This window comes from Apibacter sp. ESL0404 (assembly GCF_019469245.1).
GTDB lineage: Bacteria > Bacteroidota > Bacteroidia > Flavobacteriales > Weeksellaceae > Apibacter.
The window spans coordinates 230685-346027 of sequence record NZ_CP048267.1 but is presented as its reverse complement, the minus strand read 5'-3'; the positions used below and the strand labels follow the sequence as shown (position 1 = coordinate 346027).

General features: G+C 30.8%; 100 protein-coding genes and 2 tRNA genes (2 of these 102 cut by a window edge). 74 read left to right on the top strand and 28 right to left on the bottom strand.

Annotation, left to right across the window (positions count from 1 at the left end; all coding sequences use genetic code 11):
* From GYM72_RS01405 to GYM72_RS01390, 4 genes are all read left to right on the top strand, one after another.
* Positions 1-539, top strand: the 3' end of a protein-coding gene (locus tag GYM72_RS01405) for a leucine-rich repeat protein (RefSeq protein ID WP_220264448.1). It extends 6475 nt beyond the left edge of the window; the window shows 539 of its 7014 coding nt (coding positions 6476-7014); its start codon lies off the left edge, out of view; the stop codon is at positions 537-539.
* A 796-nt stretch (positions 540-1335) separates the two neighbouring features.
* Positions 1336-1914 carry a GNAT family N-acetyltransferase gene (locus GYM72_RS01400; RefSeq protein ID WP_220264447.1) on the top strand — a complete coding sequence of 193 codons (579 nt, stop codon included), beginning with the start codon at positions 1336-1338 and terminating at the stop codon, positions 1912-1914.
* A gap of 555 nt (positions 1915-2469) precedes the next feature.
* Positions 2470-3045, top strand: coding sequence for a GNAT family N-acetyltransferase (locus tag GYM72_RS01395; protein WP_220264446.1), 576 nt, complete (start codon positions 2470-2472; stop codon positions 3043-3045).
* Positions 3046-3449: 404 nt separating this feature from the next.
* A complete protein-coding gene (locus GYM72_RS01390; RefSeq protein ID WP_220264445.1) occupies positions 3450-3908 on the top strand; it encodes a helix-turn-helix transcriptional regulator in 459 nt (152 codons plus the stop codon).
* A gap of 577 nt (positions 3909-4485) precedes the next feature.
* Here the strand turns inward: GYM72_RS01390 and GYM72_RS01385 are convergent.
* Together GYM72_RS01385 and GYM72_RS01380 are read right to left on the bottom strand one after the other, a co-directional pair.
* Positions 4486-4569 (bottom strand) — tRNA-Leu (locus GYM72_RS01385).
* Positions 4570-4603: 34 nt separating this feature from the next.
* A tRNA-Gly gene (locus GYM72_RS01380) sits at positions 4604-4676 on the bottom strand.
* Between the two features lie 277 nt (positions 4677-4953).
* On the opposite strand from GYM72_RS01380, the gene GYM72_RS01375 reads away from it, so the two are divergent.
* From GYM72_RS01375 to GYM72_RS01360, 4 genes are all read left to right on the top strand, one after another.
* Positions 4954-5928, top strand: a complete 975-nt coding sequence (locus GYM72_RS01375) for an MlaD family protein (RefSeq protein ID WP_220264444.1) — start codon at positions 4954-4956, stop codon at positions 5926-5928.
* Positions 5929-5971: 43 nt separating this feature from the next.
* The gene (locus GYM72_RS01370; protein WP_220264443.1) at positions 5972-7291 is read left to right on the top strand and encodes a (Fe-S)-binding protein; all 1320 of its coding nucleotides are present in this window, start codon (positions 5972-5974) and stop codon (positions 7289-7291) included.
* A gap of 32 nt (positions 7292-7323) precedes the next feature.
* Positions 7324-8106: a (Fe-S)-binding protein gene (locus GYM72_RS01365; protein WP_220264442.1), complete on the top strand. Its 783-nt coding sequence runs from the start codon at positions 7324-7326 to the stop codon at positions 8104-8106.
* A 306-nt stretch (positions 8107-8412) separates the two neighbouring features.
* Positions 8413-10182 (top strand): mechanosensitive ion channel family protein, encoded by a 1770-nt coding sequence (locus tag GYM72_RS01360; protein ID WP_220264441.1) that lies wholly within the window; start codon positions 8413-8415, stop codon positions 10180-10182.
* Between the two features lie 53 nt (positions 10183-10235).
* On the opposite strand, the gene GYM72_RS01355 is transcribed toward GYM72_RS01360, so the two are convergent.
* From GYM72_RS01355 to fmt, 3 genes are all read right to left on the bottom strand, one after another.
* The gene (locus GYM72_RS01355; RefSeq protein ID WP_160557471.1) at positions 10236-10955 is read right to left on the bottom strand and encodes a hypothetical protein; all 720 of its coding nucleotides are present in this window, start codon (positions 10953-10955) and stop codon (positions 10236-10238) included.
* Between the two features lie 192 nt (positions 10956-11147).
* The gene (locus GYM72_RS01350; protein ID WP_220264440.1) at positions 11148-11957 is read right to left on the bottom strand and encodes an HAD family hydrolase; all 810 of its coding nucleotides are present in this window, start codon (positions 11955-11957) and stop codon (positions 11148-11150) included.
* An 8-nt stretch (positions 11958-11965) separates the two neighbouring features.
* The gene (gene fmt / locus GYM72_RS01345; protein ID WP_220264439.1) at positions 11966-12928 is read right to left on the bottom strand and encodes a methionyl-tRNA formyltransferase; all 963 of its coding nucleotides are present in this window, start codon (positions 12926-12928) and stop codon (positions 11966-11968) included.
* A 148-nt stretch (positions 12929-13076) separates the two neighbouring features.
* Here fmt and rplU point away from each other — a divergent pair, with 148 nt between their 5' ends.
* Positions 13077-13469: a 50S ribosomal protein L21 gene (rplU, locus tag GYM72_RS01340; RefSeq protein ID WP_105297179.1), complete on the top strand. Its 393-nt coding sequence runs from the start codon at positions 13077-13079 to the stop codon at positions 13467-13469.
* A 20-nt stretch (positions 13470-13489) separates the two neighbouring features.
* A complete protein-coding gene (rpmA, locus tag GYM72_RS01335; RefSeq protein ID WP_160542760.1) occupies positions 13490-13759 on the top strand; it encodes a 50S ribosomal protein L27 in 270 nt (89 codons plus the stop codon).
* Positions 13760-13935: 176 nt separating this feature from the next.
* Here the strand turns inward: rpmA and GYM72_RS01330 are convergent, their stop codons facing one another.
* The 4 genes from GYM72_RS01330 to GYM72_RS01315 form a co-directional block, all read right to left on the bottom strand.
* Complete coding sequence (locus GYM72_RS01330) at positions 13936-14883, bottom strand: acyltransferase family protein (RefSeq protein WP_220264438.1); 948 nt, start codon at positions 14881-14883, stop codon at positions 13936-13938.
* 81 nt (positions 14884-14964) lie between these two features.
* Positions 14965-15735: a TatD family hydrolase gene (locus GYM72_RS01325; RefSeq protein WP_220264437.1), complete on the bottom strand. Its 771-nt coding sequence runs from the start codon at positions 15733-15735 to the stop codon at positions 14965-14967.
* 29 nt (positions 15736-15764) lie between these two features.
* Positions 15765-16760: a GSCFA domain-containing protein gene (locus GYM72_RS01320; protein WP_220264436.1), complete on the bottom strand. Its 996-nt coding sequence runs from the start codon at positions 16758-16760 to the stop codon at positions 15765-15767.
* Positions 16761-16765: 5 nt separating this feature from the next.
* Complete coding sequence (locus GYM72_RS01315; protein ID WP_220264435.1) at positions 16766-17737, bottom strand: polyprenyl synthetase family protein; 972 nt, start codon at positions 17735-17737, stop codon at positions 16766-16768.
* Between the two features lie 164 nt (positions 17738-17901).
* Between GYM72_RS01315 and GYM72_RS01310 the strand changes: the two genes are divergently transcribed.
* The 19 genes from GYM72_RS01310 (at position 17902) to ribB (ending at position 44390) form a co-directional block, all read left to right on the top strand.
* The gene (locus GYM72_RS01310; RefSeq protein ID WP_220264434.1) at positions 17902-19338 is read left to right on the top strand and encodes an ATP-binding cassette domain-containing protein; all 1437 of its coding nucleotides are present in this window, start codon (positions 17902-17904) and stop codon (positions 19336-19338) included.
* A 1652-nt stretch (positions 19339-20990) separates the two neighbouring features.
* Positions 20991-22481 (top strand): 2-isopropylmalate synthase, encoded by a 1491-nt coding sequence (locus tag GYM72_RS01305; RefSeq protein ID WP_105297171.1) that lies wholly within the window; start codon positions 20991-20993, stop codon positions 22479-22481.
* Positions 22482-22518: 37 nt separating this feature from the next.
* Entirely contained in the window at positions 22519-23913 is a 1395-nt protein-coding gene (gene leuC / locus GYM72_RS01300) for a 3-isopropylmalate dehydratase large subunit (protein WP_105297170.1), read from the top strand.
* A 17-nt stretch (positions 23914-23930) separates the two neighbouring features.
* The gene (leuD, locus tag GYM72_RS01295) at positions 23931-24527 is read left to right on the top strand and encodes a 3-isopropylmalate dehydratase small subunit (protein ID WP_220264433.1); all 597 of its coding nucleotides are present in this window, start codon (positions 23931-23933) and stop codon (positions 24525-24527) included.
* 81 nt (positions 24528-24608) lie between these two features.
* Entirely contained in the window at positions 24609-26120 is a 1512-nt protein-coding gene (locus tag GYM72_RS01290) for an alpha-isopropylmalate synthase regulatory domain-containing protein (RefSeq protein ID WP_255571525.1), read from the top strand.
* A 210-nt stretch (positions 26121-26330) separates the two neighbouring features.
* Positions 26331-27401 carry a 3-isopropylmalate dehydrogenase gene (leuB, locus tag GYM72_RS01285; protein ID WP_166007059.1) on the top strand — a complete coding sequence of 357 codons (1071 nt, stop codon included), beginning with the start codon at positions 26331-26333 and terminating at the stop codon, positions 27399-27401.
* 585 nt (positions 27402-27986) lie between these two features.
* Positions 27987-29813: a dihydroxy-acid dehydratase gene (gene ilvD, locus GYM72_RS01280; protein WP_220264432.1), complete on the top strand. Its 1827-nt coding sequence runs from the start codon at positions 27987-27989 to the stop codon at positions 29811-29813.
* A 30-nt stretch (positions 29814-29843) separates the two neighbouring features.
* Complete coding sequence (ilvB, locus tag GYM72_RS01275; protein ID WP_220264431.1) at positions 29844-31550, top strand: biosynthetic-type acetolactate synthase large subunit; 1707 nt, start codon at positions 29844-29846, stop codon at positions 31548-31550.
* A 9-nt stretch (positions 31551-31559) separates the two neighbouring features.
* Positions 31560-32231, top strand: a complete 672-nt coding sequence (locus tag GYM72_RS01270) for a class I SAM-dependent methyltransferase (protein ID WP_220264430.1) — start codon at positions 31560-31562, stop codon at positions 32229-32231.
* Positions 32232-32239: 8 nt separating this feature from the next.
* A complete protein-coding gene (gene ilvN / locus GYM72_RS01265; protein WP_105297163.1) occupies positions 32240-32794 on the top strand; it encodes an acetolactate synthase small subunit in 555 nt (184 codons plus the stop codon).
* A 13-nt stretch (positions 32795-32807) separates the two neighbouring features.
* Positions 32808-33854, top strand: coding sequence for a ketol-acid reductoisomerase (gene ilvC / locus GYM72_RS01260; protein ID WP_105297162.1), 1047 nt, complete (start codon positions 32808-32810; stop codon positions 33852-33854).
* A 76-nt stretch (positions 33855-33930) separates the two neighbouring features.
* The gene (locus GYM72_RS01255; protein WP_220264429.1) at positions 33931-35661 is read left to right on the top strand and encodes a hypothetical protein; all 1731 of its coding nucleotides are present in this window, start codon (positions 33931-33933) and stop codon (positions 35659-35661) included.
* Between the two features lie 68 nt (positions 35662-35729).
* Positions 35730-37238 (top strand): glutamate--tRNA ligase, encoded by a 1509-nt coding sequence (gltX, locus tag GYM72_RS01250; protein ID WP_220264428.1) that lies wholly within the window; start codon positions 35730-35732, stop codon positions 37236-37238.
* Between the two features lie 12 nt (positions 37239-37250).
* Complete coding sequence (gene rpiB / locus GYM72_RS01245) at positions 37251-37682, top strand: ribose 5-phosphate isomerase B (RefSeq protein WP_105297159.1); 432 nt, start codon at positions 37251-37253, stop codon at positions 37680-37682.
* Positions 37683-37791: 109 nt separating this feature from the next.
* Positions 37792-38523, top strand: coding sequence for a Bax inhibitor-1/YccA family protein (locus tag GYM72_RS01240; RefSeq protein ID WP_220264427.1), 732 nt, complete (start codon positions 37792-37794; stop codon positions 38521-38523).
* 149 nt (positions 38524-38672) lie between these two features.
* Entirely contained in the window at positions 38673-41153 is a 2481-nt protein-coding gene (locus GYM72_RS01235; protein WP_220264426.1) for a DNA translocase FtsK, read from the top strand.
* A gap of 19 nt (positions 41154-41172) precedes the next feature.
* Entirely contained in the window at positions 41173-41796 is a 624-nt protein-coding gene (locus tag GYM72_RS01230; protein WP_220264425.1) for a hypothetical protein, read from the top strand.
* Positions 41797-41799: 3 nt separating this feature from the next.
* Entirely contained in the window at positions 41800-43263 is a 1464-nt protein-coding gene (locus GYM72_RS01225; RefSeq protein WP_160565977.1) for an LptF/LptG family permease, read from the top strand.
* Between the two features lie 2 nt (positions 43264-43265).
* A complete protein-coding gene (gene ribB, locus GYM72_RS01220) occupies positions 43266-44390 on the top strand; it encodes a 3,4-dihydroxy-2-butanone-4-phosphate synthase (RefSeq protein ID WP_220264927.1) in 1125 nt (374 codons plus the stop codon).
* 47 nt (positions 44391-44437) lie between these two features.
* Here the strand turns inward: ribB and GYM72_RS01215 are convergent, their stop codons facing one another.
* Positions 44438-45505 (bottom strand): helix-hairpin-helix domain-containing protein, encoded by a 1068-nt coding sequence (locus tag GYM72_RS01215; RefSeq protein WP_220264424.1) that lies wholly within the window; start codon positions 45503-45505, stop codon positions 44438-44440.
* A gap of 239 nt (positions 45506-45744) precedes the next feature.
* Positions 45745-46452: a histidine phosphatase family protein gene (locus GYM72_RS01210; protein ID WP_220264423.1), complete on the bottom strand. Its 708-nt coding sequence runs from the start codon at positions 46450-46452 to the stop codon at positions 45745-45747.
* Between the two features lie 432 nt (positions 46453-46884).
* Between GYM72_RS01210 and GYM72_RS01205 the strand changes: the two genes are divergently transcribed.
* The 9 genes from GYM72_RS01205 (at position 46885) to argH (ending at position 56198) form a co-directional block, all read left to right on the top strand.
* Positions 46885-47547, top strand: a complete 663-nt coding sequence (locus tag GYM72_RS01205) for a GNAT family N-acetyltransferase (protein WP_220264422.1) — start codon at positions 46885-46887, stop codon at positions 47545-47547.
* A gap of 13 nt (positions 47548-47560) precedes the next feature.
* Positions 47561-48748 carry an argininosuccinate synthase gene (gene argG / locus GYM72_RS01200; protein WP_220264421.1) on the top strand — a complete coding sequence of 396 codons (1188 nt, stop codon included), beginning with the start codon at positions 47561-47563 and terminating at the stop codon, positions 48746-48748.
* Positions 48749-48813: 65 nt separating this feature from the next.
* Positions 48814-49794 carry an N-acetyl-gamma-glutamyl-phosphate reductase gene (gene argC / locus GYM72_RS01195; protein ID WP_220264420.1) on the top strand — a complete coding sequence of 327 codons (981 nt, stop codon included), beginning with the start codon at positions 48814-48816 and terminating at the stop codon, positions 49792-49794.
* Positions 49795-49983: 189 nt separating this feature from the next.
* Positions 49984-50778 carry a pyrroline-5-carboxylate reductase gene (proC, locus tag GYM72_RS01190; protein ID WP_220264419.1) on the top strand — a complete coding sequence of 265 codons (795 nt, stop codon included), beginning with the start codon at positions 49984-49986 and terminating at the stop codon, positions 50776-50778.
* Between the two features lie 63 nt (positions 50779-50841).
* Positions 50842-51966, top strand: coding sequence for an aspartate aminotransferase family protein (locus GYM72_RS01185; RefSeq protein ID WP_220264418.1), 1125 nt, complete (start codon positions 50842-50844; stop codon positions 51964-51966).
* 22 nt (positions 51967-51988) lie between these two features.
* Positions 51989-52939, top strand: coding sequence for an N-acetylornithine carbamoyltransferase (locus GYM72_RS01180; protein ID WP_220264417.1), 951 nt, complete (start codon positions 51989-51991; stop codon positions 52937-52939).
* Between the two features lie 73 nt (positions 52940-53012).
* Complete coding sequence (argB, locus tag GYM72_RS01175; RefSeq protein ID WP_220264416.1) at positions 53013-53795, top strand: acetylglutamate kinase; 783 nt, start codon at positions 53013-53015, stop codon at positions 53793-53795.
* A 9-nt stretch (positions 53796-53804) separates the two neighbouring features.
* On the top strand, positions 53805-54881 hold the full coding sequence (locus GYM72_RS01170) for a M20 family metallo-hydrolase (protein WP_220264415.1): 1077 nt from the start codon (positions 53805-53807) through the stop codon (positions 54879-54881).
* A gap of 30 nt (positions 54882-54911) precedes the next feature.
* Entirely contained in the window at positions 54912-56198 is a 1287-nt protein-coding gene (gene argH / locus GYM72_RS01165; protein ID WP_220264414.1) for an argininosuccinate lyase, read from the top strand.
* Here the strand turns inward: argH and GYM72_RS01160 are convergent.
* Positions 56195-57181, bottom strand: coding sequence for a YeiH family protein (locus GYM72_RS01160; RefSeq protein ID WP_220264413.1), 987 nt, complete (start codon positions 57179-57181; stop codon positions 56195-56197). The two genes, argH and GYM72_RS01160, sit on opposite strands and share 4 nt — an antisense overlap.
* Positions 57182-57234: 53 nt before the next feature.
* A complete protein-coding gene (locus GYM72_RS01155; RefSeq protein ID WP_220264412.1) occupies positions 57235-58134 on the bottom strand; it encodes a LysR family transcriptional regulator in 900 nt (299 codons plus the stop codon).
* A gap of 216 nt (positions 58135-58350) precedes the next feature.
* On the opposite strand from GYM72_RS01155, the gene GYM72_RS01150 reads away from it, so the two are divergent.
* The 6 genes from GYM72_RS01150 (at position 58351) to GYM72_RS01125 (ending at position 64304) form a co-directional block, all read left to right on the top strand.
* The gene (locus GYM72_RS01150) at positions 58351-58830 is read left to right on the top strand and encodes a BON domain-containing protein (protein ID WP_105297142.1); all 480 of its coding nucleotides are present in this window, start codon (positions 58351-58353) and stop codon (positions 58828-58830) included.
* Positions 58831-58834: 4 nt separating this feature from the next.
* Entirely contained in the window at positions 58835-59254 is a 420-nt protein-coding gene (locus tag GYM72_RS01145; protein WP_220264411.1) for an SH3 domain-containing protein, read from the top strand.
* 341 nt (positions 59255-59595) lie between these two features.
* A complete protein-coding gene (locus GYM72_RS01140; protein WP_220264410.1) occupies positions 59596-60747 on the top strand; it encodes an ATP-binding cassette domain-containing protein in 1152 nt (383 codons plus the stop codon).
* Positions 60748-60768: 21 nt separating this feature from the next.
* The gene (locus GYM72_RS01135; protein ID WP_220264409.1) at positions 60769-62151 is read left to right on the top strand and encodes a hypothetical protein; all 1383 of its coding nucleotides are present in this window, start codon (positions 60769-60771) and stop codon (positions 62149-62151) included.
* Positions 62152-62221: 70 nt separating this feature from the next.
* Positions 62222-63616, top strand: coding sequence for a HAMP domain-containing sensor histidine kinase (locus tag GYM72_RS01130; RefSeq protein ID WP_220264408.1), 1395 nt, complete (start codon positions 62222-62224; stop codon positions 63614-63616).
* The gene (locus GYM72_RS01125; RefSeq protein WP_220264407.1) at positions 63609-64304 is read left to right on the top strand and encodes a tRNA1(Val) (adenine(37)-N6)-methyltransferase; all 696 of its coding nucleotides are present in this window, start codon (positions 63609-63611) and stop codon (positions 64302-64304) included. The genes GYM72_RS01130 and GYM72_RS01125 overlap by 8 nt, the downstream gene beginning before the upstream one ends.
* On the opposite strand, the gene GYM72_RS01120 is transcribed toward GYM72_RS01125, so the two are convergent.
* Positions 64299-64661: a YraN family protein gene (locus GYM72_RS01120; RefSeq protein WP_220264406.1), complete on the bottom strand. Its 363-nt coding sequence runs from the start codon at positions 64659-64661 to the stop codon at positions 64299-64301. The genes GYM72_RS01125 and GYM72_RS01120 overlap by 6 nt on opposite strands.
* 77 nt (positions 64662-64738) lie before the next feature.
* Between GYM72_RS01120 and GYM72_RS01115 the strand changes: the two genes are divergently transcribed.
* Positions 64739-65518, top strand: coding sequence for a hypothetical protein (locus GYM72_RS01115; RefSeq protein ID WP_220264405.1), 780 nt, complete (start codon positions 64739-64741; stop codon positions 65516-65518).
* Positions 65519-66538: 1020 nt separating this feature from the next.
* On the opposite strand, the gene GYM72_RS01110 is transcribed toward GYM72_RS01115, so the two are convergent.
* The 3 genes from GYM72_RS01110 to GYM72_RS01100 form a co-directional block, all read right to left on the bottom strand.
* Positions 66539-69619 (bottom strand): exodeoxyribonuclease V subunit beta, encoded by a 3081-nt coding sequence (locus GYM72_RS01110; RefSeq protein ID WP_220264404.1) that lies wholly within the window; start codon positions 69617-69619, stop codon positions 66539-66541.
* An 83-nt stretch (positions 69620-69702) separates the two neighbouring features.
* On the bottom strand, positions 69703-70707 hold the full coding sequence (locus GYM72_RS01105) for a cytochrome d ubiquinol oxidase subunit II (protein WP_220264403.1): 1005 nt from the start codon (positions 70705-70707) through the stop codon (positions 69703-69705).
* Positions 70708-70710: 3 nt separating this feature from the next.
* Complete coding sequence (locus tag GYM72_RS01100; protein WP_160542420.1) at positions 70711-72048, bottom strand: cytochrome ubiquinol oxidase subunit I; 1338 nt, start codon at positions 72046-72048, stop codon at positions 70711-70713.
* Positions 72049-72440: 392 nt separating this feature from the next.
* Here GYM72_RS01100 and vsr point away from each other — a divergent pair, with 392 nt between their 5' ends.
* Together vsr and GYM72_RS01085 are read left to right on the top strand one after the other, a co-directional pair.
* Positions 72441-74123: a DNA mismatch endonuclease Vsr gene (vsr, locus tag GYM72_RS01090; RefSeq protein WP_255571524.1), complete on the top strand. Its 1683-nt coding sequence runs from the start codon at positions 72441-72443 to the stop codon at positions 74121-74123.
* Complete coding sequence (locus GYM72_RS01085) at positions 74117-75196, top strand: HpaII family restriction endonuclease (protein WP_220264402.1); 1080 nt, start codon at positions 74117-74119, stop codon at positions 75194-75196. Before vsr ends, GYM72_RS01085 begins: the two co-directional genes overlap by 7 nt.
* Before the next feature lie 92 nt (positions 75197-75288).
* Here the strand turns inward: GYM72_RS01085 and GYM72_RS01080 are convergent, their stop codons facing one another.
* A complete protein-coding gene (locus GYM72_RS01080; protein ID WP_255571523.1) occupies positions 75289-75561 on the bottom strand; it encodes a YHS domain-containing protein in 273 nt (90 codons plus the stop codon).
* Positions 75562-75587: 26 nt separating this feature from the next.
* Positions 75588-76352 (bottom strand): 16S rRNA (adenine(1518)-N(6)/adenine(1519)-N(6))-dimethyltransferase RsmA, encoded by a 765-nt coding sequence (rsmA, locus tag GYM72_RS01075; RefSeq protein ID WP_220264401.1) that lies wholly within the window; start codon positions 76350-76352, stop codon positions 75588-75590.
* Positions 76353-76440: 88 nt separating this feature from the next.
* Between rsmA and GYM72_RS01070 the strand changes: the two genes are divergently transcribed.
* From GYM72_RS01070 to GYM72_RS01050, 5 genes are all read left to right on the top strand, one after another.
* A complete protein-coding gene (locus GYM72_RS01070) occupies positions 76441-77340 on the top strand; it encodes an ABC transporter permease (protein ID WP_220264400.1) in 900 nt (299 codons plus the stop codon).
* A gap of 28 nt (positions 77341-77368) precedes the next feature.
* Positions 77369-77662 (top strand): DUF3098 domain-containing protein, encoded by a 294-nt coding sequence (locus GYM72_RS01065; protein WP_105297124.1) that lies wholly within the window; start codon positions 77369-77371, stop codon positions 77660-77662.
* Positions 77659-78480: an undecaprenyl-diphosphate phosphatase gene (locus GYM72_RS01060; protein WP_220264399.1), complete on the top strand. Its 822-nt coding sequence runs from the start codon at positions 77659-77661 to the stop codon at positions 78478-78480. The genes GYM72_RS01065 and GYM72_RS01060 overlap by 4 nt, the downstream gene beginning before the upstream one ends.
* A 439-nt stretch (positions 78481-78919) precedes the next feature.
* Positions 78920-79735, top strand: a complete 816-nt coding sequence (gene panB, locus GYM72_RS01055) for a 3-methyl-2-oxobutanoate hydroxymethyltransferase (RefSeq protein ID WP_220264398.1) — start codon at positions 78920-78922, stop codon at positions 79733-79735.
* A 67-nt stretch (positions 79736-79802) separates the two neighbouring features.
* Positions 79803-80492: an RluA family pseudouridine synthase gene (locus tag GYM72_RS01050; protein WP_220264397.1), complete on the top strand. Its 690-nt coding sequence runs from the start codon at positions 79803-79805 to the stop codon at positions 80490-80492.
* Here GYM72_RS01050 and GYM72_RS01045 read toward each other — a convergent pair.
* On the bottom strand, positions 80489-81733 hold the full coding sequence (locus tag GYM72_RS01045) for an oligosaccharide flippase family protein (protein ID WP_220264396.1): 1245 nt from the start codon (positions 81731-81733) through the stop codon (positions 80489-80491). The two genes, GYM72_RS01050 and GYM72_RS01045, sit on opposite strands and share 4 nt — an antisense overlap.
* Before the next feature lie 9 nt (positions 81734-81742).
* Entirely contained in the window at positions 81743-82888 is a 1146-nt protein-coding gene (locus GYM72_RS01040) for a glycosyltransferase (RefSeq protein WP_220264395.1), read from the bottom strand.
* Positions 82889-82960: 72 nt separating this feature from the next.
* On the opposite strand from GYM72_RS01040, the gene GYM72_RS01035 reads away from it, so the two are divergent.
* Positions 82961-84088, top strand: coding sequence for a glycosyltransferase (locus tag GYM72_RS01035; RefSeq protein WP_220264394.1), 1128 nt, complete (start codon positions 82961-82963; stop codon positions 84086-84088).
* Here GYM72_RS01035 and GYM72_RS01030 read toward each other — a convergent pair.
* Positions 84073-84969: a glycosyltransferase family 2 protein gene (locus tag GYM72_RS01030; protein ID WP_220264393.1), complete on the bottom strand. Its 897-nt coding sequence runs from the start codon at positions 84967-84969 to the stop codon at positions 84073-84075. The genes GYM72_RS01035 and GYM72_RS01030 overlap by 16 nt on opposite strands.
* A 35-nt stretch (positions 84970-85004) precedes the next feature.
* On the bottom strand, positions 85005-85697 hold the full coding sequence (locus tag GYM72_RS01025) for a cell division ATP-binding protein FtsE (protein WP_105297116.1): 693 nt from the start codon (positions 85695-85697) through the stop codon (positions 85005-85007).
* Positions 85698-85853: 156 nt separating this feature from the next.
* Here GYM72_RS01025 and GYM72_RS01020 point away from each other — a divergent pair, with 156 nt between their 5' ends.
* The 7 genes from GYM72_RS01020 to GYM72_RS09965 all read left to right on the top strand — a co-directional run bounded on the left by GYM72_RS01020 (position 85854) and on the right by GYM72_RS09965 (position 92817).
* A complete protein-coding gene (locus tag GYM72_RS01020) occupies positions 85854-87872 on the top strand; it encodes a M13 family metallopeptidase (protein WP_220264392.1) in 2019 nt (672 codons plus the stop codon).
* 2 nt (positions 87873-87874) lie between these two features.
* On the top strand, positions 87875-88159 hold the full coding sequence (locus GYM72_RS01015; RefSeq protein ID WP_160542430.1) for a rhodanese-like domain-containing protein: 285 nt from the start codon (positions 87875-87877) through the stop codon (positions 88157-88159).
* Positions 88160-88256: 97 nt separating this feature from the next.
* Complete coding sequence (locus GYM72_RS01010) at positions 88257-88715, top strand: META domain-containing protein (RefSeq protein WP_105297113.1); 459 nt, start codon at positions 88257-88259, stop codon at positions 88713-88715.
* A gap of 136 nt (positions 88716-88851) precedes the next feature.
* Positions 88852-89121 (top strand): 30S ribosomal protein S15, encoded by a 270-nt coding sequence (gene rpsO / locus GYM72_RS01005; protein ID WP_105297112.1) that lies wholly within the window; start codon positions 88852-88854, stop codon positions 89119-89121.
* Between the two features lie 263 nt (positions 89122-89384).
* On the top strand, positions 89385-91532 hold the full coding sequence (gene pnp / locus GYM72_RS01000; RefSeq protein WP_105297111.1) for a polyribonucleotide nucleotidyltransferase: 2148 nt from the start codon (positions 89385-89387) through the stop codon (positions 91530-91532).
* 306 nt (positions 91533-91838) lie between these two features.
* The gene (xrtF, locus tag GYM72_RS00995) at positions 91839-92369 is read left to right on the top strand and encodes an exosortase family protein XrtF (protein ID WP_220264391.1); all 531 of its coding nucleotides are present in this window, start codon (positions 91839-91841) and stop codon (positions 92367-92369) included.
* Between the two features lie 4 nt (positions 92370-92373).
* Positions 92374-92817, top strand: a complete 444-nt coding sequence (locus GYM72_RS09965; protein ID WP_220264390.1) for an exosortase F system-associated protein — start codon at positions 92374-92376, stop codon at positions 92815-92817.
* On the opposite strand, the gene GYM72_RS00985 is transcribed toward GYM72_RS09965, so the two are convergent.
* From GYM72_RS00985 to GYM72_RS00970, 4 genes are all read right to left on the bottom strand, one after another.
* The gene (locus tag GYM72_RS00985) at positions 92804-93085 is read right to left on the bottom strand and encodes a hypothetical protein (protein WP_160565903.1); all 282 of its coding nucleotides are present in this window, start codon (positions 93083-93085) and stop codon (positions 92804-92806) included. The genes GYM72_RS09965 and GYM72_RS00985 overlap by 14 nt on opposite strands.
* Positions 93086-93122: 37 nt before the next feature.
* The gene (rlmB, locus tag GYM72_RS00980) at positions 93123-93866 is read right to left on the bottom strand and encodes a 23S rRNA (guanosine(2251)-2'-O)-methyltransferase RlmB (RefSeq protein WP_160542435.1); all 744 of its coding nucleotides are present in this window, start codon (positions 93864-93866) and stop codon (positions 93123-93125) included.
* Between the two features lie 63 nt (positions 93867-93929).
* Entirely contained in the window at positions 93930-94553 is a 624-nt protein-coding gene (gene yihA, locus GYM72_RS00975; RefSeq protein ID WP_220264924.1) for a ribosome biogenesis GTP-binding protein YihA/YsxC, read from the bottom strand.
* Positions 94554-94564: 11 nt separating this feature from the next.
* A complete protein-coding gene (locus GYM72_RS00970; protein WP_105297106.1) occupies positions 94565-95329 on the bottom strand; it encodes an alpha/beta fold hydrolase in 765 nt (254 codons plus the stop codon).
* Between the two features lie 196 nt (positions 95330-95525).
* On the opposite strand from GYM72_RS00970, the gene mraZ reads away from it, so the two are divergent.
* Genes mraZ through GYM72_RS00900 form a run of 14 tightly spaced genes read left to right on the top strand, consistent with a single transcriptional unit; the run spans position 95526 to position 111259 of the window.
* Positions 95526-95993 carry a division/cell wall cluster transcriptional repressor MraZ gene (gene mraZ, locus GYM72_RS00965; RefSeq protein WP_220264923.1) on the top strand — a complete coding sequence of 156 codons (468 nt, stop codon included), beginning with the start codon at positions 95526-95528 and terminating at the stop codon, positions 95991-95993.
* Entirely contained in the window at positions 95980-96879 is a 900-nt protein-coding gene (rsmH, locus tag GYM72_RS00960; protein ID WP_370626043.1) for a 16S rRNA (cytosine(1402)-N(4))-methyltransferase RsmH, read from the top strand. Before mraZ ends, rsmH begins: the two co-directional genes overlap by 14 nt.
* A 1-nt stretch (position 96880) precedes the next feature.
* On the top strand, positions 96881-97231 hold the full coding sequence (locus GYM72_RS00955) for an FtsL-like putative cell division protein (protein ID WP_160557529.1): 351 nt from the start codon (positions 96881-96883) through the stop codon (positions 97229-97231).
* Entirely contained in the window at positions 97224-99188 is a 1965-nt protein-coding gene (locus GYM72_RS00950) for a penicillin-binding protein (protein WP_160542439.1), read from the top strand. Before GYM72_RS00955 ends, GYM72_RS00950 begins: the two co-directional genes overlap by 8 nt.
* The gene (locus tag GYM72_RS00945) at positions 99185-100642 is read left to right on the top strand and encodes a UDP-N-acetylmuramoyl-L-alanyl-D-glutamate--2,6-diaminopimelate ligase (RefSeq protein ID WP_220264389.1); all 1458 of its coding nucleotides are present in this window, start codon (positions 99185-99187) and stop codon (positions 100640-100642) included. Before GYM72_RS00950 ends, GYM72_RS00945 begins: the two co-directional genes overlap by 4 nt.
* Positions 100643-100647: 5 nt before the next feature.
* A complete protein-coding gene (gene mraY, locus GYM72_RS00940) occupies positions 100648-101871 on the top strand; it encodes a phospho-N-acetylmuramoyl-pentapeptide-transferase (RefSeq protein ID WP_105297100.1) in 1224 nt (407 codons plus the stop codon).
* A 6-nt stretch (positions 101872-101877) separates the two neighbouring features.
* Complete coding sequence (gene murD, locus GYM72_RS00935; RefSeq protein WP_220264388.1) at positions 101878-103212, top strand: UDP-N-acetylmuramoyl-L-alanine--D-glutamate ligase; 1335 nt, start codon at positions 101878-101880, stop codon at positions 103210-103212.
* Positions 103213-103215: 3 nt separating this feature from the next.
* On the top strand, positions 103216-104406 hold the full coding sequence (locus GYM72_RS00930) for an FtsW/RodA/SpoVE family cell cycle protein (protein ID WP_160542442.1): 1191 nt from the start codon (positions 103216-103218) through the stop codon (positions 104404-104406).
* Positions 104393-105493, top strand: coding sequence for an undecaprenyldiphospho-muramoylpentapeptide beta-N-acetylglucosaminyltransferase (murG, locus tag GYM72_RS00925; RefSeq protein ID WP_220264387.1), 1101 nt, complete (start codon positions 104393-104395; stop codon positions 105491-105493). The genes GYM72_RS00930 and murG overlap by 14 nt, the downstream gene beginning before the upstream one ends.
* 3 nt (positions 105494-105496) lie before the next feature.
* Positions 105497-106858: a UDP-N-acetylmuramate--L-alanine ligase gene (gene murC / locus GYM72_RS00920; RefSeq protein ID WP_220264386.1), complete on the top strand. Its 1362-nt coding sequence runs from the start codon at positions 105497-105499 to the stop codon at positions 106856-106858.
* Positions 106842-107570, top strand: a complete 729-nt coding sequence (locus tag GYM72_RS00915; RefSeq protein WP_220264385.1) for a cell division protein FtsQ/DivIB — start codon at positions 106842-106844, stop codon at positions 107568-107570. Before murC ends, GYM72_RS00915 begins: the two co-directional genes overlap by 17 nt.
* A gap of 2 nt (positions 107571-107572) precedes the next feature.
* A complete protein-coding gene (ftsA, locus tag GYM72_RS00910; RefSeq protein ID WP_160542446.1) occupies positions 107573-108949 on the top strand; it encodes a cell division protein FtsA in 1377 nt (458 codons plus the stop codon).
* Positions 108950-108963: 14 nt separating this feature from the next.
* Positions 108964-110790 (top strand): cell division protein FtsZ, encoded by a 1827-nt coding sequence (gene ftsZ, locus GYM72_RS00905; protein WP_220264384.1) that lies wholly within the window; start codon positions 108964-108966, stop codon positions 110788-110790.
* A 22-nt stretch (positions 110791-110812) separates the two neighbouring features.
* The gene (locus GYM72_RS00900) at positions 110813-111259 is read left to right on the top strand and encodes a GatB/YqeY domain-containing protein (RefSeq protein WP_220264383.1); all 447 of its coding nucleotides are present in this window, start codon (positions 110813-110815) and stop codon (positions 111257-111259) included.
* A 106-nt stretch (positions 111260-111365) separates the two neighbouring features.
* Here the strand turns inward: GYM72_RS00900 and GYM72_RS00895 are convergent, their stop codons facing one another.
* Positions 111366-115343, bottom strand: partial view of a T9SS type B sorting domain-containing protein gene (locus tag GYM72_RS00895; protein WP_220264382.1) — the 3' portion only. The gene runs 4323 nt beyond the window's last position; only the last 3978 of its 8301 coding nucleotides appear in the window; its start codon lies beyond the right edge, outside the window — the gene reads right to left on this strand; it ends in the stop codon at positions 111366-111368.

The following is a 115343-nucleotide window of genomic DNA, read 5'->3' as shown; positions in this document are numbered from 1 at the left end:
GTATTCTTAATGACGGACAGCCTGTGGATAAAGTAATTATTCAATTTAATATGCCGGTGAATTTTACTAAGGAGTCCATTTATCTTAGAAAAGGTAAATCTGAAACAATACTTTTAGATAATGTAACTATATCCAATAGTGAAGATAAAACTATTTTTACTGTTCAAGGCTTAAAACAATATAATTATATGGATGGTAACTATTTATTAGTTATAGACCTGTCTAAAGTTACGGATACTAACGGTAATAAAGGGAATGATAGTCATTCTGAAAAATGGATGGTATATCCTGCCAATGCTAACATTAAGTTATATCCTAATCCTGTATTATATAACCTTACCCTTGAATCTAATATCCCTTTTAAGTGGTATCATATTGTCTCTCTTTTTGGTAAATCTGAATTTTACCAAACATTCCCGGATCATACTTACAAGGCTATTATTGAAACCAATAACTCTTGGAATAAAGGAATTTATTTGATTTTCATTTATGACAGTAACAATAAATTAATTGCAGTTAAAAGATTTATCAAAATTTAACTCTTTTAATCTATTTTAAGTATTTTATATTTATTATATTATAAATCACGGGGAGAATTAACTTTCTCCTCGTGGTATTTATTACTCGTTTTTAAAGTTATATCTAATTTATAATATGGTTTGAATTTTTTATCTATGAAGAGAAAGATATATAAAATATACAATATGATAATTTATTGATATGATACGTTAATTTTAAAAGCAATTATACAATTATTCATTAAAAAAAATGCCAAAAAATGTATTTTTTTGGCATTTAAAATTTATTTACTCATTGAATAAGTAAATCATTATAGAATTTTAGTGTTAATAAACCCTGATTACGAATTTATTACATCAAATGTAAGAAATTTAACCTTTGGCTGTTACCGTAATTTAATAATTAAAATAATTATCATATAATAGATAAATTATTCACAATATATATCTTATATTATTTTTTATCTCTTAAAAAATAAGTAGAAAAAATATTAAGTATCAATAAGTATAAAATTTACATTATTTATATTAAATAAAGATTATGTTAAAATTTATTATTTTAAAAATAAAGCCAACATTTTATCCGTCATTTTATTGAAAATCATTGTTTTATCCACCCATACAAGTTGAAACATGAGATTTTTAGCTTACTATTTCTTATATTTTTATGAAAATATATATCAATAAAATTTGTAAAAACTAAAATAAACTTAAATGAAAATTTGAGTCAATTTTATTTTTTATCTTAAATTAGCTATTAAGTTTATAAATAATAATTTGTTTTCATTAAATATTAATTTTATGCTATTATAATAGAATGATAAAAGCAACAAAACATGAAAAAGTCATAGCTCTTGAAATATTACATAGTGCTTTCTTTAATGTACTTATTCCAAATTCAATTAACTTCACGATAAAAAAAGACTGTAAGAGGCATGAAAGATTAATGGCTCTAATGGATTATCAATTTAAAATGTCGATGAAATATGGAGAAGTTTTTATTAGTGATGACAAAAATGGTTGTGTATTATATATCGATAAAATATATTTCAGTTTACAAAAGATTAGTTGGGAAATTGAACTTCTTTTTAAATGTATAGGCATTGAGAATACTTTTAAAACCTTGAAAAGGGAAAATCTTTTAAAAAAGTATCATCCTAAAGAACCTTTTAAGCATTTATGGTTAATGGGAGTTCGACACAAATTTCAAGGCAAAGGGATAGGAAGTAAATTAATCAATGAAACCCTTAAAAGATATACAGGAGATTTAATTTATGTGGAAACAACCATTCCCGAGAATATAAAATTTTATAAAAATTTAGGATTTACCGTTTTCCATGAAACACATGAGCTCAATTATCCACTTTATTTCCTTAAATTAAGAAATCAAATATAATTTTTTTTATTATACTTTCCAGTTCAAAAATACTAACTAACTATATAATTATTTAAAAATTATTCTAAGCTGCAAAATTTAAAAACCTATATTTTTTATGTTTTTAATAAAGATAATACTGAAGGAAAAAATTAATTTATTTTTTCAACGATCTAACCACAACGAAGCAGACAAAAAGTATTTTTAAAGGACTAACTAAATACAATTACAAAGAAGCTATCAAAGTAATAGTCGGACCCTTAGACTATACCTATCAAATAACAAAGTTTATTTATATTGAAAGAAATGAAGCTTATACTCAATTATTAGATAATGTAGAATGGATGGTTTTAATCCATCCATCATTGGATTTTAAAATACAGTTTTAACCATAAGGTCAAAATGTAAAGAGGGACATAGGTATTATTATACCTATAACTTAAAAAAATATTAACTTCCTTAGAGTTTTACTAAATCCCAATAATAAACTTATTAATAAAAATAAAATTCAATTAAAATAAAATTTATCTTAAATTAGCCTCTTATATTATTCTAATCATTTATATAATTTGATTTATGAAAAAAGCAGTAAGTGAAAATTATACTAAAATTAACCACATACTAACAAAAGCTTTTGTAAATAATAAATCTGTAAATTTTGTTTTAAAACAAAAAAATGAAAAATATATTTCAAGTTTGATGGATTATTCTCTATATATGGGTAAAAAATTTGGGGATATATTTTTAAATGAAAAAGAAACCGCCTGTGCAATACTCATAGATCATAAAAAAAAGAAAACTACATTAGGAACCCTTATACGGGATATTAAATTTGCCTGTTGTGTGAGTGGATTAAAAAATGCCTATAAAGTAGTGAAAAAAGAAAGGATTACTCATGAAACACTGCCTAAAAACATTGATTTTATTCAACTATGGTTTCTGGGGGTTGATGTTTTACAGCAGGGGAAAGGGAAAGGTACTGATTTTCTACAAGAGCTTATAGAATATTATAAAGGAAAAAAAGAAGCTATTGTATTAGAGACATCAACAGTAAAAAATATTAAATTTTATGAAAAAAATGGGTTTGAAATATATTGTGTGAATAAAGAAGATTTTGGATTTGATTTTTATTTTTTTATATATAGATATTAATAATGTTCGGAACTGAAATTCATTTTTGTACATTCATTTATATATGTATCGCTTTTATTAATTTATTTCCTGTATTACTAAACATTACTAAAAGAAAATATAAGAAATATCATATAAAATTTTTTATACTATCAGTATGTATCCTATTAAATAATTTATCATCAGGACTTCTGCCAGATAATAATTTGAAAATAAATATCCTTTCCCAGAATATATTGGCATATGTTATAGGATTAAGCACAACAATATATTATTTTTATTATATATACACTGAATATGATATTAAAGTCATTGAGTTTATAAATTTCTATTTTATACTAATAGTTTCAAGTCTTAGTTTAATACTTCTTTTTATACTTCCCTATACTATTACAAATAATCTTGTTTTATCCAGGAAAATATTTTTGATAATTCCACTAATTATTATTACAATAATTTTCTTCAATACCAGTCATCAGGAATTAAAAAAATGGAAAGTTACTTATGATAAAAAAAGTAGATTTAGAATTATTTCAGGAATAATAGGGTTATTCAGTATATATTCATTACCTATTGTTATGTTCATATTAGGAGACAATCAGGATGTAGAACAGAGTTTATACACTTTTGGATTTTTATTTTTAGTGATTTCTTATTATTTATATGATAAAGATTTATCTTCTCATGGTAAAATTCTGAATTTAACCCCTAGAGAAAAGGAAATTTTTACAATTGTCGTTGAAAATCCTGATATAAAATATGTAGACTTAAGCGAACAATTGCATATTTCAAAAAAAACTTTTTCAGCTCATATGTCAAATATTTATAAAAAATTAAATATAAGAGGTAAAAAAGAACTATTGAAAAAATTTACAACAAGGTAATATTTTTTTTAGTTTATCTTCTTTAAATTCAGGATTATAAAAAAACCTTAGATTAAACCCTTAGACCATTTAAAGCCTTTTTAAATGCTCATTTCTTTTTTTATTTTAGCTTATTACTAATCTTTGAACATTATTAAATTTAGGTTTAAAGATTATGGATAATTTAAAATATCAGATTTTTACTAAATATAAAAAAGTTCTATTCTTATTTCAGTCCTTTTATTATATCTCATTCAGTAGAAAGTTTTCAATATTTTTTAAAAGCTATATCCAAACTAATACAAAATTACATTTTGATAAAAGGCATATATCCAAAGAAGAGATTTTGTTTATTGATATTATAGATAAAATTACAAAAACAAAATGAATTTTATCTTAAATTAGCCTTATTGTTTCCAATATGGAATATAAAATACATACTGTAAATGGAGAAAAAAAAACTTTTTTCTATTGCTGAAAATATAAATGATTTATTTGGAAACTGATTATATTAAATTATTTCGAGGGATATATGGGGAATATTAAAAATAAAAAACCGCTAATCTTTTGAATTTCAAAATGATTAACGGTCTTTGAGTACCCCAGACGGGACTTGAACCCGTACAGCCTAATGGCCACAGGATTTTAAGTCCTGCGTGTCTACCAATTCCACCACCGGGGCATTAGTATTTTTAGTATTTTAATTATCAAACCTGAGCGAAAAACGGGACTCGAACCCGCGACCCCGACCTTGGCAAGGTCGTGCTCTACCAGCTGAGCTATTTTCGCGCTTCAATTAACGTCTTTCTTGTAAATTGGTTTGCAAATATAGAATTGATTTTTCTTATCTGCAAACTTTTTTTTCATTTTTTAAACTATTTTTACTCTCAAATTATTTATACCATTAGAACTCAATCTATTAAAAAATTACTAATTTAGTAATGCTAAGGCTAAAAAGGTTTCAAAACTTCTATTTATATCTGATTTATGCATCTTCAACTTAAAAAAAAGAATTGAATTTTTATTAATTGTTTATATTTGTCGAAAAGTTATTCAAAATTTAAAAGTGAAAGCAAGAAAGGAATTTATAGCGGGTATAATAGTAATTGTAACTTTATTAGCCTTTTGGTGGTTGTTTAAATTTTTAAAAGCGCAAAACGTTTTTACAAATCAAAACACCTATTATGTAAAATATAATAAAGTAGAAGGCTTATCTAAATCCAAAAATGTAAATATAAACGGCTTAAAAGTCGGAATGGTGGAATCTATCATTCCTGTACCTACCAAAACAAAAAATATAAGCTTTATTGTAGCAATAAATGTTGATAAAGATTATCAATTTTCTAAAAATTCTGTAGCTCAAATAGTTACCAGTTTTATGAACGGTGCAGAAATTAACTTGGTTCTGGCTGAAGATCAAGCAGAAATAGCAAAAACTGGGGATACTTTGAAAGGAAGTTTATTGCCGGGCTTAATGGATTTAGCCGAAGAAAAGATAAAACCAATTAGTGATAATGCCAATAAAGTTTTATTAAGACTGGATTCTACTCTAGCTTCAACTAATAAACTTCTTAATGAAAAAAATCAACAAAATATAGAATCTTCTTTAGCAAATTTAAATCAAGCTATAGCAGAATTCAATAAATTAGGTAAAGGGGCTAACCAATTACTGGCTAATAATTCTTCAAAAATTAATTTAGCTATAGATAATGCTAATAAAATGTTAGTCACAACCAATACTACGGTTGAAAAATATGGAATGATGGCTGATAAAATCAATAAAGCAGATTTAGATGTTGCCGTTAAAAAATTAGAATCTACATTAAATAATCTTAACGAAATATCCGGTAAAATAAATTCGGGAGAAGGCTCAATGGGCAAACTAATGAATGATCCCGGTTTATATACTAACTTAACTCAAGCTTCTAAAAATTTAAGTGTTTTATTGGATGATTTAAAAACCAATCCAAAAAGATATGTTCACTTTTCAATTTTCGGAGGTGGCGGAAAAAAGAGTAAACAAGAAGGAACAGCCAAATAATATAGTATGTTATAAGGGTTGAATATCCACTAATACACTATTTATGGATTACATACAGAGCATCATATTCTTACTTCTTGCATTTGCAGGAATTGGATTGTTTGTTCGTAATATCCTTAAAATAAAAAGAAATATATTATTAGGTAAAGCAGAAAACCGTTCGGATAATCCCATCAAAAGATGGAAATTAGTTTTACGTATTGCCGTTGGGCAAGGGAAAATGTTAGCCCGTCCGGTTGCCGGAATTTTACATCTTGTTGTATATATAGGATTTGTCATCATAAATATAGAATTAATTGAAATATTTGTTGATGGTATTTGCGGAACCCATCGGTATTTCGGAAAAATTCTCCCCTCTCCTCTTTACAATTTGACAACCGGAACAGTAGATATTATATCATTTTCTGTTTTAATTGCGGTAACCCTATTTTTTATACGTAGAAATATAATCAAAGTTCCAAGGCTTAATTCTAAAGATTTGCTGGGTTGGCCGCATATGGACGGAAATCTTATTTTGATTATTGAGTTCTTAATGATGCTTTCTTTGCTCATTATGAATGCTGCCGATTTTACTCTTCAAAAAAAAGGTATTTTATATCCATGCGGATTTTTTCCTGTAAGCAATTGCATTTTTAATAACGTATTTTCGACTTTTTCAGTTGAAAGTTTGTATATAATGCAAAAATCAGCCTGGTGGTTTCATTACATCGGGGTTCTCTTTTTTTTAAATTACTTATATTTTTCCAAACACTTACATATCTTATTTGCTTTTCCAAATACTTATTTTGCTAACCTTCACAAACAAGGTCAACTTAATGATTTGGACTCTGTAACTAAAGAAGTAAAATTATTGTTAGATCCCAATGCTGATCCTTATCAAGCATCAACAGAAGAATCAGTACCTGAAAAATTCGGAGTCAGTGACGCTACTGATTTATCTTGGATCCAATTATTGAATGCATATACCTGCACTGAGTGTGGAAGGTGTACTTCCAGTTGTCCGGCAAACTTAACCGGAAAAAAATTATCTCCAAGAAAAATCATGATGGATGTTCGAGATCGTATCGAGGAAATCGGTAGAAATATTGACAAAAACGGGAATTTTTTAGATGACGGCAAACAACTTTTAGGTAACTATATTACTCATGAAGAGATTTGGGCTTGTACAACTTGTAATGCTTGTGTGGAGGCTTGTCCATTATTGATAAACCCTCTTTCCATACTAATTGATTTGCGCAGATATTTAGTAATGGAGAAAACTGCTGCTCCTAGCGAATTAAATTCTATGATGAGCAATATTGAAAATAATAATGCCCCTTGGCAATTCAGTCAAAATGATAGAGCCAATTGGACTAAAGAATAATTTTAATTTATTTTTGTAAATAAACGTAAAATATGGATCGACCTATTAAAACTATGGCAGAATTTAAGGCAGAAGGAAAATCCCCTGAAATACTTTTTTGGGTGGGATGTGCCGGAAGTTTTGATGATCGAGCCAAAAAAATAACAAAATCATTTGCTTCTTTACTTCAAAAGGCCAATATTGAATTTGCTATTTTAGGGCAGGAAGAAGGTTGTACCGGAGATCCGGCCAAAAGAGCCGGAAATGAATTTCTATTTCAAATGCAGGCCTTGATGAATATTGAAGTTTTGAATTCATATGAAATAAAAAAAATTGTTACCGCTTGTCCTCATTGTTTTAATACTCTAAAAAATGAATATCCTCAATTAGGAGGAACATATGAAGTTTTACATCATACACAGTTTTTAGTTTCTCTTTTAAATGAAGGAAGAATAAAAGTTAAGGGAGGAATTTATAAAGGAAAAAAGATAACTTTCCATGATCCCTGTTATTTGGGAAGAGCTAATGATGTGTATGAAGCTCCTCGTGAATTGTTAGCCCAATTGGAAGTTAATTTGTTAGAGATGAAAAGGTGTAAACAAAACGGTTTATGTTGCGGTGCGGGTGGTGCACAAATGTTTAAAGAACCGGAACCCGGTACCAAAGATATCAATGTTGAGCGAACTGAAGAAGCTTTACAACTTAATCCCGATATAATAGCAACGGGATGTCCTTTCTGCAATACGATGCTCACAGACGGTCTTCAATCAAAAAATAATAACTCTCAAATCTATGTTAAAGATTTAGCAGAGTTATTGAATGAAAATTTAAGCTAATCTTATCCACCTCTCCTACTTATAAATCTTTTTTTATTATAACTGTATCTTATTCAGTTAAATATATCATAATCTGTCTTAAATATTTATTTTTTATTTTGAAATATTATTAGTTTATTTGCTTTAAAATAAAATATTTATTCCATTAATTACTATTTATATTATATATCAAATTAGAAAAAAAACTATTATATTGTATTAAAATTATAGTTCTTGAATAGTAATCTTTAATAGATCAATTTCTTTAAATTTATCATAAATCATTTAAAAATTAATTACGTAGACCAAGCCAATAAAAACCACCTCATGAGAAAAACTAACCGAAAAATATATTTTGTTATCCTATATTTATTTACAGCTATATGTGTATATGCTCAACATATTAATGAAAAGAATAACATACACGAAGATTCCCTTTTATCCAAAGAAAAAAAAGATTCGCTTAAGATTCAAGAACTTAAAATGCAAGTTCAGGAATTAAAATTAAGCCAAATTGCCCTTCTGAATGAAAAGAAAAATATGGGAAAAACCGATTCCCTAAAAAAAGCATTACAAAAAAAACAAATTGACTCATTACGGGCGATCACCAAAGGGTATCCTGTTGTAATCGATAATGACACTTTATTTAATTTATATGCTCGGAGAGGCGGCGTAATGCCCGCAGACCGGGCAAGTAAGGTAAAGGAAGTAATAATAGCAGAAGGAAAAAAACTTAAGCTTAAGCCCGATTCCATATACATGTTTGAAACCGAATACGTTACAGATATTATGTCCGGAGACAAAGTTATAATTACTTTATCGGATCAAGATGGTTTATGGCAAAATACCACTCGTCAATATCTTGCCAAAAAATATACAGCAATTATTTCCAAAAAAATATCTGAATTACACTCCAAATATGGTCTTCAACAAAAAATCAAGTCATTTTTAATTTTATTTTTAGTCATTATTGCTCAAATAATTGCCATATACTTTACCCAAAAATTATTTATAAAAATTAAGAGTCGCCTCAAGAAAATAATTAATGAGAAATTCAAAGCAAATAAATTTCTTACGAATGATCGACAGGAAGTTTTATTAGTTTCTATTACAAAAGTTACCAAATACTCATTTATCATTGTCCAATTAATTATATCTATTTTTATCATATTTTCGATTTTCCCTGAAACAGAAAAATATGTATATCACATGTTTACTTTTATGGGAAATCTTGCTAAAGACATGGGTAATACCATTATACATTATATTCCCAATTTAGTTAAGATAATTTTTATATACTTAATTTTCAAATACATAATAAAAATATTAAAGTATTTTTCAGGAGAAATAGCTGAAGAAAGAATTAAAATCAAAGGTTTCTATCCGGATTGGGCGCATTCAACATTCAACATACTTCGATTTTTACTTTATTCTTTTATGTTTATTATGATTTGGCCTTTACTTCCTAATTCTAATTCTCCCGCCTTTCAAGGAATTTCCGTATTTATCGGTCTTATTATATCATTAGGATCTACTACCGTAATAGGAAACTTAATGTCCGGATTGGTTATTACTTATATGCGTGCATTTAAAATCGGAGATCAAATTAAGCTAAATGATACGATTGGTAATGTCGTAGAAAAAACACCTTTTGTAACGAGAGTTAGAACTTCAAAAAATGAATTGATTACTATTCCTAATTCTTTTATTCTTTCTTCTCAAACAGTTAATTATAGCGCTTCGGCAAGAAATTACGGAATTATAATATATTCAGATATTACGGTGGGTTATGATATTCCCCGCAAACAAGTGGAAGATTTACTTATTGAAGCGGCTACTAATGCAGAAGGAGTGTTAAAAAATCCTGCTCCATTTGTATTGGTGAAAGAATTAGAAGATTTCTATTGCTGTTATCAGATTAACGCCTATACGGATCGGGATTTGGCTATGCCTAAAGTTTATTCAAATCTTCATAAAAATATTATGGATCGTTTTCATGAAGAAGGAATTGAAATTTTATCGCCTCATTTTTATGCAGAACGCGATGGTAATGAAATTGTAATGCCCTCCCAATACAAACACCAATCCAATGATTGAACTGACACAACACAATAAAAAAGGCCTTAAAAAGGCCTTTTCTTCTTTTATATTTATAGTTTAAACTGGGAATCGTCTAATTTAGGATTTATTTTATAGCTGGTTATCGTTTGAACCGCTGTTTGACCAGGTACTTTGGTTTTTATTTTGGTGGAGAACTTATATCCTTCAAAATCTTTGTAATCTGAATATTCTTTTGATACAACTTCATTTTCTTTTAAAGTTTCTTCTTTTACTTTAAATCCCGTTTCTACATCGAAATAAAGAATAGTTTTAATGGTTCCTTCTGTAACCGTGATTTTATATACTTCTTTACCGTCTAAATTTTTCTTACCATCTAACACCGCATTATCTTTGGTAATATACAATTCTGAAAAAATCCCTTTCTTAACTTTCATTTCATTTAATTCATCTTTTTCACCGGTTGCAGGTAAATTTGAAAATAATTTTTTCCCGTCAAAACCTTTAATAATGGTTTGACCCATGATTGATATTTTAGATACAAATTTATTAGGTGCTTTATATTTAATTTCTAAGTCAGCAGGTTCCGGCAACTGAGCAAATGTTATTTTGCCCTCAGAAATCAAAGTGGTTATTTGTTGTAATTTTTCTTTACTGCCGGCCACAGCAACGTAATAATGATTTAAAACGGATTCCAACGTTGGTTCTTTTTCAATCTCTTCGGATAAAACTGTACAATGGGTACCGATTACTACATTTGCTTTCGCTATAAAAGAAATAACCAGTAATAAGGTAAGTATTTTTCTTTTCATTTTATTTAATTATTTAAAAAATTAATATGTATTATTAAAAATTGATAATTTAGAGTTACTAATAAAACAACTATTGAATTCGATCGGTATATTCAACTGTTTTCTTATTCATAATTTCTTTTCAGAATTATTCTTAAATAACGATCCTATTTCCAAATATTCGGAACATTTAGAGACTTAGGCTTCTATATATTATCTTTCCCTTTGCGCTATTACTTCCTTTAAAATATTTAAAACCCCATCTTCATCATTGGAATCTGTTTTAAATTTGGATATTTCTTGTAATTTAGGATGTGCATTTTTCATTGCGTAACTAAAATAGCTTTCCTGCATCATTCCTATATCATTTAAAAAATCTCCAAAAGCCATAGTTTCTGCTTTAGATATGTTTAATATTTCTTGAACTTCTTTTAAAGCAAATCCTTTATCGGCATTTTTAACGGAAATATCCAGCCAAAATTTACCTGATACAACTACTTGGTAATTTTCGCTAAGGTGTTTCACATAAGGCAAAATATTTTCTTCCGAACCTACACTGTTGTATATCGCCATTTTGACTATCTGATCATCAATAGGCTCCTGAAAGCTCGGAATAATTTTCCTTTTAGGATAATAGGGAGCTATTTGTTTTTCAAATTCCGAAAATCCTTCTTCAATATATGCACTTTTTATACCGCATAAAAGCATTTGAGTATCGGGTAAGGGACGTATCAGTTGGGCTACTTCATGGATAACATTTTGATCCAATTCATGGATAAATAACTGCCTTCCTCTATGTACTACGTTTCCTCCATTTTCAGCAATAAAATATATTTCATTCTTAATTTTTTCAAAAACCCTTAAGAGACTTTCATATTGTCTTCCACTTGCTACGACAAATTTTATATCCAACTTTTTCAGTTTTTCATATATTGTAAAGAACTCTTGATTGAGTGTATAATCTGAATGAAGCAGTGTTCCATCCATATCTGTAACTACCAGTTTTAACTTACTATAGTCCATATATTATTTTAGTTAGCTTTTAAATTATGTTTTATTGTTAATCCGTTTATAAAATCTGAAATCCCCATTCTTTTCTTTCCTTCTAATTGAACTTCAGTTAAAAAATAGAATCCATCGGCGGCTGCAATTTTAAATGTTTTTTTGCCTTCAATACATACAGTTCCAATATCTAGAATATGTTTTTCAATTTTATAATGCCCCTTATAAATTTTTAATATTTTAGAATCTCCATTTATCGACAAATGGGTAAAAGCAGCAGGATAAGGACTTAAACCTCTTATTAAATTGTGTATATTTTCTAAAGGTGCATCCCAATGTATTTGACAATCTTCTTTAAATAATTTAGGAGCATATTTGTATTCAACCCCCTCTTTTAAAATTTGTTTTTGAGGTTTTAATGTTCCTTCTGAAAGGCCTTCAAGAGTTTTTACTACTAATTGTTTTCCTAAATTTTTTAGTTTATCATGTAAAATCCCGGCATCATCGGAATCATTAATTTCTATCTTAGCTTGCAACAAAATTTCACCGGTATCAATTTTATCATCAATAAAAAATGTGGTAACCCCCGATTCTTTATCTCCATTGATAATAGCAAAGTTAATAGGTGAAGCTCCTCTGTATTGAGGCAATAAGGATGCATGTAAATTAAAAGTTCCTAATTTTGGAATAGACCAAACTTCTTTAGGCAATAAACGAAAAGCTACAATAACGATTACATCCGGATTTAATTGTTGAAGCTGATTTATAAATTCGGGATCTTTCATTTTTGCGGGTTGTAACAAAGTCAAATCTTGACTTACTGCATATTTTTTAACGGCTGATTCAGCCATTTTTTGTCCTCTTCCCGCCGGTTTATCAGGAGTAGTTACTACTCCTACTACTTCATATCCGGATTTTATTATTTCTTCTAAAGGAGCTACAGCAAACTCCGGAGTTCCCATGTAGACTATTCTTAGAGCTTTTCTTGTCATGTAAAATACGCGTATAAATTTTGTATAATACAAAGGTAAACATTGTATTTTTTGTATTGTACATTTATCACTTTTTTATATTTATACATTTTACATTTTTGTTCTGAAAAAAATCATTATATTTGCAGTTCAAAAAAACGAAAATTTTATGTATGCAATTGTAGAGATAGCAGGGCTTCAATACAAAGTTGAGCAAGACCAAAAATTGTTCGTAAACCGTTTAAAAGCAAATATTGACGACGAAGTAACTTTTGACAAAGTATTGCTTACCGATAACGGTTCTGTAACAGTTGGCGCCCCGGTTATTAATGGAGTGACAGTAGTCGCTAAAGTTTTAGATCAAGTAAAAGGAGACAAAGTAATTGTTTTCAAAAAGAAAAGAAGAAAAGGTTACAAAGTAAAAAACGGTCACAGACAACAATTTACTCAAATTCAAATCGTTTCCATAGGTGGTGCAGAAGCTCCTAAAAAGGCTGCAAAAAAAGCAGCTCCTAAAAAAGAAAAAGAAGCGGAAGTTAAAGAAGTAAAAGCAGAAGATTAATTTAAAAAAGTAATTAAAGCATGGCACACAAGAAAGGAGTTGGTAGCTCCAAAAACGGTAGAGAATCACATTCCAAAAGATTAGGAGTAAAGATTTTCGGTGGTCAAGACGCCAAAGCAGGTAACATCTTAGTGAGACAAAGAGGAACAACTCATCACCCAGGTGATAATGTTGGAATGGGAAAAGACCATACTTTGTTTGCTCTTACAGATGGGGTAGTAGTTTTTAGAAAAAAACAAAATAATCGTTCTTATGTTTCAATACAACCTAGTACTGAAGCTCAAGCTTAAAATTTAATACGATTATTTTAAAAATATGAAAATCCGGTAGTAACTACCGGATTTTTTTTATATTTATTAATATTTAAATAAAAATCGACTTTATTGGTTTAACTTTAAATCAACAACAACTAAAAACTATGAATGCATACCCTTAGGATTGAATTTTTAATTTAGTTATCTATGTACTATGATTTTTTTAAATAATCTAATGGGGACATTATGAATTTAACAATTTTAAAAGTTGCTAGGTATAAACAAATAATGACAATTAGAGCTGTAACACCTAAATTTAAGAGTAAATTTGGATTAAAATTCAATAGAGGAAATAAGCCAACAAAAAAGAAATTTAAAATAATGTGATGCATCAAGTAAATTTCCAAAGTTTTAGAACCATATTTACCCAGGGTATCCGGTATTACATTTATAATTCCAATTGAAACCGTTATTGCTAAAACATACGCTAAAATCCTATATAAGAACCCTTCATATCGGGTATTATAATTTTTTATGTAAGGATCTTCCCCGAATAATGAAATCAAAAATTCTTTATTTACAATGAAGTAAATACTAATAAATACTATAACCAAAAAAACTATTGTATATAATTTATTGATATTCCTTATTCTTACAATACTGACTTCCTTACAAAAGGCACCGAGTAAAAAATAAGGAAAAAAGGTAAGTATTCTGAACATGAAAATTTCGGAATCTAAGAATCCTATGACCAAAGGGAATAAAAAAGAGATTAGTAAAAAAGTTACTTTTGAAACCTTATCTTTTGCAATTAAAAATAAAAAACGCCATACTAATAATCCAATGATATACCATCCTTTGGGTTTAATAAAAAAAATTATCCAATTTTTAAATCCTGTAAAAATTATAGGAAGTGAATAAATAAATTGGAATATGGTAAAAGTAATTATTAATGATATAAAAGATTTTTTATATTTTTCCCAAGTAATATTTTTTGAAAAATAACCGGATATAAAAATAAATAATGGCATATGAAAGGTATAAATAAAACCAAAGATCGTATCCGCCATATGCCCGCTATTATATTGCAAGGTATGTCCATAAACCATTAAGAAAATTAATCCGAATTTTAATGAATCAAAGAGCTTATTTCTTTTCATAAGAACTATATTTCATTTCCGAAGAATGTTATTATCTTTTAGTAACCATAGCAGTTGTATTAGTAGCAGTTTTATTTATTGTTATAATTTAAAAATTTTTCTGGCATTTTCAGAGGTTATAGCTCCTATTTTTTCAGGCAACATCTCATAGATGTCTGAAAGTTTATCGGCAATAATTTTTAAATAAGATGATTCATTCCTTTTGCCACGAAAAGGAGAAGGTGCCAAATATGGAGAATCTGTTTCCAAAACAATCTTTTCTATAGGAATTTCTTTTAAAAACTGATCTATTTTTCCGTTTTTAAAAGTAACAACTCCTCCGATTCCTAAATAAAAGCCTAAATCTACAAACTCTTTTGCCTGTTCTAAGTTACCCGTAAAACAATGAATTATGCCATACAAATTCGTATCTTTTTCTTTTCTTACTATTTCCAATACTTCATTAAAAGCTTCTCTAACATGAATAATGATAGGAAGTTTATATTGTTTAGCTAATTGAATTTGTTTTATAAAAGCATACTTTTGAATTTCCAAAGTCGAAGTATCCCAAAATAAATCCAATCCTATTTCTCCAATAGCCGCAAATTTTTCCTCGGAAAGTTTATTTTCAATAAAGGCTAACTCCTTTTCGTATGAATCTAATTTTACATCGCAAGGATGAAGCCCCATCATTAAAAACATGTTTTCAGGATATTTATTTTTAAGTTCTTCCATCTTATGATAATAAGATGAATTTATGGAAGGAAGGTAAAAACGTTGTACTCCATGATCCAGGGCTCTTTGAATCACTTCTTCTCTATCGTGATCAAACTGTTCAGAATATAAATGGGTATGACTATCTATCAATAGCATTGTTTAATTTGGATATTTTTTAATTTATCTTAATAAGAATCATTCATTTTTTTTCTTAATTCCTGATATTCTTCTTTAAAAGCACCCGGTGGTAAAAGAGGCTCTAAATTCTGAATATTTTTTACGATGCTATATAAAAATTTTTTATAGGCTATCGTGTGAGTATTTTGAATTTTGTGTTGTAAAGAAGTGTTTACTTTTTTCACCATTTGCATGGTTGAAAATTCATCAGGTGAAATATGGGCATTTTTAAATTTCTCCCATATATATTTTATGGCTACATCATTTGGATGTATTAAATCTTCTTTATAAAAACGATAATCACGTAAATCATCCATCATAAATTCATACGATGGGAAATATTCACAATTATCGTATGATTCGACCACTGAATGGATGGCACATAAAAGTTTGGATTTACTTATATTATTTTCAACCATACCATCTTTAATATGTCTTACCGGACTTAATGTAAAAAAAATCTTCATGTTTTTCTTTCCCATATCCGTCAACATTTCAATGATGTTTTTCAAAGAAGTTTTTATTTGATGTTCTGCCAATAATAATTTAGAAAAATGCGTATTAGGAATTTTATGACAATTAGCTACTATTATATCAAATTGATTTAATTTGTATACAAATGAAGTTCCTAAAGTAATTATAACCATATCGGTCTCTTGAAGAAACTTATTAGCTAAATTTATATTCTGATTGATATGAGATAACACCCTATCTTTTGATATATCATTAAAAGAAGAATGATGATCCCAACTTAAATATAATTCTTCATATTTGAAAAGTTCTGATGATTGATATTCTTCCTGGGAATAAATTCTCATGATTGCATTTTCAACAGCTAAAGGATGAAATATAACACCAAAAGGATTATGAAATACTGAAAACTTATACTGAGATAATTTATTGGAAATTTCGGTAGCGAAACAGGAACCTATAGTAAATATTTTACTTTTGTAATCAAGTTTAATTGAATTAGGATTATATGGTAATTCTGTTCTAAATATCATCTTTATTAACATTCCCTAACTAATAAATAATCGATCAGTTTATAAAAAGACTGCTTTTTGGTAGCATCTGCTTTAACTTTATCTAAATAGTTTTTTGATTGATCTGAATAGGTTTTAATTAATTCTAAACATGAATCCCCTACATTCAAATCATTAAAAATAGCTAAAACTTCATTTACTTTGTTTATATTTTCTCCTGTAATAGTATACCAACCATTTAATTTTTGTCTCTGTTCTTCATTTGCTTTTTGTCGAGCTAAGATGTATAAGATCGTTTTCTTATTTTCAACAATATCTCCTGCATGTTTTTTTCCTACGGATTCTTGATTTCCAAATACATCCAAATAATCATCCATTAATTGAAAAGCAATCCCCAACGATTTGCCAAATTCATACATATTTTTTGAATCCTCTTCATCTGCTTCTGCTAATAATGCGCCCATTTGAAAAGCACAAGCACACAATACAGCCGTTTTACCGGTAATCATGTTTATGTATTCTTCATATGACACATTCGATTGTTTTTCAAAATTCATATCATACTGTTGTCCTTCACAAACTTCTAAAGCAGTTTGGGAAAACAAATGAAAACATTTTTTAAATAATTGAGGTTCTAAGTCCTCTAACATTTGAAAAGACTTAACCATCAACGCATCTCCCGATAGAATTGCTACATTTTGATCATATTTAACATGAACGGTTTCTTTGCCTCTGCGTAAGGAGGCTTTATCCATAATATCGTCATGCATCAAAGAGAAATTGTGAAAATACTCTATCCCTAAAGCAGGTTTTTCGGCTCTTTCAATACTTCCTTTAAACAGATCACACGACATTAATAAAAATATAGGACGTAATTGTTTTCCGCCTATTGATAAAATATAATTGATGGGGTCATAAAGTTGATGGGGAGGATTTGTTAATTTATGTTTATTTATAGCATCTCTAATAATTGATCTATATTTATCTAAAAAAGGCATTTTTTCGTATTTTCCTATATATATTGTTACAAAGATAAGGTTTTGTAAAATATTCTTCCTACCCTTGTGAATAAATTTACTATCAATATTTTACATTTGATAGGAATAATTAATTTTTTATAGATTATAAATATAAATAAATAGGTATTTTTAAAATGAACACTATGGTAGAATTGGATAACATAATCCCACAAAAAGAATTTGCTAAATTTTCTACTCCTATAAATTGGAAAATAACACCTGCCCAACATTGGGCTGTCATTGGGCCAAATGGAGCAGGAAAATCATTATTAATTGATATTTTATTAGGTAAATATGCTTTACAAGAAGGTAAAATTAGTTATACTAAAAAATTTAATCATCTCTCTGATTTTATAAAAATAGTTGCTTTTAAGAATATTCATGCCCTTTCCAAGACTCAAAACAGCTACTACCAACAAAGGTGGAACAAAGGGTTGGAAGATGAAACGCCCAAAGTTAAGGATCTATTATTCAAGAATACTGATTTACAATGGATGGAATACCTCATTTCCATTGTTGGAATTGAAGACTTAATCGAGAAAAATATTGATCTCCTCTCCAGCGGAGAACTCAGAAAATTTTTAATTATCCAATCTTTATCCACTAAACCCGAAATTCTAATATTAGACAATCCGTATATTGGCTTAGATACTAAAGCCAGACAAGTTTTAGATCAGGTTTTACTCGATCTTAAAAATCTTCAAGACTTACAGGTGATAGTACTCATCTCAAACATTGCTGATATTTCTCCAATTATTACTCACGTTTTACCCATTAACAATAAAACATTATTCCCAAGTAAAACTTCTAAGGAATTTTTAGAAGATAAAAAACTGCAAAATGAATTGTTTCCTCATATTAAATATGAATTAAAAAAACTTCCATACCCCTCTAATCAACCAAAGGAAATTAGTTATAACTATGCTTTACAATTAAATAATATAAATATCCGATATGGCAAGCGAACCATTTTGAAAAACATATCTTGGATAGTTAAAAAAGGTGAAAAATGGGCTTTATCCGGTCCTAATGGCTCCGGAAAATCAACTTTATTGAGTGTAATTGCTGCCGATAATCCTCAAGCGTATGCTAATGACATTCTCCTTTTTGATAAAAAAAGAGGAACAGGAGAAAGTATTTGGGATATTAAAAAGCATATAGGATATATATCACCGGAAATGCATTTATATTATCAAAAAAATGTAACATGCTTAGAAGTAGTTGGATCAGGATTTTTTGATACTATTGGTTTATACAGAAAATGTGATCAAGAGCAAATAAAAGTATCCTTACAATGGATGGAAATTTTGGGAATTGAAAAACTTAAAAATTCTTCTTTTCTCTCTATTTCGACAGGAGAACAACGTTTAGTTTTATTAGCTCGTGTATTTGTAAAAAATCCTTCACTCGTTATTCTTGATGAACCCCTTCATGGACTGGATATGAATAATAAATTTCGTGTTCTGAAAATTATCGAAAAATTTTGCGATTCAAGCAAAGCTTTGATCTACGTGACCCATTATAAAGATGAACTACCCTCTTTAATAAATCACGAACTCTCCCTAATTAAAATACAATAAAATTCTATTTCCAAAATCAAAAAGGTATTTTATAGGCATAGTATATATAAACTGTGTTGGAGACCAGCTGCCCCCTAAGGGCAACCCAATAAATAAGATAATATATTTATTAGCAGAATATATCCTATTCGGCAATTCAAAATTTATTCTTGTAAAATAACTGTTAGATGATTTCACATAAATTAATGTAAATATAGTTATCATATTGGATAACCAAAACCATCTAACATAATCAATAGCAATCAAGCTTATTAAAAGAATAGCTATATATTGACATATTAAAAATGAAAATATATTATTTGATTTAAATCGAAAATTTTTTTTCAAATAAATAAACATACATAAAAAAATTAAACATGCATTTAAAAAAAAGCCTAAGAGATAAATTGGATGTTTTTTAAAAATTGGAATTTTCCACATAATTATTTCATCAGTTGATTTATATACCCAATACATATCACTTATAGTTTTCATATGTTCTGTTCCAAATTCTTTCCAACTATTAATAATAATATTTATATCCATATTACGCCCATTAAAACATATCCCTACTATTATAAATACTATAAAAGAGGGTAGAATTAATACTATTTTTTTCAAATTTTTGGCTTTCAAACTACTTATATTAAGCAAATAAAGCAAAGGGAAAAATGTAAAAACAAAGTATGCCTCATGAATAAGTATCATGAAAATACTCATCAAATTACATATCAAAATTTTTAATCTAAAAGTTTTTATTTTGCTAATAACATATAATTGGAAAAGAAAATAAACAATCAACAAAACATCTAATGTAAAAAACATTCTACGAGCAATAATATTTATAAGCATAAAGCTACCAAATAAAATATAAGGTTCTAACTTATTTTTGTAAAATTCCTTTATTATAAAATATATTAAAAGAATTATTAATATAATTTCAAAAATAATTTGAAATTTAAATGGATTAATAGGTGTGTTATTAGCTAAAAAAAATAAAATACTCCCAAATAATCCTCTTCTAATAAAACCTGCTTCATAATTTATATAAAACCCTTTAATAATCAACCACTCATTTGTATAATAGCCTATGAATCTTAGTATAACTTCAATTAAAATAATTAAATATACTATTAAAGTAATCTTCTTTATCATAATTACATTTTTATGCTTGTTGTAACAATAAACAAAAATAATTTTAAATATAGTTTATTTAAAATAAATTATAGTGATATTGATTTTTATTATTTATTAAAATATAATTACTAATTAAAATATTATATGATTATTAACTTAATAGTGTTTTGAATAATAGATAAAACAATAAGACATGAACTCGTTTTTTATTACAATTTGATAAATTTCAAATCTATAATTTCACAAACCCAAAAAGTAGCGACTTAAAAAATTATACAAATCAATATAAAGTAAAAATATTTTTTATTAAATTTATTTTGGCAATTAAAAAAATTATCATAATTTAGCGCCCAATTATAATTAATACAAAGAATGTCATTGTTTACTAACATAATTAGCATTATTCTGATTCTGGGTCAAGCTCAGGGTGAGTAATGCTTGTGTTGTAAATTATACAAAATATAAAAAGCCTTTCTCACTCTAAGGAGAAAGGCTTTTTAATGTTTTTTAATCACAAAAAGAAAACGATACCAAGGATGGATAAATTATTCATTTTCGACACTACTTTAAGGGATGGAGAACAGGTCCCGGGGTGTCAATTAAATACAATTGAAAAAATTGAAATTGCTAAAGCATTAGAAGAATTAGGGGTCGATGTTATAGAAGCCGGTTTTCCCATTTCGAGTCCGGGAGATTTCACTTCTGTAGAAGCTATTTCCAAAGCTGTAACAAACCCTACCATCTGCGCTCTAACCCGTGCTGTAGAAAAAGATATAGAAGTAGCTGCCGATGCTCTCAAATATGCCAAGAAAAAAAGAATACATACAGGAATCGGAACTTCTGATTTCCACATAAAATATAAATTTAACTCTACCAGAGAAGAAATCATAAAAAGAGCCGTTGCCGCAACTGCATATGCAAAAAAATTCGTTGAAGATGTTGAGTTCTATGCTGAAGATGCGGGAAGAACTGACAATGAATACTTAGCCCAAGTGGTCCAAGCAGTTGTTAATGCAGGAGCAACAGTTATCAATATCCCTGATACCACCGGATACTGTCTACCTACAGAATATGGCGAAAAAATAAAATACTTAATTGACCATGTAGATATGAAAAATGCCATCTTATCTACTCACTGCCATCAAGATTTAGGAATGGCAACAGCCAACTCACTTATGGGAGTTATCAATGGCGCCAGACAAGTAGAGGTAACCATTAACGGAATTGGCGAGAGAGCAGGAAATACATCACTTGAAGAGGTTGTTATGGCTATAAAAAGTCATAAAGAATTATCCATTGACACAAATATTAATACAAAGAAAATATACCCGGTAAGCAAAATGGTTTCCAGCTTAATGAATATGCCTGTTCAACCTAATAAGGCAATAGTAGGTAGAAATGCTTTTGCCCATTCTTCCGGAATTCATCAAGACGGAGTATTAAAAAATCTCTCAACTTACGAAATCATTGATCCTAAAGAAGTTGGAATAGATGACAATGCTATAGTGCTTACCGCCCGTAGTGGTCGTCATGCCCTTAAAAGCAGACTGAACTTACTAGGAATTAAAGTAGAAGCTAATGAATTAGCCAATATCTATGAACGATTTTTAGAACTTGCTGATAAAAAGAAAGATATTAATGACGATGATCTTTTAATATTAGTAGGAAAAGAACCTAATGAAAGTAACCGTATAAAACTCGATTACTTACAAGTTACTTCCGGAAAAGGAATTAAAAATGCTGCAATTGTTACCCTAAATATAGCCGGTGAAAAATTCACTTCGACTTCTTTCGGAAACGGACCTGTAGATGCAGCAATTAACACCGTAAGAGACATTCTTAAAAAACAAATGACTATTCATGAGTTTTTAATTCAGGCTATTAACAAAGGAAGTGACGACTTAGGAAAAGTTCATATGCAAGTTGAATATAAGGGTAAAAATTATTACGGATTTTCAGCAAATACCGATATTGTGACTGCTTCCGTTGAAGCTTATCTTGATGCAATAAATAAATTTACCGTTTAACACTATATACAAAACCAATTAAAAAAGAGAATATACCATGAAAACACTTTTTGACAAAATTTGGGATGCTCATACGGTTACGTCTATACAAGATGGGCCCACCCAATTATATATAGATAGGCATTTTTGCCATGAAGTTACCAGCCCCCAAGCCTTTAACGGGCTAAGAGAAAGAGGATTAAAAGTTTTTAGACCCTCTCAAACAACGTTAACTGCCGACCATAATACACCCACTTGTAATCAAGATCAACCGGTAAAAGATCCTGTATCCAAAAAACAATTAGATACCCTTTCTAAAAATGCGGAAGAATTTGGCCTTACCCTTTATGCTCTTGGAAATGAGAGAAATGGAGTGGTTCACATTATTGGTCCTGAAAACGGCTATACCCAACCGGGAATGACCATCGTTTGCGGAGATAGTCATACTTCTACACACGGTGCCTTCGGAGCTATTGCATTTGGAATCGGAACCAGTGAGGTTGAAATGGTTTTGGCTACTCAATGTATTCTTCAAAGCAGACCCAAAACAATGAGAATTAATTTTAACGGAGCCCTAAGTGAAGGAGTAACGGCTAAAGATTTAGCATTATATATGATATCTACCCTTACCACAGGAGGAGCTACCGGTTATTTTGTTGAATATGCAGGAGAAGCTATTCGAAACCTTAATATGGAACAACGAATGACTCTTTGTAATTTAAGTATTGAAATGGGCGCACGAGGCGGATTAATTGCACCGGATGAAACCACATTTGAATATCTTAAAGGTAAAGACTTTGCTCCTAAAGGAGATAAATGGAAGGAAGCAGTTGAATACTGGAAAACGTTGAAAACCGACGAAGGAGCCCAATTCGATAAAGAATATACTTTTGACGCTACTAAGATTGAACCTATGGTTACCTACGGTACTAACCCGGGTATGGGAGTATCTATAACCGGATCCATACCTACTTTAGACGGATTGGATGAAACCGGTAAAATATCTTTCAAAAAATCATTGGATTACATGGGCTTTAATCCGGGAGAAAAAATGGAAGGAAAACCCATTGACTATGTATTTATTGGAAGCTGTACCAACGGAAGAATTGAAGATTTTAGAACTTTTGCAAATTTTGTAAAAGGCAAGAAAAAAGCAGAAAATGTAACCGCTTGGTTAGTTCCCGGAAGTCATCGTGTAGCTCAACAACTGATCGACGAAGGCTTATATAAAATATTAGAAGAAGCAGGATTCGAAATTCGTCAACCCGGTTGTTCCGCTTGTCTAGCTATGAACGATGATAAAGTTCCAGCCGGAAAATATGCCGTTTCCACCACTAACCGAAACTTTGAAGGAAGACAAGGTCCCGGAGCCAGAACAATTTTGGCCAGCCCTTTAGTAGCTGCTGCTGCTGCTGTAACCGGAAAAATAACCGATCCTAGAAAACTAAACTAATCCTCTAAAAAAACAAAATGGAAAAATTTAAAACGATAACATCAACCTATGTTCCACTACCAATTGAAAATGTGGATACAGACCAAATCATACCTGCACGTTTCTTAAAAGCTACTAATAAAGAAGGTTTCGGAGATAATTTATTCGCTGATTGGAGATATGATAAAAATGGAAATCCAAAACCGGATTTTGTATTGAATAATCCAACATACAGCGGGAACATATTAGTTGCAGGAAAGAATTTCGGAAGCGGTTCCAGTAGAGAACATGCTGCTTGGGCAGTTTCCGGATATGGCTTCCGTGCAGTGGTTTCCAGCTATTTTGCTGATATTTTTAAAAATAATTCCCTTAACAACGGTTTACTTCCGGTAGTAGTAAGTCCTGAATTTTTATCGGATCTTTTCGAAAATGTACATTCAGATCCTAACAATACTATTTCAATTGATCTGGAAAAGCAAACAATCACCAATAATAAGACGGGAAAAACGGAAATTTTTGACATTAACTCTTATAAAAAAGAGTGCCTTCTTCAAGGGCTTGATGATATAGATTACTTATTATCTAAAAAAGATAAAATTGAAGAATATGAAAAAAACCGTGTTTTTCAATACTAAATTAGATAAAAAATTATCATCTCATTTTTCTAAGTAAAGGTCCCATTGGGTCTATCACGTATCATTAATAAAAACAACAGTATGATAGAAATTATGGATACCACTCTCCGCGATGGGGAGCAAACTTCCGGGGTTTCATTTTCCATGCAAGAAAAACTAAGCGTTGCCCGTCTACTCATAGATATGGGATTAAATAGATTGGAAATTGCTTCTGCTAAAGTTTCTGAAGGAGAATTTTTAACTGTTCAAAAAATAGCCTCTTGGGCAGAGAACGCCGGACACTTAGATAAGTTAGAAATATTGGGATTTGTTGACAAGGGGGTGTCCTTAGATTGGATAAAAAGAGCCGGGTGCAAAACAATCAATTTATTAACCAAAGGCTCTCTTAAACATGTAACAGAACAATTACGTAAAACACCCGAACAACATGTAAAAGATATTAAGCATGATATTTTACTTGCAGAATCCATGGGGATTTCGGTGAATATATATTTGGAAGATTGGTCTAATGGTATGATTCATTCAAAAGACTATGTTTTTTTTATGATAGATCAATTGAAAGACCTTCCTATCCAACGTTTTATGCTTCCTGATACTTTAGGAATTCTTAACCCCCTTAACACAAAACTTTTTTGTACGGAAATAGTTCATCGTTACCCGAATATTCACTTTGATTTTCATGCGCACAATGATTACGATTTGGCTGTTGCCAATGTAATGGCCGCAGTAGATTCCGGAATTCAAGGAATTCATGTTACCATGAACGGATTAGGAGAAAGAGCAGGAAACGCTCCATTACCCAGTGTAATTGCTGTTCTCCATGATCAGATGAAGATAAAGACTTCCGTAAAAGAATACATGTTAAATAAAGTAAGTCGAGTGGTAGAAACCTATTCAGGACTGAATATTTCATCCAATCAACCGGTAATCGGAGAAAATGTTTTTACACAAACAGCTGGAATACATGCCGACGGTGACAATAAAAACAATTTGTATTACAATGATTTACACCCGGATCGATTCGGTAGAGTTCGAGAATATGCCCTGGGTAAATTATCCGGAAAAGCTAATATTAAAAAAAATATTGAAGCTTTAGGAATCGAATTGGATGAAAAAGATATGGTTAAAGTAACCAACCGAGTTATTGAATTAGGAGACAGAAAAGAAATTATTACACAAGAAGACCTCCCATTCATCATTTCGGATGTTTTAAATACTAATGAAAATGAAAAGAAAGTAAAAATACTTTCTTATGCTTTAGTTTTAAGTAAAGGTTTGCATCCAACAGCATCCATCCGTATGGAAATTGACGGAAAAATGTATGAACAAACAGCTTCAGGTGATGGACAATATGATGCATTCTCTGAAGCTATCAGTCTCATTTATGAAAAATTGAACAAGGCTAAACCTATCCTTACTAACTATAAAGTAATTATACCACCCGGGGGACAAACGGATGCGCTTGTACAAACGGTTATATCTTGGAAGTTAAATGATTACGAATTTAAAACCAGAGGACTGGATGCTGACCAAACAGAAGCTGCTATAAAAGCGACTGAAAAAATGCTGAATATAATTGAAAACCTTCATTAAAATTGGTAATTATTTAAGGAAATCAGGTTTTCAACTTATTTAATTTAAAAAATTTAAATCGTTTATATAATTTTGATGCTGAAATTATTTCCAAACTAAAATGTATTAACGCTTTAAATTTAGGTATGATGAAAATTTTTTAAACCTAAACCGGTATAAGGATTAAAAATGCATAACAAATAAAGAATATAAATATAAAGAATATATAAAATGAAATTAAATATAGCCGTATTACCCGGTGACGGGATAGGCCCTGAAATCATAGCTCAAGCCTTAGAAGTAACTAAAGCTATATGCGCAAAATTTAATCATGAGCTTACATATAAAGAAGCCTTAGTTGGAGCAATAGCTATAGACAAAACCGGAAATCCATACCCTCAGGAAACCCATGATTTATGTATGGATTCTGATGCCGTCTTATTTGGTGCTATCGGAGATCCTAAATATGACAACAATCCATCTGCTAAAGTTCGTCCGGAACAAGGTCTATTAAAAATGAGAAAAGAGCTTGGATTATACGCAAACCTTCGTCCTATAAATACCTTTCCATCCTTACTACATAAATCTCCGCTTCGTCCTGATCTTGTAGATGGTGCAGATTTTATGTGCGTAAGAGAATTAACCGGAGGTTTATATTTTGGTCGTCCTCAAGGAAGAAGTGAAGATGGTAATACCGCTTACGACACTTGTGTATATACCAGAGAAGAAATTGAAAGAATTGTTAGGCTGGCTTATAAACTAGCAGGACAAAGAAATAAAAAACTGACTATAGTTGATAAAGCAAATGTACTTTGCTCTTCTCGCTTATGGAGACAGGTATCTCAAGAAATTGAAAAAGAATTTCCCGATATCGAAACTGAATATATGTTTGTAGATAATGCTGCCATGCAAATTATTCAATGGCCTAAGCGTTTTGATGTTTTAGTTACAGAAAATCTTTTCGGAGATATACTGACCGATGAAGCTTCCGTTATAACCGGATCTTTAGGAATGTTACCTTCTGCCTCAATCGGTATTCATACTTCCGTTTTTGAACCCATACATGGTTCTTACCCGCAAGCTGCCGGAAAAAATATAGCAAATCCACTAGCTACCATACTTTCTGCGGCATTAATGTTTGAATATGCTTTTGATTTAAAAGAAGAAGGAGCTCTAATCAGAAAAGCGGTGGATGCTTCAATGGAACAAAAAATAGTTACCGAGGATATCGCATTCGATGGTAAAGCTTATTCAACTTCTGAAGTTGGTAATTGGATTGTAGAATATATTAAAAATTCATAGTTTAGTTAATAAAAGGGCTTTCATATAATGAAGTCCTTTTATTTCTTATTTGATTTATAAAACTTTAAAATCTAGTTATAAGCAAAAGAAATTCTACTTTAAAGAATAACTGTCTTTTTCAATTAATATATTAACTGTTTACCTTACTAATTAGATAAATAAAATTATTTAGATTACTTGTTTTTTAATTAATTATTATAAAAAGATTCATAAATTTCAGAGTATATCCAAAATACAAAAAAAATCATCATTGAATAAATTAATACAATATAAATAGCAAACTTTAATTTATGTTTTTAACATTAAATTATAATTTAATTTCATCAAATATTATTTTATTTACAAATAATATTTGGACATAACAAAAAACAATCTTAATTTTGTCCCATTATTATAAAATTTATACTTAAAACCAATGTATCAACCTAACTACATACTATTACTTCTTCTCGTTCTGGTCAATATATATTAATCAGAGAAAGGGATATACGTAAAATCAATTGTAGTTATTAAAAATATTCATAAGCCCTTTCTCTTATTAAGGAAAGGGCTTAAATTTTATAAAAAATAAAATAAACTAAAAAAATGAAATACCAGTTAAGAAGTCACACCAGTACACATGGTCGAAGAATGGCTGGAGCCCGAGCTCTATGGAGAGCTAATGGTATGCGCGAGGAACAAATGGGGAAGCCTTTAATCGCAATTGTCAATTCATTTACTCAATTTGTACCCGGACACGTGCACTTGCATCAAATAGGTCAATTTGTAAAATCAGAAATAGAAGCTTTAGGCTGTTTTGCTGCCGAATTCAATACCATTGCCATTGACGACGGAATAGCCATGGGACACGATGGAATGCTATATTCTCTTCCTTCCAGGGATTTAATTGCCGATAGTGTTGAATATATGGTAAATGCGCATAAAGCAGATGCCATGATTTGCATAAGTAACTGTGATAAAATTACTCCGGGTATGCTAATGGCCTCCATGCGCCTTAACATACCGACTATATTTGTTTCCGGAGGTCCTATGGAAGCCGGAGAATTAAATAATCAACATTTAGATTTAATCGATGCTATGATTAAATCTGCAGACTCGACGGTTTCAGATAAAGAGGTGAATGCCATTGAACGATCTGCCTGTCCAACTTGCGGTTCATGTTCCGGTATGTTTACGGCTAATTCCATGAATTGTTTAAACGAAGCAATTGGATTAGCACTTCCCGGAAATGGAACTATAGTAGCTACTCATGCAAACAGAAAAAAATTATTCAAGGATGCAGCTGCCCTAATTGTCAAAAACGCTTATAGATATTATCAAGAGGGAGACGAAACGGTTTTACCTAGAAATATTGCAACGAAACAAGCTTTTTTAAATTCAATGGCGCTAGATATAGCAATGGGTGGTTCTACAAACACTATTCTTCATTTATTAGCTATCGCCAATGAAGCTGAAGTAGATTTCACTATGGATGATATTGATGCATTATCAAGAAAAACACCATGTCTTTGTAAAGTTGCTCCTAATACAACTAAATATCATATACAAGATGTAAATAGAGCGGGAGGAATTATGGGTATTTTAGGAGAATTGGCTAAAGCTGATTTAATAGATACATCTACCCACCGTATCGATGGTTACACTTTAAAGGAAGCAATAGATATATACGATATTACTAAACCAAACCCTACTCAAGAAGCATTAGATTTATACCAGTCGGCACCGGGGAATAAATTTAATTTAGTAATGGGATCGCAAAATTCAACCTATTCTACTCTGGATACCGATCGTTCCGAAGGATGTATTCGAAATTGGAATCATGCCTATACTAAAGATGGTGGTTTAGCTATATTAAAAGGAAACATTGCTCTAAACGGCTGTGTAGTTAAAACAGCAGGTGTGGACGAAAGTATATTTAAGTTTACAGGAACTGCCAAAGTATTTCAATCTCAAGATGCCGCTTGTGAGGGGATTTTATCGGGAAAAGTTCAATCGGGTGATGTAGTAATTATTACTTATGAAGGACCTAAAGGAGGACCCGGCATGCAAGAAATGCTCTATCCTACTTCATACATAAAATCTAAGCACTTAGGAAAAGAATGCGCCTTAATTACAGATGGTAGATTTTCGGGAGGAACTTCCGGTTTATCTATAGGGCACGTTTCTCCAGAAGCTGCAGCCGGAGGAGCCATCGGTTTAGTTGAAGACGGAGACATCATTGAAATCGATATTCCTAATCGAACCATTAATGTTAAAATATCCGATGAAGAATTGAAATTTCGAAGAGAACAAGAAATTTCCAAAGGATCAAATGCATTTAAACCGCAAAGAGATCGAAAAATTTCAAAAGCTTTAAAAGCTTATGCTAGTATGGTTAGCTCTGCTGATTTAGGGGCAGTAAGAATAATATAATAAAATGACTAAACAATAAGAATAAAGACTATGAATACTAATATTTCAGGAAGTGAGGCTTTAATACAATCCTTACTTAAAGAAGGGGTAGATACCATATTCGGATATCCGGGAGGCGCTATTATGCCGGTATTCGATGCTTTATACGATTATAAAGATAAAATCAATCATATTCTTGTACGTCATGAACAGGCGGCGGCGCATGCTGCACAAGGCTATGCCCGTGCAAAAGGCAAACCCGGAATCGTTTTGGTAACTTCCGGTCCGGGTGCCACTAACACAGTAACCGGGATAGCAGATGCCATGATTGACAGTACTCCCCTGGTAGTAATTTCGGGACAAGTATTTTCCGGTTTACTGGGAAGTGATGCTTTTCAAGAAGCTGATGTAGTAGGAATAACTAAGCCGATCAGCAAATGGACGTATCAGATACGAAATGCAGAAGATATTCCCTGGGCTGTAGCCAGAGCTTTTTATATAGCCAGTAATGGTCGTAAAGGTCCGGTAGTTTTAGACATAACCAAAGATGCTTTGCAAGGACAAATCGAATATGCCCCTGCAAAAATCAATTTTATAAGAAGTTATCAACCCATTCCGGATTTAAAACCGGAAGAAATCCGTGAAGCAGCCAAACTTATCAATGAAGCTAAAAAACCGTTGGCGTTAATCGGTCAAGGAGTTATTTTAAGCGGAGCGGAAGAAGAACTTAAAAAGTTTTTGGAAAAAGCTGATATTCCCGCCGCATCCACGATGTTAGGTTTATCAGCCATTCCTACTGACCACCCTTTAAATGTGGGACTTTTAGGTATGCATGGTAATGTAGCCCCAAATGTGAAAACTAATGAATGTGATGTTTTAATAGCTATAGGTATGCGATTTGATGATCGGGTAACCGGTGATTTAAAAACGTATGCTAAACAGGCAAAAATTATTCATTTTGATATTGATCCTTCCGAAATTGATAAAAACGTAAAAACTCATGTAAAAGTTTTAGGGGATGCTAAAGCAACTTTAGCTGAGGTAACCCAATTAGTAAACGAAAATAAACACACCGAATGGTTAGACAGTTTTAAAGAATATTACGAGAAAGAATACGATGCTGTAATTGAAAAAGAATTGTATCCTGAATTTGGGAGCTTAAAAATGGGAGAAGTCGTAAGAAAAGTATCTGAAGCCACCCATCATGAAGGTATTTTAGTTACCGATGTTGGACAAAACCAAATGATGGGCGTTCGGTATTTTAAATATAAACAAAGCCGAAGTGTTATAACTTCCGGCGGACTTGGTACTATGGGATTTGGTTTGCCGGCTGCCATTGGTGCAAAAATTGGTGCTCCTGATCGAACCGTTTGTTTATTTGTGGGCGATGGCGGAATTCAAATGACGATTCAAGAATTGGGAACGATCATGCAATATGACATTGATGTAAAAATTATCATATTAAACAACCATTTTCTAGGTATGGTGCGTCAATGGCAAGAATTGTTTTTTGACAAAAGATATTCTGAAACTCTTATGAAAAATCCAAATTTTGAAGCTATTGCTAAGGCCTACAATATTAAATCTAAAACCATAAGCAAAAGAGAAGAGTTGGATCAGGCAATTGAAGAAATGATTAATCATAAGGGATCTTACTTGTTAGATGTTCAGGTTGAAATTCAGGGTATGGTATATCCGATGATTCCGGCCGGTTCGTGTGTAACTAACATTTTATTAGGAGAAACTAACCAAATATAAATCTATGTTATGGAAACTATTGAAACTCAATTTAACTCTGTCGCCCAACAATACGATAAACAGCGAAGAAAATTAATTCCCTGTTTTCAAGATTTTTATAAAATAGCGGTTGAAAATATAAACCTTACATCATCTTCTCCTAAAATTTTAGATTTAGGGGCCGGTACCGGATTATTATCCGAATTTGTTCTTCAAAAATATCCAAATGCTCAAATTACTTTGGTTGATCTGTCAGAAAAAATGTTAGAAGTTGCTAAAAATAGGTTTGAAACTAATACTTCTATCCATATAATTCGACAAGATTTTACCACTTATACATCGACACAACCATTTGATGCCGTCGTGTCCTCATTGGCTATTCATCACTTGGAAGACTCGGATAAAATTAAACTATATAATTCCATTTTTTCTTATCTTAAAGAGGAGGGAACATTTATAAATGCAGAGCAAGTTTGCGGTGAAGATGATTATTTTTCAAAATTTTATGATACTCGTTGGAGATATCAAATTGAAAACAGCGGACTTACCGCTGATGAAATTAATGCTTCGTATGAAAGAATTAAATTAGACAAAAGAAGTCCCATACTTGCCCAATTAAAATGGCTGAAAGATGCGGGTTTTAAACATGTTGATTGTCTTTATAAATATTATGACTTTGCTGTTTTATATGCTAAAAAGTAGAAATAACCATGAAAAATAAAACGTTATATACTGTAACTATATTTTCTGAAAACACTGTAGGACTTTTAGGTCAAGTAACCAGTGTTTTTACCAGAAGATTTTTAAACATTGAAACTTTATCGGTATCACCGTCAGCTATTGAAGGCATACATAAATTTACCATTACGGTACTTTGTGATAAAGAAATGATTGAAAAAGTAGTAAAACAAATCGACAAATGCGTGGATGTGTTGAAATCTTACTATAATACCGACGATGAATTAATTCATCAGGAAATTGCTTTGTATAAATTACCCACTCCTGAATTTTTAAAAATTGGTTCGGTGGAAAATTTAATTAGAAAATATAATGCTCAGATACTTGAAATTAACGAGATTTGTGTTGTCATTCAAAAAACAGGGCATTACACCGATACGCAAGCTTTGTTTCAAGAATTGAGTGAAAATATAAAAGTATTGCAATTTATTCGTTCTGGAAGAATAGCTGTAAATACTTCAAAAATAGAACGCTTAAGTGATATGTTAAGTGAATTAAAAATAAAAGAATCTTTAATAAAAAATTAAAAATACTAACAAGATGGCACAAATGAATTTTGGTGGAGTAATTGAAAATGTAATTACTCGTGATGAGTTTCCTTTAGAAAAAGCTAGGGAAACATTAAAAGATGAAACCATTGCTGTTATTGGATATGGAGTACAAGGTCCCGGACAAGCATTAAATTTAAGAGATAACGGCTTCAATGTAATCGTTGGACAACGTAAAGGAGGTAAAACTTGGGATAAGGCTATTGCTGACGGTTGGGTTCCGGGTGAAACTTTATTTGATATAGAAGAAGCAGCATCAAAAGGAACAATTATTCAATATTTATTGTCAGATGCCGCACAAATTGAGGTTTGGCCTAAATTAAAACCTCATTTAACTGCCGGTAAAGCTTTATATTTTTCTCATGGTTTCGGTATTACTTTTAACGACCGCACCGGAATTATACCTCCTAAAGATATTGATGTAATTTTAGTTGCACCTAAAGGATCAGGAACCAGCCTTAGACGTATGTTCTTAGAAGGAAGAGGGTTAAACTCCAGTTATGCAATTTTCCAGGATGCTACCGGTAAAGCTAAAGACAGAACTATCGCTTTAGGTATTGGTGTTGGCTCCGGATATTTATTTGAAACTGACTTTAAACGTGAAGTTTATTCTGATCTAACAGGGGAAAGAGGTACTTTAATGGGTGCTATTCAAGGAATTTTATTAGCTCAATATGAAGTGTTACGTGAAAACGGACATACTCCATCTGAAGCTTTCAATGAAACAGTAGAAGAACTTACACAATCTTTAATGCCTCTTTTTGCTGAAAAAGGTATGGACTGGATGTATGCAAACTGTTCTACTACTGCACAAAGAGGTGCATTAGACTGGATGACCCCTTTTCATGATGCCACTAAACCTGTATTTGCTAAGTTATATGCAGAAGTAGCTTCAGGAAATGAAGCACAAAGATCAATCGATACCAACTCTAAGCCTGACTATCGCGAAAAATTGGAAGAAGAACTTAAGGCTCTTCGTGAAAGTGAAATGTGGAAGGCCGGAGCTGTTGTTAGAGAATTACGACCGGAAAATAATTAATTAGTATTATATAAAAAAAGGAATATGCAAAATACATATTCCTTTTTTTATATTTACAAATTAAAATTACATTTAAATGTTTATAATTACTAAAAAATCTACTCTTCTAAATTCATCCGTATTAATTTTTCTTTTACTATCTCCCCTTTTCACAACATTATTTTTATCAAATCTATTATTTATATGTAAAATCAGCCTCTCTGGATTTACAATACTTTTTTCGTTTATATTATCTTATTTCATCCTTTTTTTCTTAACAAGAAAAACTCATTGGTACGAATGGTTTTTAACTCTTTTATTTTACCTTATATCATATTCACTTAGTATATTTTTCTATGATCTATCTGCCGATGGTCAATGGTATCATTTAGAAAGTATTATAAATCTAAAGAATGGATGGAATCCAATCTATGAAATATCAAAAACTAATGTTGCACAAATATATGTTCAATCCTATCCAAAAGGATATGAAATTATAGCCGCCTCTATTTACTCTTTTACTCAAAAAGTAGAATCAGGAAAGCTTATCAATATAATTGTTCTGATAGCTTCTCTAATATATGTTTTTAAATTGCTTAAACAAACTCAGTTAAGCAAGTTGAAAAGATATCTATATACGTTTCTTATATGTATAAATCCAATAGTAGTTACTGAACTATTTACCCATTATTTAGACGGTTTCATGTATTCTTGCTTAATCATACTAATTTGTTCTTTTAGTTGCCTATTGAAAAGATATAACAAAATTGATGTAGCGACTTTTATATTTACATTATCAATTTTCTCATCACTGAAATTCACTTCTATTTTATTAGTTTTTATATTTGTATTATTTTCTTTTATATATTTATGGAAAGATCATAAATTTAAATTTAAGTACCTATTTCCATTTTTAATATCCGGAATAATCATCTTTCCAATAACCAATATAAATCCCTATTTCACCAATTTAAAAAATAATCATCACGTTTTTCATCCCGCATTTGGTAAAGAAAAAATAGAAAACTTACTATCCTCTCATGTAAATTATGATTTTTACAAAAAAAACAGAATTGAAAAAGCCTTTATATCATATTTTTCTTATACCGGTGGCAGCAAAAAAACAACAAATTTAAAAATACCTTTTTCATTAAAACTATCCGAAATTAAAGTTCTTAGTGATGTAACCATTACTTATGGGGGATTTGGACCTTTCTTTGGAGGAATTGTTATTCTATCGACCCTTCTTTTCATTATTTCTTTTTTTATTCCTTCTAAAGCTCCTTCAGGATTGTACTATTTAATTTTAGGGGTTATTGCAAGTATTTTATCATTTCCAGATTTTTGGTTTGCTAGAATGGTTCCGCAACTTTATTTATGCCCAGTTTTAATTCTTTTAATAATGGAATATAAATCAATAAATTCTAAATATCTAAAATTCGGAACTCTTATAACTCTATTAATTATTAGCATTAATACGTTAATGTTCATCATAATTTCGCTTACCTTAAATTTTTATCTTAGTCTAAATACCCATTATCAAATTTCTCAAATGAAAAAGCTTGAGAACAAATCCCCTATTCTTATCGATTATTTTTTTAAATCAAACGTAACTAGATTGGAAGAAAATAATATTACTTATAAAGTGACCGAGATTCCTTATTCAGAAGATGATAAAAATCTACAATTCTTTGGAGCTAAAGGAAAAAATACGACCCGATTTATAGCTGAATTTAATGAAAAAGATAAAAGTAATTTATTACGATATTTAGATAATCAATATAATAAGATTTTCAATTACTATCAATCTTATAAAAAAATTAAGTGAAATTTAAGTTTCAATTCTCTATAATATATATTTTTTCTTTGTTACTTTTGCGTAGAAAAATATAGAAAATGTCAGAAATCAGAGTTCGATTTGCACCTAGTCCTACCGGATATTTACATATTGGAGGAGTAAGAACCGCTTTATATAATTATCTCTTTGCAAAAAAAAATAAGGGAAAATTTATCTTGCGCATTGAAGATACCGATCAAAACCGCTATGTTGAAGATGCCGAAAAATACATAAGTGAATCGTTGAAATGGTGTGGCTTAGAATTGGATGAAAGTCCGGAAAAAGGAGGACCCTATGCTCCATATAAACAATCTGAAAGAAAAGACATCTATAAAAAATATATCGAAGAAATACTTAAAACAGATTTCGCATATCTGGCTTTTGACACGCCAGAAGAATTAGAAAAGTTACGAAAAGAGTATGAAGAACAAGGTAAAGTATTTTCTTACAACCATGAAGTCAGAAATCAACTCAATAACAGCCTCTCTCTATCGCCCGATGAAGTTCAAAAAAAATTAAACGAGGGAGTTCCTTATGTGATCCGATTTAAAATCCCACCACACAGAACTTTGGTTTTAAAAGATATTATTCGAGGCAACTTTTCCATAGATACATCTATTTTAGATGATAAAGTTTTAGTTAAGACTGACGGAATGCCTACCTATCATTTTGCCAATATTGTAGATGACCATACCATGAAAATTACCCATGTGATAAGAGGAGAGGAATGGCTTCCTTCCCTGGCCTTACATGTATTGCTCTATGAAGCATTGGGATGGAAATCACCGGAATTTGCCCATTTGCCTTTGATTTTAAAACCGGAAGGTAAGGGTAAATTGAGCAAACGAGATGGAGATAAATACGGATTTCCTGTATTTCCTCTTGCTTGGAAAAATGAAAAAGAAGGTACTTCTTCCATAGGATACAGAGAAGAGGGTTATCTACCTGAAGCTTTTATAAATATGTTGGCATTATTAGGATGGTCACCTTCCGATGACAAGGAAATACTATCTCTAAACGAAATGATTCAAGAGTTTGAATTGGAGAAAGTCCATAAAGCAGGAGCTCGTTTCAATCCTGATAAAGCAAAATGGTTTAATCATGAATATATTATAAAATCCAAAGCCTCTGACTTACTCCCTGAATTTAAAAAAATTTTGAAAGAAAAAGGTATTAAGACAGATGATACTAAAGATATTCGAATCATCGAACTATTAAAAGAAAGAGTTAATTTTGTAAAAGAAATATGGGAAGTAGGTTCTTTTTTCTGGATTACGCCTTCAACTTATCAAGAAAAAAGTTATAAAAAGGTTGTTAAAGACGATACAAAAGCAATACTTACTCAATTAATTTCTAATCTGGAGTCTGTTTCATTCACCGAAAAAGAATTACATGACAAGATTCATGAATTTGTGGAAAACTCAGGATTGGGATTTGGAAAAGTAATGCAACCCTTACGTTTAGCTCTAGTTGGTGATCTTAAAGGACCGGATATTCCGGTTATTATGGAAATAATAGGAAAAACAGAAAGCTTACAACGTTTAAAAAATTTAGAATCAAAAATTTAAAAATAATAGGTCATGAAAATCGCATTAGCTTCAGATCATGCAGGATTTGAATATAAAAATTATATATTTAAATATCTCACTGAAAAAGGAAATCAGGTACATGACTTTGGAACCTATTCGGGAGAAAGTGTAGACTATCCGGATTTTGTACATCCTTTAGCTATTGCAGTTGAGAAAAATGAATTTGATTTCGGCATACTTTTCTGCGGCAGTGGCGAAGGGGTATCCATAACCGCAAATAAACATTCCGGAATACGTTGTGCTCTATGTTGGCAAACAGATATTGCTCGTTTAGCCAGACAACATAATAATGCAAATGTGCTTTCCATTCCTGCGCGTTTTATTGCCAAAGAATTAGCTCAGGATATAATTGATACTTTTTTATCCACTCAATTTGAAGGGGGAAGACATCAAATGCGTGTAGATAAGATATCCAAATGGTAAAGCGAATTTTATAAATATGACAAAATTTCATAAATAATTTTTGGAATAGATATTGACTTTTTATGTAATACAAAATATTGTATATTTGAAATAATAAATAATTAAGCAAATGGATTATAAAGATTACGGAAACACACTTGAACCATCGTTTCAAAAAAATGCCATAGCTAAACAGCAAGCTACATTTATATCTAAAGTATATATGTGGATGAGCTTGGCTTTATTTATAAGTGGTTTTACTGCTTATTTTACAGCTAATTCTCCTGGATTATTAAGCTTAATGTTTGGTACTACCGGCCCTACTTTCTTATATTATGCTTTAATTTTAGGCGAATTAGGATTAGTATTTGCTTTAAGCGGAGCAATCCATAAAATGACTTTAGGATTAGCATCGGCAGTCTTTTTGTTTTATTCTTTTTTAAACGGAATGACTTTGGCTATGATTTTCTTGGCTTATACCTTGCCATCTATAGCTACCACATTTTTTATTACTGCCGGTACATTTGCTATAATGAGTTTATATGGTTATTTTACCAAAACAGATCTTACAAAATTTGGAAGAATTCTATCCATGGCTTTACTAGGTGTACTATTAGCCATAGTTGTCAATATTTTCTTAAATAACTCCATGTTGGATTTAATTATTTCAGTGGTTGGAGTTTTAATATTTGTGGGATTAATTGCTTATGATACTCAAACTCTGAAAAATATAGGATCACAAATAAACTCTGAAGATGGAGAAAGTTATTCTAAAATAGCGATTCAAGGTGCCTTGTCTCTCTATTTAGATTTTATTAACCTTTTCTTATTTTTACTTAGATTTCTTGGTTCAAGAAGATAAATTTACTTTTTGAAAACGTTAAAATATTTTATAGGTGAATAAAGTTTTTATTCACCTATTTATATATAATAAAATACCATTATTAAAACAAAATATAAATCTAATAGAAACTATAAAATTTGTAATTTTAAATTTATTTATAAATAAATATGGAGAACAATCCACAAGATAATAAAAATAATAAAAAAAAGCCCTTATTAAAAACAATCCTTGGTTTAGTTTTATTTAGCTTTTCCATCATCTTATTTATTTCATTCCTCTCATTTTACTTTAATTGGAAAGAAGATCAAAGCCAATTAACTTCTTATCTAAATAAAAATGTTACAGCGCAAAATATAATCGGTAAAACGGGCGCTTACTTAGGGGAAATATTTATTTTTGACGGTGTAGGAATTATTGCATTTTTTATTCCGTTCTTCTTATTTATTTTATCTTTTAAAGTATTATTTAATAAAGAAATTCTAAAAATTTGGAAACTCCTCTCTCATGGAATTTTCTTTATTATTTGGACCCCTATATTTCTAGCTATGATTTTCGGATCTAAATGGTTGCTTTCCGGTTTGATAGGCTATGAAGTATATGATTATTTAAAATCATTATTGGGCAGTGTGGGTACAGGTATTATATTGTTACTGACCTTGTCAATATATTTTATCCTTGAATTTAATTTGAGCGTGGATCATGTAAAATCTAAATTGCATTCAACACCTTCTTTCAAACCGTCTAAAAAAGAAAAAGAAGAGGATGTTTTAAAAGAACCTTTTGAAGAAGACCAAATTTATGAGAAAATAAAAGATCCTAAAACCGTTCAATCTGAGACTGTTATCGCAAAAGTTCCAACAAAAAATGAAATTCAAGAAGAAAATTTAACAGGTACACAACAAGCCGAATCACTAATAGAAGAGGAAAGTAATCCTATAAATTTATCCAATACCAATATTCTGATAGAAGAATCTTCCCATCCTGACACAACCACTCATTCTACAGAATTAGAAATTGATATTCCTACTACTGAAGAAACGGTTGAAGATGATATTTCTCTGACTATAGAAGAAACTAAAAAAGAAGAAATTTTATCTGAAAATGAGCCTAATAAAAATATTTATGATCAATTCGGACCTTATGATCCTAAATTAGATTTACCTAAATATAAATACCCTACTCTTGATCTTTTAACTAATTATAATACGAATAATAATATAACAATAAACAGTGAAGAGTTAGAAGAAAATAAAAATAAAATTGTAACAACTCTTGCAAATTATGGCATTGGAATTTCAAGTATCAAAGCAACCGTCGGCCCAACAGTAACTTTATATGAAATTATTCCTGAAGCAGGTATCCGTATTTCCAAAATTAAAAATTTGGAAGATGATATAGCCCTTAGTCTTGCAGCTTTAGGAATTCGTATTATTGCTCCGATACCCGGAAAAGGAACTATTGGTATTGAAGTACCCAATAGCTCCGCAACGATGGTTTCCATGCGTTCGGTTATCGCTTCTCAAAAATTTCAAAAAATCGATATGGAATTACCTATTGTTTTTGGAAAAACCATATCTAATGAAACTTTCGTTACAGATTTAGCTAAAATGCCTCACATGCTCATGGCCGGGGCTACAGGACAGGGAAAATCGGTGGGATTAAACGCCATTATAACCTCTCTGTTATACAAAAAACATCCTAGTGAATTAAAATTCGTATTTGTAGACCCTAAAAAGGTGGAACTTACCTTATACAACAAAATTGAACGTCATTTTCTTGCAAAATTACCGGATACAGATGAAGCCATTATTACCGATACGACTAAAGTAATTAATACTTTGAATTCACTTTGTGTGGAAATGGATAATCGTTACAAGCTTCTCCAATCAGCTTATGTAAGAACCATCAAAGAATATAATCAAAAATTTAAGGAACGTAAATTAAATCCTGAAAAAGGTCATCGATTCTTGCCGTATATTGTTTTGGTTATTGATGAATTTGCTGATTTAATTATGACCGCCGGAAAAGAAGTAGAGCTTCCTATCGCCAGACTAGCTCAGTTGGCCAGAGCCATAGGAATTCATCTTATTATAGCTACACAAAGGCCTTCCGTCAATGTTATTACCGGAATGATTAAAGCCAACTTCCCCGCTCGTGTTGCATTCCGCGTAACTTCTAAAATAGATTCAAGGACAATTTTAGATGGAAATGGTGCCGATCAATTAATCGGTAAAGGAGATATGTTGTTTACCACCGGTAATGAACTGATACGTATGCAATGTGCCTTTGTTGATACACCCGAAGTTGATAAAATAACAGAATATATTGGTTCTCAACAAGGATATCCGGATGCTTATTTATTGCCGGAATTTTATGAAGAAAATTCAAGTGTAAGTTCAAACGATGCGGTTGAAGCAAAAAGAGATGAGCTTTTTAATGATGCTGCTCGAGTAATTGTAACCGCTCAACAAGGATCCACCTCTTTGATTCAACGTAAATTATCATTGGGTTATAATAGAGCCGGAAGAATTATGGACCAACTTGAAGCGTTCGGCATTGTTGGGGCTTTCGAAGGAAGTAAGGCACGTAAAGTTTTGGTTTCTGACCTGGTTAGTTTGGAACAATTATTGGAAAATTTAAACCCCTAAAAAAACATTACCTAATAATATGAAAAAGATATTTGCATTCTTATTTATTTGTTCTTCATTTTTAATATGGGCTCAAAAAATTGATCCGGAAGCAAAAAGACTTTTAGATACAGCTAGTGCGAAACTCAGCCAAAATTCAACATTTTACGTAAAATTCAATTATTTATATTCTATACCCGGACATAAAAGTATATCTGAAATTGGACAGGTTTATGCCGCTAAAGAAAAGTATCATTTAATTCTGCCCAGTATTACCCAAATTTATGACGGAAATAAGATTTACTCTATTTCCAAGGAAGATAAAGAAATCACTTCTTCTGACAAAGAAGACGGTGAAAGCCTATCTCCTACCAATATTTTAAGTCTTTATAAAAGCGGTTTTAATATTACTTTTGAAGGAAATACAACTATTAATAATGTTAAATGTTCCGTTATTAAATTGGTTCCTATTGATATCAAAAAATCAAAATCTATACTTCTTGCTCTTTCTAATAATAAGATATTAAGAGTATCTGAAAATTATAATGACGGAAGTTCTTTAATTTTAATGATTATTGATTTTAAAGAAAATTTAATTGTAAATAAATCTTTACTTACATTTGATAAAAATAACTATAAAGATTACACACTAACAGAGTTATAAAAGATGATTAAAAAGTTAGACTGGTATATTATCCGCACTTTTTTTGGTCCTTTTTTATTTATATTTAGCGTTTTAATGTTCATATTTGTAGTTCAGTTTGCCTTTAACCAAATGGATAAATTTTTAGGTAAAGGACTGAACTTATGGGACATATCTAAATTATTGTATTATCTGGGCTTGGATGTGATTCGTCTCGTTTTACCTTTAACTATCTTGTTGTCATCAATTATGACATTTGGTGGTTTCGGAGAGCGTTATGAACTAGCTGCAATGAAATCAGCTGGAATTTCATTAGCCCGAATAATGTATCCTCTTTTTAGTCTTGTAGTCTTACTGGCCATCTGGTTATTTTATTTCTGTAACACCACACTTCCCGAAAACCAACGAAGAGCGCGAAATATGCTCATCAATATTGCACAAACAAGACCTGCGCTGAATTTTGAAGAAGGACGATTTATTAAGGAAATGAATCCTTTAAGCATTAAAATTGGCAGGAAAAGTGGTAAAAATGATAGTGAATGGGATCAAGTATTTATTCATAAAAATGCATCCCCTTTTGAAGATCAACAAACCATTATAGCAGATAAAGGAAATATAATTTCCAAAGATAACCATTACTTAAAAATTGAACTATATAACGGATATATATATCAAGATAACATTAAAGGTAAAAATCTAAATGAACTAAAAAAGCAACCGGGTAATTCCATTAAGTTTGACACCTTAACTCAATATTACGATATTTCGGATATAATTAAAAAGTCACTAGATAAACAATCCGAAGGGGATAATTTTAGATATAAATCAGTATCGGAATTAAGCACTTATATAGATTCCATCAAGACTTCCAATACTGTGTACTTTAAAGGGCTTGGAGAAAATGGCATGAAACTTTTGTTAGGAGAAACGAACTCGTTGGATTCCCTAGATTATAGTCATTATAATGAAGATTTTCCGTTTGAATGGTCCAACTTAGATGAAAACACTAAATATAATTTAGTTAAAGCCGCCATAAATCAGGTTACTCTTTCAAAGTATGAATTAGGTTCAAAAGCCACCGAAATGAAAGCGGTTGAAAAATTTATAGCTAAAATGATTTTATGGCAGCAAAAAAATATCATTTCATATTCTGTTACCTGTATTGTATTTTTCTTAATAGGAGCTCCGCTGGGATCAATCATTAGAAAAGGAGGTGTCGGTTTGCCTGTTGTTGTAGCCATAATAATATTTATCATTTTTTATATTTTAGGGCTTTATATGGAAAATTTGGCGAAAAATCAGGTAATCAACGCCTATTGGGCTTCTTGGATTCCAAATGCAATATTTCTACCTGTTGGAATTTTTCTAACTATAAAATCCATGAGAGATTCTGAACTATTTGACGTGGATAATTATTTAAAACCTTTTAAAAGATTTATTAGTAAATTTATCAAACAAAAAAAATTAGAACACAGTAGATACCAATGATTATTACAGACTTAAAAATGAATACCATATCAGAAGCTCTTGAAGAATTAAGACAGGGAAAGGTAATTATAGTTGTTGATGATGAAGATCGTGAAAACGAGGGTGATTTTGTTGCTGCAGCATCAACTATGACACCTGAAACTATAAATTTTATGACTAAGTACGGAAGGGGTTTGATTTGCACGCCTTTAACTCAAAAAAGAGCTGAAGAACTGGACTTGGAATACATGGTCGGAAAAAATACTGATCCTAAGCAAACGGCTTTCACTGTTTCAGTAGATTTACTTGGACATGGGATTACTACAGGTATTTCCGCTTCTGATCGATCCAAAACCGTTAAAGCTCTTGTCGATGAAAATATCAAGCCAAGTGATTTTGCACGTCCGGGTCATATTTTTCCTTTAGTTGCAAAAAAAGGAGGAGTACTTAAAAGAGACGGACATACTGAAGCTACAGTCGATTTATTACAATTAGCGGGACTTCCTTCTACCGGAGTTTTAGTTGAAATCATGAATGAAGATGGAACAATGGCTCGTTTACCTCAATTAATGGAAGTTGCTATGAAATTTGATTTAAAAATTATAACTATTAAAGACTTAATTTCATATCGACTTAAAAATGATTCTTTGATTGAAAAAATCGACGATGAAATAATTAAAACCCATTATGGTGAATTACGATTTGTAACGTATAAAGATAAAACCAACGATCAAATTCATTTTGCTTTAGTGAAAGGAGAAATTAATGAAGATGAAATCATACCTGTAAAAGTTTGTGCTAACAATATATATTTGGATCTTTTCAAAACCCTTGCTCAAGGAGAAGAAACCATTGTAAATAAAGCTATTAATTTTATTAATGAAAATGGAAAAGGAGTAATTATTTTTATAAACAATCCTTCCAATACAGAGGTAATTGAAAATCATCTGAGCGAACTCAAAAAATACATATCGGGAGAAATAGCTGATTTTGGCATACAATCCGACGAAAGGGATTTAGGAATCGGTGCACAAATAATTAAAAATTTAGGAATTAAAAATATCAATGTCTTAACAACCAATCCTAACAAAAATTTCCCTCTAAGTAGTGGATATGGAATTAAGATTGTAAATGAAATTAAAATTTAAATTTCATTCTCATAAATTATAAATAAAGAAGCTATATAGTAGCTTCTTTATTTAACCAAGTATTGAATTATAAAATGATATTTTGGATCTGAATCGGTAATGACACGTAAAGGATCTTTCTTCTTATTTCTTGCTTCTATAATTTTATTTTTATACTTCCTTAAATAAATATGCTTGTGTAAATCTTCTTCTGAGGCTGTTTGTAAATTTATTTTAAGAACTTGGGATGGATCTAAAACGAAAGAATTAAAAATTTTTGAAACCATTTCAGAAGTTATATCATATACATCTTTAATTTGTTCCATCGACACAAAACCACCTAAACCTTTTCTAAAACTCAATATTCTTTTAGTTATGATTTCATTTTCAATTACGGAATTTATATCGTTAAAAGATGCTGTATTAATATCCTTTTTTTCATTGGAAATTTGAAGTACTTTTATATTTGATGTGTTTTCAATATTTTGAGAAGGAAGCTTAATGTACGATTCCAATTCTTGATATTTTACAGTTGATATCACATAACATTTTTTTAAATCCTCTTTGGATTTGAATTTTCCACCGATAGAATTTTTATATCTTATAATGCTTTCCGCTTGTTTTTCTGAAAAACCTATACGCATCCAATCGTTTACATTATATGTATTCGGGTCGAATGTTAATAACCGATACTTTTTAACTTTACTAGAATTAGTAGTTGTTTCATTAAAGCCGTTCTCCGTTAATAACAAAAAAGGATATATTTTTGCATACATTTCCTCGGAAATTACGTAGCAAGATTTAAGCTGTTCTTTAGAAGTAAATTTACCTCCAAGCATAGCCTTATAATTAATGATTACCTCTGCTTGTTTTTTAGAAAAACCTAAACTCTGCCAGTCTTCTGTATTATAATCAGTTGGATTAAAAGGTTCTATAAATTTATCTTTTTTATCCTTTACCTTAAAATTCTGTTCATTAATTTCTTCAACAAATTGTAAAGGGGTAGCATTATTATTCTCAAAGATTGAAGAAATTAAAGCATTCCTATGAATTAATAATTCTAAAATACATATAATTATGAGCAACAAAAGAACACCTATTCGTTGCTCTTTTATCATTTTAAGGCGTAAATTCATAAAAGTTAATATAAATATATAATTACAAGAGCTTAATTTTTAAAATGTTACCATTTATTATGGTAACGTAAAAAAATTATATTTTTATATTAAAAAATAAAATTCTACTTCTTTTAAATCGCTGTAAAATAATAACCTAAAATTCAAAATAGTTCATAGTAAGTTAGCAATCCCTTTAAAATTGCGAACTCAATGGATACTTTACAAAACTATTATGTGAAAATTTAATTCAAAAATATTTAGCTATTTTTTCCTTTTTCTGCATAGCTCATATCATTAACCGATTCGATGATATATTTTCCATCTACAAATATAACTTTACATACTGAAGCGTTTTCCAAATCCTTAACAAATAATCTTTTACCTCCCAAATTATGGAGCATTAGAGTTATACTTAATCCGTGAGATACGATCAGAACGTTTTTATTTTCCTTATTCTTACTTTCGATCTGTACAATATCCGATAAAGCTTTATGCGTTCTTTTTTCAACGGTATTAAAATCTTCTGCCATTTTCATAGGATCTAAAATACTTATGGTATTGACCGCTTCTTTATAAGTAATTTCTTTATTCTTGTCAAAGATATCATTTAATAAATCCTGAGCATTAGTGTAATGAAGATATAAGGCAACATCCTTAAACATTTCCGTAGCTAAGGCAGTTTCATAGGCTCCAAAACAGATTTCTCTTAATTCAGGTTTTTCTGTAACCGGAAGTTCTTTTTGATCTGAATTCTTTAAAATTATATTGATAGTTTCTCTGGTTCTCCTTAAATCACTGCAAAAAGCTGAAGAAAATTTAACATCTTTCAATCCTTTACCCAAATTTTCTGCCACCTCAATCCCTTCTTTTGTTAACGGTGTATCACTCCAACCTTGAACTTTGTTTAATGTATTTAAAATTGTCTTACCATGACGTACTATGTAAAATGTAATCTTAGATCCCATATAAAAAATATTAGCATTTTAAATGCAAAATTAGAAAATTTTGTTTGTTATAAGTATAGAATAATCATTATAGTTCACTAGTATTTCATACTGTTGATTTAATTAAACTTAAAATTAAAAAACAAAATATATCTTAAAAATAATTATATTTAACCGTATAATTTTTAAAAAATTTTATTCGTATAAAAAAATAATTATTATTTTTGTTATGTTAATTTAGATTTTAAAAGTTAAAAATCTTAGTCATGTTATTACGCAATTTAACATTGCCGGTTAATAAAATTACCCTTTTATCTTACCCTATCTACTTCAGTAGGCAGGTTAGGCTTTGATTTTCAATTTTTCCAAAGCCGACACTTCCGTTTTTTATACAGTAATTTATCTACTACTGTTTTTTCAATTTATCCATTTACTATATTATTTATACATAAGATGAATATTACTATTGTTGTTGCAACAGAAGAACATTATCAATACGCTGAAGAAATATGCGAAACTATTTACCAATCGGCTATTGTAAGGGGTACAGGTATTGCTAAAAGAACACCTGAATACATCCAAAAAAAAATGGATCAAAGACAAGCTATTTTAGCTCTTGATAATGCAAAATTTGCAGGTTTTTGTTATATAGAAAAATGGCAGAACGGAGAATTTGTCGTCCATTCAGGATTAATTGTTCATCCTGACTACAGAGGAATAGGTTTAGCCAAAAAAATTAAACATTTTATTTTTGATTATACCCGCAAAAAATTTCCGGAAGCTAAAATTTTCGGTATAACTACCGGTTTGGCTGTAATGAAAATTAATTCGGAATTAGGATATAAGCCGGTACCCTTTTCTGAACTAACTGAAGATCCTGATTTTTGGAATGGCTGTAAAACGTGTACGAATTTTAATATTCTACAAAGTAAACAAAATAAAATGTGCTTATGTACCGGAATGTTATTCGATCCTAAAGATCAAAAAAAAGATAAGAATATCTCCCATAAAAATAGTTTCGATAAAAAGGTCATTACTCATCTCAATAAAATAAAAGAAGTATTTCACTTAAAATCTAAAAAGGATTGTAATAATTCCCAAATTAAAACCATCTAAAAAAATCTTGATTATGAAAAAAGCAGTTTTAGCATATAGTGGAGGACTAGATACTTCCTATTCTTTGGTTAAACTAACTAAAGAACACGATATGGAAGTACATACCGTTATAGTAAACAGCGGAGGATTTTCTGAAGAAGAATTAAAACAAATTGAAAAACGAGCATATGAGCTGGGTTCCAATCATCATATAACCATTGATATTACTGAAAAATTTTATAAAAATTGTTTACGCTTTCTCATTTATGGAAACATTTTAAAAAACAATACCTATCCCTTATCAGTTAGTGCAGAAAGAATATTTCAGTCACTGGCTATAGCGGAATACGCAAAAAAAATAAATGCAGAATATATAGTTCATGGAAGCACGGGAGCCGGTAATGATCAAATCCGATTTGATGTAGCCTTTGAAGTCATCTCCCCTAAATCAAAAATAATTACACCGATTCGTGATGAAAATATTTCTCGTCAAGAAGAAGTTGACTACTTACAAAAAAACGGAATAAACATGAATTGGGAAAAAGCAAAATATTCCATCAATAAAGGAATATGGGGAACTTCTGTAGGAGGTGTTGAAACACTTTCCTCTGATCTCCCTTTGCCGGACAAGGCTTTCCCTACTCCCCTCTCTGAAACCAACTCTTCCATAATTGAACTTGAATTTTCTAAAGGAGAACCTATCGGATTAAATGGAGAAAAAATGAATCCGGTGGCATTAATTCAAAAACTGAATGAAATAGGAGGAAAATACGCCATTGGACGAGATATACATGTAGGAGATACCATTTTAGGAATTAAAGGAAGAGTAGGTTTTGAAGCTCCTGCTCCTATGTTACTGATTAAAGCACATCATCTGCTGGAAAAACATACCCTATCCCGTTGGCAACTCTTACATAAAGATTCATTGGCCAATTGGTACGGTACTTTATTGCATGAAGCGCAATATTTGGACCCTGTAATGCGTGACATTGAAGCGTTTCTTACGTCCTCTCAAAAACGAGTTAGCGGCACCGTAAAGATTCAGTTGTATCCCTATTATTTCCGTATGATCGGTATAAAATCTCCTTATGATATGATGCAATCAAAAGTTGCTACTTACGGTGAAGAAAATGAAGCTTGGGATAGTAGAGATGCCCGAGGTTTCATTAAAATTTTTGGAAATCAATTAAAAATTCATCATAGTTTCAATGATTTAGAATAATTTACGAACTTTATCTTGAATTAAAGTAAATAAAAATTGAAAGTATAGTTTAGTTTAAAAAACCAATGAACAAAATAAAATCTAGTATTGTGGGAGGGGCAGGATATACTGCGGGCGAATTATTGCGAATCCTCATTAATCATCCAAAAATAGAACTCACATCCGTTTACAGCACTTCCAATGCAGGAAACCCTGTCACAACGGTCCACGAAGACCTTATAGGAGAAACCGATTTAATTTTTTCTGAACGCATTGATAAAGAGGCAGATGTTGTTTTTTTATGTTTGGGACATGGTAAATCCAGGGAATTTTTGACAAAAAATGTGTATTCTAAAAACACAAAAATTATAGATTTAAGTAATGATTTCAGGGTTAAACCTCATCATGTATTTCAAGACAGAACATATATTTACGGTCTTCCCGAATTACAAAAAGAAGAAATAAAAAAGGCAAAAAATATTGCTAATCCCGGATGTTTTGCCACCGCCATACAATTAGCTTTATTTCCCTTAGCAAAGAAAAGTTTATTGTCCCAAGATATTCATATTAACGCAGTAACCGGCTCTACCGGTGCGGGGCAATCACTTTCAGCAACTGCTCATTTCAGTTGGAGAAATAATAATGTTTCCTTTTACAAAGAATTTAGTCATCAGCATGAGGCAGAAATTTCACAAAGTATTCATCAGTTAGGAACCAACCGACATCAACTCTATTTTTTACCTATGCGGGGAAATTTTACTCGCGGAATTCTTGCCGGCATATATTTAAAATGTGAAATTTCAAAGGAGGAAGCTTTTTCTTTATATCGTGAATACTATCAGGATCATCCATTTACCTTTGTTTCGAACACTCCTTTATCTGTAAAGCAAGTAGTCAACACAAATAAATGTATATTAGAAATACAAAAACATAAAGATACCCTATTAATCACTTCGGTGATTGATAATTTAAGCAAAGGTGCTTCGGGTCAAGCCGTACAAAACATGAACCTTATTTTCGGATTTGAGGAATCCGAAGGTTTACATTTAAAACCGGTGGCATTTTGATAAAATTAGAGTTATGAATTCACTATTTCCTCTTAATATGATTAACTAGAAAAACTAAAAATACAATATCAGTTTCCTTAGTTTATTTAGAAAGTTCTTATGGTTCTTTTAGAGATGTTAACTAAAAAAAGGATAAATTACTGATTTTAATGAATAATAAAAATTATATAATTAGTACAAAATTATAATATGAAAATAGCAATTATTGGAGCCGGAAATTTAGGACTGGCAATCGCAAAAGGAATTATTAACAGCAATTTTGCTGAATCATTATATACTACTAAGCGAAATATTAAAACCTTACATGAACTGGAAAATAAACAAAATATAATTCTTACCTCAGACAATAAAGAGGCAATTAAAAATTCAGAGATTATATTGTTTGCGGTTCAGCCTAATGTCTTAACCAATGTTTTACAAGAATGCCGGCATTTATTTACGGAACATCATACTTTACTATCAGTAGTTGCCGGATTTGATTTAAGTAAACTAGAAGAAATCATAGGCAATCATTTTCCAATTATTAAGGCCATGCCTAATACCGCTATATCGGTAAATAAATCCATGACCTGTCTTTGTTCCAATAAAAAAGGAAAGGATCGAATCAATATCGCGTTGGAAATCTTTAATCAACTGGGACATACTGTAGAAATTCCTGAAGAGCAAATGCAAGCGGCAACAATTATTTGTTCCAGCGGTATAGCTTTTTGGCTGAGGATCATTCGTGCACATATGTTGGGAGCTATAGAAATGGGACTGGAACCGCAAGAAGCTCTATCCATGATTACTCAAACTTGTATGGGAGCGGCACAATTAATTGAGTCTAAAAAAAGTCATCCCGAGCAAGAAATTGATAAGGTCACAACTCCGGGCGGATGCACCATAGCCGGAATTAATGAAATGGATCATCAAGGAGTTAACTCTGCCATTATTAAAGGGCTTTTAGCTTCCTATACTAAAATCAATCAGCTGACTAAGAAATAAATAGTAAAGTATCACATGAATACCACAAAAAAACAATAATAAAAATTTATAAAGGATACTAATATGAGTCTATTCAATGTATATCCTATTTACTCTGTAACCCCTGTTAAAGCATCAGGTTGTACCGTATGGGATGAAAAAGGAGATGCCTACCTTGACTTTTATGGTGGGCATGGGGTTATTTCCATCGGTCATTCACATCCAACGTATATAAAACATGTAACTGAACAAATCAATTCCATCGGTTTTTATTCCAATTCAATTATCAATCCTGTTCAGGAAAAACTGGGTAATTTACTACCTCAAATTTGCGGATATCCCGACTATTCGTTATTCCTCTGCAATTCAGGAGCAGAAGCCAATGAAAATGCTTTAAAATTAGCCTCTTTTCATACCGGAAAATCAAAAGTTTTAGCCTTTAAAAACAGTTTCCACGGGCGTACTTCCGCAGCGGTTGCCGTGACCGATAATCCAAAAATTATTGCTCCTATCAACGCTCAACAGGAAGTGGTATTTTGCGAATTAAACGACATTGAAAGTGTTAAAAAAGAGATTGCTAAAGGAGAGGTATCTTCTGTAATTATCGAAGCTATTCAAGGAGTGGGTGGATTGGATGAAGGAAGCACTGAATTTTTTCGGGAATTGGAAAAGGTTTGTAAAAATAATAAGGTAGTTCTAATTCTGGATGAAATTCAATGTGGATATGGACGATCCGGAAAATTTTTTGCCCATCAATATCACGGAATCAAAGCAGATATTATATCGATAGCGAAAGGGATGGGAAACGGATTTCCTATCGGGGGGATATTAATTTCACCTGAATTTACTTCTTCTTTTGGATTATTAGGAACTACTTTTGGCGGAAATCATCTTGCTTGTGCCGCAGCATTAGCGGTTTTAGAAGTAATAAAGGATGAAGATATTTTAAGCAATGTTCAAAAACAATATGAATATTTCATTAAAAAATTTTCTTCTCTATCGCAAATTAAGAAAATTAAGGGTAAAGGATTAATGCTGGGATTAGAATTTAATTTCGAAGTCGCAGATCTCCGTAAAAAATTAATCTATGAAAAAAAGATTTTTACGGGTAATTCCAATAATAAAAATCTACTGCGTGTGCTTCCGCCGTTAACTATTTCCAAAAATGAAATTGATATGCTTTATGACAGTTTACAGTCTTGTCTTTAACAACCTTATAAAATAAGAAATAATGAAAAAGTATACTTCTGTCGATGATATTACAGACCTAAACGAGATGTTAAATTTGGCTAAGAAGATTAAAGCTACTCCTTTAGCCAACCAAGTTTTGGGAAAAAATAAAATTTTAGGGCTTTTATTTTTTAATCCGAGCTTAAGAACGCGATTAAGCACACAAAAAGCAGCTCGCAATCTGGGTATGGATTGTATGGTTATGAATTTAAACACAGAAGGCTGGACATTAGAATTTAAAGATGGAACGGTAATGGATGGTTCTGCTTCCGAGCATATAAAAGAAGCTGCTAAAGTTATATCAGTTTATTGTGATATAATAGCCATTCGAAGCTTTCCTACTTTAAAAGATAAGGAAAAAGACGAAGCGGAAACAGTCATTTCTTCTTTCGTTAAATACGCCACCGTTCCGATCATCAGTTTAGAAGGGGCTACAGAACATCCTCTACAAGCTTTGGCTGATGCGTTGACCATTGAAGAATACAAAAAAACGGAACGTCCTAAAGTGGTATTGAGTTGGGCTCCACACCCAAAAGCTCTTCCTCAATCTGTTTCCAATTCATTCGTGAAAATGATGAAAAAAATGGAGGTGGATTTTGTTATTACTCATCCGGAAGGATACGAGTTGAATCCTGAAATTACCAAAGGTGTTCCCATTGAATATAATCAAGAAAAAGCATTTATAAATGCTGATTTTATATATGCTAAAAATTGGAGTAATTACAACGATTATGGTAAAATACTAAATGAAGACCCTCATTGGACCATTGGTAAAAGACAAATGGAATTGACAAATCACGCTAAATTCATGCATTGTTTACCGGTACGAAGAAATATGATTGTAACTGATGACATATTGGACAGCGATGCCTCGATAGTTATACCTGAAGCAAATAATCGAACGTATTCTGCTCAAACCATTCTTACTCGAATACTGGAAGGGCTCACATAAATATTAATTATTTGATTATTGGTAAAAAACAGGTAATTAACTAATTACCAATAAACAACCCAACATGTTGAATATGGAAAAGAAAAAATTAACCGTTATAAAAATAGGAGGAAATGTAATTGATAATCAAAAAGTCCTTACTCAATTTTTACGAGATTTTTCTAAATTGGAAACCCCGAAAATTTTAGTCCACGGAGGAGGAAAAGCTGCTACAAGATTAGCGGGTAAATTGGGAGTTGAATCGATCATGATTGAAGGACGAAGAGTAACCAACGAAGAAATGCTAGATGTGGCAATAATGACGTATGCAGGACTTTGCAATAAAAAAATTGTAGCTCAACTTCAAAGTTTACAAACCTCTGCTATCGGGCTAACCGGTGCCGATGGAAATTCTATTGTATCGAAAAGGAGAGAAAATAGCACCTATGATTATGGATATGTAGGGGATATCATTGAAATTAACTCCGAATGGATTAAATGTTTACTCGATACCGATACGATTCCTGTATTCTGTGCAATTACCCACGATAAAAAAGGACAGTTGCTTAACACGAATGCTGATTCCATTGCACAATTTTTGGCTGTGAGTCTATCCTCTTTTTATGAAACCACTTTATTGTATTGTTTTGAAAAAAAGGGTGTTTTACAAGATATTGAAGACGAAAATAGTATTATTGAAACGATAAATTACAATTCCTATCAACAGTTAAAAAAGGATAATATTATTCATTCGGGTATGATCCCAAAACTTGATAATTGTTTTGAAGCGCTGAAACAGGGAGTTACAAATATTATTATTTCTAACCCTGAAATAATTAACAATTTTAATCATTCTCATACTTGTATTACCTTATAATTAAGTCTTATGAAAACCATTGAACAACTAACTTATGAAGCAATTGATCTGTTAAAAAAATTAATTGCAACGCCCTCATTTTCCGGAGAAGAACATCATACCGCTTTATTGATCGAAGCTTGGTTCAGACATCATTCAATTCCTTATGTAAGAGAGAATAATAATATATGGGCATATAATAAATATGTAGATGAAAACAAACCTTATTTACTGCTGAATTCTCATCAAGATACTGTTTTTCCTAACAAAGACTACACTCATAATCCTTTTGATGCCATTGAAAAAGAGGGTAAAATATTCGGTTTAGGTTCCAATGATGCCGGAGGATGTTTGGTGTCTCTTTTAGCCACGTTTACCTTTTTTTATTTACGTAAGAATATGAAATATAATTTAATTATGGTGGCTTCCGCTGAAGAAGAAAACAGTGGAAAAAAAGGTCTAAACAGTGTGTTGGCTCACTTGCCACCATTAGAATGTGCTATTATAGGTGAACCTACTCAAATGCAACTTGCCATTGCTGAAAAAGGCTTGCTTGTTTTAGATGTTCTCATAAAAGGAACTGCCAGTCACGCAGCTCATAATAATCCCGATAATTCCATTTATAATGCATTTGAGGTAATTGAATGGTTTAAAAATTTCTCATTTGAAAAAATATCAGAAGTTTTAGGACCTATGAAAATGACAGTTTCTCAAATTGAAGCAGGTAAACAACACAATCTTGTACCTGAAGAATGTCGTTTGGTGGTGGATATTCGTGTGAATGATTGTTATACAAACGAAGAGATACTATCAATAGTAAAGAAAAATTTATCATCTGAAAGGGTAATAATTACACCCCGATCATTGAAACTTAAATCTTCTTCCATTCCTAAAACTCATCCGTTGGTTATATCCGGTATAACTTTGGGGAGAGAAACCTATGGGTCTCCTACTCTTTCAGATCAAGCCGTCTTACAATGCCCTTCTTTAAAAATGGGGCCGGGAAATTCTTTACGATCTCACACTGCCGATGAATATATTTTTAGGGAGGAAATTGTAGAAGCAATTCCTCTATATATAGAATTATTAAATCAAACGATCTTATAATAGATAATTAAAACTATTAAATTTTAAAAAATGAAACTTTGGGAAAAAGGTATACCGACTGATCAGAGAATTGATTTATTTACCGTAGGAAATGATAGAGAATTAGATATTGTTTTAGCTAAATATGACGTGTTAGGTTCATTAGCTCAAACTAAGATGTTGTATCAAGTAGGGCTTATTACAGAAAACGAAAAAAAAGATTTACTTCAAGCATTAAATGAAATTCTCACAGATATAGAAAATCATACATTTAAAATTGAAGAGAATTTTGAAGATGTACATTCTAAAATAGAATTTTTACTAACTGAAAAAGTGGGAGATGCCGGTAAAAAGATTCATACGGCTCGTTCCCGCAATGATCAGGTTTTAGTTGATATGAACTTATATCTGAAAGATGAATTAAAAGTGATTAAAGATCAAAGTCGTAAACTTTTTGATCTTCTACTGGTACTTGCAGAAAAAAATAAAAACATTTTATTGCCCGGATATACGCATTTTCAAATAGCTATGCCTTCTTCCTTCGGAATGTGGTTTTCTGCATATGCTGAAAGTTTGATTGATGATGTAATTTTACTTAATGCAGCTTTAAAAATAGTCGATCAAAACCCTTTAGGATCAGCAGCGGGATATGGTAGTTCTTTTCCTATAGATCGAACGTTTACTACTCGGGAATTGGATTTTAAAACATTAAAATTTAATTCCGTTGCCGCACAAATGAGTCGAGGTAAATCGGAAAAAAGCACGGCATATGCTCTTAGCAGCTTGGCCGGCACTTTATCCAAGTTAGCAATGGATGTAACTTTATATTTAAGTCAAAATTTTAACTTTCTTTCACTTCCCACCCATTTGACAACGGGTTCCAGCATTATGCCTCATAAAAAAAATCCCGATGTTTTTGAATTGATACGAGGAAAATGCAATAAAATACAAGCTTTGCCTTATGAGTTGACTTTGATAACCAATAATCTTCCTAGTGGATATCATAGAGATTTACAGTTATTAAAAGAAGGAATTATTCCGGGAATACAAAATTGTAAGGCATGTTTAGAAATGGCTCATTATTCTCTTCAAGATATACAAGTTAATAAAAATATCCTCGAAGATCCTAAATACGATTATTTATTTACCGTAGATGCTCTTAATGAATTGGTAGCTGAAGGAATTCCATTTCGTGATGCATATAAAATGATCGGTCAACAGGTGGAACAGGGAACGTTTCAATCTCCTAAAAAAACTACTCATACGCATGAAGGAAGCATAAATAATTTGTGTTTAGAGGAAATTAAAAAGAAAATGGATGATTATTGGATGGATTAATACATCCTAAATACGAGTAAAATCAAAGTTAAAAAAGATACGCTTGTCCATAAGATAACGCCCAAAAGTAAAGGCTTTATACCAATTTTTTTTAAGGTTTGTAAACTTAATCCTGCTCCTATTAAAAATAAGGTTACGGTTAGTCCTCGTTTAGCTGCCATAACCAACCCATGGTCAATAATCTTAAATACAGGAAAGTATTGGGGTAAATAGGTATTACTTATCATGGCCGCAATAAATAAAAATATAAAGTAAGGTAGTTTTATTTTCTTATGTATATTTTCCTTATTTTCTTTAAAAGTCAATATAATCAGAAAAGATAAGGGAATGATCCATAAGGCTCTTTCCAGCTTAACCATCGTCGCAATTTCTAAGGCTCTTGAACCATAGTGCTGTGCAGCGCCAACTACAGAACTTGTATCATGTATAGCCAATGCAGACCAATATCCGAATTGTTCTTGTGAAAGATGTATTAGATGTCCTATTGCCGGAAATATAAATAAAGCAATGGAATTTAAAATAAAAATAGTGGCTAAAGACAGGCTGGTTTCTTCTTCATCTGCATGGATAAGCGGAGCAACGGCAGCTATAGCACTTCCTCCACATATAGCAGTTCCTGATGATATCAACAAGGTTATTTTCCTATCAATTTTAAAAAATTTTCCTATCAATATTCCCAAGAATAAGGTAAGAAAAATTGATCCAACCGTTAATAACAATCCTTCTTTACCAACTTGAATTGCTGTATTTAAATTCATCCCAAACCCCAATCCTATAACAGAAAGTTGAAGAAGATAGCGCGTTATTTTTTTAGTATAGATGGGATAAGGATTACCGAAACTAAAGGAAAATAACATTCCCAACAATAACGCTAGAGGGGTGTCTATAGATACAACCAGGCAAAGTAAACCTAAAAGAATAAAAATTATTTTTTTTACCCGATCATTGGAGACTAATTTTTTCTTGGTTGTTGCTTGACTCATTGTACAAATATCCTTTAATGCATACAAATCTGCCAATGAAAAAATGTTATACCTTATAACGATGGGTTATAATGTGAAGTAGCAAATTTTATAAAAACATCTGAATTTCCTTCGGGAACTCCTTGCTTATATACAAAATAAAACCAGCGTTTTATATTTATTCCCTCTATATCAATTATTTGAAATTCTCCTTTTTTTATATCTTTAGTTACTGCTGCAATGGATATAAAACCTATACTGTTGGTATGGGTAAGGTAGGTCTTGATGCCTTCTGTACTTCCTAAATGCATAGCAATGTTCAGATCTTTAAGCTGTATATTGACAGCTTGAAAAGCATCTCGTATAATATCCAAACTTCCTGAGCCTAATTCTCTCAAAACTAGAGGTACTTTTTGCAATTCATCTAAAGTCAAAACTTCTTTTTTTGAAATTTCCTGTGAGGTGTGCGCAATGGCTACAATTTCATCTTTTAAAAATGGAAGGTATTTAAGTTGCTTATTTTTGGGTTTGCCTTCAACCATTCCTAACTCAATTTTTTTCTCAATCAGATATTTTTCAATTTCTTCTGTATTTGCGGTTATAAGAGACATTTTAATTTTTGGATGTTTGGAATGAAATTGAGACATCAAGGCCGGAAGTAAATATTGGCCTAAAGTAGTACTTGCTCCTAGTTGAAAAGTTCCTGAAAAATTTTCTTTCAGTAAATCAAAATCATATTGTATTTGTTTATAAATATTCATGATTTTTTCTGAATGGATCAATAATATTTTACCGGCATCGGTAAGCTCTATTTTATTTCCTTTTCGAAGAAATAGGGTTAAATCATATTCTGATTCCAACTCCTTTATATTTTTAGTCACAGCAGGTTGTGAAATATATAATTCCTCAGCAGCTTTGGTAAAACTTAAATTTTTAGCTACAGCATAAAATATTTTCAATCGGAAATCAGACATTATAATTTTTATTATTTCTTGCTAAGTAAATTACTATAAATATTTTATTAAATCATACAATTATTGATTTATGAAAAAAATTGAACCTATTCAAATTAATTTTTATCCTTCGATCCTGATTTTCAACACAAGTGTAAAAGTATATATATGGAATAATTTTTGTTTTGGATTGGTATTAAACAATGTTAATTTTAAATAGACCTAAAAAACCAAATTATGAAACAATTAAAAAAAATTTTATGGGCTTTTGCATTAATGGGTACGCTGAGCTTTTCTTTGACATCATGTAAAAATGAGCCTAAAGATTCAGATTTAGTTACCAAGGCAAAATCCGTTATTCCTGAAGGAGTTACTATTGATGTTAAAAAAGGGGTGGCTACACTTACCGGAGAGTATAACGATAATGACGCTAAACAATCAACTGAAAATGCTGTTAAAGCAATACCGGGTATTAAATCCGTTGAAGATAATGCAACGGTTAAATCAGAATCAGGTGATGTAGTGGTTTCTGTGGATTCTGTATTAAAATCTAAAGTAAATGATATTTTAAAAGGGTATACCGGTGTTACAGCGGATATAAATGATGGTGTGGTAACTCTTAATGGTGAATTAAATAGGAGCGAATTGCCCCGACTTATGCAAGCAATTAATACGCTGCAACCTAAAAAAATTGAACAAAAATTATTACTAAAATAGAAGTATGGCTTTACAAGATAAATACGCAGATTTAATAAATAAGGCGAAAAGTCTGGGAACAACAAATCTTTCTGTTAAAGAACAAAATAATGTTCTTTATATTGAAGGAGAGGTTCCGAATGGAGAGTCTAAAGATCAGTTGTGGGCTGCTTATAATAAAATTGATCCTGATTTCAGATCCGCTGATTTAATTTTAAATATTAATGTATCACCCAATGCACCTTCTTCTAAATATAAAGTAACCACTCAAAGTTCTAATTTAAATATTAGAAAAGGTCCGGGTACGGATCAACCTATTTTAGGAAAAGCCGCACATCAATCTACGGTAACTTTTCTGAGCAAATATAACGATGATTGGTATTTAATACGATCTGAAGATGGAACCGAAGGATATTGTAATACTGAATATTTAACGGCTATATAAAATTATTATACTTAAATATTTTTTGAGAGGGCTGGAATTAATTTTCTTGCCCTTTTTTTATCCAATTAAATATACCGGAATTATATTTATATCTTTTTAAGATTGCTTTACCTGTTGATACTATGACTTTTAAAAAACATTTAAATATTCTGTTTGTTGGTGCATCTATTAAAATTAAGATTGAATTATAGATTCTTAGGATTGATTTTTGCTAGTATTTTATCTAAAATTTTTATTTAGACGGTTTTTATTTATTTTGTGCTTAATTATATTTTAAATTTACAATTATCTAAAAATTTTTATCAATAGAGAACTAGTATTATTTTAATACCAATATTTAAATGAATTTATTCGAAAAGCAATTCCAAGATATTGTACAATTTTTACAGTTTGATGATTACTCTTTAGTTTTAAAAAGAATTATTGATTTAACGCTAGATACGGAAGAAGTTTCTTTTTATAAGAAAACGAGTGATTTACTTCAATGGGTTGATTATAATGAATCCAATGAAAAAGGAAAAAAGGAAAAATATTCTGTCATCTTAAATGAACTTTATCAATTTCTTTCTAAAAAAGAAATTCATGAACCGAAAAGACTTCTTGAAGCCGAAAAAGTTAAAAAATCATACAGTAAATCTGCTTTTTCTTTAGGCCCTATAAGCTTAAAAATTTCCGAAGGAGAAATTATTGGTTTAGTGGGAGAAAATGGAAACGGTAAAACTTCTTTGCTTAGACTTTTATGTGGAGAATTGGAAGCGACTGAGGGAAGTATATCTTATACACTGGATTTTAAAGATCGATATGAATTAAGAACTAAGTTGATTTATATTCCTCAAAGGCCGAATATATGGTACGGTTCTATATTAGATAATCTTCAATTTACTGCATCTTCTTATAATATTAAGGGAGAAGAAAACGAATTAATGGTTGATTTGATTACCTCCAGAATGGGATTGCGAAATTATCGGAAAATGAATTGGGCTAATCTTTCTTCAGGATATAAAATGAGGTTTGAATTAGCCCGAATGTTACTTAGAAAACCTAAACTTTTACTGATTGATGAGCCTTTATCTAATTTAGATATTCTTTCTCAACAAACGGTATTGGAAGATTTTAAAGCAATAGCAAAATCTCCATTCAGACCTTTGGGTATCGTTGTCAGCTCCCAACAATTGTATGAAGTGGAAAAAAATTCCGATAAAGTGCTATTCTTAAAACATGGGGAACAAAAAAATATAATAAGTAAGAGTTCTGATAAAAAGGAATTGCCTGAATTGATTATTGAGTTTGAATCGGAATGGCCTCAGGAAAAACTTTATGCTTCTTTATCTAAAATCTCTTTACTAAAATTACAATATAATGGAGGTTCTTATATTGCGCATTTTCCTGATACTACGTCGGTGAATAATTTTTTAACTCTTTGTATTGAGGATCAGATGCCCATTAAGTATTTTAGAAATATATCTGATTCAACTCGTAGATTTTTTATTTAATTCTTTTAAAAATCCGTGATCATGTTTACAAAAACACAAAAACGTTTGCTAGAAAATTACCCTATTTTATGGAACACAAAATTTGTTCCGATGGGTATAACAGTTCTATTTATTAATATTTTTTTCTTTATTGCGGGTTATTTTTCCGGAGCTATTAATTTTTATGAAACGGATTACGATTTAAATAGCACCACTGTCATCTATCTTATTTCAATTTTAGCTAGTTTATTAATTCTCATTATATGGCTATTATTTTATATAAAGAACAACGGTTTTAAATCCTTTTACCCAAAAAAATCCAATGCTTTATATATGGAATGGTTGCTAACTTTTATCTTACTCGCCGGCAATCTATCATATCCTTTCAGTTACTCCCAGGGTATCAAATATAAAGTGAGAACTTATGCTTCAAAACAGGAAATCTATGAAGCTAAAAAAATAGTGGATCAAATTCAAATATTAATACCTGATTCTTATAATTATTATCAATTCAGTCCTATCGAGAATACTATTGATTCTTTAGAAAAAGATCCTGATTCAACTCCCATGCATTTATCTCTTCTGAATTTTTATCCATATAATAAGGAAATTGAGAAAGTTAAAGATTGGTTAATTAACGAACAAAAAGATAGCATACGAAATTTAATTCGGGAATATTTATATCTTCAAAAAAAACATAATCTTTCTACCAATCTTACTGTAGATAGCTGGATGAAATTAGTTTATAATCCTCCCAAATATATTGTGACTCAATCAAATTATATTAGCAATGCGAAAATTCAAAATGATGATAACATAAAAAATTATGTAGAATTTAAAAAACTCGATTTTGCTTATCAAAAAATGTATGATGCATATAATAATGGGAATTTTTACAATGAATTTATTTTAATCATTTTATATATTGCTTTAAGTTTATCTATTGCAATATTATCCTTTCGTACAACAAGTGGAAAATCCTGGCTAATCGCATTTATAACATTTGGATTACTTATTTTTATTAACGGAATTATTTCTGTTATATTCCTTCTATTTCCCTTTAACGTTGAGGAGTCTAATATCATTTATTTAATTGATATTTATTGGACATTTATATTTTTATATATGAGCATATACGTCATATTTAAACTTTATAAAAAAAGCGCAAAGAATAAATCAACTATACTGATAAATTTGATTTTATGGATATTACCCTATATGCCTATACTTTATTATACAACTTTTATGACGTCAATAAGTGAATCCGTATATAGTAAATATTTGAACCATTATATTAGTACTATATACCTTTACTTTTATAATCATTCAACCGCCTTTTTCTGGATTAATCTTATATTTGTAATTATCATTTTATTCTTTATAGCTAAAATAATAAAAAACTGGAAAGCTTTGCCTGAAGAATAGATGAAATTAACCCTATTTTTTATTTTAAATGTACAAAAGATTCCCATTATCCTTGCGAATTTTTTTAGTGATGATCCTCGTTGTGGTCAGCACTATATTTGCCATGGGATTGATAACTTTTTATCAATATATAAGAATTGCGGAGGAATATAACAATAAAAGGCTAGAAAGAAAGGAACAATTAATTATAGAAACTTTCGATTATCTCATTTCCAATCGAAATACAAAACCGGAGGAGGTTAAAAATAAAATTGGCAATAAAATTTATGAAATTTCAGATATTAATAATATCGATATAAATTTTTATTCTCTGGATGGAAAATATATTTTAGGAAATAAATTACCCAATCCTAAGACTGAATTTGTTCCTAAAGAAATCTTAAAAAACCTGAATGTAAATAACGACCGTATAGAGGTTATAAACAAGCTTCCCAATTCAGAAGAAAGTTTTACGTCCGTATATAGATATATTTACAACAATGATTATCAACCTATTACAATTATAAATTTTCCTTTTTTACATGATGAAGCATTTCTAAAAAAAGATTTTTATTCCTTATTATACAGATATTTAGTTATCATGCTTATCGTATTAATTGTAAGTGGTATTTTTTCATGGTTCTTTTCACTTACTTTAACCAGAAAAATTAAAGATATTGCTTATCGGCTTAGGGATACCGGCGCACTTACTCATAATAGACCCCTTTTATATAATTATATTGATGAAGTGAGTCCATTGGTTAAAGCTTACAATATTATGCTGAATAAATTTAGAGAGCAAACTGATGCACTGGTTAAAAAAGAAAAAGATAATGCTTGGCAGGAAATGGCGAGACAGGTGGCTCACGAAATCAAAAATCCGCTTACCCCTATGCGGCTCGAAATTCAAAGTTTTCAATTAAGATTTAATCCTGAAGATCCACAAATTCATGAAAAGTTAGACTCGTTAACCCGTTCATTAATACAACAAATAGATACTATTGCTTCGATTGCCGGCGCATTTTCAGACTTTGCAAAAATGCCTGTAAAAAAGGATGAAAAGTTAAACGTAATTGAAGTTGCTAAAATTTCGTTAGAAATATTTCCATCTCAACAAATTTCACTGGATACACTTGATGAATTGGTCATTTTAAATATCGATCCTAATTTATTGAACCGTATATTAACCAATTTAATAAAAAACGCTTTTCAATCGATACCAGAAGGAAGAACTCCCCATATTATTGTAAAAATCAGACAAGACATACGAATGGTTTATTTTTCTGTTATTGATAACGGAAATGGAATTCCGGAAGAAATAAAAAGCAAAATTTTTACTCCTCAATTTTCAACTAAAACCAGTGGAAGTGGTTTAGGTTTAGCAATCATAAAAAAGCTTATCGAAGAATATAATGGGTCTATAACCTTTATGTCTGAAGAAGGGAAAGGAACAATTTTCAAATTTGAAATTCCTAAAGGTGAATAATATTTTTAAGTTTAAAAAATTTAATATACTTCAAAATAATTCCGTATTTAAAGTAGGCACGGATAGTGTATTATTGGGTTGTTTTGCTGATATACATAATGCCTCCCGTATTCTTGATATCGGTACCGGTACAGGGATTCTTTCGTTAATGTGCGCGCAAAGAAATCCCACTTCTTATATTACAGCCATTGATTCTGAAATCAATGCGTATTCTTTGGCCTTGGAAAATTTTAAAAATTCCCCTTTTTCTCAAAAGATCACAAGTATCCATTGCGATTTAGACCTTTTCTTTAGTGATATATTATTTGATTATATTATTTGTAATCCTCCTTATTTTAAAATTTACGAAATATTACATCGTAAACATCCTGTTGCCAGGCAGCAAATAAAACTGAATTATCATCTTCTTATTAAAAAATCAGCATCATTACTATCTCAAAACGGAAAAATCGGATACATTTTCCCCATAGAAAATGAGCAAGAAATTCTTGAACTATCAAATAGATATAATTTATTTCCCAATCGCATTATATATATATCAGGAATAAAAAACGGAAAAATTAAAAGAATTTTCCTTGAACTTAGCAGAGAAGATAAAAATCCTATAATTGAAAACTTTGTTATCGAAGAAAAAAGTCGTATTTGGTCTGAAGAATATAAAAAATTAACATCAGAGTTCTATTTATAATATCATAGAAAAAGCGTCTTTTATATGTTCAATTTTCCATCTGTAATCTTTTTTTATGATGGAAATAATATCGAACCTTACATTGACATCCATTTCTTTACAAAGCACATATTCATTTGCTGCTTTAATCAATAATTTTCTTTTTGATCTGGTTACCGCCTCTATGGGATCGATGATAGTTGTATAGTTTCTAGCCTTAACTTCTACTATTACCAACTCGGAACCATTTTTAGCAATAATATCAATTTCCGCCTTATCATATTTCCAATTTCTATCTAATATTTCATATCCTATATCTAAAAGATAATGAAATGCTTTCATTTCCGCTTCTTTTCCAAATTCATTATGATAAGCCACACTATATTTTTTAGTTTATTAATTAAAATTATATTTATATGAAATACAAATATATTATATTTGAAAAAAAATCCTGTATGAGGTATACGAACCTATTAATATTTAGTTTTTTTAGTTTCTTCATTTTTTTCTCCTGTGGAGATGAAAATTTTGAACCCTATCCTAATCATGAATTTGATAATCATAAAGGATTATTACCTTCAGAATATATAAAAACTGAAATAGATAAAAATACGGGGAATAAAGTAACTGTAACTACTTCGATGCAATACGATAATTTGAATAGATTAATAAATATTAAATCGTCTATCTCTGATTCGATAACTAATATCCATATGATCTCTTATAATGAAAGTAATGGAAAAGTTTATACCGTTACTACCGAAAACGCCCAAGGGACTTATTTGTATTCTTATGAATATACCAAACCCGGTATTATACTAGAGCATAGAAGTTTTAAAACAAATCCTCCTCCCGGATATCCTGAAATTGAGCCTTATACAAGAACATTAACTGTTTCAGGCGATAAACTATTAAAAATAGTAGATCCAAAAGACGTACAAACCCATCTTTTCAAATACGACAAATACGGAAATTTAATTCAATTTGATACTACTATTTATACTTATGATATCTTAAAAGGCTTGATGAACAACGTAAAAACTCCTCATTGGTTATTTGCAGCATTTGAAGGAAATTTTCCATTCACTTACAATCTGGTTAATAATATTACCGGTGATAATAAGGGAACTGTTTATAGATATGAATATAATAAAGACTTACATCCTGATTATCCTACAAAAATTATTCTTAATAATACAGATGAAATAATTATTAATTACATAATTGCTAAATAAATCAAGATTTACCCTTTTAAATATATATCCTCTTAAATCTTAATTTTATGAAATTTATTATTGAAAGTAATAAAAAATAAAATATTATTCTCAAATTTATTGCATTAACTAACACTAAAAATGATTATATAATTACTTATGAGCTACATTTATAATGTAGCTTTTTGCTTTATATATCTACCTTTTCAAGTTATCTTATTTAAAAATCTAGAGCCATTACGATATTTAATTTTAATAGTTTTTACAAGCATATTCAAAGCTGGATATAATAATTAAAATTTTTTGTTATAAGTTAAACATAAAGATTAATAAATAAGTTAAAACAAGTAATCGATGAGATCGTAATATTATTATAAAATACTCCCTTGATTTAACCATCAAAGCTAGAAGATTCTTTTGAACATGACCACTGTACCCTTTATTAATCAAATATCTACAAAATAAGTCTCAGAATTTTTTATTACAATCTAAACAAACTTTTTCTACTTTTCCATTTTTAGTAAAACCTAAAAATATTAATGGCCAAAAGATAATAGCTAGAAGACAACCTCTTCCCCATCCAAATTGTTTTTTAGTATGAACGTAAATATTACTACTCCCACAATTAGGGCATTTAATGTTTAGATCAGATTTTATATTCTCCATAAAAATATAAATTTTAAATTTCTACCCAATATAATAATATAACATAAAACAATTAACATATTCTAAAAAATATTTGTTTAATACGCACAAAAATCATGTTATAAATACAAAATAAAAACTTTTTATTTTACTTACTCTATAAATCCTTTCTATTTGTATTCTACTTTATACGGACTACCCAATGACAATTTAATTTATCTGAGTGCTTTGACAAATTATTATTAAAAATTAAAATAATATTCTTATTACGGAATTCGATGAAATATGGGATAGTTACTTAATAAGTATTTCATAGTTTATTTCATAAAAAAGTTGAATTAGTTTTTTAAAAAATTATTTCAATTAATGTAATATGAAATAAACTCTTGTTTAAGTTCAAACATATATCACTTCCACATCATCTGAAGAAATATATACCAATAATTTACTTGCAACTTTTTTATTCATTCCAACTAAAGCTTTTTCATATAGCGAAATTTGTTTTTTATGACCGGTTAATTTTTCACCCGTTTTGAAATCAATAAGTGTTAATGAATCTTGCTGTTCTATGATTCGATCGGGGCGGTAAATTTTTCCTTCATATATTATTTCCCGTTCTTGATATACAGTGATCCCTTTTGAAAAAAAATCTTTTAATTGTGGACTGGATATAACTTTTTGTATTATTTTTTCAATTTCTGCTTCCTGACCGATTGGAATCAATCCCGTCAAAGTTAATTTTTTAATTACCAGTGGCAGATCTTCCGGCGAATTAATTTCTGCTAAAATAGCATGTATACTATTACCGTATTGAATGTCTTCATTTTCCTCACTATAAAATTTATGAGCCTCGGAACTTACTTTTATTTTAGAATTCCATCTTTCAGAGGTCCATTGTATTTTTTCTTCTTGAACAATATTTTTTGCGCTTTTTTCATTATTTTTCTTAAAATCGGGAGAAGGATAAAGCTCAACTATTCCTTCTGCAGATTTCCCTTGCTGAATTAAAAATTCACCCAACGAACTTAATTTATCTTTTCTTTCTTCCAATAAAAATAATTGTTGTGACGCCCGTGTGGTTGCAACATATTGTATACATAATTCATCTATCTTATTTTCAAATTCTCGGGTAGTTACCACCTCTTTTATACTATCACCGGTATCATCTAAGCCTGATTTTGAAGATGTGTAAAACTTATCAAATCCATTATATAAGTCTTTATCAAGTGGAAACCAATATTCTTCTTTTCTAGAATTGCTATCGATCATAGGATAAATTACAATTGGAAATTCCAATCCTTTAGATTTATGTATAGTCATGATCTGGATGGCATTTCGATTATCGGGAAATCGTATGGATAATCCCGGGCTTTTTAATTCCCAATATTCTAAAAATTCTTGTAAACTTATAACTCCGTTCTTTTCCAACTGAACTATCATATCCAATAAGGCAGAAATATATAAATCTTCTTTCTCTCCAAACCCTAAAGAATTAATAAATTCTTCTACATAATCATAGAAGCTTAAATTATATATTTGTTGATAAGGCAAAGAAATATTCAATTTTTCTTTAAACCAATTAATAATATCGTCAAAATCCAAATCTTTTATTTTACAAATTTCTTCTGTAAAATCTTCAAATTCCGCTCTACCTATGGTAAAAAGAAGATGGAGCATTCTCACCAAATTTTCTTTGTCTTCAGGATTAGAAATCCATTGTAAAGCATAAATAAGAGCTTGGATTTCAGGGGACGATACAACTAATAATGCTTCTTCTGTTAAAATAGGATAACCTTTTTCTGCAATTTTATCTACAATGGAAACACTATGCTTTTTATTTCTTACTAAAATAGTTATATCTTTAAAATCAAAACCATTCTGTAAAGACTCTTCAATTATTTCAACAATTCTTTCTTCTAAGAGATTTTCTTCTTTTGGAGATATAAATGATACCTGTACCCTTCCCCCTTTGGATAAGTGGGAGATTTGCTGTGCATGGACTCCAAATAATGAAGAATATTCGGGATTATTTACTAAATAAGTAGATAAAAATTGATAATAGGTATTATTAAAATCAACAATATTGGGCAAACTTCTGAAATTATTCTGCAAAGTTTTTACATGAATGTCTTTGTCTTTTGCATTTGCTATAAGATCGATTAATATTTCAGGATTTCCCGAACGAAATCTATAAATGGCTTGCTTGGGATCACCAACCAAAGTAATTGTATTTCCATCTGATACTTTTGCATTATCTAACAAAGGAATTATATTATTCCATTGAAGTTGTGAGGTGTCTTGAAATTCATCTATAAAGTAGTGATTGTATCTCCCCCCTAATTTTTCATATATAAAGGCTACCGGTTCCTCTTTTAAATGAGTTCCTATAATAGGATTTACATCTGATAGAAATACTACATCATTTTCTGTTTTTCGTCTGTGTAAAAATCGATTAATTTCAGATTGTAATTCAATCGTAATTAGATTTTTACGAACAGATTCATCTACTTTAATTCTAATGATTGCTTGTTTTATTTTATAAAATGCCTCAATAATTTGCGGTGCAATACCCTTTATATCTTCTTCATGAATCGATTTTGATTTTGCATATTTTTCTTCTTCACAAAAAGCTTTATAATAAGAAGAAGATAAGTTTATACTAAGTATTTTGCTCGAATCCTGCATTTTATAAAAAAATCCGGCCATACCTCTCGCTCCTTGATAAAAATCTCCTACTTCTAAACCGCTAGATTCAAATAACGCTATAATTTCATCGGCTATTTTTTGTATTAAGGTATAATTTTCCTGTACTCGCCTACTTATCAACTGATTCAATTTTTTAAAATCTTCAATCTCTTTAGAAGTCAAAGAATTAATCTGTTCCAGATTCTTTTCTTTTAAAAAATTTTGTGAGGAAGTCAATAATTCCTTTCTAATATCTGTAGATGATTCGTTCTCGAATTTCCAAAATATATAATTTAAAATAACCTCAGCAAAAGGATTATCTGTTCCTAATTCATCTACTAATTCATCAATTGACTGTTTGAGATATTCCGAAGAATCCAGTTCCACCGCAAACGAATACGACAACCCCAATTCTTTGGTAAATGCCTTCATCAATCGTAAATTAAACTTATCAATGGTACTGATGGAAAATAATGAATAATGATGTAAGATATAGGATAAGGCCCTATACGATCGCTGATGTAAAAGAGATATATCTATATTCAGTTCTTGAGATATTTGCTGTAAAACTAAATTCGATTGATAATTTTTTTCATCTGAAAAATCCTTCAACCATGTAAGTATGCGCGTTTTCATTTCATTAGCTGCTTTATTGGTAAAAGTTACTGCTACTATGGAACGCACAGACTCTACGGAATCATTTTGCAACAAGATACAAAGGAAATTTTTCACCAAAGTAAATGTTTTCCCGGCACCTGCAGATGCATTGTATATCGTATAGCTTGAACTCATTCAGATGAAAATTAAAAAAGGATTTAACAAAATTAGTTAAATCCTTAATAGTATGGAATTTTATAACTTAATAAAGCTTTTCTCTATCTTCTTTTTTGAAATGAATAAATTAAATGGAATACTCCCGGAAGTATAAAAATACTTCCTAACATTAGTGCCCATGCAAGCATTGCAATAGTTTTATGTATATATTGGTCTTCAATTAAAGATAGACTACCCTGTTTTAATATAACTAAATTAGGATAATGCCGGTAGGTTACCGCAAACAATATGGTTAATACCTGAAATCCTGCTAATACTCTTATCCAAGAATATTTTTTTTCTTTCAATGCATATAGAGTTCCAAAAACAGAAACGGTTGCTAAAATTACCGCAATCCATCCGACTGTTTCTCCAAATATCCATTGAATTAAAGGAACATGTGAAAAATAAGCACATACAAATACTAAACCTCCGGTAATCACCACTACAAATAAAAATATAGTAAGTTTTTTAGATAAATATTCACGATCATCAAAATTTTTAACTTGAGACAATGAATAGGAAACAGCCAAATATCCACAAATACTGCAAGTGAAAACACCCAGCGCACATCCAAACGGAGTAAGCCAACTCCAAATATAAGCATTCATAAAATCGGTAGGTTCTACATCAATAGTTCCGGAAACCGTTGCTGCTGCAATTATACCTAAGAAAAAAGGCGTGATTACACTGGAATATCTAAATATTTTATTATAAACAAATTGCCAATGATCTTTAACCGCATCGTAATTTCGAAAAGAAAAGGCAGTTCCCCTGGCAATTATACCTATAAGCATTAATAGTAAAGGTATATGTAAATAGGTTGATAGTACCGAATAAATATCAGGAAACCCTACAAAAAGAATTACAATTACAATGATCAACCACATATGGTTAGCTTCCCATACGGGACCCATTTCTTCATACATGATTTTTTCAATCCTTTTTTCATTTTTGTGTTTGCTGAATAATTCTAAAATTCCAACTCCAAAATCTGCACCTCCTAATAATAAATACAAAGCGATCGCTGTCCAGAGGAAAAAGATTACTACATATAAATAAAACATACTCTACTTCTTATTAGGTTTATAATTCTTATCCGTTGCGTCATATAATATAGGAACCATTTTCATTTGCCTATATAAAAGGAAAATTACAATGGCTGATAAAGAAATAAAAATAGCTGTGAATAAATAGAATGAATATGCTATTCCGGGCATAGGTGTTACGGCATCAGCTGTCCTCATTACTTTATAAATAATCCACGGTTGACGTCCAACTTCCGTTACGGTCCATCCCGCCTCCAGCGCTATATATCCCAAGGGGGTAGCTATTACAAATAATTTATAAATCCATTTTTTTGTAAGCCACTTTTTAGTTTTGAATCTTGCCAATAAATAGATAACCGCCAATATCATTAATGCCACACCTAATATAATCATGATTTGAAAGGAATAATGCGTAATTGCCACGGGCGGTCTATCGTCTTTGGGAAAATCAGTGATTCCTTTAACCGGATCTTTTACATTTCCATAAGCTAAAAAACTTAATAAACCGGGTATTTTTATGGCGTAATCAACTCTTTCTTCCTTTTCATTAACAATACCTCCTAAAATAAATGAGGCCGGGGCTTCTGTATGGAAGTGTGCTTCCATGGCCGCCAACTTTTCCGGTTGTCTTCTGCTTACATCTTTCGCAGAGATATCTCCACTTAAAGGTTGAATCAAAGCTGCAATACATGCACAAGTGGCAGCAATTTTAAATGCTTTACTATGAAATTCGATATTCTTTTTCTTTAAGATCATGAATGCATGCATTCCGGCTACGGCAAATCCGGTAGCCACAAATGCGGCTATTATCATATGTAATGCCTGAGAAAACCAAGCGTCATTAAACATTGCCTTTACAGGGTCTATGTTTATATAGTTTCCGTTAACATAGTCGAACCCTGCGGGACTATTCATCCAAGCATTAGCTGCTAAAACCAGTATACCTGATGACAATCCGCTAATTCCAACTAATAATCCTGTTAACCAGTGAAACCAAGGGTTGAATTTATTCCAACCGTAAAGAAAGAATCCTATAGCTATAGCTTCTACGAAAAAGGCAGTACCTTCTAAAGAAAAAGGCATTCCAAAAATTGGACCTGCATGTTTCATGAATTCAGGCCATAGCAATCCTAATTCAAATGAAAGCATGGTACCTGAAACCGCTCCGGTTGCAAATAATATTGCGATTCCTTTACTCCAAGCCTTTGTTAGACCTTTGTATACTTCATCTCCGGTCTTTAAATATTTATAATGTGAAATTGCCATAAAGAAAGGCATAACCATACCTATACATGAAAATATGATATGGAATCCTAATGAAACTGCCATCTGCGATCGAGCAGCAATAAAATCATTCATCGAAAAAACAAATTAAAGGGTGCAAATTTATAATAATTCTTAACTTTTAAAATCATTTAATAAAAAGTTTTACTATAAGTCATGATTTATTTTATCATTATATAACAATAAATTAATTAAGATATTTATATAATTATATTTTTTTAGCATAATTATCATAGTTGCTTTCACTTATTATAAAAAACAACACATATTCATTATTGTTAAACAAATCATTATTTTTTATTAAAAAATTATGCCGAAAATTAATTTTTAAAATTTTTCAATCAGCCATATTATAATTATTTAAAATATCCTTTGTTATAATTAGAGTTTAAGTCATATTTAATCAAGATAATTCATTATTATACCATTAATTAAACATAGAAAATTAAATTAGTAATTTTGTAACTATGGACAAATTAACTAAGGAGCAAAGACGAAGAAATATGCAAGCTGTAAAATCTACAGGCTCAAAAATTGAGAATACACTGGCTAAAGCTTTATTTGCTCGTGGTTATCGTTATCGTAAAAATGATAAATCCGTGTTTGGAAAACCAGATCTAACATTTAAAAAATATAAAATAGCCATATTTGTAGATAGTGAATTTTGGCACGGAAAGGATTGGGATAAACACAAACATGATCATAAATCTAATCAAGAGTTTTGGCATAAAAAAATTGAAAGAAACATAGAAAGAGATAAAGAAGTTAATAAAGAATTAAAAAAACAAGGCTGGACAGTTCTTCGTTTTTGGGGAGATCATATTAATAAAAATTTGTTATTTTGTGTCTCTGAAATAGAGAACGTCTTAAATTATTCAAAAATGAATTTTCAAAAAAAAATATCGCTGGAAGAAATCAACGGAAAAAATGTAAAAATTTGCTTGTTTGAACCGGAATCTAATCGAGAGGCGATATTAACACATTATATTCATAATAGTACTAATAATATCTCTAAATTATACAAGAAAGAAGCTATTGAGACCACTAAAAATATTTTGCAAGTAAAATATCCTGAAGAAACGATTACAAACAAAGTAGCTGAAAAAGCATTACAGTATGGTATATTTAATACTTTAAATGTACCATTTTTACCGATCAACAAGCCAAAATTCAAATTTATAGATTTATTTGCCGGAATCGGTGGTTTTAGACTAGCACTCCAAAATTTGGGAGGAAAATGCGTATTTACAAGCGAATGGGATAAATCCGCTCAACGAACATATAGAGCTAACTTTGGAGAAGTTCCATTTGGAGATATAACAAAAGCAGAAATCAAAGCATATATTCCGGATAAATTTGATATCCTGTGTGCCGGTTTTCCGTGTCAAGCTTTTTCAATAGCAGGAAAAAGAGGTGGGTTTGAAGATACAAGAGGTACACTTTTCTTTGATGTTGCTGAAATAATCAAAACAAAACAACCAAAAGCTTTCTTTCTTGAAAATGTTAAAGGGCTTCGCAACCACGATAAGGGAAAGACTTTAAAGACAATACTTAACGTTTTACGTGAGGATTTAGGTTATTATGTACCTGAACCACAAATTGTAAATGCTAAAAATTTTGGAGTTCCTCAAAATAGAGAACGTATTTATATTGTTGGTTTCCATCCGGACTTAAAAATAAATAATTTTACGTACCCTGCTACAACTGATGAAACTAAAACATTTGCAGATGTAAAAGAAGAGAACGTCGTTCCCACAAAATTTTATTTGTCTACTCAATACTTGCAAACATTGAAAGACCATAAAGCAAGACATAAAGGCAAAGGTAACGGTTTTGGTTATGAAATTATTCCGGATGATGGTATTGCAAATGCAATTGTCGTGGGGGGGATGGGCAGAGAACGTAATTTAGTTATTGATGATAGAATAACCGATTTTACTCCGACTACTAAGATAAAGGGAGAAGTTAATCGCGAAGGCATCCGAAAAATGACCCCCAGAGAGTGGGCAAGACTACAAGGGTTTCCTGACAACTATCTTATTCCGGTGGCAGATGCTTCCGCTTATAAACAATTCGGTAATTCTGTTGCTATACCTGCAATTCAAGCAACTGCACGTGAAATTTTATTAAAATTGAAGATAAAATGCTAACAGGTAATAAAGGAGAATGGAGTGAAATATATACACTTCTCAAAATTATTGGTGATGGAAAACTTTATGCAGGAGATAAAAATTTAAATAGAATTGAGCGACTTATATTTCCAATAGTTAAAGTCTTACGTACTGAAACTAATGGAACTTATGAATTTTCATATAAAGACACACTAGTTTTAATAAAATACGGATTGGAAGAATTTAAAATTCCAATTATTGAATTTCATAAAAAAGCATCTAGTTTATTATCATATTTAAAAAATGCTGCCGGTTCTTCATTTTCTCATGAAGAAACAGAGGAATTTATTAATAATTTTAAATGTCGTTCAATTAAAGCCAGCTCTTCCGTTAAAAGTGACATACAAATCATTATTCATGATATGAATACCGGAACTCAGCCTGTATTAGGATTTAGCATTAAGTCTCAACTTGGTGGTGCGTCTACTTTGTTAAATGCAGGAAAAACGACAAATTTTATTTATAAAATAACAAATACCTCTCTTTCTGATAATGATATAAAAGTTATCAATTCAATTTCTTCCAGAAGTAAAATTATGGATAGAATAAACGCTATTATAAAGAAAAATGGAATTTTAGAATTTCAACATCCTGAAAATCGCACATTTGACAACAATTTAAAATTAATTGATACTTATTTACCTACTTTGTTAAGTGATATGTTACTTTTATATTATACTACAAAAATTAGCAATGTAAAAGAATTAGTTGATAAAATTTCAAAACTTAATCCATTAAAATTTGATATTTCATCAAAACATCCTTATTACTCTTATAAAATTAAACGTTTTCTTAATGATATTGCATTAGGTATGGTGCCTTCTAAAGTTTGGACAGGAACTTTTGATGCTACCGGAGGCTATTTAATTGTAAAAGATAATGGAGACATTTTATGTTATCATATATATAATAGAAATGAATTCGAAGATTATTTATTAAATAATACTAAATTAGAAACAGCAAGTAGTTCAAGACATGGCTTTGGATTTATCTATAAACATGATAAAGATCTATTATTTAATTTAAATTTACAAATTAGATTTTTAAAATAATTTACCTTATTATATTTATTTCGCTACCTATAAAAATTAACGTTTTAAAATTTTAATATCAATTGTATTAATAAAAATTTAGAAAAAATAATTTACTCATTTTTAGACAAATAGTTTCCCGGATTTTTTTTGAATTCTTCCTTACAATGTGAACTGCAAAAACCATATAATTTACCTTGATAATTTAAGGTATCTTTTAAATTTTCATGGGTAGACATACTACATACAGGATCTACTTCATTCACAACTTTTACATTGGAGAGTATTTCTTCTTTGCTAGTATTTTTATTATTCTTAAGCTCACAAGAAGTCATCCACGTCATTACAATTATATTGAGTGCGATAAATTTTATATTTTTTTTCATTAGTTAGGAATTTTAAATGTGATGTTTTAAGTTGAACTCCATAATCGAGCTAAATTTATGAAATTTTCTACGGATAATTGTTCGGCGCGTAGATTTAAAAATTCATGGGATTCAAGATGTTGAGGAATGTTTAAAACTTTTAATGCATTTTTCAGTGTTTTCCGTCTTTGATTAAAACCTGCCTTTACTAACTTAAAAAAGAATTTATCATCTATACCCTCAATTTTATCTCTATATCGTTTTAAGCGTATAACTGCCGATTTAACTTTGGGAGGTGGTGTAAATACATTTTCATGAACAGTAAATAGGTAGTCTACGTTATAATATGCTTGGGTTAGAACGGATAATATACCATAAATTTTATTTCCTTTTTGAGCGGCAATTCTTTCTGCTACTTCTTTTTGAAACATTCCAACCATTTCAGGTATTTTATGTTTATTTTCTAAAATCTTAAAAACAATTTGTGAAGAAATGTTGTAGGGAAAATTACCAATTACAGCAAAATTATCTGAAAATAATTCCTCAAATTCTAACTTAAGAAAATCACCTACGATATTGTTTTCCAGTTGAGGATAATTTATTTTTAAATAATCTACAGATTCCTTATCAATTTCAGCAACATATACTTTCACCTGTTTTTGAAGTAAAAACTGAGTCAGAACTCCCATACCCGGACCAACTTCCAACACTAAGTCATACGGATGATAGCTTAATGAATCTACTATTTTTGAGGCGATGTTCTGATCATTTAGAAAATGTTGCCCTAAATGCTTTTTAGGTTTAACTTTCAATTGTATCTTTATTTTAACAATAATTTATATCCAAAATTACACTAAAATAAATGAAGTTTTTATATTTTAGCGAATATTTAATAAAAATATGGCCAATAAAACAGACAAGCTAAATAAGGGAAGATTGCGTTCTTCTAACATTACTGTAGTCATCAGTATTTCTCTAGTCTTATTTTTAATTGGAATCATTGGCATGATTGTAATTAATGCCAATTCTTATATTGATTATTTGAAAGAACAAATGGTGATTGAAGTTTTCTTTAAAAACGACAGAAATAAAAATAATCTAATAAAAAATGAAAAAGCCCAACTAAATTATCTTGACAGTATACAAGTAAATCCCTACGTAAAAAAGGCTAAGTATATATCTAAAGAACAAGCAACTTATACCGCAAAAAAAGATTTAGGAGTTGACTCTCAATCTCTTTTCGAAGAAGATATATTTCCGGCTTCCATTACTATCGCTTTAAAACCGGAATATACTGATTCCGTACATATTGAAACTATAAAAAAACAAATTCAAAAAAATGTTTTAGTTGATGAGGTAAAATCCGACAGTAATTTATTGACTCAGATGAATAAAGGAGTTCGAAAAATTACCTTAGGTATTTCCATACTTGCCGGTATAATCTTATTAATTGCCATTTCATTAATTAATAATTCCATTCGATTGAAAATTTACGCTAAAAGATTTATAATCAAAACCATGCAATTAGTGGGTGCAAAGCGTTTTTTCATTATGAAACCCTTTTTAATTCAATCGGTAATTTTAGGAGCCATAGGATCTGCAATAGCCTTAGTTCTTTTATTCGCCGTAAATTATATGCTTATCCGTTATAATATTCTTCCGCCAATTGTAGATTATTCTAACCATATTATCTTGTCTTTATTTATTTTGCTTATTGGAATTTTGATTACAACGGTTAGTACATGGTTTGCAACTTGGAGATATTTAAAACTTAAAATTGATGATCTATATTATTCATAATTCTTAAATTGGCTGAAAATTTAATTTTATGAAAGATCAACCATCAAAAAATATATATTCTGAATCTGATAAACCTTTTTTATTTGGAAAAAGAAATTATACATTTATGTTTATCGGTTTGGGTTTAATTGCTCTAGGTCTTATTTTGATGACAGGACCGGATGCGAATACTGTTAATGGAGTTTATGATAAGAATAACTGGAACGAAGATATTTTTAGTTTCAGAAGAATTCGACTGGCCCCAATTCTTATTGTTCTTGGGTTTTTAGTGGAAATTTATTCAATCATGACTTATTCTAATCCAAAAAAGAACTCTAAATGAATACGTTAGAAGCGATCATTATTGCTATTGTTGAAGGTCTTACAGAATATTTACCTGTTTCCTCCACTGCCCATATGATTTTTACCAGTTCCATTTTAGGAATACAAGAAAATAACTTTGTAAAAATGTTTGAATATTGTATTCAACTGGGCGCAATCTTAGCAGTTGTTGTTTTATATTGGAAAAAATTTTTCGATTTTAAAAGATTAAATTTTTATTCGAAATTAATATGTGCTGTAATTCCTGCTTTAATTTTAGGTAAATTATTTAATGAGAAAATTGATGCTATTTTAGAAAAACCCATTCCTATTGCCATCGTTTTAGTTGTTGGCGGATTTATACTTCTGTTTGTAGATCGTTTTTTTAAAAATCCTACTATACTTAAAGAAGAGGATATTTCAATTAAACATGCTGTAATTATAGGTTTTTGGCAATGTTTAGCAATGATGCCGGGTACCAGCCGATCTGCAGCCTCAATTATTGGCGGAATGCAACAAAAATTAAGCAGGGAGGTTGCCGCTGAATTTTCTTTTTTTCTGGCAGTTCCAACTATGCTGGCGGTTACCGTATATTCTCTTACATTAAAAACATGGGAAGAAAATGGAATCAGCATGAAAGGGTATGAACTATTGGCTTCAAATAGTAATCAAATGTGGCTATTTATTTTAGGAAACCTTGTTGCCTTTGTAGTAGCAATTTTTGCTATTAAATTTTTTGTTGGAGTGATTAAAAAATACGGATTTAAAATTTGGGGCTGGTACAGAATTATTATAGGTTCTTTATTATTGATATATTTTATTTACTTCCAAAAAGCTTAAAATTTTGAGTTTTATTTATTAAATATTTACTTACAATTTAAAAAAGTTGAATTTAAGATTTTATGTTTATTTAAATACTATATAGTTCTACTACTTCGCATTAATATTTAACTGTTTTTATTTTTCTATATTTTAATAGTAAATTAAATATTTTGTTTGGGATAAACACAATTGCTTATTTTAGTTTAAATTTATACCTTATTAAAAACCAAATTATATAATCTTCAAAAATTACCTGAAGTTCGATATTCTCAATAATCACACTTTATTATTATTTATTTTTCAGTTAAGGAATGTAATTTGCAATCATAAATTTAACAGATGTTATATATTTTTAGAGTTTATAAATATCTTATAATATAATAAACTATATACAAGATAAAGCTTAAAAAATACTTTTTAATTAATATTATCATAAATTTACCAAAAACTAATAATAATGTCAATACACTCGGAATTTAAAAAGATAACTACTGAAACTTTCAAAAAAATGAAAGTTTCGGGAGAAAAAATATCTATGTTAACTGCTTATGATTACACTATGGCAAGTCTTGCAGATGAAGCCGGAATAGATGCTATTTTAGTTGGCGATTCTGCAGCTAATGTAATGGCAGGATATGAAACCACGTTGCCTATAACGTTGGATCAAATGATTTATCATGCCCAATGTGTATCAAGAGGAATTAAAAGAGCTTTATTAGTTGTAGATTTACCTTTCGGTACCTACCAATCCGATCCTTTACAAGCTTATCATTCTGCCGTTCGAATTATGAAAGAAACCGGTGCTTCCGCAATAAAAATGGAGGGAGGAATTGAAATAAAAGATTCTATAGTAGCCATTGTTAAAGCCGGTATTCCCGTTATGGGACATCTAGGTTTAACTCCTCAATCTATTCATCAATTTGGGTCTTTCAAGTTAAGAGCGAAAGAAGATGCCGAAGCGGATAAACTAATTTCCGACGCTAAATTATTAGAGGAAATAGGGTGTTTTTCACTAGTATTAGAAAAAATACCGGCTCAATTAGCAGAAAAGGTAACCAATGAATTAGATATTATTACTATTGGTATCGGTGCAGGAAATGTTACAGATGGTCAAGTTTTAGTTATTCATGATTTACTAGGCTTAAATAAAAATTTCAAACCTAAATTTGCCAGAAAATATTTACATCTGCATGAACAAATTGTTGAAGCCGTTTCAAATTATGTTCAAGATGTAAAAAGCCAAGAATTTCCAAGTAAAGAAGAAAGCTTTTAAATTTTTCACCTATTTAAGGATATAAAATTTTAGTTTCTTAAATTATTGGAATTATTTTTTTAAAAATATGCTTACTGATAATCAAATACTTTTTGAAGATAATCATATCATCATTATAAACAAAAAAGCCGGTCAGCTCGTTCAAGGAGACAAGACCGGTGATATTTCATTATTAGATGAGGTAAAATCTTATATTAAGCAAAAGTATTCCAAACCCGGAAATGTTTTTGCCGGACTTGTTCATCGCATTGATCGTCCTACTTCCGGCATTGTTATATTTGCAAAAACCAGTAAAGCCCTTACTCGATTGACGGAAATGATCAAGAAAAGAGAAATTAAAAAAACATATTGGGCAGTAGTAAAAAAAAATGAAATTCCTGAAACACAAAAGTTAGTTCACTATTTAAAGAAGAATGAAAAGAATAATAAGGCAATTATTTTTAATACATCGAGTGCTCAAAGCGGTTCCAAAGAGGCCATTCTAACTTATAAAATAATAAAAAAATCTGACCATTACCTATTATTGGAAATCGATTTGGAAACAGGAAGACATCATCAAATACGAGCACAACTCAGTGCAATTAAATGTCCAATCAAAGGAGATCTAAAATACGGTGCTGATCGTTCCAACTCTGATGGCAGCATTCATCTATTAGCCAGAAAAATTGAATTTATTCATCCGATTAAGAAGGAAAAGATTGTACTGGAGGCTCCTGTTCCGGAAAATGATAATTTATGGAAAAGCTTTGAAAATTAGAGTTTTTTAAAATATAAATATACAGTACTCATATTGTAAAATCCTGAAAATATATACGCTAAACCGGTTGCCATTGCTGCTCCTGCTATTCCATAGTGAGGAATCAAAAATATTCCTACAATTAGCTGAATCATAATAGCTCCTACGGAAGCATAAATATTCTTTCTTAGTAACCCTAATGCTGCTGAAATATTTCCAAAAGGAATCAATACGAGTAAAGAAAAAACCGAAGCAATCATAAGAATATAAAAGGCCGTATTTGCCTGATAATTACTTCCAAATAATAAATTAATTATAAAATCTCCAAATAAAAAAAATACCGATATAAACACACTTCCCAAACCAAAAAAAATTATAAAATAATTTTTCATATAGGTTTGAAAATACTTTTTGTTGTTAAAGTTCTTTACAAATTTAGGATAATCTGTTACTATAAACATTTGAGCAATAAAGAATAAATTAAAAGGAATGATAGATGAAATTCTATATTCTGCAATACTAACTGCCGAAAGAAAATATCCTACCATAAAAGTATCTATCGATGAAATAGAAGTATGTAAAAAATTAGCTACGGAACTACCTATTGAATACTTCCAAAATTCTTTTTTAGATACGGGAAGTTTCGTATTTTCTTTAGACTTACTATATTTCTTAAGGAAGCAATATAAAAAAATACATGAAATGGATAATGAAACAACATATCCATAAACTCCAAATATAAAGCTAAACAATAAAGAAACTACTAATGTGCTAACATTAAAGATCATATCCGTCATTGCATATCCATAATTATTATCACGTATTTGAAAATCTATGCGTATTTGATAAAAAAAGGAAAGACTGACGAAACGTAAGCTTAATAGTAATGAAATTATTATTAGATAGTTATATTTTGTAGCAAACAACAGGCAAATAATAAGAAATAAAAATATGGTGATACTATTGAGCTTATTGCCTACTTTAAAATTATAAATACTTAATTTATCCTTTTCCTTATTGTCGGAAAATAATGAGCCGTAACGAAGTAATGCATTTTGACTTCCCATATTTATAAAGGGCATAAGAAAAGATAAAATGGACAAGGCTAATGTAACCGATCCAAATTCCTCTTTGGTAAGAATTCTAACTATAAAAAACGAATTACTTACCATAGCCAATTTACTTACTACTTGAGATATAGCAATATATCCTCCTTTATTTTTTTGGAATTCAAGTAAAAAAGATGATAAACTTTTTATCATTGGTAGTATCTATTTAGTGTATTTGAGCATAACATTCATATATATTTGATCCATTTTTTTGGCTATACTTTTTATACTAAAATGCTTATCAGAAAATTGATGCATAACATCAGCTTCAGCAAATTCTACTTTACCCGTAATACATTTTTCCATTGCTTCATACAATTGATCCTCATTACCTTTTTCTATAAGAATCCCAAAATTTTCAGGAAACAACTCAGAAATTCCTCCTACATTAGTCGAAATTACCGGTAAACCGCACGAAAAAGCTTCATTAATTACACACGGTTGACTTTCAGTATTACTAAACATGACTAATAGATCCGCATTCTTCATTTTATCCGAAACCTCAACTTCAGATAAAGAGTTAAAAGTAAAAATGTATTCTTCCAGCTTATTATTTTTTATAAATTCTTTTATATGAGTATTATCTCCATCCCCTCCTATTTGAAGTGTAAATCTATATCCTGAATCTGCTAATCTTTTAGCTACATTTAAAATACCTGTAATATTCTTGTATTCATTGTTTAAATTCGAAATATGAAGAAATTCATTTTTTTTCGTTTTTATATCTAATGGTTTAAAAATTTCCGTATTTACCACATTTGGAACTATATTAAATTTCCCCTTAATTCCTTTATTTTTCATGTTTAACTCCAAATCTTTAGTTACGGGTATCAGGCAACTTGCTTTAGAACAAATCAGTTTCATTAGTAGATAATAAAGTTTGAAAGACAGACTAGAATTGTTTGTGAGCCAACGCGACCAGTGTTCTGTAACGACATAATTTAAGTTCTTCTTCATCTTAAAATAATAAGCAAGAATAGCATAATAATGTAAGACATGAATATGAAGTAAATCTACTTTTTCTATTATCCCTAAACCTTTTATATAGGCTTGACATTTTTTTACGTAATTAATAAGTTTATAAGAACTTCCTTTATAGTAAATTTTTAAAATAAATAAATTTTGTTCTTTATCCGTAGTAATTTCAAATTCATTTTTTAACCGTTCATCTCTTTCAACATAAAGAATACTTACCTTATGTATTGTTGCAACCGCTTGAGCATGTCGTAAGATAAAATTACCATTTTTAGGATTTTTTTTGGAAGGAAACCAATAAGGTAAAAAAAGAATATGTAATTTTTGTCGCATCAGTAAAAGAGAACAAACTACAAATATATTATTTTTATCCAGATAATTAATTTATTATTTTTGTTAATTAAAATGACTCAACGAAAAAAAGTATTAGTTTCTGTAATTAATAATATAGCTACGGATCAAAGAGTAGAAAAGGTTTGCAATTCTTTATATAAAAATGGTTACGAAATTTCAATTATCGGTACTAATTTATATGGAAAGCCCCCATTAAATAGACCCTATTCTTTTCACCGATTCCATCTTATCTTTCAAAGAAAATTTTTATTATTTGCGGAATTTAATTTTAAATTATTCTGGAAACTATTATTTCAATCCGATAAACACACCATATTATTAGCTAACGATCTGGATTCTCTTTTGCCTAATTATTTAGTTTCAAAATTTAGAAAAATTCCTTTAGTCTTTGATAGTCATGAAATATACTCAGAGCTGCCGTCCGTACAAGGAAGATATGCACAAAAATTTTGGAGAATACTGGAAAAATATCTTATACCCAAAATTGAATATTTTTATACCGTTAGTGAAGGTTATGCAGATTTTTTTGAAGAAAGATACAGCAATCGCCCTATTATAATTAAAAATGTTCCAATCATCGCTACTGTATCCGACAAGAATAAAGATATTCATACTAAATTACCTAAAACCCCATGTAATAAGAAAATTATAGTATACCAAGGAGCCATTAATTACTGCAGAGGTATTGATAAAATGATAGAAGCCATGAAATATATTGAAAATGCACAATTATGGATTATTGGTAATGGCCCATTAAAAAACACATTCGAAAATTTATGCAAAGAATTACGTTTAGATCATAAAATTTATTTCTTAGGAGAAATTTCACCCGAACAACTAAAATTAATAACTCCTAAAGCTGAGTTAGGGATAAGTCTGGAAGAAGACGGGGGCCTAAGTTATCGTTATGCTCTCCCCAATAAAATATTTGATTATGTTTATGCTAAAATACCCGTTCTAGGAACGTATCTCCCGGAAATAAAAAATATGATAAATGAAAATCAAATTGGTGAAGTTATTACCAATCATTCAGCGATTGAAATTTCAGAAAAAATAAAATTATTACTTTCTAGAGGAAAAAAACATTATGAAAATAACTTGGAAAAAACTTCAATAAAATACAATTGGGAAGCACAGGAATCAACCTTGTTAAATATTTTCAATCAGGCGAGTAAATAACACAAATACCCTATTTTGTATAATTGAAAAATTTTTAAATCAGCATTTTCGGACAATAAATTCTTTTTCATTAAACCACGATTTTTTTTAAATAAGTAGGTAACGAATTTAACGCCGTTCACTTTTTTTATTTGAAAATATACTTTTGCAAGTCTGATTTTTTTACATAGTATTTCATCATGTTGTATTAAACTTGATAAATTTTTAATAGCTTCTTCCGTTTTGTTTAAAAATATATGGTTCGATTCAATTCCCTCATGATAAACAGGATTTTCTATTAATTCAAGTTTAATAGTATTTGCTTCTAAGGTTAACCCAAACATTGTATCTTCATATCCATAATTGCGTTCTAAAACAGGAAAAGGAATGGAAGGAAAAATACTTTTTCTAATCATTATATTAGCTGTTTTTAAATAGAGATAATTTGAGTTACCAGAATTTTTTTTTAGAGAAGTTTCTTCATAAGTAACTCCGTATTTCCAACGTAAAGACTTCTGAATAGTTTGTTCCAAATTCCTCCTATATAATATAGTCCCGCTTAAAACATGGCTTTCACAATGAATAGATGAAACAAAAGTTTTAAGATACGATGAAGTAGCCGGCATAACATCGGAATCCATGAATATTAACCATTCATAGTTAGCTTTTTGTGCTAAAAAATTACGGGCTTTAGCTCTTCCTAAATTTTCTTCGGAAATGATATAAGTAAGATTGTTTTTTGCACAAAATAATTGATTACTTTTAGTGACTTCATGATTGACAGAGGCATCATCAAGAAAAAGTACCTCATAGGGTACGTTTAATTCTGATCCTTGTTTTACCAATTCTTTACCTAAATTTATAATAGAATAATCATAAACCGGAACAAGAATTGAAATCATAGAAGATTAAATATTATAATTTCAATTAATATAATTTAAATAAAAAGATCATTGGAATCACCATGATAAATCTTTCCATTTTCACATTTAATAGTTTTTGCAGGAAAGTTCTTAATCATCGAATAATCATGAGTAGCCATTAATATGGTACAATTATTTTGTTGTGCAATGCCTTTAAGTAACAGCATAATCTCATTAGAAGTTTCAGGATCCAAGTTTCCGGTCGGCTCATCTGCCAAAATTAAGGACGGATGATTTAATAAAGCTCTTGCGATAGCTACCCGTTGCTGTTCACCTCCGGAAAGTTCATGCGGCATTTTATGTTTTTTTGTTGCCATTCCAACACTTTGTAAAACCTCCTCAATCCTTTCATTGATGGCATACGCGTCTTTCCATCCGGTCGCTTTTAAAACAAACAATAAATTCTTTTCTACACTCCTATCCGTTAATAATTGAAAATCTTGAAATACAATACCTAACTTCCTTCTTAATGTAGGAATTTCACTATCTTTCAAGGAAACCAAATCAATATCAACTACTTTACCCTGTCCCTCAAGCAAAGGAATGTCTCCATATAAAATTTTTAACAATGAGCTTTTTCCACTACCTGTTTTACCAATAAGATAATAAAATTCACCCTTTTCTAAGCTCATGTTAACATGACTTAGAACTAAAAAGTTTTTTTGATAAATATTAGCATTTCTTAAGTACAAAATAGGCTCACTCATTAGTAAAAGTTGTATAAGTATTTATAAAAGAGAATTAATTTTCACAAAAATAACAATTTAAAATATATTGCTTATTTTACTTCATTTTAAAGTTTTGTTAAAAATAGCTTATATGACTATTTTTAACTATTTTTGATTGAGAATTAATTTTTAATAATGAAAAATTTAATATTATTTATTGCAACTGCGCTGCTGCCTTTTACCGGAGTATTTGCTCAAAAACATGCAATTAATGAAGAGTACATGGATAAGAAAGTAAGACCGCAAGACGATTTTTATAACTATGTTAACGGAAATTGGATGAAAACTACTCAAATTCCTCCTGACCGTTCCAGATGGGGTAGCTTTGACCAATTACGTGAATTTACAGATTCTGTATCACTTACGATTCTAAAAAAATCAAATAATAAAAATTATCCTAAAGGTTCTGAAGGACAAAAAATTAAAGATTTGTTTAGTTCATTCATGGATATGGATGCTAGAAACAAACAAGGCATAGCTCCTATTCAACCTTATTTAAAAAAAGTGGACCGAGTTAAAAACCTCACGGACTTACAAAATTTACTTATCGAATTCACTCCGTTAGAAATGAATCCTTTTTATGAATACAGCGTTCAATCCGATTTAAATAACAGCAATAAAAATGCGGTATATTTAGGAGATGTAAGTTTAGGTTTGGGAAGAGATTATTATCAAAAAAATGATGAAAAATCCTTAAAAACATTACAGGATTATACAATCTATTTATCAAAATTATTAAAGGTAATCGGACACAAACAACCGGATAAAACCGCTTCTGCTATTGTTGCTTTCGAGAAACAATTAGCTTCTAATCTCTTAACGGTAGAGCAAATTAGAAACGCACAACTTCAAAATAATCCTTATTCATTTACAAGTTTATCCGAATTATCCAAAAATATAAATTTAACGGATTATTTGACAAAACTGGGAGTACGTGTAGATACAGTTATTATTCCCGAAAAAAAATATTTTGAAAACCTAGATAATAATCTTACTCCACAAAACCTTTCATTAGTAAAAGATTATATAAAAATAAATATTGTAAGATCTGCTGCCAATAGCTTAACCAAGGAATTGGATGATATAGACTTTGATTTTTATAATAAAACATTGGGAGGGCAATCAGAGCAAAGATCAATGGAAAAACGCGCTCTTACAAGTATCAATTCTTTAGTTGGTGAAGCATTTGGTAAACTTTACGTAGCTGAAGTATTTCCTGAAGAAGCTAAGAGAAACGCTAATGAATTGATTGAATATCTAAAAAAATCTTTTGCCATCCATATTAATAATTTAACTTGGATGTCACATCCTACCAAACAAAAAGCCTTAGATAAGCTAAACAAGTTTACGGTTAAGATTGGATATCCGGATAAATGGAAAGACTATTCTAAGCTAGAAATAAAATCTGTAAAAGAAGGTGGATCTTATTTTCAAAATAAATTAAATGCTATTGTATTTAATTACGAGAGAGATAAAGACAAAATAGGTAAACCGGTTGATAAAACCGAATGGCTGATGTCTCCTCAAACAGTAAATGCCTATTATAATCCTTCTTATAATGAAATTGTATTTCCGGCAGCTATTTTACAGCCTCCATTTTATGATTATAAAGCAGATGCAGCAATAAATTTTGGTGGAATCGGAGCCGTAATCGGCCATGAAATATCTCACGGATTTGATGATAGCGGTTCTCAATTTGATGGAGATGGAAATTTAAAAGATTGGTGGACACCTGAGGATAAAGAAAAATTTGAGAAAGCTACTCAAGCACTTGAAAAACAATATAACTCTTATGAACCCATTCCGGGTCTACATATAAACGGAAAATTAACATTAGGTGAAAATATAGCAGATTTAGGCGGAGTTGCCATTGCTTATGATGCCTTACAAATTTATTTAAAAGAAAAAGGTAATCCCGGTAAAATTGATAATTTTACACCGCAACAAAGATATTTTATATCTTGGGCAACCATATGGAGAACCAAATCCAAGGAAGAAGCTTTAGTTAACCAAATTAAAACAGATCCACATGCTCCGGGTTATTATAGAGCGATTGCGCCTCTAGAAAATGTTGAAGGCTTTTATAAAGCATTTAATGTACAAAAAGGAGATAAAATGTTTAAACCTAAAAAAGAAAGAATTATTATTTGGTAATTATGGATCTAAAAGAACTTTTGAAAAAAAGCTCGGCAACCCTTCTGGATGTAAGAGAAAAAGAAGAATTAATTAAAGAAGGAAAAGTAGAAGGAGCTATTTTAATTCCTATGAATGAGATACCATCTAAAATAGAAGAAATTCGTAACTTTTCTACCCCACTTATAGTATTTTGCAGATCAGGAATACGATCCGAAAAAATAGTTAACTACCTCAAAAAAGAAGGATTTAATGATATATATAATGGCGGTGGATTTAAAGAAATTAATCAATTGTTAAATTCCTAATTTATCCTGAATTTATACTTTGGCAAAATATTTGAGATAACGCTTTAAAAGTTAAAAAAGGCTTATAAAAGCTTAAAAATTTAATTTAATATAATATATGAAAAATTTAATTAAAATTAGTATTACCAGTTTATTCTTATTATTTTTAGGTACTACATTTCAAAGTTGTAATTCTACCAAAAATGTTGCACAAAAAGTGGATGATAAAGAATTACAAATTAAACTAAGAGGTACATGGTATCTAACTTCTATAGACGGTACGTTGGCAACAAATTCATTTAAAGGAGAAATTCCTACTTTAAATTTTGACTTTGATAAAAACAGAACCAATGGTAATGCAGGATGCAATCAATATAACGGTTCATTTGCTCTAATTGGTAATGTATATAATCCTAGTCCAATGGTTTCAACCCTTATGGCTTGTCCTGAATACAACCAAGAGCCTAGATTTTTAGAATTAATGGGTAAAAGAAGTACCTTAGTATTTACCAATTACACTTTACAATTTGTTCAAGATGGTAAAGTAGTACTTGAATTTGCTCCGTTAACAAAATAAGTAAATACTAGTAAGATACAGCAAACTATATAAATAAGAGTGTATTTTTCACAAAAGCACTCTTATTTTCTTTACATCTAAAAAAAAGTTATATATTTGCTGCTCAATACATAATAATCATTAAAATAATATTGGCATGTATCTAACATCAGATGTAAAAAAAGAAATTTTCGCTAAACACGGTAAAGATGAAAAAAATACCGGTAGCGCTGAAGGACAGGTAGCTTTGTTTACCTTTAGAATTAACCATTTAACACAGCATCTTAAAAGAAATCATAAAGATTTCAATACTGAAAGAGCTTTAGTGGCATTAGTGGGAAAAAGAAAAAAATTACTTGATTATCTAAAGAAAAAAGATATCAACAGATATAGAGCAATTATTGCAGAATTAGGTATTCGTAAGTAAAAGAAATTATAAAGAGGCAATTTATCAATTGCCTCTTTTATTATCTTTTGAAAAAAGCACGAAAAGAAAAAAGTTTAATTTAATAAGTTATTCATTTTATATATTTTAACACACTGAGCACTGAATTCCATTAATCTTCATTATTTTAATGGACTTGAGTGTTCTCTGGTGTTTTCCTATTTAAGATAAGTAACTAAATATTTTATCAACACTACCTTTTCTTTTTGCTTTATTATATATTTATTAACAAATTTTTTATTTTTATGGAGATTCCAAAAGCAATTACAGAAAAAATTGTCTTGGATGATGGAAGAGAAATCATCTTAGAAACCGGAAAACTTGCTAAACAAGCAGATGGCTCTGTGGTAGTTACATGTGGTGGAACCATGTTATTAGCAACAGTAGTGGCTGCTAAAGAGGCTAATCCCGGAGTAGATTTTCTACCTCTTACAGTGGATTACAGAGATAAATTCTCAGCCGGAGGACGTATTCCGGGTGGATTTATGAAAAGAGAGGGAAGACCAACGGATGAGGAAATACTAACCATGCGATTGGTAGACCGTGTTCTACGCCCTTTATTTCCCGACGACTTTCATGCCGAAATACAGGTAATGATTCAACTTATTTCGTACGATGGCTCCATACTTCCGGATTCATTAGCAGGACTAGCGGCTTCAGCAGCTATAAGCATCACTGATATTCCTTTTAACGGACCAATTTCTGAAGTTCGAATTATTCGCCATAACGGAAAGTACATCATTAATCCGAGCCTTGCTCAAATGGATGAAGGATTTGATCTTGATATAATGGTGGGTGCTTCCAAAGATTCAATTGTTATGATTGAAGGAGAAATGAGTGAAATTTCTGAAAAAGATATGATCGATGCAATTTCAGTAGCTCATGAAGCCATTAAAAAACAAATTGATGCTGAAGAAAGATTAGCTGCTAAGGTTGGAAAATCTCAACCTAAAAGGGAATATTGCCATGAAACTCATGATGAAGAATTAAGAAGTGCTATTACAGAATTTTCCTATCAAAAAATTTATGATATAGCCAAAACACCTTCTGAAAAACATGAGAGAAGCGAAAAATTTGATGCTGTTTTAGAAGAATTTTTATCAAGATACACTGAAGAAGAATTAGAAGAAAAAAAATCTTTAGCCGCTACTTATTTTCATGATGTACAAAAAGACGCTGTTAGACAACTTATATTAAATGAAGGAATTCGTTTAGACGGTAGAGACACAAAAACTATCAGACCTATTTGGTGTGAAGTTAATTACCTTCCGGGGTCTCACGGATCAGCCATTTTTACACGCGGTGAAACTCAATCATTGACTACTGTTACCCTAGGTTCTTCATTGGATGCTAATCGAGTGGACAATGTAATATCTCAACATGAAGAAAAATTCTATTTACATTATAATTTCCCGCCGTTTTCAACCGGTGAGGTTAGACCGGTAAGAGGGGTTTCTCGTAGAGAAATAGGTCATGGTAATTTAGCTCAAAGAGCCTTAAAATATGTTATTCCAAAAGATTCTCCTTATACTATACGTGTTGTTTCCGACATTTTAGAATCTAACGGTTCTTCTTCAATGGCAACTGTTTGCGCAGGAACATTAGCATTAATGGATGCGGGTATTAAAATAAAGAAACCTGTATCCGGTATAGCCATGGGGTTAATCACTGATAAGGAATCAGGCAAATGGAGCGTTCTCTCTGATATACTTGGAGATGAAGACCATTTAGGAGATATGGACTTTAAAGTAACCGGTACTGCCGACGGTATTACCGCTTGCCAAATGGATATTAAAATTCAAGGGTTATCTTTTGAAATTATGGAAAAAGCTTTGAATCAAGCTAAGGAAGGACGTTTACATATTTTAGGTAAAATATTGGAAACCATCTCCGCTCCTAATGATCATTTGAAACCCAATGCACCTAAATTGGTATCTTTGGAAATTCCTAAAGACTTTATTGGCGCTGTTATCGGACCTGGTGGAAAAATCATTCAACAACTTCAAAAAGATACAGACACTGTAATTACGATTGAAGAAAGTAATGATGTAGGAAAAGTTGAAATATCGGGAGTTGATCAAGCCAAAATTGATGAAGCAATTGAAAAAATTAAACAAATAGCTTTCGTTCCTGAAGTTGGAGCTACTTACAAAGCTAAAGTGGTTTCAATAAAACCTTTTGGAGCATTTGTTGAGATTTCTAAAGGTGTTGAAGGATTGGTTCATATTTCCGAGTTAGAATGGAGACGTTTGGAAAAAGTTGAAGATTCCGTTAAGCTTGGAGATATCATCGAAGTGAAATATTTAGGTGTAGACGATAAGAAAAAGATTAAACTTTCAAGAAAAGTCTTATTACCCAAACCTGAAAAAAAGGATTCTGAAAGTAAAAAATAATACTTTATAATAAAAAGGTTGAAAATAATTTCAACCTTTTTTTATTTAGTTCATTGAATGAAATATATTTTATAAAAATCAGATTTTACCTACTTTTTTACGCATAGTAGTAAAGCGTTTATTTTCAACTACTTATTATTTCAATAAAATATTTAAAACTATAGTATTACCAAAAAACTGAAATAATCCGACTAGTTCGCATCTTAACTATATATCTTGAAACTTATAATTAAAGTATAAGATATTTAGTAATTGCAATACTTATAATTATAATAATTTATATTTTTATATTTTAGTTTCTTTTTCATGAAAGAATATAGGCCCATATTTATAAGTTTACTTAAATTTTTCTCTGTTTATTTAATTTTAACAGCACTCTATTATTGGTATCTTACTTATTATCAAAATGAGCTGGCGACCTGTGATATTTATACTTTTGATGTTGCTAAACAATCGTCTTGTTTACTCCAATGGATTGGCATTACTAGCCGGGCGATTCATGTAGATCATGAAAATTACATGCGTTTTTATATCAATAATAAATTTGTCAGCATTGTAAATGAAGGTTGCAATGCTTTATCGGTAATTATTCTTTACCTATCGTTTATAATAGCTTTTGCTAATTCTTTCAAAAAAAGCTGTATTTATCTGGTTATCACTATCTTATTTATATACTTAATAAACATTGTAAGGATAAGTTTTATTAATTATATATTTTATTATTATCCGCGATATGGAAAATTCAGCCATGACTATTTATTTCCATCAATTATATACGGATTGATCATTATTTTATGGATTGTATGGATTAAATATTTCATATTTAAAAAGAAATAAAAATATGAAAAAAACAGGTAAAATTATTGGAATTCTACTAAGCATACTTGCTTTAATTTTGGTACGAAAATTTGAAACCACTTTGTTTTATGATCCTCTACTCTCATTTTTTAAACAAAAAGATTTTAATCATCAAATTCCCCCTGAATTTAATCTCATAAAACTTACGACGTCTCTTATCTTTCGATACGGATTAAATTCTATTATAACGCTTGTGATTATATATTTATGGTACAATGATAAAAAAATAACGAAAGTATGCTCCTATATTTTAGGTATTGGATTCCTTATTTTTATATCCCTTTATTTATTTTCCTTACTAACCAATTTTAGTTTGGGTTACATGCCAACATTTTATATAAGAAGAGTTTTAATTCAGCCTATATTTTTACTGCTACTCATACCCGCAATATATTATTATAAGAATTTACCCACTAATTCCCGCTAGGAGTATCGTTATTGGTTGTTGTTTCTTGATTTTGTAGCTTGTTTCTCATAACTTCTCTTTCGGCTTCTCTAGCTTTTCTCTTTATACTTTGCGTTTTACTGCTATAACCGCCAATAGCACCTAATATGAGACCTATTCCGGAACCGGCCAATAAACCAATAACTAATGTAATTGTTAAAAAGGGTTCTTTTGATCCATTACATTGAATGTACCCTAAGGCTATTCCCAGGATTAAAAATAGAATACCAATAATTATTGAACTTTTCATTATTATAATATATTTTAGATAATAAATTTATGAAAATTTATTTATTTGAGTTTAAATTTTGCCTTACCACCTCGTATAAAAAGGCACCACAAGCTACAGATACATTTAAAGAATCCGTTTTACCGTAAATAGGCAGCTTTAATTTTGCATCAGAATTTTTAAGCAGATCCCTTGAAATTCCTTTTTCTTCATTTCCGACAATAACAGCTAACGGAAGTTCCAACACTTCATCATATAAATAGGTATCTGTTTTCTCAGTAGCACTAACAACTTTTATACCACTTAGCTTTAAAAACTCCAATACTTTTAACAAATTCTTCTCCTTGCAAATTTTTAAATTGTAAATAGCCCCTGCAGATGTTTTAATAGAATCCGAATTGATTGGAGCCGAACCTTCATCAGGAATAACTATGACGTCAACACCAACAATTTCTGCAGTTCTGCAAATTGCTCCAAAATTTCTAACGTCAGTTAAATGATCTAAAATAAGGACTAAAGGCATTTTCCCGTCTTCAAACAATTGAGGTATAACATCCTCAATTGCAAAAAATTGTACCGGTGAAAGAAAAGCACATACACCTTGATGATTTTTACGGGTCAAACGATTCAATTTTTCAATTGGAACATACTTAACACGAATTCCCGCTTGTGAAAATTTCATCTTCAAGACTTTAATATTATCTCCTAATAAACCATTTTGAATAAATACCTTATCAAAAGTTTTTCCTGCCTCCAAAGCCTCCATAACAGGCCGTATTCCGAATATAAAATCTTTTTCCATATATTTAAATGAGGGTTATTTATAAATATTTAGTCAAGCTTCTACTATTATTTGGTTAGATTATTAATCTCCAAAATAAATTTTATTTCTTGCCAAATATTTATTGGTATCTTCAATAAAAGAAAGTATCTCTTCTTTTCCAATCTTCTTTTCTGATGAAGATTTAAACATTTCAGGAAGATCATCCCAAGTTTTACGTAATTCTTGAGAATACTTTTTAAAATTAAAAGAAAACTCTTTTTGAGTGACTTTATCCAACTTGGTGAAAATTAATGAAAAAGGGATACCTGATTCTCCCAGCCAGTTGATAAAATCTATATCAATTTTAAGAGGTAAATGACGAGCGTCTATTAATACAAAAAGGTTTACTAAATTTTTTCTAGACAACACATATTTTTCAATCATCTTAGAAAATGCAGCCCTACTCGTTTTAGAAGCTTTCGCATAACCATATCCCGGCAAATCTGTTAAATACCAGTTGTCATTAATTAAAAAATGATTAATCAATTGAGTCTTTCCGGGAGTGGATGAAGTCTTAGCTAACCCTTTTTTATTGGTAAGCATATTAATTAAAGATGATTTACCTACGTTAGATCTGCCTATAAAGGCATATTCAGGCTTATTGCCTTCCGGACAATCTTCAATTAATTTACTGCTTTTTATAAATTCTGCTGAATATATATTCATGATTTGATTTTCTACAATTTCATCTCTTTCAGCCAATTAAAAAGAATTTCATTAAATTCAATCGGTTTTTCCATCATTGGCGAATGACCGCATTGATCTACCCAAAATAATTGAGAATTAGGAATTCCTTCATGAAATTCTTCCGCTACTTCCGGTGGAGTTACATTGTCTTGTTTTCCCCAAATCAGACACGTCGGTTGATGAATATTTTTTAACTCTTTAGATAAATTATGCTTGATGGCACTTCTTGCAATGTGAATTGTTTTTAAAACTTTGCTCCTGTCAGACAAGGTTTCGTATACTTCTTCAACTAATTCTTTGGTGGCTATCTTAGGATCATAAAAAACCTCTTCCGATTTCTTTTTTATATAATCATAGCTGCCTCTTTTAGGATAGGACTCTCCAAAACTTCTCTCATACAATCCTGAACTACCGGTTAAAACCAAAGAATCAACATATTGAGGTTTTTTCAAAGAAATCATTAATCCTAAATGTCCGCCTAAAGAATTCCCCAAAATAATGGATGGCTCATCAACAACCTTCTGTAGAAAGCTAATCACATAATTAGTTAATCCCATTACGTTAGTCCTCAAAGTAGGAAGAGAATATAAAGGAAGTTCAATAGAATACACCTTATAGCCATTTTTGGAAAAAAAATTAACCTGATCCGAAAAATTGCTTAAACTACCCATTAAACCATGCAATAAAACTATTGGTTTGCCTTCTCCCTCTACCGTATATGCAAATTTTTTTTCTTTACGAAGATTAAAAATCATTAGTCAATCTTATTGCTGTGCAGATGCAAAAATACATCATTTATTACTAAATAAAAACATTATTTACTAATAACTTTCCTTCTTTATGTATTTAAATATCCTTTTTTTACCGAATTATTTAGCCCACAAAAGTTATTAACAAAAGTGGGTAAAAGTGGAGCAAAGTGGAAAATAATTTCTAATTTTGAAGACTAATATGGTAAATCTTATTGGAACATATGAATGTACCCTTGATTCAAAAGGAAGAATGTTGCTCCCTTCAGGTTTGAAGAAGCAAATGGATACCCTTTTGCAAGAAGGTTTTGTCCTAAAAAGATCCGTATTTCAACCCTGTTTAGAGCTTCACCCCATGACTGAATGGAATCAGGTAATGGGCAAAATAAATAAATTAAACCGTTTTGTGAAAAAAAATAATGATTTTATTCGCCAATTTACAGCCGGTTTAAAAAATGTGGAAATAGACACCAGCGGACGTTTACAGATAAGTAAAGATTTGATACAATTTGCTAAGCTAGAAAAAAATATTGTAGTAGCAGCAGCTATTAATGTTATAGAAATATGGGATAAGAACCTTTATGAAGATTCTGTTAATGTAAATGATTTAGACTTTGCCAATTTAGCAGAGGAAGTAATGGGTAATATATCTGAAGATGAATTATCATAAACCTGTATTATTACATCCAAGCGTAGATGCTTTAATTTCTAATCCCAAAGGTATTTACGTAGACTGCACTTTTGGCGGCGGAGGGCACTCTCGTTTAATTTTGGAAAAATTATCTCCTGAAGGAAAGCTGTTTGCTTTTGATCAAGATTATGATGCAATTGCTAACCTTATTCAAGATAGTCGCTTTACTTTCATTCAACAGAATTTTCGTTATTTGAAAAATTCATTGCGATTTTATAAAGTAGACGCTGTTGATGGTATACTTGCCGATTTAGGGGTTTCATCCCATCAATTTGATATGCCATTAAGAGGTTTTTCCACCCGATTTGACGGCCCACTAGACATGAGGATGAATAATAAACAATCCCTTAGTGCAAAAGATATTATTAACAACTATACAGAAGATCAATTAGCTGAAATATTTTATTTATACGGAGAATTAAAACAATCCAGAAAAATTTCAAGAGAAATTATAGAAGCGAGAAAAGAAAAACATATAGAAACAACCTCAGACCTTAAAGTAATATTTGAAAAGAGCATTCCCTCTTTTAAACAAAATAAATTTTTCGCTCAATTATTTCAAGCACTTAGAATTGAAGTAAATGACGAATTAAATGCTTTGAAAGAACTATTAACTCAAAGCTATGAAATGCTTAAGCCGGGGGGAACATTGGTGTTTATCTCCTACCATTCGCTAGAAGATCGATTGGTTAAAAAATTTTTAAAAACAGGATTATTTAAAGGAGAGCCGGAAAGAGATATTTACGGGAATTGGGACAAACCTTTTGATATTCCTTATTCAAAAGCTATAATCCCGAATCAAGAAGAAATTTTAGATAACACAAGAGCACGTAGTGCAAAAATGCGAATAGCAACAAAACGGTAAAATGGCTAAAAGAAGAGCTAAAAATAAAAAAGGTAGAACTATTTTAGATATACTAAAAGGAAAATTTTTAGTAGAGGGCGATGCTTTTTCCGTTTGGAAGTTTATTTTATTTATGATGATTTTGTCTTTAATTTCAATTTCTTCTTCTCATATAGTTGACGAAAAAGTAGTTGAAATTTCAGAATTAAAAGAAAAATCAGAAGAATATAAAGCCCGATATGCTTTAATACATAATAAACTAATGAAATTGAAAGTAGAATCGGAATTAGAAGACATGGTCATCTCTGATTCACTTCATGCATTAGATAAACAACCTTATAAAATTTTGGTACCTAAAGTTAAAGATGAATAATGAGCGAAAAAAAATATTAGCACGTACCTACTTGGTTGCCGCACTTATTTTATTATTTGCGGTATCCGTGTTTGCTCGCCTTATTTATATTCAAACTCATGATACCGAAAAATATAAAAATCTTGCTCAAACGACCAATTTCCGAAATGTAGAGGTTGTAGCCGCAAGAGGTAATTTATATGCATCGGACGGTATCTTACTTGCCACCACGATTACTAAATATGATATATATATGGATATGAAAACTATCCGTAATGAATTGTATCAAAATAATATTGGAGCATTATGCGATTCTTTGCAAAAAATGTTTAAAAAGCCAAGCTTTTATTTTTATTCAAAATTAAACGAAGCAAGAAAAAAAGAAAATCAATACTTAAAACTAGCCAAAGGTCTTGATTACGAACAATTTGCCAGACTTAAAAATTTCCCAATCTTAAACAAAGGAAAAAACAAAGGAGGCTTTATAGTTGAAAGAAGAACCGAGAGAATAAAAACCATTTCAGGATTTGGAATCAGAACCTTAGGATTTGATGATGAAAGAGGAAAATCAGGGTTAGAAGGTGCATTTTCTTGTTATTTAAAAGGTAAAAACGGAAGAGAAATCCAACAAAGAATTAATCAAAAACAGTGGAAACCCATTAATATTGAGTTAGAACCTCAAGATGGAAATGATGTGTATACAACTATAGACATGAGGATTCAAGACATTGCTTATTCTGCTTTGCAAGAACAACTTGAAAAATCTGAAGCGGATCATGGTTGTGCTATAGTTATGGAAGTTGCCACCGGTAAAATTGTTGCCCTTACAAATCTTCAACGAACTAAAGACGGCGGATATGACGATTTACGGAATTTTGCAGTGTGGGAGGCAGCAGAACCTGGATCAACATTTAAATCAATATCTATGTTGGCTCTTCTGGATGATGGATATGTAGAACCAAATACCACGGTTGATATTGGTCCCGGGTATTGGAAATACTATAAACATACCATTCGAGATGATCACGGAAGCGGTATTATCACTCTATCACAGGTTCTTTCTCAATCGAGCAATGTGGGAATTTCTAAAACGGTAGATAAATATTTTTCTAAAAATCCGCAAGATTTTTTAAATAAAATAAATTCATGGGGCATTAATAAAAAAACTGACATTGATATACCCGGAGAAAGTGCTCCTTACATACCTAAATACGGTAAAAAATGGAGTCCGGTTACCCTTGCTTGGATGTCATTCGGTTATGGCGTAAAACTTACTCCGCTGCAAATTCTTACTTTTTACAATGGAGTAGCTAACAACGGCAAATTAATGAAACCTCAACTTCTGTATAAAATTGAATCAAAAGGTATCGTTACCGAAAAATTTACACCTATAGTAATAAATCAAAAAATGGCTTCCCAAAAAGCAATTAACGATTTAAAGAAAATGTTAACCTATGCCGTGGAAACAGGAACGTCAAAAAGTATTTATACACCGAATTTATCAATGGCCGGTAAAACAGGAACTGCTCAGGTGGAATACTGGAATAAAGGAAAAGGCAGATTATATCAAGCCTCTTTCTGCGGATTTTTTCCCGCAGATCATCCTGAATATTCGTGTATAGTAGTTATTAACAAACCCAAAAAAGGATTTTATGGATCTCAGGTTGCGGCTCCTGTTTTTAAAGAAATAGCAGGTAAAGTATATCTTAAAAAACCATTAAATCTTCCCAAAGAAGATAAATCTAAAGAGTCACAAAATATAAATGTATTATTAACTAAAAACCAAAAGCTAACTATTAGCCCATCTACTGCCTTGGTTCCAAACGTAATTGGCTATTATGGAAAAGATGCTATCCCCGCTTTGGAAAACCTGGGATTAAAAGTAGTTTATTCAGGAAATGGAAAAGTCATTGAACAATCCATAATTGGCTATCCTATAAAAAAAGGTATGACTGTATATTTAAAATTAAGCGCATGAAAAAGCTTTCAGACCTATTATATAAAGTATCCATTGAAAAACTAATTGGTAATGTTGGTTCTTCAATTAAAAATATTTCATTTGATTCAAGGAAAATTGAATCGGGATATATTTTCTTTGCGATAAAAGGATACGATTTAGACGGTCATAAATATATACCCCAAGCAATAACCCAAGGGGCGTCTGTTGTCGTATGCGAGGAACTTCCTGAAGAGTTATCAGATTACGTAACTTATGTTCAGGTTAAAAATTCAAGCATAGCTTTAGGTATATTCGCTTCAAACTTTTATGACAATCCTTCCGAGAAATTGACACTTGCAGGGATTACAGGAACTAATGGTAAGACGACCACAACAACTTTACTCTATAATTTATTTACACAATTAGGTTTTCGTTGTGCTTTACTTTCAACAATTGAAAACAGAATTTCAGATAAAGTTTTAAATTCAAATCATACGACTCCTGATCCTATTACCATAAACCAATTACTAGCTCAAGCAGTAGACGAAGGTTGTCAATATGCATTCATGGAAGTCAGTTCGCACGGAATACATCAAAATAGGTTAGCAGGGTTAACTTTTAAAATTGGAGCTTTTACAAATATCACGCATGACCATTTGGATTATCACCAAACGTTTTCCAATTATATTGCTGCAAAAAAGAAATTTTTTGATGAATTACCAAAGACCGCCATTGCGATCACTAATATGGATGATAAAAATGGTCTTATAATGCTTCAAAATACGAACGCTAAAAAAGTAACCTATTCCTTAAAATCAAATTCAGAATATAAGGGGAAAATTATTGAGAATAGATTAGACGGAATGTTGTTACAATTTAATAATCAAGAATTTTGGACAGTTTTAGCAGGAAAATTCAATGCATACAATGAACTTTTAGCTTATACTATTGCTTCTGAATTAGGCTTTGATTCTTTAGGTATTGTAACGGCATTAAGTAAATTACAACGAGTGAAAGGACGATTTGAAACCTATGTAAGCGATGACAAAAAATACATTATTGTGGATTATGCCCATACTCCCGATGCGTTACAAAACATTTTGGAGGCCATCAATCTATCCCGTACTAGAAATGAAAAACTAATTACTGTTTTTGGTTGTGGAGGACATAGAGATAAAGAGAAAAGACCCAAAATGGGAAATATTGCCACTCGATTATCCGATTTAGCTATTATAACATCCGATAATCCCAGAGATGAAAATCCGGATGAAATAATACAAGAAATTGAAACAGGAATTGAACCTCAAAATACCAATAAATATTTATCCATAACAGATAGAAAACAAGCCATACGAACAGCCATTAAAATGGCAGCACCTAAAGATATAATCCTGATTGCAGGAAAAGGACATGAAAATTATCAAGAAATTAATGGAAAGCATTTTCCATTTGATGATATGAAAATAGCTAAAGAATTATTAAAAAACACATAAAAAGGATGCTTTACCACTTATTTGATTATTTAAATGTAAATTATTATATACCCGGAAGCGGTTTATATAGATATATTACATTCCGAGCCTTAGCAGCGGTATTTACATCTCTATTTATCTCTTTAATTATTGGTAAAAAAATTATCAATTTCCTTCGTAGAAAACAATTAGGTGAAACAGTAAGAGAGCTGGGACTTAGCGGACAAAAAGAAAAAGAAGGTACTCCGACTATGGGAGGAATTATTATCATCTTGGCAACGTTGATTCCGGTACTTTTATTTTGTAAATTAAATAACATCTATATTATTATATTGGTCATATCAACCATTTGGATGGGAATTATTGGTTTTTTAGACGATTTTTTAAAAATTCATAAAAAAAATAAAGTCGGATTAAAAGGTAAATTCAAAGTTTTAGGTCAGATAAGTCTCGGTATTTTTGTGGGAGTAGTTTTGTATACGAATAAAGATATTGTAATCAAAGAAAAAATTGAAGGCTCACATAATATAGAATTCGCAAAAGATTTCTATCCCAGAGAAAAAACATTTAAAACTACTATTCCATTTTTTAAAAACAATCAATTTGATTACGGAAAGGTTCTCAAATGGATAGGAATGGATGAAAAAGAATCAGAAGATTTGGTATGGATCATTTTAATTCCGGTAGTTATAACTATTGTTACTGCAGTTTCTAACGGAGCCAACCTCACCGATGGGATTGACGGATTAGCAGCAGGAAGCTCAGCAATTATTGTTACCACACTAGCTTTATTTGCTTATGTGTCAGGAAATATAATGATGGCGGATTACTTAAATCTGATGTATATTCCTAATTCGGGCGAAATAGTAATATTTTCGGCAGCCTTTGCCGGTGCTTTGATCGGCTTTTTATGGTATAACACGTATCCGGCTCAAATATTTATGGGAGATACGGGAAGTCTTACGATCGGAGGCGTTATCGCGGTTTTAGCTATAGTTTTAAGAAAAGAACTACTAATCCCTGTATTATGCGGAATATTTTTAATTGAAAATCTTTCTGTAATACTCCAGGTAATTTATTTTAAATATACTAAGAAAAAATACGGAGAAGGAAAAAGAATATTTTTAATGTCTCCCCTTCATCACCATTTTCAAAAATTAGGATATCACGAAAGTAAAATAGTAACCCGTTTTTGGATTATTGGAATTATGCTGGCCATATTCTGTATCATAACCCTAAAAGTAAGATAAAAAGAAATGAAAAGGCTAGTTATATTAGGAGGTGGAGAAAGTGGCGTAGGTGCAGCCATATTAGGAAAAAAAGTTGGATTTGACGTTTTTCTTTCCGATATGGGTTCTATGAAGGATGAATATAAAGCGATTTTATCTGAAAAGGGAATTCCATTTGAAGAAAAACAACATACAGAGGCATTAATACTCAATGCTGATTGGATCATAAAAAGTCCGGGGATCCCTAAAAAATCATCCATAATTCAAAAAATTAGTGAAAGACAAATTCTTATTTCATCAGAAATTGAATTTGCCTCGCAATATACCGATGCTACACTTATTGCAATTACCGGTTCAAATGGTAAAACAACCACTACCTCATTAACCTACCATATGTATAAAAAAGCAGATTATTCAGTTGGATTGGCAGGAAATATCGGTAAAAGCTTTGCTTGGCAGGTAGCTGAAGAAAATTTTGATTATTATATACTTGAAATTAGCAGTTTCCAGTTAGATGACATTCAAAACTTCAAACCCCATATAGCTATGGTCTTGAATTTAAGTCCTGACCATCTCGATCGATATGAATACACCTATCAAAAGTATATCGATGCAAAATTTACAATAACTAAAAATCAAGATACTAAGGATTATTTTATATATAATGAGGATGATCCAATGACTACTAATTGGTTTCAAAATCACAATACCAAAGCGCAAAAGCTTCCTTTTTCTTTAAATAAGAAAATAGAAAACGGGGCTTTTAGCGATCATGAAAATATAAACTTCCACATTAACTCAGATACTTTTAAAATGAAAATCAACGAATTAGCACTTACAGGAAAACACAATATTGCCAATTCCATGGCAGCAGGAATTGCCGGAAAACTATCTAAAATTAAAAATGATTTCATAAAGCAAAGTTTAATGGATTTTGAAGCGGTAGAACACCGTTTGGAATTTGTTTTAAAAATTAATGGAATTAATTTTATCAACGACAGTAAGGCGACCAATGTAAATTCTGTTTATTATGCTTTAGAAAGTATGAAAACACCTGTGGTATGGATTGTGGGAGGAACCGATAAAGGAAATGATTACAGTGAACTTATTCCATTTGTTCAAAGAAAAGTCAAAGCCATAGTTTGTTTAGGTGTTGATAATAAAAAGATAATTGATACTTTTCAGGATATAGTTTCAAACATTGTTGAAACTAAATGTATGAAAGATGCCGTAAATGCAGCCTATAGTTTAGGCTCAAAAGGAGATTCTGTTCTTCTTTCACCCGCTTGTGCAAGTTTCGATCTATTTAAAAATTATGAAGATCGAGGAAATCAGTTTAAGGAGGAAGTTAGAAAACTTTAATAAATGAGAAAATTAAAACAATACTTTAAGGGAGATATAACTCTTTGGGCAGCGATATTACTGATTTCGTTAGCTTCCTTCTTACCCGTATATTCTGCCAGTTCGAATTTGCAATATGTAGTCGGACAAGGATCCGTTTTGGGACATTTTGCCAAACATGCCGGGTTTATTATAGTCGGAATAGGTATTGTTTTTATTTTTCAAAAAATTGATTATAAATATTTTGGCGGATTTTCCAAATTATTATTACCGGTAGTTATTTTTTTATTGATACTTACTTTAATGCAAGGAAAAAGTATTGATGGAGCGAATGCTTCTCGTTGGTTGAAACTTCCGGGGGTTCCGTTTGCCTTTCAAACCTCTGTTTTTGCGGCATTAGTATTAAATATATATGTTGCCCGATATCTTGATAGAATTAAAGATAAAGAAATAACTTTCAATAATAGTTTTGTACCTATTTTACTACCTATTTTTATGGTAGTCGGACTTATATTTCCTGCAAACGGATCAACGGGAATTTTAATATTTTTGATGGTTTTAGCTTTATTGTTTATCGGTGGATATCCTATCAAAATATTACTTTCAATTATCGGGGTTGGTATAATTGTGGCTATTCTTTTTATAACAATCGTGTTGGAATATCCGGATATGTTTCCCGGCCACAGGGTACATACTTGGAAGAGCAGAATTGAAAACTTTGCAGGAGAAGATGGAGAAGAAAGTTACCAGGTACAACAAGCTAAAGCAGCTATAGTTCAGGGCGGTATTATACCCAGAGGACCGGGAAAAAGCGCTTTTAAGCAATCTTTACCTCAATCTTCTTCGGATTTTATATTTGCTATTATAGTAGAGGAATACGGTTATGCAGGTGTGTTTTTATGTTTTTTCCTTTATTTACTTATACTCTGGAGAATCATTGTTATAGCCACTAAGGTGGAAAATATATTCGGTACTTTATTAGTGGTGGGTATTGGTCTACCGGTTATATTTCAGGCATTTTCCAACATGGCTGTAGCCGTTAATTTAATTCCGGTTACCGGACAGCCTCTACCCATATTAAGTTACGGAGGAACATCCATGTGGGTAACTTATATGGCTTTAGGGATTATTATTAGTGTAAGTCGTGATATTGTTTCAAATGAAAACACAGTTAAAGAAAATAATAAAGGAGATATAAATTATGAGATCGCCTAGATTTATAATAAGCGGAGGTGGAACCGGTGGACATATTTTTCCTGCAATTGCCATTGCAGATGAAATAAAACATCGTATTCCTAATGCAGAATTTCTGTTTATTGGTTCGGAAAATAAAATGGAAATGGAAAAAGTACCTCAAGCCGGTTATGCTATTGAAGGATTATGGATCTCAGGAATTTCACGATCGTCCATGCTATCTAATTTTAAATTTCCTTTTAAGGTTATTTCGAGCCTGGTAAAATCACGGAAAATTATTAAATCTTTCCAACCAAATGCAGCGATAGGTACCGGCGGATATGCATCCGGGCCTGCTTTATATGTTGCGGCTCAAGCAAACATTCCCACTTTTATACAAGAACAAAATTCGTTTCCCGGTATTACCAATAGAAAACTTGGAACTAAAGCCAAAGGAATTTTTGTTGCTTATGAAGGCATGGAAAACTATTTCCCAAAAAATAACTTATATGTTACCGGAAATCCTGTTAGAAAATCTTTATTTGGAACTATAACTCAAGAACAAGCCAAAAAAGAATTAGGACTCGATCCATCGAAATTGGCAATTTTATCTATAGGAGGGTCTTTAGGCTCGAGAACTATCAATAATTTTTGGAAAGAAAATTCCAAGATAATTGCTGATACCAATATTCAAATCATATGGCAAACCGGAAAATTGGATTATTCAGACATTAAAGCCAATAACAACTTAAAACACAACAATATATTTATTTTTGAGTTTATAAAAGATATGTCCGTTGCTTACGCTGCCGCTGATATCATTATATCTAGAGCCGGAGCAATAGCCATTTCGGAATTAACCTTAGCCGGAAAGCCAACAATACTTATACCTTTCCCCTTTGCCGCAGAAGATCATCAAACTAAAAATGCCCGGCAATTAGTTAACGCAAACGCTGCAAAAATGGTAAAGGATTCAGAGGTTTCTCAAAAATTATTAAGCGAGATACAAAATCTTTGTTACGATAAAAAAGAAAGAGAATTATTGTCTGAAAATATTGTTAAATTGGCTAAACCAAATGCTACGGAAGAAATTGTAACTCATATATTAAATGAATTGAAAATTTACTAGTCTATGAAAGATATTCATACATATAAAAATTATTACTTTATAGGAATTGGAGGAATAGGAATGAGTGCTTTGGCTCGTTATTTCAAATTTTCCAATGCAACAGTGTATGGATATGATAAGACTCCTACTAAACTGACTCATAACCTGGAAAAGGAAAATATATCTATTATTTATGAGGATACGATATCATTACTTCCAAAAAATATTTCCAAAGAGGATACGGTAGTGATTTATACACCAGCTATACCTGAAAATTTAAAAATTAAACACTATTTTATTGAAAAAGGATTTACACTTTTCAAACGATCCCAAGTTTTAGGTGAAATCACTAAAAGTACTCTGTGTTTAGCTATTGCAGGAACTCATGGAAAGACGACAACTTCAACCTTATTAGGACATATTTGTAAGTATGCAAATTTACCTGCTACTGCTTTTTTAGGCGGTATTTCTGCCAATTATAATTCTAACTTCATTTACAATGGGGCCAAGATTTCCATTGTTGAAGCTGATGAATTTGATCGGTCCTTCTTGTCCCTTTCTCCAAACATGGCAGCTATAACATCTACAGATTCTGATCACTTGGATATTTATGGAAATCATGAAAATATAATTGAATCTTTTAATCAATTTGCGAACTTAATTCCCGAAAACGGATTTTTAATAGTTAAAAAAGGGTTACCCATCAATGCAAAGCATCTTACTTATTCAGCTAATGAAAAGGCTGATTATTATGCTGAAAATATACAGATAATCAATGGGCAATTCCATTTTGATTTAGTAGCGCCTCGCCAAATTATAAAAGATTTTATTGTACCCATACCCGGAAAACACAATGTTGAAAATGCAATAGCCGCTTTAGCAATCAGCTTACAACTGGGTATTGAAGCCGATATACTACGTAAGGCTTTAGTTGATTTTAAAGGGGTTTTACGAAGATTTAATAAACATGTATTTGAAAATAATAAAATTTACATCGATGATTATGCCCATCATCCAACTGAAATCAATGCTGTAATCGATACAATTAGAAATTTGTATCCTACCAAAAAATTACTAACAGTATTTCAGCCTCACTTATATTCAAGGACCGCTGACTTTGCAGAGGATTTTGCTAAAAGTCTCAGCAAAACAGATATGCTTATTTTATTGGACATCTACCCGGCCAGAGAAACTCCTATCGAGGGAATAACTTCGGAATGGTTGGCGGATAAAATACAACTTGATGACAAGGAAGTATGCTCGATTGATAATGTTTTAAAAAGTATTAAGACAAAAGATTTTGATGTGCTCTTAACTATAGGAGCCGGTAATATTGATACCTTATATGATCCCATTATAAATTGGCTTAATGAAATTAAAATATAGATTAATTAAAATTTTTTTATTACTAATAGTACTAGGATTTTTGATGAACTTTGCAGTTCGAAGACATAATGATAAAAGTATAGATAACGTAAGTATTCTAATTGATAATTCTGATTATATACATTTTATTACCAATGCCATGGTTTATGACATTGTCAACCGATCATCAAAAAATGAAAAGAAAGCAAGTAAAATAAAAGATATAGATATTTCAAAAACCGAAGAAAATTTGGATACCATACCGTTTATTTCAAACAGTAATGTTTATATAGACTTAAATGGTTCCCTAAATATACATGTGAGTCAAAAAATTCCAATTGTTCGAATTAAGACTCCTAATGATGAATTTTATTTGGATCAATACGGTACTAAATTTCCTTTGTCCCAAAACTTTTCATTGCCATGTTTACTTGTAAGTGGTGATATTAAAGCAGAGGAATATAAGAAATTAGTGAAATTATCTCAATTAATAAGTGAAGATAAGATATTAAAAAATCACATTATAAGCATTGATAAAGACAAAAAAAATAGTTATAATTTACTTTTAAATGTAGCCGGAGTATATATAGAATATGGTGATCTTAAAAACAATCATCAGAAACTTACAAATCTAAAAGAATTTTACAAACAATATCTAGATTATGTAGGTTTTGGCGTTTATAAGAAAATAAGTTTAAAATATGACAATCAAATAGTTGCAACAAAGAGATAAATATGGACAACAACAACAATATTGCAGTAGGTTTGGATATAGGCACAACAAAGATTGTTGCTATAGTTGGGCAAAGGAATGAACATGGAAAATTGGTTATTCTGGGAATGGGAAGAGCTAAAAGTTTAGGCGTTCATCGGGGTGTAGTAAATAATATTACTCAGACTATTGATTCAATAAAAAAAGCAATTTCTGAGGCTGAAAAAGCAGCAAATTACAAAATTACCGATGTTACCGTTGGAATTGCAGGACAACATATTAGAAGTCTTCAACACAGCGATTATATTTCCAGACCTAACTTTGAAGATGTTATTGACGATACGGATATTGAAAAGTTAAAAGAACAAGTACATAAACTAGTCATGCTTCCGGGAGAAGAAATTATACATGTTCTTCCTCAAGAATACAAGGTTGATTCTCAATCTGAAATTATTGAACCGAGAGGTTTCCACGGTAGCAGATTGGAAGCTAATTTTCATGTTGTAGTTGGTCAAATTTCTTTAATTAGAAATATTGCCAGATGTGTTAAAGAAGCAGGGTTAAATTTAGTAGGTATAACATTGGAACCCCTTGCCTCTTCGGATGCGGTTTTGAGTCAGGAAGAAAAAGAAGCCGGAGTTGCTTTGATCGATGTAGGAGGAGGTACAACCGATATTGCCGTTTTTAAAGATAATATTATTCGTCATACAGCGGTAATACCTTTCGGTGGAAATGTGATTACTGATGATATCAAATCAGGTTGTTCAATTATTGAAAGACAAGCAGAAATTTTAAAAGTTAAATATGGTTCTGCCTGGCCATCTGAAAATAAAGAGATTGAAGTTATCAGTATACCCGGATTGCACGGAAGAGAACCCAAAGAAATTACCGTTAAGAAATTATCTCAAATTATACATGCAAGGGTTGAAGAAATTATTTCCTTAGCTTATTTAGAATTAAAAAATTACGGATGTGAGGAGCAAAAGAAAAAGTTGATTGCAGGAATCGTAATGACGGGAGGAGGCTCTAAGTTAAAGCATTTAAGGCAATTAACTGAATATACCACAGGTATGGATGTTCGCATTGGTTATTGTAATGAACATTTAGCCGGAGGACAGCCCGAAGAATTAGCCAGTCCTGAATATGCTACTGCCATAGGATTATTAATGACAGGGCTCAATAATCTTGAATTAAAGAAAAATAAAATTCAACAGGAAACTAAAAATATAAAGAAACCTGAAGTTTCTTCAGATATTCCGACTGAAAATTCTAGTACAACTACCCTAAATATTGAGCAAAAAACTTTGAAAGAAGAAAAGAAGAAAAGTAAAGAAAAGAAAAAATCTATATTCGCTTCTTTTCAAGAAAAATTTATTAAATATATTAATGATACAGAATAAACAGATAGAATACAATGGATAATACAGAGAACAATAAGCTATTTTTTGAGCTGCCCAAAAATAAAACTTCAGCCATCAAGGTAATTGGTGTCGGAGGTGGAGGAAATAATGCTGTTGGTTATATGTATGATCAAGGCATTACCGGTGTAGATTTTATAATTTGCAATACGGATGCACAGGCATTAATCAATAATCCTATCCCAAATAAAATTCAGTTGGGAAATACCATTACGGAAGGTTTAGGAGCCGGAGCCAATCCTGAAATCGGAGAACAGGCTGCTCTAGAGAGTATAGATGACATTAAAAATGCTTTAGGTGATCAAACTAAAATGGTTTTCATTACCGCAGGAATGGGAGGAGGAACCGGTACAGGAGCAGCGCCTATTATTTCGGGTATTGCAAAAGAAATGGGTATTCTAACTGTTGGTATTGTCACTATTCCTTTTTCTTTTGAAGGTAAATCGCGATTGGAACAAGCAGAAAAAGGTCTTGAAAAAATCAGGAAAAACGTTGACTCTTTAATTGTCGTAAAAAACGATAAGTTGAGAGAATTGTATGGAAACTTGGGTTATAAATCCGGATTCTCAAAATCCAATGAGGTGCTAAGCACAGCTGCTAAAGGAATTGCTGAAGTTATTACCAAAAATTACTCCATCAATATTGATTTACGTGATGCTAAAACCGTTCTGGCAGATAGCGGAACTGCCATCATGGGATCTGCTGTTTCTTCCGGACCTAACAAAGCCCAGGATGCTATCATGGCTGCCTTGGATTCTCCTTTGCTTAATGATAATAAAATTACGGGAGCTAAGAATGTATTATTGTTAATCGTATCCGGCGATGATGAGATAACAGTAGACGAAATAGGTATCATTAACGATTATATTCAATCTGAGGCCGGTAACAGTACAAATATTATTATGGGTATCGGCGAAGATGAAAGTTTAGGAGATAGTATCAGAGTAACTGTCATTGCAACCGGTTTTCCTGTAGACGATGAAAGAAACAGCGGTAAAGAAAAAGAGAAGATCGTACATACGTTAACAGATGATTTTCCAACTTCCAATCCCTTGAATTTAGGAAATGCAAAAGCTGCAAATTTCAATAGTCAAAAAGATAATAGATCTGATGAACCACAAATAATTTCTTCAATTAATAAAGGAAATTATGTTCAGGAAAAAAACGAAGAAAAAACGATTCAAAAAATAATAACTCTAGAAGATGAAGAAGAGGTAACCACTTTCGGAATATCTAACAGAAAAGATCCGATTGTTCCTTCTTTTCCCATTGATGAGGAAATAAATATTATTAAAAAGGATGTATATCCTCCCCAAAATAATGAAACAACTTTATTTTCTAATACAGAAAATACATTTAAGGAAATCAAAGAAGATAAACTTCCCGACACCCCTGTAAACCAATCGACTATATTCACTTTAGATGAAGCTGAGGATTTTACTCAAAAAGTAAATTTTCAAACAGAAACCGAAGAATTTAGTTCTTATAATAACAAATTTCAGCTTCCTGAAGAAAAAAAGGAAATTTTCACAGAAGATCAAACCGTTTCTGAAGATAAAAATTATTCTTCAGAATCCTTGAATGAGCTTATGGAGAAAAAAATCCAAGAAAGAAGAGAACGATTGAAAAAACTGAACAGCAAATTTCAAGGATTATCTAAACAAAATGTTGATGAAGTAGAAAAAGTTCCGGCTTATAAAAGACAAGGTATTAATTTAGATGAAAATATAGATTCTAATAAAAGTTCGGATATGTACTTTAACAAAAATTCTAATGAAGTTCAAATACGACCGAATAATTTTTTCCATGATAATGTTGATTAGTCCCTAACTAAAACAAATAATTATGAGCTTAGAAACTAAAATAATGGATGCGATGAAAATCGCCATGAAAGATAAAGATAAAGTAGCATTGGAATCATTACGAGCTATTAAATCTCAATTATTATTACTTAAAACGGATGGTAAGACGGAAGATATTTCTCCGGACCAGGAAATTGCTTTATTACAAAGATTGGTTAAGCAAAGAAAAGAGGCTTATGAACAATTTTTAGCTAATAACAGGAATGAATTGGCTGAAAATGAATTAGCACAAGCAAAAGTCATTGAGCAATTCCTTCCGGCACAACTTACTCCTGAAGAATTAGAAAAAGAACTTCGAGAGATTATAGCCGAAACCGGTGCTCAAGATATTAAAGATCTGGGAAAGGTTATGGGCATAGCTTCAAAAAAATTACAAGGAAAATCCGAAGGAAAAACAATATCAAAAACTGTTAGGAAGTTGTTGTCCTAATTTATCTTTTGTATGTAAGCCGATGCTATCAGTCGGCTTTTTAAATTAAAAAAGACATTCGTAAATGAATGTCTTTTCTATTTTGTATTGTTTATAAGCAAACTTTTTATCGATCTGATTCATTGTAATTCCTTAACATAATCCAACCGGTAAATTCTCTCCCGTCGGCAATAGTAATTATGTACCAATAGGAAGATGTCGGCAGATTTCTGCCTAAGTGTTTTCCGTCCCATACAAAACATGTATTAGAGGTTTCTTCAAAAACTTGTTTACCGTATCGGTCAAAGATTTTAACTTGAGAATTTTCGCCTTTAAACAAATCTAATCCGCATACTCTCCATGCATCGTTAAAATTATCACCGTTGGGAGTTATCACATTATTAATTCCGAAAATTATTCCTTTGGATGTTATAGCATCACAAGAATTGGCAACGGAACGTACATAGAATGTATAAATTCCTTGTTTTAAATTAGTAAATGTGTTACTTCTTTGCCAATTTATCTTATCGATGGAATATTCCAACGGAGCCGGTCCATTAGCTATTACGGTTATATAATCTTTTCCTTGCTGTAATTCAACAATAATTGGTTCTTCCAGTAATTTAACTTCTATTTGATGCGTAGTAGTACAGCTGATATTATAATTTAAAATTTTAGTATGTTCAACCGTATAAATACCTATGTCTCTAACATTTTCCAGATATTGACCGGTTCCAACTAATTTTCCTTTGAAATACCATCGGATTTGATCGTATCCATCATCTCCTGCGTCTAGTGATGCAGCATATCTTGGACAGATATAAACTATTTCATTAGGAGGTGTTGGAGAAACATAAGGAATCAACTCTACTTTTGCTACCGATGGACAAAAATCATCATCTATATTATCCACACGAACATATACATATCCTTTATTACTTTTATAATTAGATAATTCGGGTTCTTGTATTTGTTTTGAAGGTTTACCCATTGCTTCATCTTTCAAGGCATTATTTGCATCCTTTTCGGTTCTATAAAAACGAATTGTTGAATTGGGTTGATTTTTAAATAAATGTTCAATTAACGGAAGTTGAAAATACGCGTATCCGTCTTGATCTCCATCACAAGCATATAGGGTAGCATCATTAAGTTCTACAGGATCATTGGTTTCAAATTCTATTTTTGTAATGCCGATACATTCGGTTTGAATATTTTTAATTCTACAATAAATTGAATCGGATAAATTAAAATATTTGTTTTTATCTAATACCCCTGTTCCGTTCAATGCTTTTTTATATCCTTCATGATAGGTTATTTCATATACGCGTTGATCTAAATAATTATGTCCTGATTTATCTTTAATTTTAGGATCGAGGTCTTTGAGTAACAGGTCATCATATTTTCCATTATTGTCTCCATCACACACAAATTGAGGTATCAGTTGTGGACGTGGGGTTTCTTTTTGGGTGATTGTTATTGTTCCTTCATTTCCACAGCCATTCTCTTTGTTTTCAAATTTGACTTTTATTTCTACTTTGTTTTCTCCTACAGGGGGTTCGTAATCGGTTAAAGTATTAGGTATTTGCCCTGATGTGTCTTCTAATCTGCCAATCTCTACTCCTTTGCTGTCTTGGAAAATTACTCGCATATCTTGTAAGAAGCTTTTTATTCTTGCTTCTTCTCCATTGGATGACAACATTGGATATATCGAACTCCATAAATCTACTCGGGTTTTACTGCCTTGCGGTTCGTATTCACAAATGATCGGTTCGTCTTTTGCTACTTTTAAATATGGATATACATAGAGTTTTACTTTCGATACTTCATCACAATAGTTGCCTTCTTCGTCTTTTACTCTTACATAAATTTCATCTACTAGGTATAATCCTTCTTTATATAATTCTCTATTGGTATAGTTACTTATTTCAGGTTCGGTCAGGTGTGTATAAATCCCTTTCGCTTCATTTTTAAAGGCTTCTTTGGCATCTGATTCATTTCTGTAATAGCGATAATTGCTTGTCGGATAATTGCCCAGTAATTGTTCTGATTCGTGTAGATTAAATATTTCTTTTGAATCATCTTGGGAATCATCGCATTTTATTGATAAGCGTACTTCTTTCGGGATTGGTACATGGTTGGAATTTTTCTTAAACCATACTTCGTTTATGCCTATACAACCGCTCTCTTGGTTCAGTACTCGTACGTATAAAGGGTTCAGGAAGTCCACGGTAAAGTACGTTTGTTTGTCTATCGGAATTATCATCGGATCATTTACTGCTAAGGCTTCGGACTGAGTGCGGTAATACGTAATTTCGAGTTTCGCTGACGGGGTAATTACCAGGTTATCTAAATCTTTTAGTAATACGTCATTATACTCTCCGTCTAAGTCTTCATCACACAGGGTATAGGTTACCTTATTGGGACGTGGCGTTTCTTTTTGAGTGATTATTATTGTTCCTTCATTTCCACATCCGTTCTCTTTGTTTTCAAATTTGACTTTTATTTCTACTTTGTTTTCTCCTACAGGGGGTTCGTAATCGGTTAAAGTATTAGGTATTTGCCCTGATGTGTCTTCTAATCTGCCAATCTCTACTCCTTTGCTGTCTTGGAAAATTACTCGCATATCTTGTAAGAAGCTTTTTATTCTTGCTTCTTCTCCATTGGATGACAACATTGGATATATCGAACTCCATAAATCTACTCGGGTTTTACTGCCTTGCGGTTCGTATTCACAAATGATCGGTTCGTCTTTTGCTACTTTTAAATATGGATATACATAGAGTTTTACTTTCGATACTTCATCACAATAGTTGCCTTCTTCGTCTTTTACTCTTACATAAATTTCATCTACTAGGTATAATCCTTCTTTATATAATTCTCTATTGGTATAGTTACTTATTTCAGGTTCGGTCAGGTGTGTATAAATCCCTTTCGCTTCATTTTTAAAGGCTTCTTTGGCATCTGATTCATTTCTGTAATAGCGATAATTGCTTGTCGGATAATTGCCCAGTAATTGTTCTGATTCGTGTAGATTAAATATTTCTTTTGAATCATCTTGGGAATCATCGCATTTTATTGATAAGCGTACTTCTTTCGGGATTGGTACATGGTTGGAATTTTTCTTAAACCATACTTCGTTTATGCCTATACAACCGCTCTCTTGGTTCAGTACTCGTACGTATAAAGGGTTCAGGAAGTCCACGGTAAAGTACGTTTGTTTGTCTATCGGAATTATCATCGGATCATTTACTGCTAAGGCTTCGGACTGAGTGCGGTAATAAGTAATTTCGAGTTTCGCTGACGGGGTAATTACCAGGTTATCTAAATCTTTTAGTAATACGTCATTATACTCTCCGTCTAAGTCTTCATCACACAGGGTATAGATTACCTTATTGGGACGTGGCGTTTCTTTTTGGGTAATTGTTATTGTTCCTTCATTTCCACAGCCGTTCTCTTTGTTTTCAAATTTAACTTTTATTTCTACTTTGTTTTCTCCTACAGGGGGTTCGTAATTGGTTAAAGTATTAGGTATTGGCCCTGATGTGTCTTCTACTCTGCCAATCTCTACTCCTTTGCTGTCTTGGTAGATAATTCGTAAAGAATTGAACATTCTATTTAAACGTGTTGGATCAGGAATGCCATTTGATTCAAGCATTGACCGGGATAACTCCCAAAGATTAATTTTTGATTTTGTAGCGTCCGATTCGTATTCGCAAATTTCAACGGATTGATTTTCTACTTTTATATAAGGAAATACTTTTATTTTAATCTTTGCTATACTATCGCATTGAATTCCTTTGCTATCCTTTACTCTGACAAATACCTCATCAAATGTATAAAATCCATCTGTAGTTATCACTCCGGTTTGGTAAGCATTTGGATTTGCAACAGCATTACTGATCTCTCCTTTTCGTGCTTGATTTTCATCTTTATAATATTCAAATTGAACATCAGAAGAACTACTAATCCGGTTGGAAACAGAAGTAAGGTCAACGAAGGATTTATTCTGACCGTCCATACATCCTATTATTTCAACTTCCTGTTTATCCAGCAATAGGCGTGGATTTACATTTACCGATATAGCGGTAATGGTCGGACAAGTTTT

Excerpts from the sequence above, each read along its gene's own strand:
- GYM72_RS01140 (WP_220264410.1), top strand. The coding sequence starts at position 59,596 with ATGAATTTATTCGAAAAGCAATTCCAAGATATTGTACAATTTTTACAG.
- GYM72_RS01395 (WP_220264446.1), top strand. The coding sequence starts at position 2,470 with ATGAAAAAAGCAGTAAGTGAAAATTATACTAAAATTAACCACATACTA.
- ilvC (WP_105297162.1), top strand. The coding sequence starts at position 32,808 with ATGGCACAAATGAATTTTGGTGGAGTAATTGAAAATGTAATTACTCGT.
- pnp (WP_105297111.1), top strand. The coding sequence starts at position 89,385 with ATGGAGATTCCAAAAGCAATTACAGAAAAAATTGTCTTGGATGATGGA.
- GYM72_RS01210 (WP_220264423.1), bottom strand. The coding sequence starts at position 46,452 with ATGGGATCTAAGATTACATTTTACATAGTACGTCATGGTAAGACAATT.
- rpsO (WP_105297112.1), top strand. The coding sequence starts at position 88,852 with ATGTATCTAACATCAGATGTAAAAAAAGAAATTTTCGCTAAACACGGT.
- GYM72_RS01240 (WP_220264427.1), top strand. The coding sequence starts at position 37,792 with ATGGATTATAAAGATTACGGAAACACACTTGAACCATCGTTTCAAAAA.
- GYM72_RS01110 (WP_220264404.1), bottom strand. The coding sequence starts at position 69,619 with ATGAGTTCAAGCTATACGATATACAATGCATCTGCAGGTGCCGGGAAA.
- rplU (WP_105297179.1), top strand. The coding sequence starts at position 13,077 with ATGTATGCAATTGTAGAGATAGCAGGGCTTCAATACAAAGTTGAGCAA.
- argC (WP_220264420.1), top strand. The coding sequence starts at position 48,814 with ATGAACAAAATAAAATCTAGTATTGTGGGAGGGGCAGGATATACTGCG.
- GYM72_RS01160 (WP_220264413.1), bottom strand. The coding sequence starts at position 57,181 with ATGAGTCAAGCAACAACCAAGAAAAAATTAGTCTCCAATGATCGGGTA.
- GYM72_RS01080 (WP_255571523.1), bottom strand. The coding sequence starts at position 75,561 with ATGAAAAAAAATATAAAATTTATCGCACTCAATATAATTGTAATGACG.
- rpiB (WP_105297159.1), top strand. The coding sequence starts at position 37,251 with ATGAAAATCGCATTAGCTTCAGATCATGCAGGATTTGAATATAAAAAT.
- leuC (WP_105297170.1), top strand. The coding sequence starts at position 22,519 with ATGAAAACACTTTTTGACAAAATTTGGGATGCTCATACGGTTACGTCT.
- argB (WP_220264416.1), top strand. The coding sequence starts at position 53,013 with ATGGAAAAGAAAAAATTAACCGTTATAAAAATAGGAGGAAATGTAATT.
- GYM72_RS00915 (WP_220264385.1), top strand. The coding sequence starts at position 106,842 with ATGAAATTAAAATATAGATTAATTAAAATTTTTTTATTACTAATAGTA.
- murD (WP_220264388.1), top strand. The coding sequence starts at position 101,878 with ATGAAAAGGCTAGTTATATTAGGAGGTGGAGAAAGTGGCGTAGGTGCA.
- GYM72_RS01310 (WP_220264434.1), top strand. The coding sequence starts at position 17,902 with ATGGTAGAATTGGATAACATAATCCCACAAAAAGAATTTGCTAAATTT.
- GYM72_RS01045 (WP_220264396.1), bottom strand. The coding sequence starts at position 81,733 with ATGATAAAAAGTTTATCATCTTTTTTACTTGAATTCCAAAAAAATAAA.
- GYM72_RS01010 (WP_105297113.1), top strand. The coding sequence starts at position 88,257 with ATGAAAAATTTAATTAAAATTAGTATTACCAGTTTATTCTTATTATTT.
- GYM72_RS01130 (WP_220264408.1), top strand. The coding sequence starts at position 62,222 with ATGATCCTCGTTGTGGTCAGCACTATATTTGCCATGGGATTGATAACT.
- GYM72_RS01150 (WP_105297142.1), top strand. The coding sequence starts at position 58,351 with ATGAAACAATTAAAAAAAATTTTATGGGCTTTTGCATTAATGGGTACG.
- GYM72_RS01100 (WP_160542420.1), bottom strand. The coding sequence starts at position 72,048 with ATGAATGATTTTATTGCTGCTCGATCGCAGATGGCAGTTTCATTAGGA.
- GYM72_RS01365 (WP_220264442.1), top strand. The coding sequence starts at position 7,324 with ATGGATCGACCTATTAAAACTATGGCAGAATTTAAGGCAGAAGGAAAA.
- GYM72_RS00970 (WP_105297106.1), bottom strand. The coding sequence starts at position 95,329 with ATGATTTTTAATCTTCGTAAAGAAAAAAAATTTGCATATACGGTAGAG.
- GYM72_RS01230 (WP_220264425.1), top strand. The coding sequence starts at position 41,173 with ATGAAAAAGATATTTGCATTCTTATTTATTTGTTCTTCATTTTTAATA.
- GYM72_RS00945 (WP_220264389.1), top strand. The coding sequence starts at position 99,185 with ATGAAAAAGCTTTCAGACCTATTATATAAAGTATCCATTGAAAAACTA.
- GYM72_RS01205 (WP_220264422.1), top strand. The coding sequence starts at position 46,885 with ATGAATATTACTATTGTTGTTGCAACAGAAGAACATTATCAATACGCT.
- GYM72_RS01040 (WP_220264395.1), bottom strand. The coding sequence starts at position 82,888 with ATGCGACAAAAATTACATATTCTTTTTTTACCTTATTGGTTTCCTTCC.
- ftsZ (WP_220264384.1), top strand. The coding sequence starts at position 108,964 with ATGGATAATACAGAGAACAATAAGCTATTTTTTGAGCTGCCCAAAAAT.
- GYM72_RS01330 (WP_220264438.1), bottom strand. The coding sequence starts at position 14,883 with ATGAAAAGAAATAAGCTCTTTGATTCATTAAAATTCGGATTAATTTTC.
- GYM72_RS01255 (WP_220264429.1), top strand. The coding sequence starts at position 33,931 with ATGTTTATAATTACTAAAAAATCTACTCTTCTAAATTCATCCGTATTA.
- proC (WP_220264419.1), top strand. The coding sequence starts at position 49,984 with ATGAAAATAGCAATTATTGGAGCCGGAAATTTAGGACTGGCAATCGCA.
- GYM72_RS01290 (WP_255571525.1), top strand. The coding sequence starts at position 24,609 with ATGATAGAAATTATGGATACCACTCTCCGCGATGGGGAGCAAACTTCC.
- GYM72_RS00900 (WP_220264383.1), top strand. The coding sequence starts at position 110,813 with ATGAGCTTAGAAACTAAAATAATGGATGCGATGAAAATCGCCATGAAA.
- GYM72_RS01235 (WP_220264426.1), top strand. The coding sequence starts at position 38,673 with ATGGAGAACAATCCACAAGATAATAAAAATAATAAAAAAAAGCCCTTA.
- GYM72_RS00985 (WP_160565903.1), bottom strand. The coding sequence starts at position 93,085 with ATGAAAAGTTCAATAATTATTGGTATTCTATTTTTAATCCTGGGAATA.
- GYM72_RS01020 (WP_220264392.1), top strand. The coding sequence starts at position 85,854 with ATGAAAAATTTAATATTATTTATTGCAACTGCGCTGCTGCCTTTTACC.
- GYM72_RS01225 (WP_160565977.1), top strand. The coding sequence starts at position 41,800 with ATGATTAAAAAGTTAGACTGGTATATTATCCGCACTTTTTTTGGTCCT.
- vsr (WP_255571524.1), top strand. The coding sequence starts at position 72,441 with ATGGACAAATTAACTAAGGAGCAAAGACGAAGAAATATGCAAGCTGTA.
- GYM72_RS01370 (WP_220264443.1), top strand. The coding sequence starts at position 5,972 with ATGGATTACATACAGAGCATCATATTCTTACTTCTTGCATTTGCAGGA.
- mraZ (WP_220264923.1), top strand. The coding sequence starts at position 95,526 with ATGGTAAATCTTATTGGAACATATGAATGTACCCTTGATTCAAAAGGA.
- ftsA (WP_160542446.1), top strand. The coding sequence starts at position 107,573 with ATGGACAACAACAACAATATTGCAGTAGGTTTGGATATAGGCACAACA.
- GYM72_RS01305 (WP_105297171.1), top strand. The coding sequence starts at position 20,991 with ATGGATAAATTATTCATTTTCGACACTACTTTAAGGGATGGAGAACAG.
- gltX (WP_220264428.1), top strand. The coding sequence starts at position 35,730 with ATGTCAGAAATCAGAGTTCGATTTGCACCTAGTCCTACCGGATATTTA.
- panB (WP_220264398.1), top strand. The coding sequence starts at position 78,920 with ATGTCAATACACTCGGAATTTAAAAAGATAACTACTGAAACTTTCAAA.
- GYM72_RS01115 (WP_220264405.1), top strand. The coding sequence starts at position 64,739 with ATGAGGTATACGAACCTATTAATATTTAGTTTTTTTAGTTTCTTCATT.
- GYM72_RS01105 (WP_220264403.1), bottom strand. The coding sequence starts at position 70,707 with ATGTTTTATTTATATGTAGTAATCTTTTTCCTCTGGACAGCGATCGCT.
- mraY (WP_105297100.1), top strand. The coding sequence starts at position 100,648 with ATGCTTTACCACTTATTTGATTATTTAAATGTAAATTATTATATACCC.
- GYM72_RS01360 (WP_220264441.1), top strand. The coding sequence starts at position 8,413 with ATGAGAAAAACTAACCGAAAAATATATTTTGTTATCCTATATTTATTT.
- GYM72_RS01320 (WP_220264436.1), bottom strand. The coding sequence starts at position 16,760 with ATGATATTTAGAACAGAATTACCATATAATCCTAATTCAATTAAACTT.
- GYM72_RS01060 (WP_220264399.1), top strand. The coding sequence starts at position 77,659 with ATGAATACGTTAGAAGCGATCATTATTGCTATTGTTGAAGGTCTTACA.
- murC (WP_220264386.1), top strand. The coding sequence starts at position 105,497 with ATGAAAGATATTCATACATATAAAAATTATTACTTTATAGGAATTGGA.
- murG (WP_220264387.1), top strand. The coding sequence starts at position 104,393 with ATGAGATCGCCTAGATTTATAATAAGCGGAGGTGGAACCGGTGGACAT.
- GYM72_RS00930 (WP_160542442.1), top strand. The coding sequence starts at position 103,216 with ATGAGAAAATTAAAACAATACTTTAAGGGAGATATAACTCTTTGGGCA.
- xrtF (WP_220264391.1), top strand. The coding sequence starts at position 91,839 with ATGAAAGAATATAGGCCCATATTTATAAGTTTACTTAAATTTTTCTCT.
- GYM72_RS01015 (WP_160542430.1), top strand. The coding sequence starts at position 87,875 with ATGGATCTAAAAGAACTTTTGAAAAAAAGCTCGGCAACCCTTCTGGAT.
- GYM72_RS01030 (WP_220264393.1), bottom strand. The coding sequence starts at position 84,969 with ATGATTTCAATTCTTGTTCCGGTTTATGATTATTCTATTATAAATTTA.
- leuD (WP_220264433.1), top strand. The coding sequence starts at position 23,931 with ATGGAAAAATTTAAAACGATAACATCAACCTATGTTCCACTACCAATT.
- GYM72_RS01155 (WP_220264412.1), bottom strand. The coding sequence starts at position 58,134 with ATGTCTGATTTCCGATTGAAAATATTTTATGCTGTAGCTAAAAATTTA.
- ilvB (WP_220264431.1), top strand. The coding sequence starts at position 29,844 with ATGAATACTAATATTTCAGGAAGTGAGGCTTTAATACAATCCTTACTT.
- GYM72_RS01215 (WP_220264424.1), bottom strand. The coding sequence starts at position 45,505 with ATGAATTTACGCCTTAAAATGATAAAAGAGCAACGAATAGGTGTTCTT.
- GYM72_RS00950 (WP_160542439.1), top strand. The coding sequence starts at position 97,224 with ATGAATAATGAGCGAAAAAAAATATTAGCACGTACCTACTTGGTTGCC.
- rlmB (WP_160542435.1), bottom strand. The coding sequence starts at position 93,866 with ATGGAAAAAGATTTTATATTCGGAATACGGCCTGTTATGGAGGCTTTG.
- argG (WP_220264421.1), top strand. The coding sequence starts at position 47,561 with ATGAAAAAAGCAGTTTTAGCATATAGTGGAGGACTAGATACTTCCTAT.
- ilvN (WP_105297163.1), top strand. The coding sequence starts at position 32,240 with ATGAAAAATAAAACGTTATATACTGTAACTATATTTTCTGAAAACACT.
- GYM72_RS01180 (WP_220264417.1), top strand. The coding sequence starts at position 51,989 with ATGAAAAAGTATACTTCTGTCGATGATATTACAGACCTAAACGAGATG.
- GYM72_RS01035 (WP_220264394.1), top strand. The coding sequence starts at position 82,961 with ATGACTCAACGAAAAAAAGTATTAGTTTCTGTAATTAATAATATAGCT.
- GYM72_RS01270 (WP_220264430.1), top strand. The coding sequence starts at position 31,560 with ATGGAAACTATTGAAACTCAATTTAACTCTGTCGCCCAACAATACGAT.
- fmt (WP_220264439.1), bottom strand. The coding sequence starts at position 12,928 with ATGACAAGAAAAGCTCTAAGAATAGTCTACATGGGAACTCCGGAGTTT.
- GYM72_RS01325 (WP_220264437.1), bottom strand. The coding sequence starts at position 15,735 with ATGCTATTGATAGATAGTCATACCCATTTATATTCTGAACAGTTTGAT.
- GYM72_RS00955 (WP_160557529.1), top strand. The coding sequence starts at position 96,881 with ATGGCTAAAAGAAGAGCTAAAAATAAAAAAGGTAGAACTATTTTAGAT.
- GYM72_RS01315 (WP_220264435.1), bottom strand. The coding sequence starts at position 17,737 with ATGCCTTTTTTAGATAAATATAGATCAATTATTAGAGATGCTATAAAT.
- GYM72_RS01350 (WP_220264440.1), bottom strand. The coding sequence starts at position 11,957 with ATGGACTATAGTAAGTTAAAACTGGTAGTTACAGATATGGATGGAACA.
- yihA (WP_220264924.1), bottom strand. The coding sequence starts at position 94,553 with ATGAATATATATTCAGCAGAATTTATAAAAAGCAGTAAATTAATTGAA.
- GYM72_RS01400 (WP_220264447.1), top strand. The coding sequence starts at position 1,336 with ATGATAAAAGCAACAAAACATGAAAAAGTCATAGCTCTTGAAATATTA.
- GYM72_RS01070 (WP_220264400.1), top strand. The coding sequence starts at position 76,441 with ATGGCCAATAAAACAGACAAGCTAAATAAGGGAAGATTGCGTTCTTCT.
- rsmH (WP_370626043.1), top strand. The coding sequence starts at position 95,980 with ATGAATTATCATAAACCTGTATTATTACATCCAAGCGTAGATGCTTTA.
- argH (WP_220264414.1), top strand. The coding sequence starts at position 54,912 with ATGAAACTTTGGGAAAAAGGTATACCGACTGATCAGAGAATTGATTTA.
- GYM72_RS01050 (WP_220264397.1), top strand. The coding sequence starts at position 79,803 with ATGCTTACTGATAATCAAATACTTTTTGAAGATAATCATATCATCATT.
- GYM72_RS01355 (WP_160557471.1), bottom strand. The coding sequence starts at position 10,955 with ATGAAAAGAAAAATACTTACCTTATTACTGGTTATTTCTTTTATAGCG.
- GYM72_RS01145 (WP_220264411.1), top strand. The coding sequence starts at position 58,835 with ATGGCTTTACAAGATAAATACGCAGATTTAATAAATAAGGCGAAAAGT.
- leuB (WP_166007059.1), top strand. The coding sequence starts at position 26,331 with ATGAAATTAAATATAGCCGTATTACCCGGTGACGGGATAGGCCCTGAA.
- GYM72_RS01185 (WP_220264418.1), top strand. The coding sequence starts at position 50,842 with ATGAGTCTATTCAATGTATATCCTATTTACTCTGTAACCCCTGTTAAA.
- GYM72_RS01065 (WP_105297124.1), top strand. The coding sequence starts at position 77,369 with ATGAAAGATCAACCATCAAAAAATATATATTCTGAATCTGATAAACCT.
- GYM72_RS01170 (WP_220264415.1), top strand. The coding sequence starts at position 53,805 with ATGAAAACCATTGAACAACTAACTTATGAAGCAATTGATCTGTTAAAA.
- GYM72_RS01085 (WP_220264402.1), top strand. The coding sequence starts at position 74,117 with ATGCTAACAGGTAATAAAGGAGAATGGAGTGAAATATATACACTTCTC.
- GYM72_RS01135 (WP_220264409.1), top strand. The coding sequence starts at position 60,769 with ATGTTTACAAAAACACAAAAACGTTTGCTAGAAAATTACCCTATTTTA.
- GYM72_RS01025 (WP_105297116.1), bottom strand. The coding sequence starts at position 85,697 with ATGAGTGAGCCTATTTTGTACTTAAGAAATGCTAATATTTATCAAAAA.
- ilvD (WP_220264432.1), top strand. The coding sequence starts at position 27,987 with ATGAAATACCAGTTAAGAAGTCACACCAGTACACATGGTCGAAGAATG.
- GYM72_RS09965 (WP_220264390.1), top strand. The coding sequence starts at position 92,374 with ATGAAAAAAACAGGTAAAATTATTGGAATTCTACTAAGCATACTTGCT.
- rpmA (WP_160542760.1), top strand. The coding sequence starts at position 13,490 with ATGGCACACAAGAAAGGAGTTGGTAGCTCCAAAAACGGTAGAGAATCA.